The organism is Dissulfuribacter thermophilus, from assembly GCF_001687335.1.
GTDB classification, from domain to species: domain Bacteria; phylum Desulfobacterota; class Dissulfuribacteria; order Dissulfuribacterales; family Dissulfuribacteraceae; genus Dissulfuribacter; species Dissulfuribacter thermophilus.
The window spans coordinates 57672-173014 of the sequence record NZ_MAGO01000003.1; the positions used below are offsets into that span (position 1 = coordinate 57672).

111 protein-coding genes, 1 other RNA gene and 1 pseudogene (1 of these 113 only partly in view) are annotated in these 115343 nt (G+C 42.4%); 52 read left to right on the top strand and 61 right to left on the bottom strand.

Annotated elements, in window-relative coordinates; all coding sequences use genetic code 11:
* The 17 genes from ssrS to DBT_RS03345 form a co-directional block, all read right to left on the bottom strand.
* Nucleotides 1-105: non-coding RNA, 6S RNA (ssrS, locus tag DBT_RS12845), on the bottom strand (it extends 78 nt beyond the left edge of the window).
* 64 nt (nt 106-169) lie between these two features.
* A complete protein-coding gene (locus DBT_RS03270) occupies nt 170-448 on the bottom strand; it encodes a cell division protein ZapA (RefSeq protein WP_067616421.1) in 279 nt (92 codons plus the stop codon).
* Nucleotides 449-469: 21 nt separating this feature from the next.
* Complete coding sequence (locus tag DBT_RS03275; protein ID WP_161939896.1) at nt 470-901, bottom strand: cell division protein ZapB; 432 nt, start codon at nt 899-901, stop codon at nt 470-472.
* 72 nt (nt 902-973) lie between these two features.
* Entirely contained in the window at nt 974-1942 is a 969-nt protein-coding gene (locus DBT_RS03280) for a bifunctional UDP-N-acetylglucosamine diphosphorylase/glucosamine-1-phosphate N-acetyltransferase GlmU (protein WP_067616425.1), read from the bottom strand.
* Nucleotides 1943-2007: 65 nt separating this feature from the next.
* On the bottom strand, nt 2008-2421 hold the full coding sequence (locus tag DBT_RS03285) for a F0F1 ATP synthase subunit epsilon (protein ID WP_067616427.1): 414 nt from the start codon (nt 2419-2421) through the stop codon (nt 2008-2010).
* Between the two features lie 24 nt (nt 2422-2445).
* Complete coding sequence (atpD, locus tag DBT_RS03290; protein ID WP_067616429.1) at nt 2446-3855, bottom strand: F0F1 ATP synthase subunit beta; 1410 nt, start codon at nt 3853-3855, stop codon at nt 2446-2448.
* A gap of 30 nt (nt 3856-3885) precedes the next feature.
* Nucleotides 3886-4767, bottom strand: coding sequence for an ATP synthase F1 subunit gamma (gene atpG / locus DBT_RS03295; protein WP_067616431.1), 882 nt, complete (start codon nt 4765-4767; stop codon nt 3886-3888).
* A 23-nt stretch (nt 4768-4790) separates the two neighbouring features.
* Nucleotides 4791-6317 (bottom strand): F0F1 ATP synthase subunit alpha, encoded by a 1527-nt coding sequence (gene atpA, locus DBT_RS03300; RefSeq protein WP_067616433.1) that lies wholly within the window; start codon nt 6315-6317, stop codon nt 4791-4793.
* Nucleotides 6317-6868: an ATP synthase F1 subunit delta gene (gene atpH, locus DBT_RS03305; protein ID WP_067616435.1), complete on the bottom strand. Its 552-nt coding sequence runs from the start codon at nt 6866-6868 to the stop codon at nt 6317-6319. Before atpH ends, atpA begins: the two co-directional genes overlap by 1 nt.
* Entirely contained in the window at nt 6865-7572 is a 708-nt protein-coding gene (gene atpF / locus DBT_RS03310) for a F0F1 ATP synthase subunit B (RefSeq protein ID WP_083186586.1), read from the bottom strand. Before atpF ends, atpH begins: the two co-directional genes overlap by 4 nt.
* A complete protein-coding gene (locus tag DBT_RS03315) occupies nt 7572-7997 on the bottom strand; it encodes an ATP synthase F0 subunit B (protein WP_067616437.1) in 426 nt (141 codons plus the stop codon). The genes atpF and DBT_RS03315 overlap by 1 nt, the downstream gene beginning before the upstream one ends.
* A gap of 132 nt (nt 7998-8129) precedes the next feature.
* Nucleotides 8130-8786, bottom strand: coding sequence for a radical SAM protein (locus DBT_RS03320; RefSeq protein WP_244155303.1), 657 nt, complete (start codon nt 8784-8786; stop codon nt 8130-8132).
* A gap of 54 nt (nt 8787-8840) precedes the next feature.
* A complete protein-coding gene (gene queD / locus DBT_RS03325) occupies nt 8841-9212 on the bottom strand; it encodes a 6-carboxytetrahydropterin synthase QueD (protein WP_067616441.1) in 372 nt (123 codons plus the stop codon).
* Between the two features lie 279 nt (nt 9213-9491).
* On the bottom strand, nt 9492-10208 hold the full coding sequence (locus tag DBT_RS03330) for a YggS family pyridoxal phosphate-dependent enzyme (protein WP_067616443.1): 717 nt from the start codon (nt 10206-10208) through the stop codon (nt 9492-9494).
* Entirely contained in the window at nt 10205-10831 is a 627-nt protein-coding gene (locus tag DBT_RS03335; protein WP_067616445.1) for a Maf family protein, read from the bottom strand. The genes DBT_RS03330 and DBT_RS03335 overlap by 4 nt, the downstream gene beginning before the upstream one ends.
* Nucleotides 10783-11559 (bottom strand): TatD family hydrolase, encoded by a 777-nt coding sequence (locus tag DBT_RS03340; RefSeq protein ID WP_067616447.1) that lies wholly within the window; start codon nt 11557-11559, stop codon nt 10783-10785. The genes DBT_RS03335 and DBT_RS03340 overlap by 49 nt, the downstream gene beginning before the upstream one ends.
* A gap of 14 nt (nt 11560-11573) precedes the next feature.
* Nucleotides 11574-12998: a sensor histidine kinase gene (locus tag DBT_RS03345; protein WP_083186587.1), complete on the bottom strand. Its 1425-nt coding sequence runs from the start codon at nt 12996-12998 to the stop codon at nt 11574-11576.
* Between the two features lie 130 nt (nt 12999-13128).
* On the opposite strand from DBT_RS03345, the gene DBT_RS03350 reads away from it, so the two are divergent.
* A complete protein-coding gene (locus DBT_RS03350; RefSeq protein WP_067616451.1) occupies nt 13129-13335 on the top strand; it encodes a hypothetical protein in 207 nt (68 codons plus the stop codon).
* A 101-nt stretch (nt 13336-13436) separates the two neighbouring features.
* Here the strand turns inward: DBT_RS03350 and rpe are convergent, their stop codons facing one another.
* Entirely contained in the window at nt 13437-14108 is a 672-nt protein-coding gene (rpe, locus tag DBT_RS03355) for a ribulose-phosphate 3-epimerase (RefSeq protein ID WP_067616453.1), read from the bottom strand.
* A 123-nt stretch (nt 14109-14231) separates the two neighbouring features.
* On the opposite strand from rpe, the gene DBT_RS03360 reads away from it, so the two are divergent.
* The gene (locus DBT_RS03360; RefSeq protein ID WP_067616455.1) at nt 14232-15416 is read left to right on the top strand and encodes a pyridoxal phosphate-dependent aminotransferase; all 1185 of its coding nucleotides are present in this window, start codon (nt 14232-14234) and stop codon (nt 15414-15416) included.
* A gap of 10 nt (nt 15417-15426) precedes the next feature.
* Here the strand turns inward: DBT_RS03360 and rsmB are convergent, their stop codons facing one another.
* Genes rsmB through def form a run of 3 tightly spaced genes read right to left on the bottom strand, consistent with a single transcriptional unit; the run spans nt 15427 to nt 18274 of the window.
* Nucleotides 15427-16797, bottom strand: coding sequence for a 16S rRNA (cytosine(967)-C(5))-methyltransferase RsmB (gene rsmB, locus DBT_RS03365; RefSeq protein WP_067616457.1), 1371 nt, complete (start codon nt 16795-16797; stop codon nt 15427-15429).
* A gap of 12 nt (nt 16798-16809) precedes the next feature.
* Nucleotides 16810-17775, bottom strand: coding sequence for a methionyl-tRNA formyltransferase (gene fmt, locus DBT_RS03370; protein WP_083186588.1), 966 nt, complete (start codon nt 17773-17775; stop codon nt 16810-16812).
* Nucleotides 17768-18274 carry a peptide deformylase gene (gene def, locus DBT_RS03375; RefSeq protein ID WP_067616459.1) on the bottom strand — a complete coding sequence of 169 codons (507 nt, stop codon included), beginning with the start codon at nt 18272-18274 and terminating at the stop codon, nt 17768-17770. The genes fmt and def overlap by 8 nt, the downstream gene beginning before the upstream one ends.
* Before the next feature lie 255 nt (nt 18275-18529).
* Here def and DBT_RS03380 point away from each other — a divergent pair, with 255 nt between their 5' ends.
* Nucleotides 18530-19192, top strand: a complete 663-nt coding sequence (locus tag DBT_RS03380; protein ID WP_067616461.1) for a DUF434 domain-containing protein — start codon at nt 18530-18532, stop codon at nt 19190-19192.
* Here DBT_RS03380 and DBT_RS03385 read toward each other — a convergent pair whose 3' ends face one another.
* Entirely contained in the window at nt 19193-19705 is a 513-nt protein-coding gene (locus DBT_RS03385) for an FKBP-type peptidyl-prolyl cis-trans isomerase (protein ID WP_067616463.1), read from the bottom strand.
* 339 nt (nt 19706-20044) lie between these two features.
* Between DBT_RS03385 and DBT_RS03390 the strand changes: the two genes are divergently transcribed.
* The 3 genes from DBT_RS03390 to DBT_RS03400 all read left to right on the top strand — a co-directional run bounded on the left by DBT_RS03390 (nt 20045) and on the right by DBT_RS03400 (nt 22734).
* Complete coding sequence (locus tag DBT_RS03390) at nt 20045-20677, top strand: site-2 protease family protein (RefSeq protein ID WP_067616465.1); 633 nt, start codon at nt 20045-20047, stop codon at nt 20675-20677.
* A gap of 3 nt (nt 20678-20680) precedes the next feature.
* Nucleotides 20681-21670, top strand: a complete 990-nt coding sequence (gene trpS, locus DBT_RS03395; RefSeq protein ID WP_067616467.1) for a tryptophan--tRNA ligase — start codon at nt 20681-20683, stop codon at nt 21668-21670.
* 173 nt (nt 21671-21843) lie between these two features.
* Complete coding sequence (locus DBT_RS03400) at nt 21844-22734, top strand: segregation and condensation protein A (RefSeq protein WP_067616469.1); 891 nt, start codon at nt 21844-21846, stop codon at nt 22732-22734.
* Here DBT_RS03400 and DBT_RS03405 read toward each other — a convergent pair.
* From DBT_RS03405 to rpsF, 9 genes are read right to left on the bottom strand one after another with little or no spacing between them, the layout of a single operon-like run.
* A complete protein-coding gene (locus DBT_RS03405; protein WP_067616471.1) occupies nt 22682-24877 on the bottom strand; it encodes an LPS-assembly protein LptD in 2196 nt (731 codons plus the stop codon). The genes DBT_RS03400 and DBT_RS03405 overlap by 53 nt on opposite strands.
* Entirely contained in the window at nt 24870-25589 is a 720-nt protein-coding gene (locus DBT_RS03410) for a PHP-associated domain-containing protein (RefSeq protein ID WP_067616473.1), read from the bottom strand. The genes DBT_RS03405 and DBT_RS03410 overlap by 8 nt, the downstream gene beginning before the upstream one ends.
* A 23-nt stretch (nt 25590-25612) precedes the next feature.
* Complete coding sequence (locus DBT_RS03415; RefSeq protein ID WP_161939897.1) at nt 25613-26089, bottom strand: CDP-archaeol synthase; 477 nt, start codon at nt 26087-26089, stop codon at nt 25613-25615.
* Entirely contained in the window at nt 26067-26771 is a 705-nt protein-coding gene (gene rsmG, locus DBT_RS03420; RefSeq protein ID WP_067616475.1) for a 16S rRNA (guanine(527)-N(7))-methyltransferase RsmG, read from the bottom strand. The genes DBT_RS03415 and rsmG overlap by 23 nt, the downstream gene beginning before the upstream one ends.
* Nucleotides 26761-28155 (bottom strand): replicative DNA helicase, encoded by a 1395-nt coding sequence (gene dnaB, locus DBT_RS03425; protein ID WP_279614759.1) that lies wholly within the window; start codon nt 28153-28155, stop codon nt 26761-26763. The genes rsmG and dnaB overlap by 11 nt, the downstream gene beginning before the upstream one ends.
* Nucleotides 28155-28601 carry a 50S ribosomal protein L9 gene (rplI, locus tag DBT_RS03430; RefSeq protein ID WP_067616478.1) on the bottom strand — a complete coding sequence of 149 codons (447 nt, stop codon included), beginning with the start codon at nt 28599-28601 and terminating at the stop codon, nt 28155-28157. The genes dnaB and rplI overlap by 1 nt, the downstream gene beginning before the upstream one ends.
* Before the next feature lie 3 nt (nt 28602-28604).
* Nucleotides 28605-29654, bottom strand: coding sequence for a DUF2232 domain-containing protein (locus DBT_RS03435; protein ID WP_083186592.1), 1050 nt, complete (start codon nt 29652-29654; stop codon nt 28605-28607).
* Nucleotides 29558-29857, bottom strand: a complete 300-nt coding sequence (rpsR, locus tag DBT_RS03440; RefSeq protein WP_425248296.1) for a 30S ribosomal protein S18 — start codon at nt 29855-29857, stop codon at nt 29558-29560. Before rpsR ends, DBT_RS03435 begins: the two co-directional genes overlap by 97 nt.
* Complete coding sequence (gene rpsF / locus DBT_RS03445) at nt 29833-30165, bottom strand: 30S ribosomal protein S6 (RefSeq protein ID WP_067616484.1); 333 nt, start codon at nt 30163-30165, stop codon at nt 29833-29835. The genes rpsR and rpsF overlap by 25 nt, the downstream gene beginning before the upstream one ends.
* A 120-nt stretch (nt 30166-30285) precedes the next feature.
* On the opposite strand from rpsF, the gene DBT_RS03450 reads away from it, so the two are divergent.
* The 14 genes from DBT_RS03450 (at nt 30286) to thpR (ending at nt 46985) form a co-directional block, all read left to right on the top strand.
* Nucleotides 30286-32061: a GspE/PulE family protein gene (locus DBT_RS03450; RefSeq protein ID WP_161939898.1), complete on the top strand. Its 1776-nt coding sequence runs from the start codon at nt 30286-30288 to the stop codon at nt 32059-32061.
* A gap of 106 nt (nt 32062-32167) precedes the next feature.
* A complete protein-coding gene (gene mdh / locus DBT_RS03455) occupies nt 32168-33100 on the top strand; it encodes a malate dehydrogenase (RefSeq protein ID WP_067616487.1) in 933 nt (310 codons plus the stop codon).
* A gap of 64 nt (nt 33101-33164) precedes the next feature.
* On the top strand, nt 33165-34361 hold the full coding sequence (locus tag DBT_RS03460) for an MltA domain-containing protein (protein ID WP_083186595.1): 1197 nt from the start codon (nt 33165-33167) through the stop codon (nt 34359-34361).
* A 297-nt stretch (nt 34362-34658) separates the two neighbouring features.
* Complete coding sequence (locus DBT_RS03465) at nt 34659-35222, top strand: DUF4390 domain-containing protein (protein WP_067616490.1); 564 nt, start codon at nt 34659-34661, stop codon at nt 35220-35222.
* Nucleotides 35200-37524 carry a sensor histidine kinase gene (locus DBT_RS03470; protein WP_067616492.1) on the top strand — a complete coding sequence of 775 codons (2325 nt, stop codon included), beginning with the start codon at nt 35200-35202 and terminating at the stop codon, nt 37522-37524. Before DBT_RS03465 ends, DBT_RS03470 begins: the two co-directional genes overlap by 23 nt.
* A complete protein-coding gene (locus DBT_RS03475) occupies nt 37496-38863 on the top strand; it encodes a sigma-54-dependent transcriptional regulator (RefSeq protein ID WP_067616494.1) in 1368 nt (455 codons plus the stop codon). Before DBT_RS03470 ends, DBT_RS03475 begins: the two co-directional genes overlap by 29 nt.
* Nucleotides 38864-39297: 434 nt before the next feature.
* Nucleotides 39298-39885: a glycerol-3-phosphate 1-O-acyltransferase PlsY gene (gene plsY, locus DBT_RS03480; RefSeq protein ID WP_067616495.1), complete on the top strand. Its 588-nt coding sequence runs from the start codon at nt 39298-39300 to the stop codon at nt 39883-39885.
* A 291-nt stretch (nt 39886-40176) separates the two neighbouring features.
* Nucleotides 40177-41145 carry an FAD-dependent thymidylate synthase gene (locus DBT_RS03485; RefSeq protein WP_067616497.1) on the top strand — a complete coding sequence of 323 codons (969 nt, stop codon included), beginning with the start codon at nt 40177-40179 and terminating at the stop codon, nt 41143-41145.
* Nucleotides 41146-41214: 69 nt separating this feature from the next.
* Nucleotides 41215-42834 (top strand): L-aspartate oxidase, encoded by a 1620-nt coding sequence (nadB, locus tag DBT_RS03490; RefSeq protein WP_067616499.1) that lies wholly within the window; start codon nt 41215-41217, stop codon nt 42832-42834.
* A 62-nt stretch (nt 42835-42896) separates the two neighbouring features.
* The gene (locus DBT_RS03495; RefSeq protein WP_141674199.1) at nt 42897-43508 is read left to right on the top strand and encodes a TVP38/TMEM64 family protein; all 612 of its coding nucleotides are present in this window, start codon (nt 42897-42899) and stop codon (nt 43506-43508) included.
* Entirely contained in the window at nt 43505-44677 is a 1173-nt protein-coding gene (gene larC / locus DBT_RS03500; protein ID WP_067616504.1) for a nickel pincer cofactor biosynthesis protein LarC, read from the top strand. Before DBT_RS03495 ends, larC begins: the two co-directional genes overlap by 4 nt.
* Nucleotides 44670-45134 carry a phosphatidylglycerophosphatase A family protein gene (locus DBT_RS03505; protein WP_067616506.1) on the top strand — a complete coding sequence of 155 codons (465 nt, stop codon included), beginning with the start codon at nt 44670-44672 and terminating at the stop codon, nt 45132-45134. The genes larC and DBT_RS03505 overlap by 8 nt, the downstream gene beginning before the upstream one ends.
* 4 nt (nt 45135-45138) lie before the next feature.
* A complete protein-coding gene (locus tag DBT_RS03510) occupies nt 45139-46386 on the top strand; it encodes a CinA family nicotinamide mononucleotide deamidase-related protein (RefSeq protein ID WP_067616508.1) in 1248 nt (415 codons plus the stop codon).
* A gap of 17 nt (nt 46387-46403) precedes the next feature.
* Nucleotides 46404-46985 (top strand): RNA 2',3'-cyclic phosphodiesterase, encoded by a 582-nt coding sequence (gene thpR, locus DBT_RS03515; protein WP_067616510.1) that lies wholly within the window; start codon nt 46404-46406, stop codon nt 46983-46985.
* A gap of 49 nt (nt 46986-47034) precedes the next feature.
* Here thpR and DBT_RS03520 read toward each other — a convergent pair whose 3' ends face one another.
* From DBT_RS03520 to DBT_RS03585, 14 genes are all read right to left on the bottom strand, one after another.
* Nucleotides 47035-48954, bottom strand: coding sequence for a methyl-accepting chemotaxis protein (locus DBT_RS03520; RefSeq protein ID WP_067616512.1), 1920 nt, complete (start codon nt 48952-48954; stop codon nt 47035-47037).
* A 365-nt stretch (nt 48955-49319) separates the two neighbouring features.
* A complete protein-coding gene (locus tag DBT_RS03525) occupies nt 49320-49508 on the bottom strand; it encodes a ferredoxin (RefSeq protein WP_067616513.1) in 189 nt (62 codons plus the stop codon).
* Nucleotides 49509-49528: 20 nt separating this feature from the next.
* On the bottom strand, nt 49529-50023 hold the full coding sequence (gene nifU / locus DBT_RS03530) for a Fe-S cluster assembly scaffold protein NifU (protein ID WP_067616515.1): 495 nt from the start codon (nt 50021-50023) through the stop codon (nt 49529-49531).
* A 29-nt stretch (nt 50024-50052) separates the two neighbouring features.
* Nucleotides 50053-50457: an RrF2 family transcriptional regulator gene (locus DBT_RS03535; protein WP_067616517.1), complete on the bottom strand. Its 405-nt coding sequence runs from the start codon at nt 50455-50457 to the stop codon at nt 50053-50055.
* Nucleotides 50458-50460: 3 nt separating this feature from the next.
* Complete coding sequence (locus tag DBT_RS03540) at nt 50461-51630, bottom strand: cysteine desulfurase family protein (protein WP_067616519.1); 1170 nt, start codon at nt 51628-51630, stop codon at nt 50461-50463.
* Nucleotide 51631: 1 nt separating this feature from the next.
* Entirely contained in the window at nt 51632-51889 is a 258-nt protein-coding gene (locus DBT_RS03545) for a sulfurtransferase TusA family protein (protein ID WP_067616521.1), read from the bottom strand.
* Between the two features lie 217 nt (nt 51890-52106).
* A complete protein-coding gene (gene hisA / locus DBT_RS03550; protein ID WP_067616523.1) occupies nt 52107-52880 on the bottom strand; it encodes a phosphoribosylformimino-5-aminoimidazole carboxamide ribotide isomerase in 774 nt (257 codons plus the stop codon).
* Nucleotides 52881-56036, bottom strand: a complete 3156-nt coding sequence (locus tag DBT_RS03555) for an efflux RND transporter permease subunit (RefSeq protein WP_067616525.1) — start codon at nt 56034-56036, stop codon at nt 52881-52883. It abuts the gene before it with no gap.
* 115 nt (nt 56037-56151) lie between these two features.
* Nucleotides 56152-57405 carry an efflux RND transporter periplasmic adaptor subunit gene (locus DBT_RS03560; protein ID WP_161939899.1) on the bottom strand — a complete coding sequence of 418 codons (1254 nt, stop codon included), beginning with the start codon at nt 57403-57405 and terminating at the stop codon, nt 56152-56154.
* A gap of 80 nt (nt 57406-57485) precedes the next feature.
* Nucleotides 57486-58772 carry a TolC family protein gene (locus DBT_RS03565; RefSeq protein WP_067616529.1) on the bottom strand — a complete coding sequence of 429 codons (1287 nt, stop codon included), beginning with the start codon at nt 58770-58772 and terminating at the stop codon, nt 57486-57488.
* Between the two features lie 113 nt (nt 58773-58885).
* Nucleotides 58886-59215, bottom strand: a complete 330-nt coding sequence (locus DBT_RS03570; RefSeq protein ID WP_067616531.1) for a hypothetical protein — start codon at nt 59213-59215, stop codon at nt 58886-58888.
* Nucleotides 59216-59405: 190 nt separating this feature from the next.
* Nucleotides 59406-61136 carry a bifunctional sulfate adenylyltransferase/adenylylsulfate kinase gene (locus tag DBT_RS03575; RefSeq protein WP_067616533.1) on the bottom strand — a complete coding sequence of 577 codons (1731 nt, stop codon included), beginning with the start codon at nt 61134-61136 and terminating at the stop codon, nt 59406-59408.
* A 4-nt stretch (nt 61137-61140) separates the two neighbouring features.
* Nucleotides 61141-62133 (bottom strand): glycoside hydrolase family 3 N-terminal domain-containing protein, encoded by a 993-nt coding sequence (locus tag DBT_RS03580; protein ID WP_067616535.1) that lies wholly within the window; start codon nt 62131-62133, stop codon nt 61141-61143.
* Between the two features lie 236 nt (nt 62134-62369).
* Nucleotides 62370-64628 (bottom strand): copper-transporting P-type ATPase, encoded by a 2259-nt coding sequence (locus tag DBT_RS03585; RefSeq protein WP_067616537.1) that lies wholly within the window; start codon nt 64626-64628, stop codon nt 62370-62372.
* Between the two features lie 224 nt (nt 64629-64852).
* On the opposite strand from DBT_RS03585, the gene DBT_RS03590 reads away from it, so the two are divergent.
* The 7 genes from DBT_RS03590 to yfcD are packed head-to-tail and all read left to right on the top strand — an operon-like array spanning nt 64853 to nt 72270.
* Nucleotides 64853-66577, top strand: coding sequence for a copper resistance system multicopper oxidase (locus DBT_RS03590; RefSeq protein ID WP_067616538.1), 1725 nt, complete (start codon nt 64853-64855; stop codon nt 66575-66577).
* A 16-nt stretch (nt 66578-66593) separates the two neighbouring features.
* Entirely contained in the window at nt 66594-67343 is a 750-nt protein-coding gene (locus tag DBT_RS03595) for a copper resistance protein B (protein WP_067616540.1), read from the top strand.
* Between the two features lie 48 nt (nt 67344-67391).
* Nucleotides 67392-69233 (top strand): undecaprenyl-diphosphatase UppP, encoded by a 1842-nt coding sequence (uppP, locus tag DBT_RS03600; RefSeq protein ID WP_067616542.1) that lies wholly within the window; start codon nt 67392-67394, stop codon nt 69231-69233.
* Between the two features lie 51 nt (nt 69234-69284).
* Nucleotides 69285-69563: a hypothetical protein gene (locus DBT_RS03605; RefSeq protein WP_067616544.1), complete on the top strand. Its 279-nt coding sequence runs from the start codon at nt 69285-69287 to the stop codon at nt 69561-69563.
* Complete coding sequence (locus tag DBT_RS03610; RefSeq protein ID WP_067616546.1) at nt 69560-70006, top strand: Smr/MutS family protein; 447 nt, start codon at nt 69560-69562, stop codon at nt 70004-70006. The genes DBT_RS03605 and DBT_RS03610 overlap by 4 nt, the downstream gene beginning before the upstream one ends.
* Nucleotides 69955-71748, top strand: coding sequence for a YgiQ family radical SAM protein (locus DBT_RS03615; protein ID WP_067616548.1), 1794 nt, complete (start codon nt 69955-69957; stop codon nt 71746-71748). Before DBT_RS03610 ends, DBT_RS03615 begins: the two co-directional genes overlap by 52 nt.
* A 15-nt stretch (nt 71749-71763) precedes the next feature.
* Entirely contained in the window at nt 71764-72270 is a 507-nt protein-coding gene (gene yfcD, locus DBT_RS03620; RefSeq protein WP_067616550.1) for an NUDIX hydrolase YfcD, read from the top strand.
* A 35-nt stretch (nt 72271-72305) separates the two neighbouring features.
* On the opposite strand, the gene DBT_RS03625 is transcribed toward yfcD, so the two are convergent.
* The 5 genes from DBT_RS03625 to DBT_RS03645 are packed head-to-tail and all read right to left on the bottom strand — an operon-like array spanning nt 72306 to nt 77689.
* Complete coding sequence (locus DBT_RS03625) at nt 72306-73199, bottom strand: MinD/ParA family ATP-binding protein (protein WP_244155304.1); 894 nt, start codon at nt 73197-73199, stop codon at nt 72306-72308.
* Between the two features lie 7 nt (nt 73200-73206).
* Nucleotides 73207-75531 (bottom strand): PAS domain-containing hybrid sensor histidine kinase/response regulator, encoded by a 2325-nt coding sequence (locus DBT_RS03630; RefSeq protein ID WP_067616552.1) that lies wholly within the window; start codon nt 75529-75531, stop codon nt 73207-73209.
* Nucleotides 75532-75585: 54 nt separating this feature from the next.
* Complete coding sequence (locus DBT_RS03635; protein ID WP_067616554.1) at nt 75586-76359, bottom strand: TatD family hydrolase; 774 nt, start codon at nt 76357-76359, stop codon at nt 75586-75588.
* Complete coding sequence (locus tag DBT_RS03640) at nt 76356-77222, bottom strand: sterol desaturase family protein (protein WP_067616556.1); 867 nt, start codon at nt 77220-77222, stop codon at nt 76356-76358. Before DBT_RS03640 ends, DBT_RS03635 begins: the two co-directional genes overlap by 4 nt.
* Nucleotides 77219-77689 carry an ArsR/SmtB family transcription factor gene (locus DBT_RS03645; RefSeq protein WP_067616558.1) on the bottom strand — a complete coding sequence of 157 codons (471 nt, stop codon included), beginning with the start codon at nt 77687-77689 and terminating at the stop codon, nt 77219-77221. The genes DBT_RS03640 and DBT_RS03645 overlap by 4 nt, the downstream gene beginning before the upstream one ends.
* A 198-nt stretch (nt 77690-77887) precedes the next feature.
* Between DBT_RS03645 and xerC the strand changes: the two genes are divergently transcribed.
* The 25 genes and pseudogenes from xerC to DBT_RS03775 all read left to right on the top strand — a co-directional run bounded on the left by xerC (nt 77888) and on the right by DBT_RS03775 (nt 102111).
* Nucleotides 77888-78832, top strand: coding sequence for a tyrosine recombinase XerC (gene xerC / locus DBT_RS03650; RefSeq protein WP_067616560.1), 945 nt, complete (start codon nt 77888-77890; stop codon nt 78830-78832).
* 14 nt (nt 78833-78846) lie between these two features.
* Nucleotides 78847-79377 (top strand): ATP-dependent protease subunit HslV, encoded by a 531-nt coding sequence (gene hslV / locus DBT_RS03655; RefSeq protein ID WP_067616713.1) that lies wholly within the window; start codon nt 78847-78849, stop codon nt 79375-79377.
* Nucleotides 79378-79387: 10 nt separating this feature from the next.
* Nucleotides 79388-80764 (top strand): ATP-dependent protease ATPase subunit HslU, encoded by a 1377-nt coding sequence (gene hslU / locus DBT_RS03660; protein ID WP_279614761.1) that lies wholly within the window; start codon nt 79388-79390, stop codon nt 80762-80764.
* A 21-nt stretch (nt 80765-80785) separates the two neighbouring features.
* Nucleotides 80786-81673, top strand: a complete 888-nt coding sequence (gene argB / locus DBT_RS03665) for an acetylglutamate kinase (RefSeq protein ID WP_083186608.1) — start codon at nt 80786-80788, stop codon at nt 81671-81673.
* Nucleotides 81670-82848 (top strand): aspartate aminotransferase family protein, encoded by a 1179-nt coding sequence (locus DBT_RS03670; RefSeq protein ID WP_067616566.1) that lies wholly within the window; start codon nt 81670-81672, stop codon nt 82846-82848. Before argB ends, DBT_RS03670 begins: the two co-directional genes overlap by 4 nt.
* A gap of 44 nt (nt 82849-82892) precedes the next feature.
* The gene (gene argF / locus DBT_RS03675; RefSeq protein ID WP_067616568.1) at nt 82893-83831 is read left to right on the top strand and encodes an ornithine carbamoyltransferase; all 939 of its coding nucleotides are present in this window, start codon (nt 82893-82895) and stop codon (nt 83829-83831) included.
* A gap of 4 nt (nt 83832-83835) precedes the next feature.
* Nucleotides 83836-85062: an argininosuccinate synthase gene (locus DBT_RS03680; protein WP_067616571.1), complete on the top strand. Its 1227-nt coding sequence runs from the start codon at nt 83836-83838 to the stop codon at nt 85060-85062.
* Between the two features lie 37 nt (nt 85063-85099).
* Nucleotides 85100-85471, top strand: a complete 372-nt coding sequence (locus tag DBT_RS03685; protein ID WP_067616573.1) for a PilZ domain-containing protein — start codon at nt 85100-85102, stop codon at nt 85469-85471.
* Between the two features lie 4 nt (nt 85472-85475).
* A complete protein-coding gene (locus DBT_RS03690) occupies nt 85476-85751 on the top strand; it encodes a hypothetical protein (RefSeq protein WP_067616575.1) in 276 nt (91 codons plus the stop codon).
* A complete protein-coding gene (locus DBT_RS03695) occupies nt 85714-87279 on the top strand; it encodes an ASKHA domain-containing protein (RefSeq protein WP_067616577.1) in 1566 nt (521 codons plus the stop codon). The genes DBT_RS03690 and DBT_RS03695 overlap by 38 nt, the downstream gene beginning before the upstream one ends.
* Nucleotides 87280-87516: 237 nt before the next feature.
* A complete protein-coding gene (locus tag DBT_RS03700) occupies nt 87517-88059 on the top strand; it encodes a winged helix-turn-helix domain-containing protein (protein WP_067616579.1) in 543 nt (180 codons plus the stop codon).
* 3 nt (nt 88060-88062) lie between these two features.
* The gene (locus DBT_RS03705; protein WP_067616581.1) at nt 88063-88575 is read left to right on the top strand and encodes a transcriptional activator RfaH; all 513 of its coding nucleotides are present in this window, start codon (nt 88063-88065) and stop codon (nt 88573-88575) included.
* 234 nt (nt 88576-88809) lie between these two features.
* Entirely contained in the window at nt 88810-89037 is a 228-nt protein-coding gene (locus tag DBT_RS03710; RefSeq protein WP_067616583.1) for a hypothetical protein, read from the top strand.
* A 180-nt stretch (nt 89038-89217) separates the two neighbouring features.
* The gene (locus DBT_RS12675; RefSeq protein WP_067616585.1) at nt 89218-90810 is read left to right on the top strand and encodes a Gfo/Idh/MocA family oxidoreductase; all 1593 of its coding nucleotides are present in this window, start codon (nt 89218-89220) and stop codon (nt 90808-90810) included.
* 1122 nt (nt 90811-91932) lie between these two features.
* The gene (locus DBT_RS03725) at nt 91933-93465 is read left to right on the top strand and encodes a lipopolysaccharide biosynthesis protein (protein ID WP_067616589.1); all 1533 of its coding nucleotides are present in this window, start codon (nt 91933-91935) and stop codon (nt 93463-93465) included.
* A 302-nt stretch (nt 93466-93767) separates the two neighbouring features.
* Nucleotides 93768-93917, top strand: a pseudogene (locus tag DBT_RS12850) (DapH/DapD/GlmU-related protein); the annotation flags it as partial.
* Nucleotides 93918-93961: 44 nt separating this feature from the next.
* On the top strand, nt 93962-94498 hold the full coding sequence (locus DBT_RS03735; RefSeq protein ID WP_067616591.1) for a class I SAM-dependent methyltransferase: 537 nt from the start codon (nt 93962-93964) through the stop codon (nt 94496-94498).
* Nucleotides 94499-94510: 12 nt separating this feature from the next.
* Nucleotides 94511-95437, top strand: coding sequence for a CgeB family protein (locus DBT_RS03740; RefSeq protein ID WP_067616593.1), 927 nt, complete (start codon nt 94511-94513; stop codon nt 95435-95437).
* Complete coding sequence (locus DBT_RS03745; RefSeq protein WP_067616595.1) at nt 95415-96068, top strand: hypothetical protein; 654 nt, start codon at nt 95415-95417, stop codon at nt 96066-96068. Before DBT_RS03740 ends, DBT_RS03745 begins: the two co-directional genes overlap by 23 nt.
* A 41-nt stretch (nt 96069-96109) precedes the next feature.
* Nucleotides 96110-96862 (top strand): FkbM family methyltransferase, encoded by a 753-nt coding sequence (locus DBT_RS03750; RefSeq protein WP_067616597.1) that lies wholly within the window; start codon nt 96110-96112, stop codon nt 96860-96862.
* Entirely contained in the window at nt 96822-98054 is a 1233-nt protein-coding gene (istA, locus tag DBT_RS03755; RefSeq protein WP_067616599.1) for an IS21 family transposase, read from the top strand. The genes DBT_RS03750 and istA overlap by 41 nt, the downstream gene beginning before the upstream one ends.
* Nucleotides 98042-98803, top strand: a complete 762-nt coding sequence (istB, locus tag DBT_RS03760) for an IS21-like element helper ATPase IstB (RefSeq protein ID WP_067616601.1) — start codon at nt 98042-98044, stop codon at nt 98801-98803. Before istA ends, istB begins: the two co-directional genes overlap by 13 nt.
* Before the next feature lie 199 nt (nt 98804-99002).
* Nucleotides 99003-100025 carry a sulfotransferase domain-containing protein gene (locus tag DBT_RS03765; RefSeq protein ID WP_067616603.1) on the top strand — a complete coding sequence of 341 codons (1023 nt, stop codon included), beginning with the start codon at nt 99003-99005 and terminating at the stop codon, nt 100023-100025.
* Nucleotides 100022-101134: a glycosyltransferase family 10 domain-containing protein gene (locus DBT_RS03770; protein WP_067616605.1), complete on the top strand. Its 1113-nt coding sequence runs from the start codon at nt 100022-100024 to the stop codon at nt 101132-101134. The genes DBT_RS03765 and DBT_RS03770 overlap by 4 nt, the downstream gene beginning before the upstream one ends.
* On the top strand, nt 101119-102111 hold the full coding sequence (locus DBT_RS03775; protein ID WP_083186600.1) for a glycosyltransferase family 2 protein: 993 nt from the start codon (nt 101119-101121) through the stop codon (nt 102109-102111). The genes DBT_RS03770 and DBT_RS03775 overlap by 16 nt, the downstream gene beginning before the upstream one ends.
* A gap of 29 nt (nt 102112-102140) precedes the next feature.
* On the opposite strand, the gene DBT_RS03780 is transcribed toward DBT_RS03775, so the two are convergent.
* The 11 genes from DBT_RS03780 to DBT_RS03825 all read right to left on the bottom strand — a co-directional run bounded on the left by DBT_RS03780 (nt 102141) and on the right by DBT_RS03825 (nt 115321).
* Nucleotides 102141-103052, bottom strand: a complete 912-nt coding sequence (locus DBT_RS03780; protein ID WP_067616609.1) for a glycosyltransferase family 2 protein — start codon at nt 103050-103052, stop codon at nt 102141-102143.
* Between the two features lie 136 nt (nt 103053-103188).
* The gene (locus DBT_RS03785) at nt 103189-104370 is read right to left on the bottom strand and encodes a glycosyltransferase family 4 protein (protein WP_067616611.1); all 1182 of its coding nucleotides are present in this window, start codon (nt 104368-104370) and stop codon (nt 103189-103191) included.
* Nucleotides 104371-104374: 4 nt separating this feature from the next.
* Nucleotides 104375-105322 carry a glycosyltransferase family 2 protein gene (locus DBT_RS03790; protein WP_067616612.1) on the bottom strand — a complete coding sequence of 316 codons (948 nt, stop codon included), beginning with the start codon at nt 105320-105322 and terminating at the stop codon, nt 104375-104377.
* Between the two features lie 87 nt (nt 105323-105409).
* The gene (locus DBT_RS03795; RefSeq protein ID WP_067616613.1) at nt 105410-107605 is read right to left on the bottom strand and encodes an STT3 domain-containing protein; all 2196 of its coding nucleotides are present in this window, start codon (nt 107603-107605) and stop codon (nt 105410-105412) included.
* 280 nt (nt 107606-107885) lie between these two features.
* Entirely contained in the window at nt 107886-109184 is a 1299-nt protein-coding gene (gene hisD, locus DBT_RS03800) for a histidinol dehydrogenase (RefSeq protein ID WP_067616615.1), read from the bottom strand.
* Between the two features lie 112 nt (nt 109185-109296).
* Nucleotides 109297-110760 (bottom strand): DegQ family serine endoprotease, encoded by a 1464-nt coding sequence (locus DBT_RS03805; RefSeq protein ID WP_083186602.1) that lies wholly within the window; start codon nt 110758-110760, stop codon nt 109297-109299.
* Nucleotides 110761-110823: 63 nt separating this feature from the next.
* Nucleotides 110824-112761: an ATP-dependent zinc metalloprotease FtsH gene (gene ftsH / locus DBT_RS03810; protein WP_067616617.1), complete on the bottom strand. Its 1938-nt coding sequence runs from the start codon at nt 112759-112761 to the stop codon at nt 110824-110826.
* Between the two features lie 9 nt (nt 112762-112770).
* Entirely contained in the window at nt 112771-113733 is a 963-nt protein-coding gene (locus DBT_RS03815; RefSeq protein ID WP_067616619.1) for a peptidylprolyl isomerase, read from the bottom strand.
* A gap of 202 nt (nt 113734-113935) precedes the next feature.
* The gene (locus tag DBT_RS03820; protein WP_083186603.1) at nt 113936-114748 is read right to left on the bottom strand and encodes an LbetaH domain-containing protein; all 813 of its coding nucleotides are present in this window, start codon (nt 114746-114748) and stop codon (nt 113936-113938) included.
* Between the two features lie 21 nt (nt 114749-114769).
* Nucleotides 114770-115033, bottom strand: a complete 264-nt coding sequence (locus tag DBT_RS11900) for a hypothetical protein (RefSeq protein WP_141674200.1) — start codon at nt 115031-115033, stop codon at nt 114770-114772.
* A 36-nt stretch (nt 115034-115069) separates the two neighbouring features.
* Complete coding sequence (locus DBT_RS03825; protein ID WP_067616621.1) at nt 115070-115321, bottom strand: hypothetical protein; 252 nt, start codon at nt 115319-115321, stop codon at nt 115070-115072.
* Between the last annotated feature and the right edge of the window lie 22 nt (nt 115322-115343).

The following is a 115343-nucleotide window of genomic DNA, read 5'->3' on the forward strand; positions in this document are numbered from 1 at the left end:
AGACAGGGATGTTTTCCCCGTCATCGGCTCGCGAAGCGGAGACCCCCTTGTACGGGGTGTTGGCTCAACGAACTTCCTGTTTGATCACGGTCACAGCAGGGGAAGTCCATTTCAAAATCTGCCTCATTATAATACATTTACTGGAAAACGCAAAATCCTATTGTATATTTCAATTACAATATGTGGAAATGTTCTTTAAAAGGGTTTCTATTCGTTCCTCTAGCACTTGAAGCTCTTTTTGGGCAGAAAAATAGTCCTTTGCAATGGAAAGCACAGTAAGAACAATCTGTTTGTGGGCAGGAAGATTTGAATGAGAGGAAGATACATCCCTTGCAACCCTTTCAACATAAGACACAAGGTCCTTCAGATCGATATCTTCCTCTTCCCTTTGCGTTAAATAATAACTATGCCCAAAAAACTCTAGCCTTACCTTTGGACCATCTTGCACTTTAACGCCTTAAGATAACTCTTAACCAAAAACAATATTGGATTCCTCTGGAGAAGATTCTGGTTCCTCTGATGAAAATTCGGACGCATCCTGATTGCCTAAATCATCATCACTACCTGAATCATGCTCACCTTGGTCAACTTCTGCCAGTGGTTTATTGTCATCCTGGTCAATTGAATCTATACGATCCAATATTTCCTTTATCTTTTCCCTGGCCAGTTGCTTCTGCAATTCAAGATCGTCAATCCTTTCATTGGCCTGCCTCAGCTCCTCACTGAGCCTATCGATTTCCTGTTTAAGTTCCATGTTTTCACGTTGCACACTGTCTAAGCGGTCCATTAAGGCCCCGACCTTAGACTCAAGCAATACCATCAGATCCTGTTCCATATTACTAATCCCCCTTTCAAAAATATCTGGGTCTGTATCTGTGTGTTGGTCTATTATTTCAACCACTACAACCAGCTGGTCAAGCGAACACACTGGTCACAGGCCAGTACTATTACATCATCGGTCTAACAATATAAACTATAAAACTTTCTTGGAAAACGGGGGTACTAATTCGTGTTTTAAAATTTCACTATTCTCTATATAGGAAAATGCGCTTATTTGTGCCCCTTCCCGAATAATTGAATTACCCTTAATTACGGCAAATGGGCCAATTGTGACATCTTTTTCAATCGTTACATCCAATCCAATGTAAATTGAATCTGGCATAATCATGGTTACTCCATTTTCCATATGTCTTTTTCTCACTCTGTCAAGAAGGACGGATTCAGCAAAGGCCAAATCATTTCTAGAATTAACGCCGATAGCTTCACTTGGATCATCCAATGGCAACGCATTAACCTTCATCTCAAAATTACGTGCAAGGGTAACTATATCAGTGAGGTAAAATTCTTTCTGTTTATTTTTATTTTCGATCATACTCAAAAAATGAAATAATACATTAGAATCAATACAATAGGTGCCAGTATTTATTTCATTAATTGCTCTTTGTTCTTGTGTAGCATCTTTTTCCTCCACAATACCCATGACTTCACCGTTACCAGAACGAACAATTCTACCGTAACCAGTTGGATCCTCAACATAAGCAGATAATACAGTAACCTGATTTCCCTCGCCAATATGATGTGAATAAAGGGATTGGATAGTAGTAGGCCTAAATAACGGCATATCACCGCACATAATAAGGCATGGGCCAGAATATTCCCTAAGATTCGGCATGGCACAACTAACAGCATGAGCCGTACCAAGCTGCTCCTCCTGATAGACTATTTGGGGTGACCACTTTGAGATATGAGGTTCAATCTCTTTTGCTCCGTGCCCAAGTACAACAATAATCCTCTTTATGCCAGCTTGAGACAACACTTCTAACGGATAATAAATCAATGGACGATCAAGCAATCTGTGAAGTACCTTGGGTTTGGAAGACCGCATCCTAGTACCTTTTCCTGCAGCTAGGACAATTGCAAAAAAACAGGAATAGTCGACCACTTAGCCCCTCCTAAAATAAAAAAGGGCAAGCTTGAGCTTGCCCTTTACTTCTTCTTTTTTTTTAACTAGCTGTGTTGGGCTACCTTCAATCTCACGAGGGCCCTATGTAATGCGGCCATGGCTCTGGCCTCATCTATTGCAGCTTGCCCTGCAGCTGCCTCCTGCAGCCTCTTTTCTGCTCTTTCCTTGGCCTTTAGTGCCCTATCTACATCAATTTCATCCGACCTCTCGGCAGCTTCTGCGAGGACTGTCATTTTATTGTTGGATACCTCACAAAAGCCTCCGCTCACTGCCATACGAATAGTTTGTCCATCATTGGTAATACGCATCTCACCTATCTTCAGAGATGCTAAGAGCGGAGCATGATTCGCCATTACACCGAACTCGCCGTCTTCACCAGGCGCTGTGGCGAGATCTACCTCTTCGCTAATTACAACCCTTGAAGGTGTTACTACCTCTAGAAGGAGTTTATTTGGCATATCTCTTACCCATTATGTGTATTTTTAGCTCTGTTTGGCCTTTTCAATGGCCTCTTCAATGGTACCTACCATGTAGAAGGCCTGCTCTGGAAGGTCATCGTGCTTACCTTCCAGGATTTCCTTAAAGCCTCTCACTGTATCTTCCACTTTTACATATTTACCAGGTATACCAGTAAATGTCTCGGCAACGTGGAATGGCTGAGAAAGGAAACGCTGTATCTTTCTAGCCCTTTGGACTGTGAGCTTATCTTCGTCAGACAGCTCGTCCATACCGAGAATGGCTATAATGTCCTGAAGGTCCTTATATTTCTGAAGCGTCTGCTGGACCTGACGTGCAACCTGATAGTGTTCCTCACCAAGAACATTTGGATCAAGAATTCGAGATGTTGAATCCAAAGGATCCACTGCAGGATATATACCGAGCTCTGCGATCTGACGCGAAAGAACGACTGTACCGTCAAGGTGTGCAAAGGTAGTTGCTGGAGCCGGGTCAGTAAGGTCGTCAGCAGGCACGTAAACACATTCAACTGCTGTAATTGATCCCTTGGTTGTGGATGTAATACGTTCCTGAAGAGCACCCAAGTCAGTAGCTAGAGTAGGCTGATAACCGACTGCTGATGGGATACGACCAAGTAGAGCGGAGACCTCTGAACCGGCCTGGGTAAATCTGAAAATGTTATCAATAAAGAACAGCACGTCCTGTCCTTCTTCATCCCTAAAGTACTCGGCAGCAGTTAGCCCCGTGAGACCAATCCTGGCACGTGCTCCAGGTGGCTCGGTCATCTGCCCGTATATGAGAGCGGCCTTTGGAAGAACGCCTGATTCCTTCATTTCTAGATAGAGGTCGTTACCTTCTCTGGTACGTTCTCCAGCACCGCAGAAGACTGAAATACCGCCGTGTTGCATAGCAATATTGTGGACCATTTCCATCATGATGACCGTTTTACCACATCCTGCACCTCCGAACAGTCCCATCTTACCGCCCCTTGGGAACGGAACCAGGAGGTCGATAACTTTAATACCTGTTTCGAGAACCTGTACCGTGGTATCCTGTTCTACGAATGCCGGAGCCTTCCTATGAATTGGGTAATATACATCGGCCTTGATATCACCTTTACCATCGACTGGCTTTCCAACGACATTTAGAATTCTACCTAGGGTAGCAGGCCCAACAGGGATCTTGATAGGAGCACCAGTGTCCTTTACTGGCATACCCCTAACCAATCCGTCTGTGGTATCCATAGCGATGCAGCGCACCATGTTATCACCAAGGTGCTGAGCAACCTCAATGACAAGATTGTCCTCAGTATCATCAATAGCAGGATTGGTCACCAAAAGGCCATTCAAAATGGCTGGGAGCTTTCCTGGCTCAAACTCGACGTCCACTACTGGCCCTACGACCTGGGCTATTCTTCCTATGTTTTGTTCAGACATATTTTAAACCTCCCTAATTGTAGGCGTTAATTAGCCCTTAAGAGCCTCTGCACCGCCCACTATATCCATCAATTCTTTCGTAATTGCAGCCTGGCGGGCTTTATTAAAACTTAATGTGAGTGTATGCAGCATATCCTCACAAGCCCTTGTAGCATTATCCATCGCAGTCATACGTGCGGCCTGTTCACTTGCAGCTGTTTCAAGCATTGCTGCCATAATCTGGACATTCACATACATTGGCATCAAGTTATTGAGTATCCGTTCAGGTTCAGGTTCATAAATGTATGTAGGTTTAGGCCCATTGTCCTCAGCCTCCTCTCCCCCAAGGCCTTCCTTGGATATTGGCAGAAGCCGTTTAAACGTAGGCTTTTGAGTGACTACGTTTATAAATCTGCCATACAACAACTGGACCTGATCTACCTGTTCTTCGAGGAACATATCGATCGCTACCTTACCTATCCTCTTAGCATCCTGCATCTGAATATATGCCATGCAGTCAATAGCATGAGCGACCACTTCAAATGCAGATTTTCTTAAATAATGAAATCCCTTCTTGCCAATGCATGCAAATTTTACTTCCTTTCCCTCTTCGGCCTGTGCTTTTGCAAATTTCTCAGCTGCGTTTATTATATTTGCATTGAATGCCCCGCAGAGCCCCCTGTCAGCAGTCACAACGATGGCTAAGACCTTCTTTACTGGCCTTATGGCCATAAGAGGAAAGGAATTGGGATTAACAGAGCCACCTAGGTCGCCAATGACTGCTGCAAATTTCTCCGCGTATGGCCGAAAATTCTCCATATTCTCTTGGGCGCCGCGGAGCTTGGCAGCAGCCACCATGTTCATTGCCTTGGTGATCTGCTGGGTTTTTTTAATTCCGTTTATCTTTAGTTTAATATCCTTTAGTGAAGGCATTGTAGCTGATCTCCGCTAACTACTTACTTTATGTTCCTGTTTGCCTTAAATTGCTGGACGAAGTTAGAAATAGTTGCATTCATTTTTTTGTCCAGCGCATCATCAATTGCCTGCTTATCTCTCAACTCCTGGAATATGTCTGGCTGATTCTTCTCAATATAATCGTACAATTCTCGCTCAAATTCCTGTAGTACTTCAACTGGCAGCTCGTCTAATAGCCCCCTGGTACCAGCATAGATAATAACGACCTGCTTCTCCATTGGTAATGGCTGATACTGAGGTTGTTTGAGTATCTCAACGAGCCTTTCACCACGTCTGAGCTGCTGCTGTGTAGCCTTATCCAGATCACTACCGAACTGAGCAAATGCAGCCAATTCCCTGTACTGAGCCAGATCCAAACGAAGAGTACCGGCAACCTGTTTCATTGCCTTAACCTGAGCCGCACCACCGACCCTGGAAACGGACAGACCGACATTAATTGCAGGGCGGATACCAGCGAAGAATAGGCCCGGTTCAAGATAAACCTGACCGTCTGTAATGGAGATAACGTTTGTTGGAATGTATGCAGACACGTCCCCCTGCTGGGTCTCAATAATGGGAAGTGCTGTCAAGCTGCCAGCTCCGAGTTCATCACTTAATTTTGCAGCCCTCTCTAGAAGTCTTGAGTGGTTATAGAAGATATCGCCAGGATATGCCTCACGTCCTGGTGGACGTCTGAGAAGAAGAGACATTTCCCTGTATGCCACGGCCTGCTTGGAAAGATCATCATATATGATTAGGGCATGTTTTCCATTATCCCTAAAATATTCACCCATGGCGCATCCTGCAAATGCACTGAGATACTGCAGAGATGCCGGCTCACTAGCACTTGCAGCAACAACAGTTGTGTAATCCATTGCACCATGGCGCCTCAAAGCTTCAACTACCAAGGCGACAGTTGCTTGCTTCTGCCCAATTGCTACGTAAATACAGTAAACGCCTGTATTCTTTTGAGCAATAATGGCATCAACGCCGATTGCAGTCTTTCCAATCTGGCGGTCACCGATAATCAATTCACGCTGACCTTTTCCAATTGGGGTCATTGAGTCAATAGCCTTGAGACCTGTATAACAGGGCTCATGCACGGGCTTTCTCTCAATAACACCCGGAGCCTTCATCTCAATCCTTCGGTACTCGGTTGCTTTAATAGGCCCCTTGCCGTCAATAGGATTCCCAAGAGCATCGACAACACGTCCTAGGAGGGCTTCACCCACAGGCACCTGGGCAATTTTGCCTGTACGTTTCACGAGATCGCCCTCTTTAATCTGTGTACAATCACCCATGACTGCCACACCTACGTTGTCTTGTTCGAGGTTCAGGGCGACACCCATTATTCCGCCTGGGAACTCAAGAAGCTCCATGGCCATGCAGTTTCTAACTCCATAGACACGGGCGATGTTGTCACCGACTGACAACACCGTGCCAGTTTCGGCAAGGTCTATTTGTTTCTCATAATCCTGGATCTGTTTTTTAATTATGTCACTTATTTCTGCTGCTTTTATCTGTGCCATTATCCGAGTTCACCCCTCCCTATGGATTCTTTGAAGCCTTGGAGTTGGCTTCTTATACTTCCATCCCATACCATGTCGCCGATGTGGGCCACCACGCCGCCGATTATGGATGGGTCTTCTTGCAATTCAAGCACCACATCTTTGCCTGTCACCTGTGCAAGGATCTCTTTTAGTTTTTCCTTCAGGTCTTCAGGCATTGGTACAGCAGTGGTTACAACTGCTCTCACTACACCCATCTCTTCATCCATTAGCTCTTGATAGAACTTTTGGATAACTTTGATGGCCTGTATTCGCCTCTTCTCTACGAGGAGTTCCATAAATTTGGTGAGCTCCTCACCAGCCCCAATAGCCTTAAGAATTTCACCAACTATCTGACCTTTGAGATCGGGAGGATAAACCGGACTCTCCAAGGCCTCCTCAATCTCGGGCTCGGAGCTCAGGAAGGAGGCAATGGAGCTCAACTGCTCTGCAAACTCCTCGAGTTTTCCCACTTCCTTCCCTATAGTAAACAACGCCTTGGCATATCTTCTGGCAACAATTGAACTAATCAATTCTTGGTCACCACCTTTTCTAAGTATTCACTGATGAGCCTATGATGATCTTGCTCATTCAGGTTTTTACGAATTATATCTTCCGCCATCTTGACGGCTATCTCTGCCACTTCACGCTGCAGCTCGTGCCTTGCCTTCTGCAACTCCTGCTGGACATAGAGTTCTGCTTGGGCCTTAATGCGCTCAGCTGACTGTCGAGCCTGCTCAATAATCTTTTGCTTCTCTGCCTCTCCCTGCTGTATAAAACTACTCAATATGCGCTCTGCCTCTTTGTCCATTGTGGACAATTTTTTCTCATATTCTGCATATTTCCTTTCAGCCTCTTTTTTCTTCTCCTCAAGCTCTGCAAAGGCCTTTTCTATGTCCTCGGTGCGGGATTTTAACGCGTTAGCAATAGGAGCTTTCAAAAATTTCACTAGAATAACAACAAGAAGGGCAAAATTCAGAGTGTGCCATATAAAATTCATTATCTGCTGGTGGGTCAACCCATGATGCTCACCATGCGCTCCACCTTCAGCATGATGCGCACCTTCGTGCATTGCCGCCCCAGAACCCTCTCCAGATGCGGCAACATGATGATTTACTACTGCCTCCTGCTGGACCGCGTGACCCTCCTCAGATGCATATATTTTGGTTACCGAACATGGCCACAACACCAAAACCGCAAACAGTACAACCAACCCAAAAAGGCTCTTCCCACGCATTATATTGCCCTCCCAAGGAGCTTCTGGGCTATTTCTACAGCAAAGGCCTCGGCTTGAGCCTTGAGCTCTGACCTAGCCGACTCAATCTGGGCGGTGAGCTCTCCCAGAAGCTCTTGCTTCTTCTGAGTTGCCTCTTTCGTACTTTCCTCAATCAAGGCCTTTTCCTCCTCTCTAGCCTGTGCCTTGAGCTCTTCCCTTTTTTGCACTCCCTCAGAACGTGCATTTGCCAATTTTGCATTAAAATTCTCCAAGAGCTGATGAGCACTCTTCTCAAGCCTCTCGGCCTCTTCCCTTATGGCCGCCATCTTGGATTCACGTTCTTGCAACATTTGACGGATTGGCTTATAGAGCAACGAATTCAAAACTGCCATCAAGACAAGCGTGCCTATTACCTGCACCAGGAACGAGGCATCTAGTGTTATCATTTCGAGCCTCCCAACCTTTTTTCGAAATTTATTTATGTTTCAGGCGGTTAGAAAAAATGAACAATCATTCATTTCTTCAGAGAAAGTTTTTACTCTATTTGAACCGGCCTGTCAATGCCTTTTCAGAAAAAATTATCGTCCTCGCGCCTCTTTCCACAAGATTTTGTGCATTTGGAGGCCCAAACGGACTGGCGTTCTGTCTTCCACTATCCAATCAGCCAGTTCTGTTGGAGCAAGCACACCCCATACCGGACTAAATATTGGATTAGTAAATCTTGAAAGTCCTTGCCTTAGGACTTCCTCTCTGGCCCACTCATAATCATTTCGGTTGCTTATAACAAACTTCACAGAGTCCATCCTACCAAGAAAGCGCAAATTTTCAGGTATCCACGACCCTACTTCCCCGCTTCCAGGACATTTACGATCAACGCACTTATATACCCCTATGGGCACGTCTTTTAGACCAATACTTCCGTTGGTTTCCAGAAGAACAACTGCTCCCTTTTTCAGCAACTGAGTCATCAATGGATATACTCCATTTTGGAGCAGTGGCTCTCCACCAGTGATTTGTACAAATGGCACTCTAGATCCTCTCCACTCTTCCACCAAATCTTCGATTAGTTTTCTTTCACCTGGTGCCTTTGCGTATTCCGTGTCACAGTATGAACACCTTAGATTACACCTTGATAGGCGAATAAAAAAACATGGCACTCCGGTAAACAGCCCTTCGCCTTGTAGGCTGACAAATGTCTCGGTTACTTCAAGGATATTGTTCATATCATTCAACACACACCGGTCCCATTACATCAAAACAAATTGGGAGCAATTCAAATATCCGTCATTTCATTCACTGTAGGTAACCCCTGTCTTCGGGGTCTCACATACCGTCACTTTGGCAACTTCAACCCCTTCAATATGTTGAAGTCTTTCCTTAAGTGAATGGAATATAAAATATGCTATGTTCTCACTGGATGGATTTCTTTCCTGGAATGCTGGATGATCATTTATGTTTGTGTGATCTAGTTCCTGCAGGACTGAATCAAGGGCCTTTTTTAGATCACGAAAATCTATTCCTACATGGATTTCATTGAGTTTTTCTACCCTAACAAATGCACGGACTATCCAATTATGCCCATGAAGATGCTCGCAATTCCCAGGGTAATCCCTTAAATAGTGAGCTGCGGCAAATTCGCGTTCAACAAATATTTCATACATTTTGGCCTCCAAATAGTGTACAGTGCAGGTTATATCTTCATATTAGTACAAATCATGGAAATTAGCCAGCCGAAGGCGCACGACCGCATGGGCACATCAAAGTTCAAGGTTTTAAGTTCAATGTTCTTATTTTATGGCTTCAGCGAAATCAGGGAGCTGCTTCCCAGAACCTAGAACGTAGATCGTTGAACGTAGAACTGGACTCTGGGACATGACATTTAGGTAAAAAATTTTCCTTCAACTCAAAACTCAGAACTCAACACTCAAAACCCTTTTACATTAAGTTGGTCTTGGGCCAAACAGCGCCTGGCCTACTCTAATGAATGTTGCACCCTCTTCAATGGCAACTTTAAAATCATGGCTCATCCCCATGCTTAGTTCACATAATTCAAAGTTGTCACCAAAATCATCCAACAATCTGTCCCTGAGCTCTCTAAGTTCTCTGTACCACTTTCTAGAATCATCAGGGTCCTCTGAATACAGAGGGATTGTCATGAGACCTTTTATTTTTACATGCTTAGGCTGGATTTCATCTCTAAGAATCTTAAAAAAGGGACGGACTTCATGAGGATGAAGCCCCGACTTTCCTGGATCCATTGAGATATTTACTTGAACGAGGCATTGGATATCCTTATTAAGTCCGTCTGCCACGCGCTCTAGCCTCTTGACTAGCTCAATGCTATCAACAGTCTCTATCCAATCAAAGTACTCTACGGCAGACTTTGCCTTGTTTTTTTGTAGATGACCTATTAAATGCCATTCGAGGTCATAGCCACGTTCACGAAAAAATTTTACTTTCCTTACCCCTTCCTGGACATAATTTTCCCCAAATACCCTGAGTCCTAAAACCACTGCCTGCTCAATAACTTCTTCAGGAAACCGTTTAGACACTGCAACGAGCGTGACATCATTGGGATCTCTTCGAGCCCTCGACAAGGCATCTTCTATTTCAATTTTAATCTTTTGTATGCTATTCTCCAATGCTCTGTTCTTCATTTCCGTGGACCTACAATCTCTAATTTTAAAAGGGTTCCTACCAACTCAGTAAGTGGCAATCCCACCACATTGGTATAGGAACCTTCAATCCTCTCCACCATAAAGGAACCCAATCCTTGAACGGCATAGCTTCCAGCCTTGTCCATTGGTTCCCCAGTTAGGACATAAGACTCTAATATATCCCTTGACAAATTTGAAAGCCAGACATTTGAACCCACGACAAAGCCCTCTTCATATCCGCCTGATGTATAAGGCCCTACGATCCAACAACCTGTGTAGACAGTGTGCATCCTTCCAGTTAAACGAGTCAACATAGATAGAGCCTGCTCTCGATCTTTTGGTTTGCCAAGCACGTCTCCATCCACAACCACGATAGTATCAGCACCAAGAACCCAGGAGTCCTTGTAATTCTTTGCAATATTTCTGGCCTTTAACTTTGCGACATGAAGGGCATATTCTTGCGGCAGCTGCCCTTCTTGAAAAGGAGGTTCCTTTTCCTCGCTGGGAATTACGTCAAATTTCAGTCCAAGCCCACTTAAGAGATCCCTTCTTCGAGGTGATTTTGATGCGAGAATCAATCTTTCAAGGGTTTGAAGAGGGCCCTTGCATTCTCGCTGGACCATCTACACACCTCCTCAAAATCTATTCCCTTTAAACGAGCAACCTCTTTTGCGATATATTTGACATATGAGGGTTCATTAGTTTTCCCCCTCTTTGGCACTGGGGCCAAAAAAGGACTGTCAGTTTCAATAAAAAACCTGTCTAAAGGACATTTCTTAACTGCATCTCTTAGGGCTTGAGCCCTAGGAAAGGTGATTATGCCTGAAAAAGAAATGTAAAATCCCAGGTCTAAAAATGCCTTTAAGAGCTCATAATCCCCAGAAAAGCAATGAATCACTCCTGTTGCCCCTTTTGCATCCTCGCTTTTTAGTATCCTCAGGGTGTCTGGTCCAGCCTCCCTTGTATGAATGACCACTGGCAAGGCGAATTCCTTTGAAAGAGAGAGCTGAAACCTAAAGGCCTCTTCCTGATCAAGCTTGGAGGAATAGGCTTTAGCAAAATCCAGACCTGTTTCTCCAATGCCAATGAATCCCCCTTGTCTCAGATAACTCTTAAACCTGTCCATTAAATCATTATCTAAGGATTTGGCATCATGGGGATGGAGCCCAATAGTTGCATAGACTATTCCAGGGAATTCTTTTGATATCCTCTGAGCAGACAGAGAGGATGTCTCATCAATCCCCACTGAAATTATTTTTTCAACCCCTGCCTTTTTCGCCCGCTCAATTACCTGACCCAGGTCCTTACTTAATTCAGGGAAATCAAGATGTGCATGGGTATCTATGAGCATAATTCGCGTATCCCTTATTTTGTGTTAGAGAAAACGATTCGTATCGTTTTTCCACCAATATTGTTACTACTGATTTTGAAGTCTCCTCCGTGAAGCTCCACAATCTGCTTGGACAGACTAAGCCCCACTCCCAATCCCCTTAGGGATTTTGGTTCTGAGTGTGCCTCATTAATAGGCAAATCAGTCGTTGAAATTTTCTGTCCGGTGTCTGCCACCTCTATCTCCAAATCTCCATCTAAAATCCTTGCTATGACAATTAGGATTCCGCCGTTTTTCATAGAGTTTAAGGCGTTGTGCACTATATGGTAAAAAGCCTGTTGGAAATGCGGCACATCAAGATTCACATGATAATCATCAGGTATATTCATTGTAAAGTGACCATCAATCCCTCTGTGTTCCAAGTCAACAGCAATCACACGAAATATTGTCTCTAATAATGGCTTAACTCTTACCTTCTCAAAGTCGAGTTTGGGACCCTGATCAAATCTAAAAAGCCCATTGAGTGTCCCTTCTATTTTTTCCGTACCCTCTACAATTTTCTGAGCGATATACCTTAGGGCTTCATCTTCTGATCTTTTGGCCAATACTCTTGCCAAGCCCCCAACGGCACTCAAAGGATTTTTTATTTCATGAAGGATTCGATCTGCAATCCGTCCCATTTCTGCTGTTTTTTCCGCTTGAACCAGCTTATTTTTACTATCATTCAACTCTCTCGTAAGTGTCTCCAGTTCACATATCTTCCCCTTCAAGAGGGTACACATCCTTGCCTTAGTAATGGCCATGGATGCGATGGTAGTAAATAGTACCAATATTTCCAAATCATTCGGTTCAATTGGGCGACGAAGTATGTGGTTGTCACAGACTATAACTCCATATGAATGGGGGCCAGTGGCCACCGGTGCAACTGCAAGAGGAGCTTCTCCTAACGGCCAAAATACGCCTTGTGGCACATAGTCAACGACAAATGGCAGACGTTCCAAGAGAGAGGTCACTAAAAAGTGCTCTCTCTCATCCATAGACACTTCAATACTTCTGACCAACCGATTCAATGGATGGTGTGAATTTTCAAAATGGTGGGCCACTTTTTCGAGCATCTCAAAAAGTGTTATAGGCTCTCTACGCATACTTTCCCAAATAGCCGCCGCCTCTTCAGCATCACTAGGTCCAAGGGCCAAGGCACCTCGTAGAGCCCTTTTTCCACTATCAAACTCAAACCAAAAGGCCCTATTGAATCCAAGGCCTTCTCCAGCAGTCACTCCAACAAGTACTGCCCTTAATATCTCGACTACATCGTCGCTTTCTAAAAATTCACTATTCAACTTCTGAGCGAGTTCTAAGAAGAAAGACAATCGACTTCTTTGAAACGATAGTTCGGAACGCAGTACTTGAAGATTTCTCAAACAAGAAGAATTATCTTCACTATAATCCAGGAAATTCATAATGACCTTAAACTACCTTTATGTCTTGACACTTAAACTGGCAAAGGTCATAGTACCATGTAATTTAAAACAGTGAAGCCCAAACATTTTTAAGTCTTTGGGCTAACAACTTAAAAGGAGGGTGATCATTATGCGTTCCAAGATTACGTCAATCGCAGTAGCAATCATGATGACCATTGGTATTGCAGGTGTAAGTCATGCTGCAAAGTGCAAAGGCATAGTTGAAAGCATTGATGCCGGGAAGATGATTGTACAGTTAAAGGGCAAGTGCAAGGCAAAAGCAGGTGACGAAGTAAAGATCAAGACCAAGAGGAAAGCTGCAGTAGAAGGTTGCTAAGATTCGAAACACTGAGGACTGAGTTCCGAGAAAAATTTAGTAAATCTATGCCTTACTGTTAATGGCTTAGAAAAATCCCCGGAAACTCAGTCCTCACTTTTTTATGCTTGAGCAATTTTTCGTAGTGTCTTGATTTCAGTTGCGTAATCATCAGCCCCAAATATGGCTGAACCAGCCACGAATATAGTGGCACCTGCCTGTGCTACCTTGCCAATAGTTTCCCTATTTATCCCTCCATCCACCTGAATCGGGATGGACAGTCCTTTTGCATCAAGAAGCGCTTTTAACTCCCTGATTTTTTCCAAGGAAAAATCAATAAATGCCTGTCCACCAAATCCTGGATTGACACTCATAATAAGACAATAATCAGCCACCTCTATAACATCTCGTACTGCGTTCACGGGGGTTCCCGGATTCAATACTAGCCCTGCCTTAGCTCCCAATTGTTTGATAGCGCAAAGTGTCCTGTGGATATGTGGGCAGGTCTCATAATGGACTGAAATCCAGTCTGCTCCTGCATCTCTAAAATCCTTGAGGTACAAATCAGGCCGTTCTATCATAAGATGACAATCCACTGGAAGCCCTGTTGATGCCCTTACAGCCTTAACAACAAGGGGACCAATGGTAATATTTGGCACAAAATGACCATCCATTATGTCTACATGAATCACGTCTGCCCCGGCATTTTCAACTGCCTTTATCTCTTCGCTAAGACGGCCAAAGTCTGCAGAAAGTATTGAAGGCGCAATTAGTGTTGAACCATTTTCAGTCATTTTTCTCTTCTCCATTAAGCTCAAAACTTCCAAACTCTCTCTCATTATAGATTGCAGGTTGGTTTCTTAAAAATTTTACGCTAATATCCATTAAAATCACCTCAGGGTCAAGGAGGCAAAAAGATGATAGCAGAAAAAATGCTCTCATTCATGGAGAGGGCTTCATGGATAAGAAAGATGTTTGAGGAAGGAGCACGTTTAAAGAGCATCCATGGAGCGGAAAACGTGTGTGACTTTAGCCTTGGCAATCCCGATCTTTCCCCGCCAAGGGAATTTGATGAAGCATTACTTGAAGAAGCACAAAGAACTGGCCCTGGTGTCCACGGATACATGCAAAATGCTGGCTTCCAAGAAGTAAGAGAACGTGTAGCAGACCAGGTGGAAAAGGATCATGGTCTAAGACCCAATCCAGCCCACATAATCATGACCTGTGGGGCAGCAGGAGGCCTTAATTGCATTTTCAAAGCCATATTGAATCCGGGAGATGAAGTCATCGTTCCCTCACCCTTTTTTGTAGAATATGGATTTTATGTTGATAACCATGGAGGCAGCCTTGTGCCTGTTGCCTCAAATGACGACTTTTCATTGGATATTGATGGGATTTCAAAGGCTATAAATGATAAGACAAAGGCTATTTTAATAAATTCTCCCAACAACCCAACAGGGGTTTTATATGATGAAAATTCTCTCCTTAGATTAGGAGAGCTTTTACAGGAAAAGAGAAAAGAGACTGGGAAAACCATCTTTCTTATATCTGATGAACCATATAGAAGGCTTGTATTTGACGATGAAAAGGTGCCTGGACTATTTGGAATCTACGATGCCACCATCGTCACCACTTCTTTTTCAAAAGACCTCTCCATACCTGGAGAACGGATTGGTTATTGCGCCATCAATCCAAAGTTTGAAGAGGCTGAACTACTTTCAGGGGCAATGACCCTTGCTAACAGAATACTTGGTTTTGTAAACGCCCCTGCCCTTATGCAACGTGTGGTCTCAAAGGTACTGGGCCAAAGCGTCGATGTATCTGTATACCAGAGGCGAAGGGATCTTTTTAAGGAAATACTCATGGAAGCAGGTTTAGAGTTTGTATTACCAAAGGGCACATTTTATTTCTTCCCCAAGACTCCTATAAAAGACGATAAAAAATTCGCATCCATATTACAAGAAGAACTCATCCTCACAGTACCTGGTTCTGGATTTGGATGCCCAGGGCATATTAGGATCGCTTTTTGTGTTGATGAAAGCGTGATAGAAAGATCAAGGGAAGGATTCAAAAAGGCAGTGGAAAAGGCAAAGAATCTTTAAGACTTTCGGTCTATTTGACACGCCTCAACACTGCTCCAAAAAATCCATCGGTCTTGGGAGGTGTCGAATAAAAAAAATGTTTTTTTATTAAGACGCCAGACGCAGAACCTGGAATGAATGGGCTTGGATCCATTAACTCCCATGATGGATTATTTTTCAAAAAATCCTCAATGAGCAGTGTTGTTTCCTCTGGCTCAAGGGTGCAGGTAGCATAAATCAGTTTACCCTTCACCTTAACTAGTCTCTTGAGTCCTTGGAGTAGTGTCATTTGAAGCTGGCGAAGTTGGGTGATATCTGAAACCACCCTGTTCCATTTGATATCTGGATGTCTTCTTATAACTCCAAGACCAGAACAAGGGGCATCTAATAGTATTTTATCAAAGTAGACCTTATTCCCTTTGGAAAATGCCCTTAGGCAATCTCCCTCTTCCATTACTTTAACCTGCGAAATCATACCCAGTCTTTTAAGATTTTCAGAAAGTGCGGCTTTTCTGGAAACAGTCTTTTCACAGGCAAAGATCGTGGCCCTCCCCCTGGATAGCTCTACAAGATGTGTGCTCTTGCCTCCTACTCCGGCACAGGCGTCAAGCACTACCTCTCCTGGCTTTGGGTCCACAAGAAAGCCTATTAGCTGGGCTCCTTCATCTTGTACTTGAAAATATCCCTCTTTAAAACCTGGCAATCCCCTTATATCACCAAAATGCCCATCTAATATAACGGCCTGCGGGGAATACTTCCCAGGAATTGCCTTAATCCCATGGTCTTCAAGTAGACGTATAAGTTCCTCTCTATTACACCTCAACAGGTTTACCCTTAGGGTCACTGGCGGACGCTTGTTGTTTGCCTTTAGGATCGAAATAGTCTGATTTAATCCAAATCTTTCATTCCATCTTTTTACGATCCATTCAGGATGAGAATACCTGATTTCTGGTGGGAGTTCTAAAATATAGGATTCTGTAATATTTTTCTTTTCCTTAACAATCCTCCTAAGTACCGCATTGACGAAACCTGATCCCCGTGAACTCCGACCTTTTAAAAGTCTTTTGGTAGCCTCTACAGTCTCGTTCAACGCCGCATGATCAGGGACTTTTTTTAAAAAAAGTATTTGGTAGGCCCCTACCATAAGGGCGGTCTTCAAAGTTAGATCGATTTTTCCTTTATTCTTTAAATATCGGGAAATTAACCATTCAAGGAGGGTAAGATTACGTACAACCCCTGTAGCGATTTCTCTTACAAGGGCTCTGTCCTTGGAGTTTAATTCTCCATATTCTGAATAGGCCTCTTCAATGACAGATTCTAATGGAGGACGCCTTTTGCGATGGCACCGCAACCACCTAAAAAGCGTTTTTATGGCAAGGAATCTTGGACCAAATTTAGACAATTTCTAAGACCCTTACTCTCCAAGCCTGGTACCAACCTCAACCTTTCGGCCCCTTAAAAAGTCTGAAACAGCCATGCGCCTTTTCCCAGGAGGGTGTATTTCTGAAACTCCGACTGCCCCATCTCCAGTCCTGACAATCAATTTTCCTGATGATGTGGAAATGATCTGACCTGGTATGGCATCTTGGAGATCGCTCAGTGAAAAATCAACGATCTCAGGACTAAATAGTCTTACGCGTTCACCCAAAAGGACAGTCCAGGCTCCAGGGCGTGGATCAAAAGCACGGATCTTTCTAGTTATCAAAGACGAAGATTCATTCCAATCTATCTTGAGTAACTCTTTTTTTATAGGCGGAGCATAACTAACACCATCTGTTGGTTGAGGTTTGGGAGAGAGCTTTCCATTTGCCACCTCTTTTAAGGCGTGAACCAACAACCTCGCTCCAAGTTGAGAAAGACGGTTGTAAAGTTCGCCAAAGGTCTCATCAGTCCCAATCGATACCTCTTCCATGAGTAGAATTGGACCAGTATCCATGCCCTCGTCCATCTGCATGATAGTAATGCCGGTGGTCTCATCGCCGTTAAGTATGGACCATTGGATCGGAGCTGCTCCTCTATATTTGGGGAGGAGTGAGCCATGTACATTTACAGGCATTATAGTAGGACACTCTAAAAGAGACTTTTTTAAAATCTGTCCATAGGCTACAACCACAAGAAAGTCTGGTTTCAAAGCACAAATCTCTTCAATAAATTCGGGAGAACTTGCCTTCTCTGGCTGCAATATGGAAAGCCCCAAATCCAGGGCCGAAACCTTTACTGGGGAGGGTCTGCATGATCTGCCACGCCCTCTAGGCCTGTCTGGTTGAGTAACTACAGAAAGTATTTCAAAGCCCTCATGGTAAAGGGCCTTTAAGGATGGTACAGCAAACTCCGGGGTACCCATAAAGACTATTTTTATATCTGTGACTTTTTTATTCATCTTTTGGCCTAATCTTTGCCCACCTTTTCTTAAAAAGGGCCTTTTTAACTGGACTTAGTCTATCTACAAAACATATTCCTTTTAAGTGATCAATTTCGTGTTGGATACACTTTGACAATAGCCCCCCTCTTGCTTCGATCTCTATCTCCTTTCCGTCTCTGTCATAGGCCTTGACCAATACCACCTCAGAACGCCTGACCTTGGCACCATAGCCTGGGATACTCAGACACCCTTCTTCGCCAACCATTTCTCCTTCCTGCTCTATAATCCTGGGATTAATGAGCACAATGGGGTTCTTCCCCCTTTCGTCGTCTGTTGCACAATCCATCACTACCAGTTCAATGGGCCTACCCACCTGGTTTGCTGCTAGCCCTACTCCTTCCGCCTTGTACATTGTCTTGATCATATCATCAATAAACGCTTGTAGGGCACCATCTATATTTTTTACTGGCTCTGCCACCTGCCTTAATATCTCATGAGGATACACTAATATCTTCATTTGAAAACCAATCCCATGTTCTCTGTTTCTTTTTTATTAATCCTGCAAAAAGTTGTAGTCCTAAAAATTGCCAGTCCCTAAGGACCACGCATGCACAAAAAGGTTAACCCTTGGAGTATACCTTAAAAATAAATTATTGTTATTAACTTTAAAACATGTAACCTGTTAATATACTATCAAAAATCTTTTTTCTCCTTAGCCTTATAGATTTTTTGTAAATCATAACATAATCATTAAAAAATAAAATGCACACCTATGAAACATCTTAGGCTTGAAAGGCTTAAACCAGCAGCCATCGAACTTAGATTCCTCCTTAGCCATGGCTATCCAAGAAAATCCTGTGTCGAGTTTGTAGGTAACCATCACCAGCTCACAAGGGAGGAACGAAATGTCTTGTTTAGAGGGGTCTTTTCAAAAAAGGACGTTGAAGCCATTAAAAAATCCAAAATTCCACTAAAACACCTTGAGAACAAGATGCTCTTTATTGATGGATATAATGTAACCATTACCATTGAAAATGCCCTAAAAGGCAATCCAATAATTAAGGGAAATGATGGAGTTATAAGGGACATTTCATGTACATTTAGAGGATTTAGGCAGTCTGAACTCACGCAACAGGCATGGGATTTAATCTGTGCTCTGATCAACAGGTACTCCCCTAAAAAGACAATTGTCCTCCTCGATAAACCTTATTCAAGAAGTGGAGACTTTGCCTGTTCATTGAGAAAATGGTTTAAAAAGTGGAAATTAGATGGAGCTGTCCTCTTGAGTAGCCGCGTAGATTTAAAGCTTAAATATGCCCATGGAATCAGGGCCACCTCGGATTCCACAATTTTGATCCGTGGTGGCCCCTCAATTGATATTTCAGGTCATATTGCAATCAGGAAACTGAGACGCGTTCCCCTTATAGTGCCATAATTAGCAGCAGCCACCTCCACAGGTACCGCATGAATCAGTTGAGCAGGATCCACCGCCTCCCATTGCAGCCTGCATCTCTTCTGGTGTTGCCTCTCTGACTTCATTCACTTTGATATCAAAATGAAGGGTCTGACCTGCAAGTGGATGATTAAAATCTGCTACTACCGTGTCTTCCTGTACTTCATATATTGTAAAGGTAACTGGTCCTTGTGGGCCCATGGTCTGGAAAGCGGCGCCTGGTCTTAGATCAGCATCCTGTGGGAAATAGCTCCTGGGAATACCTTGAAGGAGTTCTTCCCTCCTCTGTCCATATCCTTCTTCAGGAGTTACTGTGATAGTTGCAGTATCTCCCTCCTCCAGACCTTTTAATCCCTTTTCCAGTCCTGGAATAACCTGATTTCTCCCAAAGACAAACCCAAAAGGATGACCTCCCTCTGAGGTCTCAACCAGTTCTCCATTGGAAAGCTTGAGAGTGTAGTCAATTGTTACAAATTTGTCTTCTGAAACCTTCATAAAAAAAACTCCGAAAAATCTTATTTCCCAAGGTAGGCCATAAAATAGGAAGGCTTACTATTGGGATTACACACAAAGTAAACAATTGGTACGGGGTGTCAAGAATAAAAGCAGTGAAAGTCAGGGGCACATCAAAGTTTTGAGTTTTGAGTGTTGAGTTAAATGAAGAAGAGCTTTTTAAGAGTTTTGAGTGTTGAGTTAAAAGTGAAAGTGAAACGGTGAAAGTGAAATAAAAATTGAAGAAGCCCCTGGCGACTAATCTGGATTTATGTTATATTCGTACTTTCTAGAACATACAACATAAAATATAGAACCTAGAATATAACTCCCCGAAATAAAATGGATATTTCACATGCAATACTAAGACTAATCGTATTAGTTCCCCCCATCCTTTTTGCAGTCACCATCCACGAAGTGGCACATGGATGGGTTGCCTGGAGACTAGGCGACCAAACTGCAAAGGCGATGGGAAGGCTCTCCTTAAACCCCTTTAAACACCTTGATCCTTTTGGTACCCTAGTTTTTTTCTTGACGCAGACAATAGGGTGGGCCAAGCCAGTTCCAGTAAATCCTATTAACATGCGCAATCCTCAAAAAGACATGATCTGGGTATCCCTTGCAGGCCCGGCATCAAACATTTTAGTTGCTGCCTTGAGTGCCTTCTTAATCAAGCATGGCCTAAGACCACTTAGCGTCCTGCTTCCTGATTTTATACTTACACCCCTGGCACTCATGATAGTACTCAGCGTCCAATTAAATATTGGACTTGCTGTATTTAACCTCATCCCAATCCCACCGCTTGATGGTAGCAAGATACTCATGGGGATATTACCAAGGGAACTTGCCATAAAATACGCCTCCTTTGAGCGTTGGGGATTCATACTTCTACTTATCCTTGTCTTTACAGGGGTGACAGGACGAATTATAGTCCCGCTGGTTTTTTACCTGTATAATCTTTTTATGGGGATCTGACATATGACAAGGGAAAAACGAATTTTGAGTGGAATGCGTCCATCTGGCAAGCTACATTTAGGGCACCTTCATGGAGTCTTGAGCAACTGGAAAAGACTCCAGGATGAGTATCAGTGTTTCTTTTTTGTGGCTGATTGGCATGCCCTTACCACGAACTACGAATCCCCAGGCGGTATCCCTGATTTTACAGAAGATATGGTCTTAGACTGGCTTTCAGTAGGAATTGACCCTGATAAGGCCACTATTTTCGTACAATCTGATATAAAAGAACATGCTGAGCTCCATCTTCTCTTTTCCATGATTACACCAGTATCCTGGCTGGAAAGAAACCCCACCTATAAGGAACAGCAACAGGAATTAAAACAAAAGGATCTGGCCACTTACGGATTTTTGGGTTACCCAGTACTCCAGGCAGCAGATATATTAATATACAAGGCCCACAAGGTGCCAGTGGGTGTGGATCAACTTCCACACCTAGAACTCACTCGAGAAATTGCAAGACGATTCAACTATCTCTATAAAGAAACATTCCCTGTCCCAGAGCCACTACTAGCAGAGGTCCCCAAGCTTCCTGGAATTGATGGCAGAAAGATGAGTAAAAGCTATGGCAATGCCATATTTATATCTGAGGAACCAGATTCTGTTAGAAAAAAAGTTGGCTCAATGGTAACTGACGTAGAGCGACCCAGGAAACAAGATCCAGGCGACCCAGAAAAGCGCTGTGTCGCCTTTAATCTCCACAAATTGTATCTGCCAGAAGAACGCGTCAGAGAAATTGTTGAAGACTGTAAAGGTGCACGCATCGGCTGTGTTCAGTGTAAACGTGAACTCGCAGATGCTGTGAATGCATTTCTTGAACCCATAAGAGAACGCAGAAAGGCGCTCCAAGACGAACAGGGAAAGGTACAGGATATTTTGCGCGAGGGGGCAAAAAAGGCAAGGGCCTTTGCAATCTCTACTATGGAAGAGGTAAGAAGTGCCCTCTGGAAGTAACAACTTCCTAAGACAGCAATATCCTGCCTAATCTCTGCATGGCGAATGCGACAAAAAACATATTTTGCCCTACCCATTAATAGTTTAAATAGTCCATGCCTAGCAGAGGCAAGTCGCTATTTGGGTGAACCGTTTGGATTGCCGATTTTAAAGGATTTAGGGTCCCATATATTGTGAAGACCTCTTTTGTAGACGCCCGCACGGATCCACAAATGCGAGGCGAAGAGCCTGAAAGCACAATCCAGGCCCCTAGATCCAAGGCCAATAGGAAAGAGAGCGAACCTTTTGAGTCCTTACCCTTGGAACCAGCTTGGACCATATCATTAGAGGCCTTTGAAGGCCCTCTTGACCTCCTACTCCACCTAATCAACAAAAATCAGATAGACATATCAAATATCCCTATAGCCTTGATTACCAGGCAATACCTAGACTATCTGGAACTCATGCGCACCCTCGATATAGCCATTGCTGGAGAATATCTCCAGATGGCAGCAACGCTCCTTTATATAAAATCAAAGATGCTTCTCCCAGCCCCACCCTCTGATTCCGAGGCTGAAGCAGCACACAGCGACCCAAGAGAGATCATCACAAAACCATTAAAAGAATTAATGGAAATAAGGAAGAAGGCTGAACTTCTCTTGGCTAGGCCCTTGCTTGGACGAGATGTATTCACAAGAGAAAAACAATCTAGTGCCAAATCACTTGATTCTAACAGTCAAGAGGTTTCCATTAGAAATGTCTCTGTATTCGACCTCCTCAAGGCTTATACAGATCTTATGGAGAACCTCAAAAGGAGAGCCCCAGTAGTACTGGAAAAAAGGACTTATCGAATTGAAGAAGAAATTAAAAGGATCAAGGAACTTGTTCTGAATGTGGCCCAGGTTAGTTTTTATGATCTTTTAGTAAAGGAAGAAAAGGGTTATGCCATCGTAGTCTTTATTGCTGTACTGGAACTTGCTAAAAGGGGAGTTATCAAGTTGTTCCAAAGAGACGATGGGGAATTTTTAATAATTAGCGTCCATAACTCCAGCCTCCGAGCCCCAGAAGTTCAATCCCAAACATAACTCTGGTCTCATCTCTATTCATCTGCAAAACAGTATCCAGCGCCCAACACTGGGACTCATATTTTATACCATATTCGGATTCAAGATCTTTATCTTGTTCAAAGCTTTTCCTTAGACTATACCTGCCGTAAAGACGGTCCATTAGACGACCTTCGAAGGCAACATTAAATTCATTGATATTAGTGAGTTTACTATACCTATAAGCCAATTCATATGATGATAAACGCCAGACTTCACCATGGGCCCAGATGTTGTACGTAGTAAATCCCCTACCGTACATATTATAAGTGGCATCGTATCTAAAGAAGGTTTTGCCCAGATAAAGTTCAAGTTCTCCATAAAGGTCTGAGAAGTGGTGTCCTTCCTCTTTAACGTGTGGCAAAAGGCTCTTTCCCTCCATCTCGTAGCTCTGTCTGAGCTTGAACCTCAAAAGGTCATGATATGCAAATGCTCCCTTGCCATCTTCGATTTTAGTAGTCAAAAACGAGAGGAGTTCAAAAGTAATCCTATTTTGTCCCTCTAGCCTGTCCAATTCATCGATATTTGGCAGTTCTCCTTGGTCCTCATGTGGACGATATGAATAGATAATCCTTGGCCTGACCACGTGCTTTAAATTTCTTTTCCCTCCGTAAAATCGCTCAAGGGTTGTAGCGGCATCAAGCTCAAATTTTCCAGTGAGCTCATTCCTAGTGGTATAGCTTCCTCCCTCGACCCTATAGATCCTATCTTGAGCACTAATGAATGATGTAAGATCAATCATATTGAATAGGCTCCAAGGAATTTGAAGTGATGGAGATAGGTATATCCTTTGTTCCTTTACTCCCCTTTCCCGCCAATAATTTACGTAGGATACGTCATAGTCCATGTAAAGAGGTACTGGGGAATGCAAAAGCCTTTTTTGAAGGCCTTTAAGGTGGATCCTGGGCAGAGTCTGGATGGTCTTATCTTGCTCCCCAGGTATTTGATTGTCATTGTAGCGCATCTGAGCCCCTATGAAGGCATCAGTAGTTTCTTTCTGAATTTGAACATAGGAAGGTCTTATCAATGCTGTATCATCTTCAAGAAATCTATTAAAAAACCTTTCAAAGGTCTGTTCTGTCTTATCATAGCCCATGGGGCCATAACCAAATTCTTGTAGATAATCAAGGTCGCTGATGAGATCTATGTCTGCCATACCTAGAAAACCATATGGTAATTCTTGATCGACCTTTGCCCTGAACCACCACCTTTTTTCATTTTCCCTGGAAAAGCCATCATTATTAAAGTCGTTATCACTCTTCGTGTCTATAAGAAAGTTGTATCTTAGGATACCCTTTGAAGCAGGGCTTGCCATGTATCGAAACTCAATCCCCTCCATCCAGCCCCTGGCTACCAGGGGATTTTGATAAAATGTAATATCAGCACTATCACTCAGTACTATATAGTAAGGGATGTTTATGCCAAAACCATTTCTTGTTGATGTAGAAATGCTTGGTATCAATACGCCGCTTTTTTTGTATTTATTTAATGGGACTTTGAGCCATGGGCTGTACAGAATAGGTATTGATCTCACATTAAATTTTGACCCCCACGCAACCGCCATTCCGTTTTCATCTAACAAAAGTCTTTTACAGCTAAAACTCCAGGCTTGTTTAGGAGGCGAACAGGTACTGATAACCGCGTCTGTTGCCTCAAATTCTTGAAAACCTTTTTTCTTTAAGGTCTTTGCCTCAATATGTAATTGGTTTCTCTTTAGGTACAGCCTTGCCTCTTCGATTTGTCCTGTACCATTTTTTACATTAAACTTTCCTGAATCACCGATAATCCGGTCTTCGCCTATCCTAATGAATACTTCACCATAGGCCCAAACGTCTCCTGTTTCCCAGTTAAAAGTGATACGGTCACCGCTAATCGAAATATCTTCGCCTTTTACAAAAACATTGCCAACACCGACCACAACCTTTGATGAATGGTAAAAGATGAGTTGTTGGGCACTAACATCCCATTTTCCTTTGTCTTTGGGCCCATTATTTTCCAATGTTGACAATGTAGAAGACTTTGCATCTACATTTTCAGCAAGACGTGCATCCAGATAGTCTGGTATTAGACAAATACTCGCAAGGACTATTACCATCACCATAGGCACAAAATGTTTATTATTCATTTGCAAGTAACTTCTTAGCATTGGCATTTTTCCTGAGCTTCAAGATTACGTTATTTCTCCAAAACATCCTCAATCCTATCTTTGCCATGGTAGGGATTGAAAGGGGTTTTGACACCACATCTACTTTTCCTTTTTTTATCGCTTCGATTACTGAGACAGGATCTTCCTCACAGTAGATATTTGAATACGTGTGTCCGAATTGCAGTCTTTGATGTGCATCAGATGTTCCTACTAGGGGTAGCCCGGCTTTTTTTGCCAATCTTGCAGCGGGTCTGTTAAAATCCACTGTCTTTGAATAAAAATGTGATACTTCAACAGCATCAAATATGTGAATATACTTTAGGAAATACCCCCTCAATGCGCAGGTCCCTGGGAAAAAAGGGTGTGGGGCCACAATAAGTGTATTGGTATCCTTTAGCTCTTCCAAAGACTCTAATGAATCGCGCCTTATCTTTTGGGGATCAACATTGTAAACGAGTACATGCCTGCCTTTAATTGTAAGCTCTATTCCAGGGATAAGGGTTATCCCTCGTTCACGAGCATAGTCCTTTAGATATTCAGAATAGGTTAAGGTGTTATGATTAGTAATAGACAGGACCTTAAACCCCTCTTGGGCCGCCATATCAATAAGCTCAAAGGACGAATAATAGATAAGGTCTTCAGGATCCTCACGCGTATGAATATGTATGTCTGCCTTGAGCGCTAGATTCATCTAATGGGGTGCTCTCCTTATCTTTAGCACATACAATAACGGAGAAAGTAAAACTTCCAATAAAAAAATAGAGTTACTATTGCAACAATGTCGTAATAGGTCAATGAAAGCCTATCCTTCAAGACTATTAGAGGGACAAGTGCCTCTGGAATCTGGTCGAGGCCTGTGGCCTTGGCTCCACTCTTCAACCCACATCTCCTCTTTATAAAAGAAGATAAAAGGTCTGAAAACATAGAAATTACCGATAGTAGGGCTCCAGTAACAAGAGAAAAACCAATTAAGCGAGAAAAGAGGGCAGTACAAACTATACTGGAAATAACTCCTCTTATTGTCTTATGAGACCCCAAAATTGGTCTACCATCAATCCATTTGACTCCAAGGTCCAAGGGTAAAGAAAATCTGTCTTTTAAAATTAAACGAGCAAGGATAGGGGCACTATTTGCAATGCTAAGAAGGAGTAATACGAGAAGATCCTTTCTAATCAGTGGCCACCATTCCAAAAATAAGCACTCTCCTGTCCCCAATTATAGGTAGCTTTGTCTCTCGATACCATATCTTCCATCCATCTTGGACAAGTAAAGGCCTAGCACTTTCTATTTCTTGAAGTCCCTTGGGCCCTTTCATTAGTATAAAACGCCCTCTTTTTTTTAAAATAGGCCTTGTTAATTTTGCCATTGTGGAAAGGTCAAGGGCAGCCCTGGAAAGGGCTATATCGAAATATGATGAAAATTTGTCAATAGATGGGGCATTTTTGCAACTTTTGGCCATTTTTGTGAGAGTGGAGGCAGATTCTGGAGTTAATCTCATGTTAATTGCCTCGATGTCTTTAAGACCAAGGCGTGCTATACAGTAACGAAGAAATGAAATACGTTTTCTCCTGGAATCTACCAGTACCACACATGTCTTAGGTCTTAAAATCTTGAGGAGGATCCCAGGGATACCCGCTCCAGTTCCAATGTCTATTATTTTTAGCTCCTGATCCTCAATATATGGAAGGAGTGTCAGGGTATCTCCCAGGTGTTTTATGGCCATTGCCTCAAGGTCTCTTAAGCCAGTGAGGTCGGTCTTCTTGTTCCAGTCTATGAGTTCCTGAAAATACGCTTCGATAGTCTCTAAAGTTTGCTTATCAGGACAGCCCTCCCCTGTCCCTAAAAAGACCCTCTCTATAAATTTAGAACTCATCTGGTCTAGTTGAGAGATTTTCAAAGGAGGAGTACTTTGAAACGAAGGCGAGCTTAACCGTACCAGTTGGCCCATTTCTCTGCTTAGCCACTATGATTTCAGCTATACCCTTATTGGGATTGTCTTCGGACTTGTTATAGACCTCGTCCCTGTAAATAAAGGCAATCAGGTCTGCATCCTGCTCAATTGCACCAGACTCCCTTAGATCCGACATCTGCGGCCTTTTATTGGGCCTAGCCTCCACATTTCTATTGAGCTGGCTGAGGGCAACTACTGGAACTTGAAGTTCCTTTGCCATTGCCTTTAGAGACCTACTTATTTCGCTAATCTCCTGTTCTCTTCTCTCAGCACCAGCCCTCGAACGCATTAACTGTAGGTAGTCCACCAGCACCAGTCCAAGACCATGTTCCATCTTTAGACGTCTGGCCTTGGCCCTCATATCGGTTACGGTGATGGCAGGGGTCTCATCAATAAAAATTGGGGCATCTGAAAGGGTGTCGGCAGCAGCGGTTATCCTTGGCCAATCCTTATCAGGCAAGAACCCAGTCCTCAATTTATGGGCATCCACCTTGGCCTCTGAAGACAACATACGGAGTACCAACTGTTCACTGGCCATTTCCAGAGAAAATATAGCTACGGGTATACCATGATGTAGTGCTGCGTGTTGGGCAATATTTAGGGCCAAGGCAGTCTTTCCCATACTAGGACGCCCAGCAATTATTATCAGATCCGATGGTTGAAGTCCTGCTGTCATCTTATCGAGTTCGATAAAACCAGTTGGTACGCCAGTAATGAGTTCTTTACGATTGTAGAGGCGCTCAACCTTTTCCACAGTAGAACATAGTACCGAGGAAAGAGGGGCAAAATTTTGGCGGATTTTCGTCTGAGTTACCTCAAATATACTGGTCTCCGCAGCCTCAAGGATCTCATCTACGTCCCCTGCCTCCTCAAAACAATGATTGAGTATCTCTGAGGTCTTTTCAATTAGACGCCTAAGTACCGCCTTGTCCCTTATTATCTTTGCATAGTGGACAATATTTGGTCCCAGTGGAAGGGTATCCGTAAGTTCAGCTAAATATGCTGCCCCACCTACTTTATCTAGGAGTCGTTTGGACTTGAGATGGTTGTGGACTGTTACAATATCATGGGGTTCATTTCTCTCAAAGAGATCTAATATGGCGGAATAAATTATTCCATGAGCTTCCTTATAAAAATAATCTGGCTCAAGGATGTCCACCACCTTAAGGAGGGCCCCATCCTCCATAAGGAGTCCCCCTAGGAGGTTTCGTTCAGCCTCAATGTTCTGCGGAGGGACCCTGAGAGTGCTGGGGAGGAGGCCTTCTTTTTTTGAAAATCCCTTAACTCCCAAATCCAAAGTTGCCACTACTGTACTGGTACTACGTTTACCTTTATTGTTGCCACAACTTCTGGGCTAATCTTGACTTTAACGTCATGGGTACCAAGGCTCTTAATGGGCTCGTCAAGAATAATCTTTTTCCTGTCCACCTCATAGCCCTTTTCTTCAATAGCCTTTGCAATATCTAAATTGGTCACAGACCCATATAGCTTGTCTTCTTCACCAACTCTTACTGGAATCTCGATTGTCAACTCCTCAAGCTTAATCCTAAGAGCCTCGAACTCTTCCTTTTGCTTGGCTGCGATCTCTAGGATCTTATTGCGCTGGCGTTCCAAGGCCTTAACATTTTTTTTGTCTGCTAAAATCGCCTTTCCCTTAGGTATGAGATAGTTCCTGGCATACCCAGGTTTTACCTTAACAATGTCGCCAGCATTGCCCAAAGACTCAATACTCTCTTTTAGAATAACTTCCATATCTCATGAACCTCCTTGATTATTCTCAATGGGTATCTTTCTAAGATTTGTCCAGACATCCGTAACTCCAAGGACAGTGAGTCCAAGTAGACCATACCAAAAGCAAGATATCAATATAAAGATGCCTACCTGAATTGCCTTGTGGACCCTACGGGCCTGCAAATAAAATTTGACCATCCCAGCTCCCTGAATACAATAGAGCCCTAAGACCACGAATAGAATATTCTGGCAGACGATATTGATCATTCCTTTTAGGAATAAGGCACCAGCTCCAGCAAATATTCCCACCCATATAAACCAATCTGGGAGCCTGAACAGTTCGAATGTCGGGGTAAATACTGGGGATTGCCTCAAAAAACGTTTTGTAAACCAGTTAGCTATTATGATATTTGAATACGTTATGATAAGGATGGAAAATGCTATAACAGACGGGACAAACTTGATTAAAGTATCTGTTATTTCTTTTATCTCCTGTTCACTGAGCTTATAGGGCAAAAGCCCCTTCTCAATACCCTGTTGAAAAGGCACAAGTACCTCATCCCACGTGTTCACACTGTTTACAAGCATCCCCAAAAAAAGCATGTAAAACAGGGAGACCACTATTATGTTCAGTATGAGTACCCTTGGTATATCGAGCTCTTTTTGTATTGAGATAGTCAAAAGATAACTCATGAGCGCAATTTCAAACCCCAAAAGTGCACTATCTGTACCCTCAAAGACAGTGCCCAGGGATAAAGCCAAAAGATTCATCGACCAAAATAGCGCCATTATTTGCCACTTGGGCAATCGATTCGACAAAACGGAGATTAAGCCCGGCCCAATAAAAGCAACAGACATCCCTGGACCAGGAAACACTGCTACCAGCAGTATGCATATAAGACCCAACCCCCATGCCCAGAAACTGGCATGGGGGAGTGTCAGCCTATTTGTCAAGGGATTTACCTCAAATCTTCGATTCAATCTCCAAGAGCGTGGCCAGATGTAAAGGGCAATAGGGCCATTATTCTTGCCTGTTTTATGGCAGTTGTCAGCCTTCTCTGGTGCTTTGCACATGTGCCGGTGATCCTCCTGGGGAGGATCTTCCCTCTCTCTGTAATGAACTGCTTAAGTGTAGCATCATCTTTATAATCTATTTTGAGTTCCTTATCTGCACAAAAGCGGCAAATCTTCCTTCTTACGTAGATCCTTCTGGTCTTGTTTTGGGGTGCTGCGTCAGCCATCTTCTCTCCTCCTAATTCTCTCTGTCGCTCTGGGATTCTTCAGGGGTCCAGCCCTTCTCCTTTTTGACGGTGATAAACTTCATCACGCGTTCATCAATCCTCAAATTCCTGGTGAGCTCCTGAATAGTATCCCCTGGTGCCTCATATTCCATTAATACATAATAACCCTTAGTCTGTTTTTGCACCTTGTAGGCGAGTTTTCTAAGGGGCCAGGGATCTACCTTGAAAACCTTACCACCGTGGTCGGTGATAATCTTTTGAAGTTTTTCCGACAGGTCTTGCCTTTCCTCGTCACTCTTTTCAGGATGAACGAGGTAAAAAGTCTCATAATAGCGGTTTTCCATTTCAACCTCCTTATGGGCTTTAAAATTTTCATCCATGGCCCGCCATTTAACGCGGGCAAGGAGGAACAAGCCTTTTTATACTATTCACTTTTTAAAGTCAAGCGTGTAAGGTCTACGAAAATGCCAATCTTACACCCTTATAAGGATCCAGCTTATATATTCAACCTCCTCTGTGAGGCAGGACTAATAGAAGAGCATGAAGCTAAAAGGCTTCTAAGCTTGACACATATCCCTCTTTCCAAGGGCCTGGATCTCGTTCAATGGCTAAAAGGGTTGAAAATACCCATAAAAGGATCAGAAAAGGAAGTACTTGAAGAATCTCACATACTGGAACTCATCTCAAAAGATAGAGGGTGGCGTTTCGTAAGGCTTGATCCCATAAAGCTGGATATGGAGGTGGTAACCAAGAGCCTTCCCGCCCACTTTTGCAAAAGACGGCTCATTGTCCCAATAGCCAGGTCCCAAGGGGTAATCGAAGTGGCTGCGTACGATCCCCTTCAAAAGGACCTTCTCTTTGACATATCAAAGGCATGCCAAGAAAAGGCCACTTTTGTCGTGGCTCCCATGGAAGACATAAAGAGGGTCATAGATGAATTTTTTGAATTTAGGACCTCTATAAAAAGGGCTGAGGATCTATTAGGCACCCCAAAAGTGATTGATTTTGCCAATCTCGAGCAATTCGTAAAAATTGCCGGCACACATGATGTTTCCAAAGAAAAACACATCAATGCCGCTGTAGATCATCTTTTAAAATATGCCCTTGAGGAAAGGGCAAGTGATATCCACATGGAACCCAAAAGGGACTATGCAAGGATAAGACTGAGGATTGATGGGGTGCTCCACACTGTTCACAAGATCCCCAAGGTGGTCCATGAGGCAATAGCCACAAGAATTAAGGCATTGAGCCGTCTCGATGTAGCGGAAAAAAGGCGTCCGCAGGATGGCAGGATGAAGATCTCTTGGCAAGACTCAGAGGCAGAGATAAGGATCTCAACAGTACCTGTAGCCTTTGGAGAAAAGCTCGTACTAAGAATTCAGACCCCAGAAATTCTCTTCAGTGACCTTGAAGACCTTGGGATGGGTGAAAGGGACCTTAGGGAATACAAAAAATTTCTCATCAAAAAACACGGGATCATCTTGGTCACAGGCCCTACCGGTAGCGGAAAATCTACCACTCTTTATTCGACGTTGAGGTATTTGAACGACCCTGGGCTAAACATTGTCACAATTGAAGACCCAATCGAAATGATCTGTGAGGACTTTAATCAAATTGCGGTTCAGCCCGCAATTGGCATTACTTTTTCCTCGATCCTCAGAAATATCCTGAGACAAGATCCAGACATTGTCATGATTGGTGAAATCCGAGACAACGAAACCGCACGTTATGCCATTCAAGCTGCCCTCACAGGCCACTTAGTGCTTTCGACCCTTCATACCAATGATTCCATTGGCGCCATAACCAGGCTCCAGGATCTTGGCATCGAGCCCTATCTAATTGCCTCAACCCTTATAGGTGTAGTAGCACAAAGGCTCGTCAGAAAGATATGTCCATTTTGTAGGACAAAAGTACGGGTTGAAGGCCGCAGCTTGTCAATACTAGGCCTTACCCCCAAAGAAGACAACATATTCCTTTGGAAAGGCAAGGGCTGCTCTAAGTGCAGACATACAGGTTACCTGGGACGAATCGGCATTTATGAGGTATTTGATGTCAGCCCTAAGATATCAGAACTTATTCATAAAGGAGCAGGAGAATCCAGTATTCGCCAAGAGGCAGAACGAGGTGGAATGACACCACTTTCTTTTGATGCGGCCCAAAAGGTATTATCTGGGATAACTACTATTGATGAAGCCCTGTCTTCACACGTCAAGCTTGGTAAGGTAGATTACAAGTTCTAAAACCTAAATCATGCACGGCAAAAGGGGGCAAATCCTCCTTGCATCTTAGGCAAACTCGCCAATTGCAGGATTTAGGTAAAAAATAAGCAGGAGGGATAAATTAGACATGCATGGCAAACTTACAATAGTGGGTGCAGGGGCTGTAGGCACCAGTGCTGCACACTGGGCATTGGCCAAAAGCGTTGCAAAAGAAGTAGTTCTCATCGATGTTGTAGACGGACTTCCTCAAGGGAAGGCCCTGGACTGTGCTCAATCGTCTCCCATTGAAGGATATTCAGGGCATATCAAAGGCACCAATGACTACGAGGATACAAAAAATTCAGACTGTGTCATCATCACTGCAGGGCTAGCGAGAAAACCAGGAATGACAAGGGAGGATCTCCTAGAGAAAAACGTCCAAATCGTAAAAACAGTTACTCAAAACATAGTTGAGCACAGCCCCGAGGCCATACTAATCGTTGTCACCAATCCTATTGATGCCATGGTCTACACCGCCTTTAAGGTCTCTGGTTTTCCAAAACAGCGTGTGGTTGGAATGGCGGGTGTACTTGATTCTGCAAGATACCGTTATTTTATTGCCCAAGAACTAGGGGTTTCACCAAATGATGTAAGCGCACTTGTCATGGGCATTCATGGGGACAATATGCTTCCTTTAACCAGGCTTGCAAGCGTTGGAGGAGTCCCAGTCGAGGCACTCATCCCCAAAGATAAGTTAAACGAAATTGTCAAGCGGACACAAAACGGAGGAGGAGAGATCGTTGGCCTTCTCAAATCAGGCAGTGCCTTCACCACTCCTGGACTTGCAGCTATTGAGATGGCTGAAGCCATACTCAAGGATCAAAAAAGGGTTCTTCCCTGCGCTGCCTACCTCGAAGGAGAATTTGGTATAGATGGAGTCTTCCTTGGAGTACCAGTAGTGCTTGGACGAAACGGAGTGGAAAGAATACTTGAGTTTCCATTAACTCCTGAGGAAAAAGACGCTCTAAACCTTTCGGTTGAGGCAGTAAAGAGACAAGTGGAAAGCATTCATGGAATTTAGCTGTGCCAGATTGCAGCAACTGTATATTCTATAAGAGCTCCTCTGGCACTCTAGAAAGGCCTTGATGAGCCTACCCACTAACAAATTGAGACCGTTACTCGATAAAAAGGCCATTTTTATTGTGGCCCTGGCCCTTATAGGAATATTTCTAGTCTTCGGCATCTATTGGTTTAGGTCTCCCAAAGGGGAGCTTAAACCAATAGATCCAGTTAATTTCAAAGGAACTGTAATTGATCCTAACGACGCAAAATTATTAAAAAAAGCTTTAGAACGAAACATAAATTATCTTACCAAAATTAAAGAGACCAATGCCTCTGTCCTAAAAAGAGAGGGCTATGCCTGGAATACCCAAGATCTCATAGAGGCGGTTGATTCCTTGATAGACCACATAAGTTCAGCTGAAAAACACCACGATCTTTATGATCTAATCAAGGGAAGATTCAAGGTAATAGCAGTAAAAAGGCCTGTACTTGTGACTGGTTATTACCTTCCAGAATTCAGGGCATCTAGGGCCCCAAATGAGCAATATAATACCCCTATCTTGGGGGTACCCAAGGACCTTATAACAATCAGATTGAGGGATTTTTTCCCACACAGTCAAAACCTCAACCACTTGGTATTGAGAGGAAGAGTCGAGGGCAACCTCGTGGTTCCTTATTACCCTAGAAAAGAAATCGAATTAAAGGATGATCTTCCTGTAATTGCCTATCTCGAAGACCCTATAAAGCTTTTGATCCTACATATTCAGGGCTCTGGCATATTAAAATTTAATGACGGTTCTAGCAGCTATGTACACTATGCAGCTGACAATGGTCACCCATACAAGAGTATCGGAAAAATTTTGATAAACAGGGGCATACTAAAAAAAGAAGAGGCAGATTGGAATGGGATTGAAAAATGGTATTGGTCAAACCCCAAGAAAGCTGAACGGATCATCCATGAAAATCCCCGATACATCTTTTTTAGGGAAGAACAGGGCATAAAAGATGCTATTGGAGCGACTCATGTCCCCCTCACCGCCTATCACTCTATAGCGGTTGATCCGACAAAACTCCCTCTAGGTGGGCTATTTATACTCGATGTCAATCTCCCAGACCTAGGCAGACTCTTAACCATCGTTGTGGCCCAAGACAAAGGTGCTGCGATCAAGGGTACGCATCACATTGACCTCTTTTTGGGAAAAGGTGATGAGGCGGGGAGGATCGCAGGTAAACTCAAAAGCAATGGAAAACTTTATTGCCTTATTCCAGTTAATCCATAAAAAAAAACCCCCGCTGGTAAATTGAAGGATGGAGGTGGGTATGTTGGTCGTCTTTTTGGAGATGGTTTTAAGATACCAGCGGGGGAAACTTATTCTCCATAGCAACTGTCACAATTATATTGATCTTTCACAGATTGTCAAGATATGTTTTTATTATATTGTAATTTCCACAAGCGCTTACTGGAATATTTTTTAAAAGTACCTTGGCATTACACTGTAAGCGGTTACAAACCCTGGTGAATCGCCAATGACAGGATTTAGTTTTAAATCTAAAATAAAAATCTGAGACTATATCCAATGCACAGGATTAAAAAATATTTAATTTTTTTTATTTTTTTCTTTTGGACTCAGAACCTATGGGGAGAAGACTTAGCCCCAATTATTAAGGACTTTTCCATATCTGACAGAGATGGCACCCTCGTGGCATCCATCATGCTAAAAAATGGCATTACCAGTGAGGTAGAAAAGGCCCTAAATTCTGGAATCCCTATAAGATTTTCCTACATATTCGAACTTATAAGACCAGGCTTCCTCAGAAATCACAAGATAAAGGCAGTAAAAGAAGTACGGTCCATGACATATGATCACCTAAAACGTGAATATAGGGTACTTATAGGACCTGGGACTAGAAAAATGATAAGTGTGAAGGATATGGACCAGGCCAAGGAATTTGCTTTTAATGTGAAGGACGTAGAGATAGTGGACTTTAATACTATACCCCAAGGATGTGTATACATATTGAGAGTTAAGTGCGTAATTGACAAGGAACAAGAGGCAGAATTGCCCTTTAAACGTCTTATAGGTCTTTTCTGGAACAAGTCAATAGAAACTAAATGGTATGAAATCAGGTTTAGATATTAGTGAAATAAAAAGAAGGAAGAGGGAACGCTTCATCATAGCCATCTCTCTACTTCTTGTAATATGCCTGGGATTTATTGAATACCGGCTTATTGCAGGGAGATCATCGCTCCCACCTTCAGGTAATCTGCTTATCTTTGCCATCATTAATCTAAATATTCTCCTTATCCTTCTAATCATATATCTTACGATCAGAAATATCGTTAAGCTTGTATTTGAAGATAAGGCTCGTCTTTTTGGCGCAAAGCTCAGGACCAAGCTCGTTACTGCTTTCATCTTTCTTTCTCTCATCCCCACAGCTGTCCTCTTTATCGTCTCGATGCAATTTGTGAATACAAGCCTCAGGCTTTGGTTTGATGAGAGGATAGAGCGATCTTTAGAAGACGCCATTTTTATTGGCAGGACCTATTACGATGAAAAAGAGAACTGGTTAAGGGATGTTGCGGTAGTCCTATCAGAAAGTCTTAGTTTTAAATGCCTTAATGAAGCTTCAATACTCGATAAAAAGTGCATAAGAGAATGGCTTGAGGCCCCACAAAATATTTGGGCGGGCAGGAGCATTGAGGTAGCAAGGTCTTTACATATCATTGAAATCCTGGATCCAAAGGGCAATGTAATCTTTTCCAGGAGATCTCTTAGTCTCGTGGATCAGCTTCCAGAGTTGCCTCAAGAACAACTCAAAAAGATCCTCACCTCCAAGCAAATGGACATCTTCAGCACTGAGCTCGAGACAGGAGAACTCCTTGAGGCCATTGTCCCTTTAGGCATGGGAAAGGGCGATGAGGCCCAGGGCGCGCTGGTAGTAGGATATCTCATGCCTCAAAAGGTCTCGCACCTCCTTTCGGCTATAAAAAAGGGATACGAAGAATATCAAGCCCTTAAATTGTATAAAGATCCACTCAGAACTACTATATTAATCACACTTTTTTTGATTACGCTTCTTATCATTTTCGTGGCAGTATGGTTTGGATTTCGTCTTGCCAGGCATATTACAGAGCCTGTTCAGGCACTTGCAGAGGCAACTTATAGAATTGCCCAAGGAGATTTGGATTTCTCTCTAGAAGCACGGGGAAAGGATGAATTAAACTCTCTTGTAAGGGCATTCAATACCATGACCCAGGAACTCAAGGAGGCTAAAAGAAGGGCAGAAAAGGCCTCATTAGAGTTAAAACGCAGTTATAGAGAGCTTGAACAACGCCAGCGCTATATTGAAATAATTCTCCAAAATGTTGCAACAGGTGTAATTTCTATTGATAGGACCGGAATTGTCAGGACAATGAATAGATCAGCCGAGTTAATCCTTGGCATAAGTGCAGATGAAATCGTTGGTAAACCCTACTCGGAACTCCTTACCCCTATTCAGGCCCAAGAATTTGACCAGATCAGACGAGACCTCATCTCTTCGTCTAAAGGATTGGTTCAGCGACCAATGAGAATCAAGGTAGGAGACAAAGACATCTCCCTCATTGTTACCTTTACAGTCTTAAGGGATCAAAATGGTCGCTCCCACGGAGTGGTGGTGGTCTTTGATGACCTCACTGAGCTTGAAAAGATACAACGTATGGCTGCCTGGAGAGAGGTGGCTAGGCGCATAGCTCATGAGGTAAAAAATCCGCTTACCCCTATACAACTCAATGCACAGAGACTACAAAGAAAATACTCAGACCGATTCGATAGTGAAGAAAAGGCAGTATTCCAACGGTGTTTAAATACGATCGTCAATCAGGTAGAAGAATTAAAACGTCTGGTAAACGAATTTTCCAGTTTTGCAAGGATGCCCAGACTCAGACCCAGAGCAACTGATCTGAAGGCACTGGCAGAAGAAGTGGCTTTTATGTACAAGGAGTCACACCCCAGATGCGAATTTCAAGTCCTTGTGAAGGATGATGACCTCCCCTTAATAGAGGCTGACCCTGACCAGCTTAAAAGGGCATTGATAAATCTGGTTGAAAATGCAGTTTATGCAATGCCAGATGGCGGGACAGTTTCCATTACACTCAGTACGTCCTCTACTAACTCCCAAGCCCCTGACCATCAATCCGCATCTGAGCAGGATGAAGTGGTGATAGAAGTATCTGACACTGGACTAGGCATACCCAAGGAGGACAGATCCCGACTATTTGAACCATATTTCTCCAAAAGAAAAGGGGGAACAGGCCTAGGCCTTGCAATTGTAAACTCCATTGTCACTGATCATGGTGGCAAAATCACAGTTGAAGAAAACGTCCCTTCAGGGACAAGATTTATTATAAGACTCCCTAGAAAGGCGCCTTCAAATGGAAAAAACAGTACTAGTAGTAGATGATGAAGAGAGCATTCTCGAGTCTGTAACAGACATTTTAGAGGATGAGGGCTTTCAAGTAAGGGTGGCAAAAGATGGGAAAAACGCCCTTGCTAGTATAAGAGAGGAGATACCCAATATAGTCCTATTGGATATATGGATGCCGGGGATTGACGGAATTGAGACCTTGAGGATCATAAAAGAAGAGTGGCCCTTTATCCCTGTAGTTATCATGAGTGGACATGGGACCATTGAAACTGCGGTAAAGGCAACAAAACTCGGTGCGTACGACTTTATTGAAAAGCCCTTAAGCTACGAAGAGCTTGTAATGACTCTTCGTAATGCCCTGAGATTCCACGAACTTCAGGAAGAAAACGTACTTCTCCGCCAGATGATGGGCCATCCAAAAGAACTCACTGGCACCAGCCCTGCCATGACAGCCTTAAAAGAACAGATTAAGGTGGTGGCCCCTACAGATGCCTGGGTGCTGATACATGGTGAAAATGGTACAGGCAAGGAACTTGTGGCCCAGACCATACACAGGCTCAGCAAAAGGCGCTCAAAACCCATGATCGAAGTGAATTGTGCTGCAATCCCAGATGAACTCATCGAAAGTGAACTGTTCGGTCATGAAAAGGGTGCCTTTACTGGTGCTACTACTATGAAGAGAGGAAAATTTGACCTGGCAAATGGAGGCACTCTCTTTCTAGATGAGATCGGAGACATGAGCCTCAAGACCCAGGCAAAGATACTTAGAATCCTACAGGAACAAAGATTCGAGAGAGTGGGTGGTTCAAAGACAATTAAAGTAGACGTTCGAATACTTGCAGCCACCAATAAAGACCTTGAGAAGGAGATCGAAAAGGGAAATTTCAGAGAGGATCTCTACTACAGACTAAATGTCATTCCAATAGAAGTGCCTCCTTTAAGGAAGAGGAAGGAAGATATTCCATTATTAGTCCAGGAATTTCTTGCGGAGTTTTCCACTAAGCTTGGCATTCCCAAAAAGGAAATTGATGAAGAGGCGACCCAACTCCTACAAGAATATGACTGGCCTGGTAATGTTAGAGAACTCAGGAATTTCATAGAACGTCTTGTAATTCTGACAAAAAATCAAAACATTACAAAAAGTGATCTTCCACCGCAATTTCATAAAAGGCCAAAAGAAATAGAAAAACCACTTCCAGAATTTTTTACTTGTCAGGACTTTAAAGAGGCAAAGGCCATGTTTGAACGGGAATATCTCATTAGAAAACTCCAGGAAAACCATGGCAATATAACAAAAACCGCTGAGGCTATAGGGATTGAGCGGCGCCATCTCCACAGAAAGATGAAGGCATTGGGGATTGAATACAAGGACTAAAGTTACATTCTGCCAGCGATTGCATGGCTGCTACATGGCTACATTAAAGTGTTGAGTTTTGAGTTAAAGGAAGAAAAAACTGGTAAAGGCCAGCCTACAGGGCGCTCCAATGCGTAGAGGCTATTTTCTTATGACCTTGACCCCAAATTATGCACGGCACAAGAGGGCAAAAATGTTTTTTCTATTATATCAAGTTATTGCCTTCCCGTAAGGCGTTGCTCAACAATCACCTTTTGGGTGAAACAAAATCAGGTATTTTTTTTGCCCCTTTGTGCCGCCCTTCGGGATTGGCGATTTTGCCCAAGCTGCTTTGTTGTCGGGCACTTGAAGTACCTAAGCAAACTAGCCAATTACATAATTTGGGTTGACCAACGACTTTGACGGAGTCCTGCTGGCTGCTACATGTTTTAGGTTGGATACAAAGGAGAAAAAATATGAAGACCAGTTTGGTATTTATTGTCATAACATACATTGTTGGATCGATTCCCTTTGGGCTTTTATTTTCCAAAATTAAGGGGATAGATATCAGAAAACACGGAAGTGGGAACATCGGCGCAACAAATGTAGCAAGGGTAATAGGAAAGGGCTGGGGCCTCTTTACCCTGTTACTTGATTTTTTAAAGGGCTACCTACCTATCAAGCTTTATTTACTGTATTATGCACAGGGTCCATCAGACCCTTTACCTGGAGTGCTTGGTCTTTTTGCCGTCTGTGGCCACTGCTTTTCTATTTTTTTAAAGGGACGTGGTGGCAAAGGCGTTGCCACAGCAGCAGGGGTATTTCTGGCCTTTTCTCCAAAGGCATTTCTGGCTCCAGTATTAATATTTATAATATCCGTAAAACTAAGCGGATTTGTGTCAGTTGGTTCTCTTTTGGCATCGGCATCTGCGCCCATTTCTATGCACCTAAACGGAGCTTCCCCTTTTATTGAGCCGTTTTTATGGCTCATAGTCTTAGTTATATGGTTTCAACATAGGTCAAATATAAAGAGGCTTCTTTCAGGAAAAGAAATGAAAATTTGATGTATTTGCTCACAGGGCACCGCATCTACTGCGTTGTCGGGCGCTCGACGTACAGGAAGTACGCCTTCGCGCCCTCTGCCTTGTATCTACGGCGCCCTGCGAGCAAATACCAATCAGTACGCTACATTTTTTTTACGAAATTTACTCCGTGACCGGATACAATTTAAGTTGTATGAAATTGGAAGCAGGGAGCGACTCTTCTACCTGCCGCCTTCTACCTAATAAACATTGCACCTTGAACCTTGAACTTAGATTATGGTAAGTTTATAAAATGGGATTTTGGGGGGAAAAATGAAGATTATTGAGCCATCTTTTAAGATTCTTGACAACTATTTTGTACAAGGGAAGGTACTTGAGCAGATCGAACGCTCAGGGAGAATCTGTTATAAGAGCGAGGATAAAATCACAAAAAATTCTGCTGCTCCATTCATTAAACGCATCATCCAAAGAGGGCATGAATCTGTACTTGAAATGGCCTATTTCGTGTTCGAAGTGGAAGTGGATTCAGAAACCATCATGTATAAGTTTTTAGAAAAAAATCCGAGATTTAACCAGATAGATAAACATGGAAAAAAGAAATATCTAATGTCAGGCAATCCCAGGTCTTTTAGGGACCTCGCCAGGATTGCTCCTGAGCAAAAGGTGGTTAAATCTCTACTCCATGAACTTACTCAAAAATATCCAGTGCTTTATGAGGACCTTAGGCCAAAACATGGTTGGCTACTCCCCGACGGCGTTAGAGTTAGAATGCTCTCGCCAAAAGAAATTGATGCACTCCCCCTAGACCTCTTTGTTAAACACAGAACTGTCCTGGTCCATCTCGTAATTAACAGGGCAGTATCTCACGAGTTAGTGCGTCACAGACCTGCCTCTTATCTGCAAGAATCTCAACGATATTGTCGTTATGGTGAAGAAAAGTTCGGATCCGAAGTACAATTTATCAGGCCGTGTTTCTTTAAGGAAGGAACACCGGAGTTCGAAACATGGAAAAAGACCATGGAGGATGCAGAGCGAGCATATCTCAGCTTACTAGCTACAAGTTCTCCTCAGGCGGCCCGTACAGTCCTTCCGAATTCCTGTAAAACAGAGATTATGGTCAATGCCACCCTTTCAGAGTGGGCACATATCCTGAGACTTAGGACTTCAAAGGCAGCTGATCCCTCAATGCGTGAGATCATGCTCATGCTTTTACCTGAGATGGCAAGACGTTTTCCAAAGGTCTTTGGTCCGATAAAAGAGGCTTTGGAATCAGAGGATTAATGATAAGGACTTATAAGAAATCTTTTAACTGTATAATCGTAGGTGCTTTAGTGTGAGAGGTTACAATTCATGAGGATTGAGACAGACTTCCTAATAATTGGTTCAGGGATTGCGGGACTCAGCCTTGCCTTAAAGCTCTCATCTTTAGGGAAGGTTATTATAGTCACCAAAAAGTCAAAAGAAGACACAGCGACCACTCTTGCTCAAGGAGGTATAGCCTGCGTTGCCTCACCTGATGATTCACATGAATTGCACATACGAGACACCTTAAAGGCAGGAGACGGCCTCTGTCACGAAGATGTAGTGGAACTCATAGTCAAAGGGGCCTTAGAAAGGATACGAGAGCTAGAGGAGTTAGGGGTACCATTCCAAAGAGAGTCAGATGGGAATTTAAGCCTCCACCGAGAGGGAGGGCATTCAAAAAGACGAATTTTACACTGTAAAGATTATACTGGTAGAGAAATCCAGAAGGTCTTGGGCCAGAGGGTCCTTGAGAAAAAAAATATTCAGATCCTAGAAGATAATATCGCCGTAGATCTTATCACAGAGGGTAAGATACTTGGACGCACTCGAGAACGAACTGAAAGAGATAGATGCCTGGGCTGTTACATACTAGATTCACAGACTGGGGCTATACATACGGTGCTCTCACGCTTTACAATCCTTGCTACAGGTGGTGCTGGGAAAGTATATCTCTATACAAGCAATCCTGATGTTGCGACTGGGGATGGCATTGCAATAGCCTGGAGGGCAGGTGCAAGGGTTGCAAACTTGGAATTCGTACAATTCCATCCAACGTGCCTATATCATCCAAAGGCTAAGAATTTCCTTATTTCAGAGGCCCTAAGGGGAGAAGGGGCAAGACTCATAAATTCTAGTGGAAGGCGGTTTATGGAAGACTATGCCCCTAATAGCCTGGAACTATCTTCAAGAGATATCGTTGCCAGGGCAATTGACTCTGAATTAAAGAAGACGGGAGACGACTGCGTTTATCTTGACATCTCCCATAAACCAAGCTCCTTTATCAAGGAACGGTTTCCTACCATTTATTCCACTTGTCTTAGATACGGAATAGACATCACTAAAGAGCCCATACCAGTGGTGCCGGCAGCACACTACATGTGCGGCGGTGTTGTTACAGATCATTACGGAAGGACAGATATCATAGGACTTTATGCAGTCGGTGAGACTGCATGCACAGGGCTCCATGGAGCCAATCGCCTTGCCTCAAATTCCCTTTTGGAGGGGGTCGTAATGGCCCATCAGGCATTTTCCATGATAGCCAAGGAAAAAGACGAGATATTCTCTTTAAGAGGGCCTTCACCTCCAGATTGGGACACAGGAGGAGCAGTTGATCTCAAAGAGGGAGTGCTCATTTCCTACAATTGGGACGTTATTAGAAGACTGATGTGGAATTACGTTGGTATAGTTAGAAATGAAAAGCGCCTAGGCCTCGCTAAAAAGAGACTAAATCCCATACTAGAAGAGATTGATCAACACTATTGGGACTACATACTTACGCGAGACTTCGTGGAACTCAGGAATCTCGCCCATGTAGCTGACTTGATTATTGACGCAGCAATTATGCGCAAGGAATCGAGAGGCGGGCATTATAATGAAGATTTTCCCGTGAAAGACGACTGGAATTGGAGAAGAGATACAGTACTTCAAAGAAAATCATACTGTTAGTATGTATTTTTTGGGTAATAGGCTGCCTTTTTTGGATTAACTATGCCTACTCCCAAACATTATTGAACGCTGCCCTCGCCAAGGCTCACGAGTTGTTTGAAAAAAGGCAGGCCCTAAGAGATTTTATTATGGGCTTTGGAGGGCTTGCCCCAGTGGTCTTCATATTACTCCAGGCAAGCCAAGTGATCTTAAGCCCTATTCCAGGAGAGGCTACAGGGTTTATTGGAGGATTCATATTTGGGTTACCTTCATTTTTTTATTCTACTATTGGTTTAAGCCTTGGCTCAATAGGGGCATTTTTCATTGCTAGATATTTCAGACGATTTGTACGCCCTTGGATTGAACAGAGCGAATATTACAGGCGCTTTGAGGCCCTTTTGGAACACCAAGGGCTCTTCATCACGTTCTTGTTATTTGTATTCCCTGGTTTTCCAAAGGACTTCTTGTGCTATTTCCTTGGACTGAGTTCTATGCCGTGGGAGGTCTTTCTCATTATCTGTACTGTTGGAAGGATGCCTGGTACCCTCATGTTGACACTGCAAGGGGCAGAACTATTTGAAGGGCGATTTGAAAGGCTCGCAATAGTATTTTTGCTTACCATAATATTCTTGATCCCAATGTATCTTAAGAGAGAAAGTATCTACAGGTGGGTAGAAAGAAGAATCAAATCATGACGCATAGGAAAGTGAAGATCCTTTATTGTGACGCCTTTTCAGGAGTTTCTGGAGACATGCTTCTTGGCGGCCTCTTGGACCTCGGGGTCCCCTTAAATGAACTCCAAAGCGCAATAGATTCTCTTGGGCTAGGAGTGGAACTCACGGCAGAAACAGTTAAAAGGTGCGGCTTACGCGGCATAAGCGTAACCGTGATTGAACGTGAAAAGAGTCCACCTATTAGAGACATGAATGCCTTCTGCCAAATTCTTGATATGGCTAACCTCTCAAGCGCAATAAAAAAGAAAACCTTTGGAGTCCTCCAACTACTTTTTCATGCAGAGGCCCGGGTCCATGGAATTCCAGTAGAAAAGGTCCGGCTTCATGAACTTGGCTCTATAGACACTTTGGTAGACATAGTTGGTACAGTTTATTGTCTTGATTTTTTAGATATTGACACCATATATTCATCATCTATTCCCATTTCCTCGGGCTGGGTCAAAACCCATCATGGACCTATGCCAGTGCCAGCACCTGCTGTATCCATCCTAATGGAAGGGGTGCCAGTGCATCCAACAAGTGTCAAACTTGAACTCGTAACTCCGACTGGTCTTGCTCTACTAAAATATTTTTCAAGGGAATTTGGTAGTTTCCCCCAGATGAATGTAGAAAAGACTGGATTTGGTGCTGGAAGTCGTGACATCCAGGATCATCCTAACCTCCTCAGACTTTGGTTAGGCCATTCAGACCAAACTGGGGCAAATGAAATCATAGAACTCGTAACTGTGATCGATGACATACCCCTAGAAATCATTCCACACACAATAGAAAAATTACTTTCAAAAGGTGCTCTAGATGCCTATATGTGTCCAACATACATGAAGAAGGGAAGACCTGGGGTTGAGCTAAAGGTATTGAGCCCAATAGGCCTTGAGCATGAACTCATGGCAGTTCTCTTTTATGAGACCACTACAACGGGTATTCGCGTAGAAAAAAGACACCGAGTTACACTGCCAAGAAGGCATACAGTATTAGAAACACCATGGGGACCAGTGGCGGCAAAGGAGGTTGAAATAAATAACGAGAAAAGGACATACCCAGAGTTTGAGGACGCTAAAAAGGTTTCTGCAAAGACAGGCGTTCCATTAATTGAAATATATAATTTTTTCAAAAGAGCAACAAATGAATAGGATTACTCGAGCTATCAAACTATATTCAGCCACAGTTGGCCCCTTAGGTTTTATTCCTTTTGCTCCCGGCACCTTTGGGAGTATACCTGGGATATTGATTGCCTGGGCTCTAGGCTTTTTTCCAGTATTTTATTCCTCCTTAATCTTATTTTTGTTCTTCCTCTTTTCTGTCTACGTTGCTGATAAGGCATCAAAGATACTTATGAAAAATGATCCCAGCCAAATAGTTATTGATGAAACCCTTGGGATGACTATATCTCTCTTTTCTATTAAGATGAATTTTCAAATAATGTTGTTGGCATTTATCCTATTTAGGTTTTTTGACATAGTAAAACCATTTCCCATAAGGCGTCTAGAGCACATGTTCAAGGGTGGACTAGGGATAGTAATCGATGACGCCTTCGCTGGGCTAATGGTAAATATCTTGATTCAACTCGTAATCTTTTTATTAGGGTGACAACATGCACGGAGAGATTATAGCCATAGGAGATGAAATCATCTCTGGCAAGGTCCTGAATACCAACAGTAATTTCTCTGCAAGAAGCCTCTTTCATGCAGGTTATGAAATCAAACGAATTACCAGCATAGGAGACGATCTAGAGGATATAAAAGAAGTTCTAACGGCGTCAATTAAAAGGTCTAAATTTGTCATTGTCACTGGAGGACTTGGGCCTACACCTGATGATATTACCAATGAGGCAGTAGCGAGGGCCTTTGGGCTAAAACTGATCGAAAACAAATTGATTAGAGATATGCTGGAATCCTCGTGCACTAGTACTTATCCCCTTACAGAATATCAAAAGAGGAAACTGACTCACCTACCAGAAGGAGCCGAGATCCTAAATCCAAACTCCAGGGCTTCAGGATACATGCTAAGATTTAATGATACCTTGTTATTTTTTTTGCCAGGGATGCCAAATGAACTTGAAGAACACTTAAGAGACCAGGTCTTACCTCGTCTTAGGGCCCTCATCCCTTCAAGCTTTGTATTTCTTCAAAAGACCTTCAAGGTCTTCGGACTCAAAGAACCTGAAGTAAATGCACGCTTGGACAGATTGAAACTAGACAAAAAACGGGTCTTAGTAGGCTATTATCCCAATTTCCCTGAAGTCTTTGTGACCATTACTCTAAAGGGGTCACATGACCAAGAGGCAAAGGAATGTTTTGAGAATGTAATATTCACAGTACGCGAAATCCTAAAAGATTATGTAATAGCTGAAGATGAAGAGACTCTAGAACAGAGAATTGGTACCCTTTTATTGAAGCGTGGAAAAGTATTGGCCCTTGCTGAATCCTGCACAGGTGGGCTCATTGCAAGCCGGATTACTACGGTGCCTGGAAGCTCCAACTGGTTTGACCGTGGGGTTGTGACCTATTCAAATCAGGCCAAGATGGAACTTCTTGGAGTTAAAAACGAGACATTGAGTCGCTTTGGAGCAGTAAGTCCAGAGACCTGCAGGGAAATGGTAGAGGGGCTTAAGCAAAAAACCAATGCCCATTATTTCATCTCCGTAACGGGCATTGCCGGCCCTAGCGGTGGGAGTCCACAAAAGCCTGTTGGTACTGTATATATCGGACTAGGCTCAAGAAAAAATGTGAATATCAGGAGATTTCAATTCAAGGGCACCAGGACAGTGATACAGGAACTCACTGCAGAAACAGCTCTTGACCTTTTGAGAAGGGAACTGGAAAAAAGTGTTGAGTTTTGAGTTGAAGGAGGGAAAACTTGATCAGACTCTTTGTTGCCATAGATATTCCCGACTCAATAAAAGAAATCGTGGAATCACATTACAGAGAGATTCAGTGCAAATTCAAAGAAAAGAGGATAAGGTCTGTCAAATGGGTGGATCCAAGACTTTGGCACATCACGTTGAAGTTTCTGGGTGAGATCCCTGAGCAGAAATTACCCATGTGCCAAAAGATTATTGAACAGTGCGGACAGTTGCATAACACCCTAAAATTGAGGCTTCGGCATATAGGGTGTTTTCCCGGTCTTCAAAGGCCAAGGGTGGTTTGGGCTGGGATAGAAGACAATGCAAAATGCCTCGAAAGCATGCATCTTTTTCTGGATAAATCATTTGAGTCAATAGGCATTCCAAGAGAGCAAAAGAAATTTCATGCCCACCTCACTTTTTGCCGAATTAAAAATAGTTCCCCCTGTGTGGCCGGAACCCTGGTAGATATCCTAAAAACAGGCCTTGAAACTCCATGGTTCGAAGTAGGATATATATCCCTATACAAAAGTAAACTAACTCCAAATGGGCCTATATACACGCCAATTACAAGGGCCAAACTAGGTAGGCAATAGTCAAAAGTTGCCCTTTAGCAGTCAGCTTTATTTTTTTTATGCAAACTGGCTATACTAAATTTAGCCACCTCTCAAAGATTGGCGCTATGCTTTCAAATTGCGGCTCCAATTTTAAGGCAAAGACGTCAAATACCTCTTTTTTAGGTCGTCCCTGCCTTATAGCCTCAATTATTTCGTGTACAGACTCATGCAGCTTTTCATGGACTGGTATGAGTTCATTTATCACTCCCTGTTCGCCATGCGAATCTGGTTGGTAAGTCTGCAAAAATTTACCTAGCGCACATTGGGTTGGGTCAGTCTGTACTCTAGGCTCCTCATATTTAAGCACTGCCTTTAGAACGCTGTTTCGCCATTTTATGTGCTGGTTAAATATGGCCTTTATCTTGCTTTTCAAATTGGATTCATCCATTGCTTGAATGACAGTCGATTCATCTACCCTTACCTGTTTTAAAATCTCTTCATTTTCTTCGACAATTTTCTCCACTGCTCTCTTAGCCATATTAAGGGCGTTTCCGAGTTCCAGAAATTCATCTGCAGCTCGAAGGAGTACATCTGCCTTTTCCTTCACCTGCATTGCCCCTTGAGCCCCCTGATCAACGCTTTGATTAATCTCTCCAACTGTTGCAGTCTGTTCCTCAGTGGCACTGGCTATTGTATTTGCAAGGTCATTGACCTCTGCAATTATATTGGTTATGAGTTCAACGGCTCTTACTGCCTCATTTGTGTCATTTTGAATGGTCTCCACCATAGTAGTGATCTCCTGGGTAGATTCAGCTGTCTGTTTTGCAAGCTCTTTCACCTCATTGGCCACAACTGCAAAGCCCTTTCCTGCCTCACCTGCTCGTGCTGCCTCAATGGTTGCATTCAATGCAAGGAGATTTGTCTGCTCAGCAATGCTATTAATCACTTGGATTATATTGCCGATCTTTTGAGAACTTTGGCCAAGCCTTTGTATTATTATGGACGATTCCTGAGCACGATCCTGTGCCTCATTGGCCTTTTCAGCAGTGATGGCAACGCTACGGGCTATTTCATTTGTTGCAATGGTCATCTCTGAAACGGATTTTGAAACAGTTTCTAGACTAGCAGCTGTTTGTGATGCAACAGCAGCAACATCCTGTGCCATAGAATTCAGAGTATTGGATTGATTTAAGACCTCTTCCCCTGCCTGCGCCACATTTCCACTAGCCTCACGAAGGGTTTCATTTGAAGTTACAGTGGTAATCATTTGGCTTCCAAGGGTTGCAACAAGACAGTTATATGCCCTATTCAAGGTCTTAATCTCTTCTGGACCTGTAACCTGAAGATGTGAATCAAACCAACCGTCAGCAGCTCGGGAAAGGACATTGACAGTATTTGAAAGGGGATTGAGTACAAAACGTCTTACAGAAATCCCTGTGAGTACAAATATAACAAAACCTATTAGGAGCATTGCCCCCTGAAGTTGCATTAGGCGGGTAATTTTTCTTTTGCTCAACTCCTCAAATTTTTTTGTGACTACATTGGCCTGCTTCAAAAGTACTAGATTGTTTTTAGATACATAGTTCATGGCCGCTTTTACCAGATCTTTTGAGGATGAAGTATCCGTTATGATATACAAAGCTTTTTTAAAGGGTATCCACATCTGTTGGAGTTTATTGAGTTCTTCTTGAACTCCCTTGTCAGTGGTCCCAGAAAGGCCTAATTCGGCATCTCCGACAGCGAGCCCATTAAGACTTTTTTCAAATAAAACAATGGTAGCATCCAGACTTGACTTCCATTTATCATTCTGAGTGCTATTAAAAAATAACGCTTCTTTTGTCATTTTTTGTGTGAGCATTCTTTGCCTGCCTGCTATGTTTATCGCAACAGCATCTCCTCTCTGCCCATAAACCGTCTTTAGTGTCCACAATACGGTGACGATCTCTGTCAAAAAAAGGACGGCAATAAGACCCCCTAGAATCCACGAAATCTTGTTGAATCGTCCCATTAAATTTCCTCCCTTAATCCAGAAACCCGTTTTCCACGGGATACTTCATAGATTTAGTATCGGCATAGATTTTTTAGCTCTTTAACCTTTTTCCAGAACTAGTTTCTATGGTTGTCTTATAGATTGTTAGACAAAAAGAAATGAGCTATCCAAAATTGAGGGACACTGAATTCTAAAAAGTTCAATTTTAGAAATTGACAAGTAAGGACTATTAATTAGTCACACATTGCCTTTTGAAATTCATTTGGGGGAATCACTATATTGCAATGAGGGAGGAAGTGGATCATGGAAACATTCAAAAAACTAAGGGCACAAGGTTCTTCTCTCTTGTGCCCTTCGCCTCGTCACAATTTGTGCCAGAGATATTATTCTTCCCAACTTATGCAATCTACCGGACAACTCGCAATAGCCTCCTCACAGTCGCACGTATTGCATCCCTCCTGATTCTTTACCAAAGATTTTTCCTCGTCATCCAATTCAAATACTTCAGGGCAGAGCTCCACACAGGTACCACACCCTATACATATGTCTCTATCTACCACCAAATTTGCCATGATTCCATCCTCCTTTATGTTTAGTCCTCCATCTTCTCACCACAGTTCATACAGAACTTCGCGGTGATGGGGTTTGAAACACCACAGTGGGTGCACTCAGCTGTTCTTTTTACATTTTTCTTAGCTAGTTCACTCTCATGTTCCTTGCCCAGTACCTTTATCTCATAGTCCTTTATTGCCTCTTTCAAGGCCTTGGCTCCTAAGTTAGAGCAGTGCATCTTTTGCTTTGGAAGCCCATCAAGAGCCTCTGCAACTGCCTTATTTGTGATAGTCTTGGCCTCCTCAAGGGTTTTACCCTTGACCATCTCGCTGACCATACTTGAAACCGCAATGGCAGCCACACAACCAAAGGTTTTATATTTTACATCCTCAATTCTTCCGTCCTTGACCTTTATATAAAAGGTCATCATATCTCCACAGGCAGGATTTCCCACCTCTCCGACACCATCAGCTTGAGGAATTTCACCGGTATTTCTCGGATTAGAAAAATGCTCCATTACCTTCTGACTATACATGATAGTTATCCTCCTTTTTTTGTCTACAATTAACTACCTTTCTCTATCAATTTATTGAGACTTATCTTTTTTAACTCTTCAGAGATTATTTTATTTATTTTTATCCACACATCTTTTGTCTCACAGTGCGGGAAACGGTCACAGTTTGGGTCGTCCTCAGTACACGGTGTAAGGGCATCCCCTTCTGTAACCTTTAAAATGTCAAATACACTTATATCTTCAGGGGGCCGAGCAAGCATGTGTCCGCCTTTAACGCCCCTTACACTCTTTATGAGTCCGGCCTCTCTGAGCGGCATTACTATCTGCTCGAGATACTTAAGAGGCAGATCTTGACGCTTTGCAATTTCATTCAATTGAAGGGGACCCTTTTCATAATTTTTTGCGAGCTCTACCATGAGCCGTGTACCATATCTGGTCCTAGTAGTAAGTTTCATTAGTTATGCAGCCTCCTTCCACACTGGACTCATTTCCCTCAATCTCCTGGCCACCTGAGGCAAGACGTTTAGCACATGATCTACGTCCTCTGGGCTATTGGATTCATCCAAAGTAAACACCACTGAGCCCTGGGCCACCACATCTGAAAGTCCTATTGCGACAAGCACTGGCGATGTCTTTAAGGCCTTCGATGCACAGGCAGAGCCCGTGTTAGCGTATACATTGTTTGCACTGAGCATAAATATCAGGGCCTCTCCTTCTATACCTTCGATACAAAAGCTCGCATGGTTTGGTAAGCGTTTTTCAGGATGCCCTGTAAAGTGGACCTTGGGTATAGAAGAGGTGACACCCTGAATCAGCCTGTCTCTAAGCGATGTGAGCTTTTTGGCCCTTTCTTCCAGATTCTTCACCCTCAACTCAGCTGCCTTTCCCAGTCCAATTATGCCAGGGACGTTTTCTGTGCCTGCCCTTCTGCCCCTTTCTTGAATACCGCCGTGTATGAGGGGCATGAGCCTTGTATTTTTCTTGAAGTATAGAGCACCCGTTCCCTTTGGGGCTCCAAGACTTATTCCAGAAAGGCTCAAAAGGTCTATTCCCAGCTCTTTTACGTCCACTGGTATGTTTCCCACAGTAGCAACTGCATCTGTATGGAAAAATGATCCGTTTTCATGAGCGATCTCACAAAGTTCTTTTATAGGTTCAATTGTACCTATCTCATTGTTAGCGTGCATTATAGAGACTAGTACAGTATCCGGACTAATAGCCTTTTTTAGCCTTTCAGGATCAACCAGTCCGTATCTATCCACAGGGAGAAAAGTTACTTCATAGCCGAGCCGCTCAAAAAATCGTGCAGAATTTAGCACTGAGTGGTGTTCTATGGCAGATACTATTATCCTTTTCCCCTTTTTTGGATTTGCAAAGGCTATTCCCTTTATTGCCAGATTATTGGCCTCTGCCCCTGAAGAGGTAAATACTATCTCATCAGGCTCTGCATTTATAAGGTCAGCTACCTTTTCTCTGGCATCCTCGATGGCATCCTTGACCCTGCTGCCAAGGTCATATACCACGGAAGGATTCCAAAATACCTCATCCAAATAGGGCATCATTGCCTCTTTGACCTCTGGAGAAAGAGAGGTAGCCGATGCATGATCCATATATACAATGCGTTCCATTTTACTCCACCTCCTTTACCTTTCTTATGTAGAGCTTGTAACAATCATCATCTTCCTCAATACCTATAAATTCCTGACCACTTTTCTGGCACCACTGGGGAATGTCTTCCAGGGCACCATCATAATCAGTCAATATCTCAAGGACCTGGCCTGTCTTAAGACTCTTTAGTTTCTCTCCAGGTTCTATAAGATGCAGTGGACACATTCTGCATACAAGATCCAGGGTGTCGTCCGCCTTTATGCCCTGAACAAATTTCATATTTTTTCCTCCTAAATCCCTATTTTTTCAGTAGGATATTTTATGACATAAAATCCTATTGTCAAGGTAGGATTTAAAAAATTATGGCAATAATGGAACCAACCTAAAGGAGGTTGTAAACAACTTATTTTTAAAAGATGTCTTTTATTGCGTAGGAGTGAATTATACGATTGCTACTGATTGATACAACACTTCATGACTTTATTGATTAAAGAAATCAGATCTTGGAAGGACCAAACTGCCTTACAAGGTCATGGTACTTGAGGAATTTACCTCCAAAAATATCTAGAGCACTTCCAACAGTAAAATCAATACGTCCCCTTCCTATCTCTTCGATCTCCTGAATATCTTTAATAGAACGAATGCCTCCAGCATAGGTTGTGGGGATTGGTGAGTATTTTCCTAAGATTTCCACAAGTTCCCTTTCTATGCCAGCACATTTGCCCTCAACGTCTACTCCATGCACTAGGAACTCGAGACAAAATCCTCCAAGATATTCAAGGGTCTTGGCATCCACCTTAAGTTCTGTAAAACGTTGCCACCTATCCGTTACCACATAGTAATTACCATCTTCACGCTTTCTACAGCTTAAATCCAGTACGAGTCTCTCTTTTCCAATGCCGGAAATTAACTTCTTTAAATTCTCTTCATGGAATTTCCCATTGGAGAAACAAAAGGAGGTTACGATCACAGCCTCTGCTCCGGCATCAAGCCAGTAACTTGCATTTCCATCTGTTATTCCACCACCTATTTGCATACCACCGGGCCATGCACTAAGAGCCTCTAAAGCACTGGCCTCATTTCCAGGGCCAAGCATAATCACATGCCCACCTCTTAGCCCATCTCTTTTGAATAGCTCCGCGTAGTAGGAAGGTGGCTTTTCAGAAACAAAATTCTCTCTTGGGCCTATGCCTTCACTATCCCTTAGAGTTGATCCAATGATCTGTTTTACCTTTCCCTCATGAAGGTCAATACAGGGTCTAAAGCGCATCTACATTTCCCCTTTCCTCTTAAGTGCCTCACGTCCCTCTAGTAATAGACCATAAATGAGTGGGAGAACAAGCAATGAAAGGAGCGTGGTACTCACCATGCCGCCCACCATTGGTGCTGCAATGCGCTGCATAGTCTGTGAACCAGCCCCTCCTCCCATCATTATGGGTATCAATCCAAGGGTTATTGCTGTGGCCGTCATAACAATAGGCCTTACGCGCTCAGAAGTCCCCTTTAGCACAGCGGCCTTTATCTCGTCTCTGGAGAGAACTCCCCCTGATTTTGTCATCCTCATCTTTTCCACTTCATGATCGATAAAGGTCAGTACCAGAACACCAATCTCTGTTGCAACCCCTGCAAGGGCAATGAATCCAACGGCAACAGCAACAGAAAAATTGTATCCAAGGACGTATATGAGCCATATCCCTCCAATGAGGGCAAAAGGAATAGAGGTCATCACTATAAGGGGCGCTGATATGTTCCTGAAGTTAAAGTAGAGAAGTAGAAAAATAAGTACGAGGGTTGCAGGGACTACGAACTTCAGCTTTTTCATTGCACGCTCCATATATTCAAACTGTCCTGACCAAGAGATAGCATAGTTAGGAGGAAGCTTAATGCGGCTTTGAATCAGTCCCTTGGCCTTTTCTACGAATCCACCTATGTCCGATGTGCTGATGTCAACGTAGACCCAGGCATTTGGCCTTGCATTTTCAGTCTTAATGACCGGAGCACCCCTTGTAAGGCTAATCTTTGCCACTTCCCCAAGAGGGATCTGGGCCCCAGTCGGAGTGGGCACGAGCACCCTTTTGATGGTATCAATAGAGGTCCTAAAGTCCCTCGGATACCTTAAGTTGACTGGATAGCGTTCCAGCCCCTCAACGGTCTCTGTTATCTTCATTCCTCCAATTGCACTGGTAATCACACTTTGAATGGTCTTCACAGAAAGCCCGTACTGGGCTGCCTTGTCTCTCAGTATCTCAATATCGAGAAAATACCCACCCTGGGCCCTATCGCCATAAGCAGAGATTGTCTCTGGCAACTCTTTCATAAGTGACTCGATCTTTTTTGACAGATCCTCAAGGACCCCTAGGTCAGGCCCACTTATCTTTATACCAATGGGCGTCTTTATACCTGTGGAGAGCATGTCTATCCTGGTCTTGATTGGCATGGTCCACGTATTTGAAAGGCCAGGGATCTGGAGTTCCTTATCCATCTTTTTCATGACATCCTGGGTGGTCATGGAAGGATCTGGCCACTTTTCCCTTGGTTTCAACCTAACAACTGTCTCTATCATAGACAGTGGTGCTGGGTCAGTTGCGGTTTCAGCGCGTCCAACCTTGCCAAATACACTCTCTACCTCTGGAAATTCTTTTAAAATCCTATCAGTCTGTTGAAGAAGCTCTTTTGCCTTTGTGATGGAAATCCCTGGGAAGGTTGTTGGCATATAGAGGATGTCACCTTCATCAAGGGGTGGCATAAATTCTGAACCTATGTGTCTTAAAGGATACATGGTGGCCCCAAGAAGGGTTAGAACTGCAAGTAAGATCATCCATCTGACCTTCATACATCCCTTGAGCACTGGCCGGTGAATGAAGTGAAGGAATCGATTCAGTGGATTTTTTGCCTCTTCAACAATTCTCCCCCTTATAAAAAAACCCATCAGTGCTGGGACGAGAGTGATTGCAAGGAGTGCGGCCCCTGCCATGGCATATGTCTTGGTAAATGCCAGGGGCTTAAAGAGCCTTCCCTCTTGGGCCTCAAGACTGAATATTGGCATAAATGAAAATGTTATTATAAGTAGCGAAAAGAAGAGCGCTGGCCCTACCTCTTTGGCGGCCTCCCCTATTACCTCCCAACGTCGTTTGGCGCTGACACCTGTCCCTTTTAGCATGCCATGGGCCTCAAGGCGTTTGTGGGCATTTTCTATCATGACTATTGCCCCATCCACCATTGCACCTATCGCTATGGCGATACCCCCAAGGCTCATGATATTTGCATTTATTCCCTGGACCTTCATTATGATAAAGGCAAATAAGATCCCAAGGGGAAGAGTGAGTATAGCCACAAGGCTTGAACGAATGTGAAACAAAAAGACTACACATACAATACTGACGACAATACACTCTTCAATAAGCTTTTCCTTAAGGCTGGCTATGGCCCTCTCTATAAGAGAGCTTCTATCATAGACAGTCACGATCTCCACCCCTTCAGGTAGCCCAGGGGCGAGTTCCTTGAGTTTTTCTTTTACCTTCTCTATGGTCAAAAGGGCGTTTTCTCCAGTCCTCATGACGACTATACCACCAACTACCTCACCATCACCATTGAGATCCGCAAGGCCTCGCCTCAATTCCGGGCCAAGCCTTACATTTGCCACATCTTTCAAGAGAAGGGGAGTGCCGGAATCGGTAATCCTTAGAGGAATATTCTCAATGTCCTCTATGCCACGGATATAACCCTTAGCCCTCACCATATACTCTGTCTCTGATAGCTCGATTAACCTTCCACCTGTATCCTGATTTGCAGCCTTGATGGCATCTCGTACAACAGTTATGGGGATCTTGTAAAATGCAAGGGCATTGGGATCCACTACAATCTGATACTGCTTTACAAAGCCTCCAATCGAGGCAACCTCTGAGACACCAGGCACTGTCTGAAGCTGATATTTTAAGAACCAGTCCTGCAGAGATCTCAGCTCTGAAAGATCATGTTTTCCACTCCTGTCTACAAGGGCATATTCGTAGACCCATCCGACCCCTGTGGCATCTGGTCCAAGGGTTGGATTTACTCCATCTGGGAGCCTATTTTTTACAAAATTTAAGGCCTCAAGCACCCTTGACCTTGCCCAATAAAGATCCGTACCATCTTCAAAGATGATATAGACAAAGGAGAGCCCGAAAAATGAATAGCCGCGCACCACCTCTGCCTTTGGGACAGATAGCATGGCAGTGGAAAGCGGATAAGTGACCTGGTCTTCTACAACCTGTGGGGCCTGCCCAGGATATTCTGTGAAAACAATAACCTGCGTATCAGACAGATCTGGTATTGCGTCAAGGGGAATAGTCTTGAGTGCCCAAATCCCTAGAAAGAATAAAAATGCCCCTCCAAGCAATACAAGGAACCTATCTCGGATGGATGCTGCTATAATTGCCTTAATCATTTAGCTTTTTGCCCTCTCTCGCCTATTTGAACTCCTTCGATTGAAGCCTAAATCCTGCAATTGACGAGTTTGCCCTTTTTGCCCCCTTTTGCCGTGCAGGATTTAGGTGAACGATTTAATCCTTCATATTCGAGGCATGATTTTTCATGTGATGGTGCATTTTCATATTCCCAGCCTTTTTATTGGCAGTGGGCTCCATCATTTTTAAGGCGGCCTCCTTTAGGCTGGACTCAGAATCTATGAGAAATTGTCCAGACACCACCACCTCTTCTCCATGGGAGAGACCTTTAAGAACTTCAACAAGGTCATTTGCCTCAAGCCCCAGGCTAACAGCTCTTGGCTCAAACTTACCTGGCTCTCTCATTACAAAAACGTGTTCGTGTTTTCCTGTCCTCAACACCGCCTCTTTGGGTATTACGAGGACCTCCCCATGTGCAGCAGAATGGACTGTTACCGTGGCATACATACCAGGTCTTATAGTAAGATCCGGGTTTTTTAGTATTATCCTTGCATTGACAGTCCGGGTCTTCTTATCCACAACTGGATAAATATAATCAATTTTACCCTCAAATTTCCCTTTATTTATACCTTTTATCTCAATTAGCGCCCTATTTCCCACTTTTATCCATGGAAGTTCTTCTTCAAAAAATGACGCTAGCACCCACACTGTCCTCAAGTCCGCTATCTCATAGAGGATGGTCTTGGGCGTAATGAAGGACTTGGGCCTTACCCTGATCTTGGTCACGATGCCATCTGCTGGGGCTTCAATTGGGACGACCTTTTTAGTAATCTTTGTCTTCTTTAAGTCTTCAATGAACCAATCAGGAAGGCCAAATAGCTCAAGCCTCTTTTTAGAGGCCATCAAAAGTGCCTTTGCATCCTTTATGACCTCTTTACTTCCCTCTGAGACAGCGCTCAAATTCCTCAGAGCCATTATGAATTCTGCCTCTGCGGTTACTATTTCCGGTGAATAGACGTATAAGAGGACTTCTCCCTTTTTTACCCAGTCTCCAGTCCTTTTAACCTTTATATCCTCGACCCATCCATTAAACTTCGCATGGACCATAAAAAGACCATCTTCATCAGTAGAGACTATGCCATAGGTAGTGATCTCCTTTGAAAGCTCCTTCATGCTCACCTTTTGTGTACGGACTCCCATTTTCTGCATGGTTACAGGGTCGATGACCACGGTACCTGGTGTGGTGCTGGTCCCCCCTTGGAGATCTTCAGGATACACAGGGATGTAATCCATACCCATCTCATCTTTTGCTGGCACAGGAGAGGTTATAGCAGGATTCATTGGATTCCTGTAAAAAAGAGGCTTTCTTTCCCCTACTGTGGGGGAAGTGGATGTAGCTTTTTGTTCCACAAAAAAGTAGCCTCTTCCTAAATACCCCGCCAATAAGCCAAGAGAAAAAACTACAATAAATAGAACTGTCCTAAAGGCCATCATTTTTCCCCTTCAAGATCCTTCCCCACAATGGCCTCAAGCCTGGAGAGGACTTTTTTTGCATTTGATATTATCCCTATATGGTCTCCTTCAAACCTATAGAGCATAAGCTCTGCCTTAAGTAGCCCAAGGATGTCTGCTCTGCCGGCAGCATAAGAATCCTTTAGCGCAAGAAGTGTTGCTCTGGCCTTTGGAATGATAGTCTTTCTATAAAGAGTATCTTGCTGTAAAAGACCATTATACAGAGAAAGTTCACTTCCAATCTTTCCATCTATATTGTCCTTTTCAGCCTTTATGGCGCTCTCTAAGGCCTCGACTGCCCTTAAGGCAGATATAATCTCCTGGTTTTGCTTCTGTTTAAAAAAAAGAGGGATATTCATGGTGACCAACAAGGAGCCAAAGTCTGCCCTGTCATCTCCATTGGGGTTTTCACCGAATCTCTTCCCATACGCTCCAGTAATTGCAAAATCTGGATACAGATCCCTTTTTTTTAGGTCATAGGTACGTCTTTTTATTGCTAGTAAAGTCTCCTTTTCTTTGAGCGTGGGATTTATGTTCATGGCTTCACCAACGAGGAGACCCTGGTCTTCAAGGGGTAGTAGGCCCGTTTCAATGTCTTCTTTTAAATCTATGCATTCGTGAGATACACTCATCAGAGATATAAGTTTTTTTTCAACCTCATGGTACCTTGCCTCCAGGTCTATTTTTTCCTTTAAAACTCTGGTGAGCTCCAGCTGTGAAAGGAGTACGTCTGATTGAAGGCCCTTACCAGTTTCATATCGAGATTGAGTGAGTTCAATTATCTTCCTTAGGGTTTTCTCCTCTTTAAGTAGTATATCGAAGGTATTTTTTATCCTGAATAGTTCCCACCAAAGGCCCTTTACCTCTGCTTTAACCTTTAGAGTCTCTGCCCTTTCCCTCCATTGGGCCCTTAAGGCCTCAAGCTTCTGAATAGACCTCTTTATTGAGAGCTTGCCAGGAAAGGGTATCTTTTGGGTGAGCTTTATCTGGGTTTGAGTCATTGCCTCCTGGTCAAAAGAAAAGGTATCCATTGGTAGATTTAAGATACCTATTCCAAGTTGAGGGTCTGGGAGGGCACCAGCTGGACCAATGCGTGCCCTTACACTCTCAGCCTCTCGTCTTAAAGCAGAAAGGGTCGGATTCCTCTCTATTGCAATCTCTGCTGCATCCTCTGGACCAAGAAGCAGGCACTGGTTTGATGCCCCGACTGAAAAAGCCGGGAGAATTGAAAAAAGGAGAATTAAAAAAAGTAAATTAATACGCATAAATTGCCCTTCCAAGATAACCTGTTTTTTTCAAATACGACAATATCTCCTAAACTGCCTCCTCAGGTTCCATATCTGTTGTGTCTGTTACCACCTCTGAGTCCTTAGGAGGTTCATCCCAGATTATGCACTTCAAATGCCTGAGGAAAGTAATTTTTAAGAATTATTGCATAGTTAGCATGCATCTTTTCCCGTTGTGCCTTCACCCAAAAGGTGAAATTCAATCTGTGATAAATCCTCAGGCATTTGAAGCCGCAAGGGGCTCGCAATTTTACTGAATCTGCTTTGTTGTCGGGCACTTGAAGTACCAAAGTACGTCTGCGTGCCCTCCGCCTCGCATCTTCGGCAAACTTGCGAGCTGCATAATCCGGGTTCATATGGACCATCATTTTTTTCGTACCAAAAAGGGCCAAGGCATAAAGGCTCTTTCTGTCGCGTTCCATGAATATATCTAGATGTGCTTGTATTCCTTAATCCCTATTTTTCTAGTAGGAAATTTTATAACACCAAATCCTATTGTCAAGGTAAGATTTTTTTAAAAACGGTAATGAGCTTTTTTCAACTTCATGGTACCTTGGCTACAGGTCTATTTTTCTCTTTAAAACTCTGGTGAGTTCCAATGGTGAAAGGAAATTAATACGCATATATTGCCCGTCCAAGATAACCTGTTTTTTTCAAATACGACAATATCTCCTGAGCCGCCTCTTCAGGTTCCATATCTGTTGTGTCTATTACTACTTCTGGGTCCTTAGGAGGTTCGTAGGGATCATCAATACCAGTTACTCCCTTCTTTTTACCAGAAAGGGCCAGGGCATAAAGGCCTTTTCTATCGCGTTCCATGCATACGTCTAGAGGAGTGGCTACATATACTTCTATGTAGCCTCCATACCTAGATATGAGCTCCCTATTATATCGCCTTGAACGCTCATAGGGTGCAATGGGTGCACAGATTGCAATACCACCATTCTTTGTAATCTCACTGGCCACAAAACCGATGCGTATCACATTGATGTGCCTGTGTTCCTTTGAAAAACCAAGTTCACTAGACAAATGGCGTCTCACTATGTCTCCATCAAGCAATGTAACTGGCCTATCACCCATTTCCAAAAACTTTGTGTAGAGAATTCGTGCGAGAGTGGATTTCCCTGCCCCGGAAAGACCTGTGAAGAATATGGTAAAACCCTGTTTGGACCTTGGCGGATAAGCACGTCTCAGTTCCTCCACCACCTCTTTGGGCGAAAACCATTCCGGTATTTCCAGGCCGAATTCAAGCCTTCTTCTGAGCTCTTTGGCAGATAGCCTGCGTGGAGTACAATCCTTGGGGCACTGGTCCTCCCTTAGATATTGCCCCAACTCCTCCACATAAACCATGCGCTCAAAGGGCACTGCCTCGATGCCTACTTCCTTTTCGTGTTGTCTTACGAACTCTAGCGCCGAATATCGTGGATAATACGGGGGGCGCTTTGTGGCAGTAAAGGGGTCTGCATGATTCGGAGTAACCATGAAATGAGTGCACCCATAATTTTTGTTGATAATGGCCTGTAGGAGTGCTTCCCTAGGTCCTGCCATTCTCATAGCCATAGGAAGAAGGTTTAAAATAGCTGTTTCCGGCGGATAGGTCTTTAATATGGCCTGATAACACCTAATCCTTGAATAGTACTCGATGTCTCCAGGGCTTGTTGGCCCAACTATAGGATGTAAGAGAATATTGGCCCCTATTTCGTCTGCAGCCTTAAGGGTAACAGCCTTGTGGGCGTTGTGAAGGGGACGCCTAGTTTGAAAAGCCAGTATACGGTGCCATCCAACCTTCTTAAACCACTCCCTCATCTCCTTTGGGGTCCGCCGCAGCATCCTATAGTCATAATGGATGGGGAGGGAAATCCCCTTCACCTTACCTCCTATATAATACTCCCCCTTTTCCTCAAAAAGCTTGACTACCCCTGGGTGTTCATCCTCATCTGTCTGAAAGATTTCTCTGGCCTCACGCCTTTTGTCTGGCTTCCACAGGTCCTCCACCTCCATAACCCCCAGCATGAAGCCTTCCTGATCCCTTAGGGCCACCTCTTCCCCAGGGCTTATTCTATTGGCAAGCTCTTCACTAATTCCCAATGTCACTGGGATGGGCCAGATTAATCCCTGAGAGAGTCTAAGATCATTTAAGACCTCCTCATAATCGTCCCTTGTCATGAAACCCTCAAGAGGCGAGTAGGCACCGATCATGAGTAGTTCTAGGTCAAATTCCTCTGAGGCAGTCAAAAAAACGCTTTTTAGGTCCACGGACCTGGCCTTCAAGTCCTTTGCCTCATCTTCGCTCACCAAAAGGTCCTTTAATGCGCCCCCATAGGGCTCAGTCAGTCGTGGCATCCAGTTACTCCAAAAATTTTTGTTTTGAGGTCAATATCCTACAAGAACTTTCAATGAGTCTTTGCATGATGTAGTCATCATCTTCTATAATTTTGATCAACTCATCAATGGCACGAGCTGTTTCCCCAATGTCGTGGCAGTACAACAAAATGTCGTACCCAGCCCTAAGGGCCAATGCACCGGAGGTCCCAAGCCCAAAGTGTTTTCTTACTGCTCCCATAAAGAGATCGTCTGTAAAGAGTATACCCTGGAATGACAGCTGTTTTCTCAACATGTCGACTACTGTCTTAGAAAATGTGACGATATTATTCGGGTCGTACTGGGGAAAGAGGACATGTGATGTCATGACCCCGAATACCTGTTCTTCTATAGCGGCCTTAAAGGGCAATAATGCATCTTTTTGTCGCGTTTCATTGAGCTCTGAATAGGCAATGTCCTCGTGGGGATCAAAGTTAATCCCACCAATTCCAGGAAAGTGTTTGGCCACTGTCAATATCCCTGCATCCTGAAGGGTTTTAAGATATATTCTGCCAAGGGTGGCAACCTCTGCCGGGTCCTTGGAGAAAGTCCTTTCGTTCATTACAACCGGCGCTCCATCCTCCTTTAAATCTAGACAGGGAGAAAAATTAACATTTATCCCCACATCCTTTAACATAAAGGCACATAAAGAGGCAACATCTTTGACAGCGTTTTGGGGATCGGCTTTTTGGGCAATTTCACTAAAAGACGGTAGAGAGGGCCAGTGTGGCGACCCGAGTCTAGATACCCTTCCCCCTTCTTGGTCCACACATACATATGGGGGAGGCATTTTCAACTCCTTTAATGCAATCTTTAGCTCCCCAATAAGGTCTCTAAGGCCAGTAGGCCCCTCTTTTGCGTTCCGTTTAAAGACAATGAAATTTCCAGGTCTGTATTCTTTTAAAAAGGACCTAAATTCCGGTATTAGTCCTTCTTCGGGGATACCAACACAGAGGTTATGGCAGAGTATGTCCAGCATCGTATCATTTTAGTAAGGGGCTATTTGTTCTTCAAGTTCTAATAAAACCAGGAATGATTAGAGACAACACACCTTTTTAACTCGTTTGGATCCAAAAAGATTTCCTCAAGCCCTTCACTCAACGCCTGGTGTTTGCTATTTATTTTTTAAACTATAATTATTTAGTATAGACCTGTTTTCGCCGTACAGAATTTTGGTCTCAGGCACTGATAGGGGCTGAGGGTGCGTGCAAGGATTTATAAAATACGCAGCCTCTTTAACCTCAAGGCGTTTGTCACCACGGACACAGAGCTAAAGCTCATGGCCGCGGCTGCAATCATTGGCGAAAGAAGAATACCAAAGTGGGGATAGAGCACTCCAGCTGCAACAGGCACGCCAAGGGCATTGTAAACAAATGCAAAAAAGAGATTTTCCTTTATGTTCCGCATTGTGGCGCGGCTAAGTTTCCTTGCCCGTACTATCCCCATAAGATCCCCCTTCACAAGGGTTACTCCAGCACTCTCCATTGCCACATCGGTTCCTGTGCCCATGGCGATCCCAACATCTGCCTGGGCAAGGGCGGGGGCATCATTAATGCCATCTCCTGCCATGGCAACGATTTTCCCCTCCATCTGAAATCGCTTGACCACTTGTGCCTTCTGCTCTGGCAAAACCTCTGCCACCACCTCATCTAGATCGAGCTTTGCAGCCACGGCCTCGGCTGTATGCCTATTGTCGCCTGTAAGCATAACAATTTTTAGGCCTTCTTTATGGAGTTCTACAATAGCCTTTGGAGTAGTGGACTTTATTGGGTCTGCTACTGAAATGAGTCCACCAAGCCGCCCATCCACTGCAACAAACATCACAGTCTTCCCCTCCTTCCTCATGATGTCCGCCTTATCCTCCACTGACTTCCAATCTATTGAGTGATCCTCAAGAAGTTTAGTGTTTCCCAAAAGCACCTTCTTTCCACGGACTATTCCTGACACCCCTTTCCCTGTGTGGGACTGAAAGTCCTGGACTTCCTCAAGGCCTGCCTCCCGCTCCTTTGCACCTTGAACAATGGCTGCCGCCAGTGGGTGCTCACTCCCCTTTTCAAGGGTAGCGGCAAGACTCAATAATTCTTTTTCACCTAAGCCATCATCCTCAATCTCCACGTCTATGAGCCTTGGCCTCCCCTCTGTTAGGGTGCCGGTCTTGTCTACTACAAGTGTGTCTACCTTTCTCAGGTTCTCAATCGACTCAGCATTTTTAAATAAGACTCCCATCTTTGCCCCCTTTCCAGTGGCCACCATTATGGACATAGGCGTTGCAAGACCAAGGGCACAGGGACAGGCAATTATAAGGACTGATACTGCTGCTATGAGGGCATGGGCTAGCCGCGGTTCTGGCCCTACGAGGAACCAGACTATAAAACCCACAATTGCTATGAGTATTACAATGGGTACAAAATAGCCTGCTACCACATCTGCAAGCTTCTGAATTGGTGCACGACTTCTCTGAGCTTGGGCCACCATATCTACTATTTGGGAAAGGAGAGTTTCTGCCCCTACTTTCTCAGCTTTTATGAGTAGAGAGCCTGTACCATTCACCGTGGCACCGATGACCCTGTCTCCTGCGATCTTTTTTACTGGTATTGGCTCACCTGAAATCATCGATTCATCTACTGAGCTTGTCCCATCAATTACCACTCCGTCTACTGGAATCTTTTCCCCTGGCCGTACCCTTAAGAGGTCCCCCTTCTGAACGTGTTCAAGAGGCACGTCTTGTTCTGTTCCATCTGGATTTACCCGTCTTGCTGTCTTTGGGGCAAGGCCGAGGAGCGCTTTTATTGCGGCCCCTGTCTGGCTCCTGGCCTTAAGTTCCATAACTTGGCCAAGGAGGATAAGGGTCACTATAACGGCCGCTGCCTCGAAATATACCCCCACGAGGCCATCTGGAGACTTCATGGTCTCAGGAAAGATTGCAGGAAGGAACACTGCGATGAGGCTATAAACATAGGCCACCGACACACCGAGTCCTATCAGGGTGAACATATTGAGGCTCCTATTGATAACGGACTCCACAGCCCTCGTAAAAAAGGGCCATCCTGCCCATATCACGACTGGGGTGGAGAGTATCAATTCAATCCACTGAAGCAGTCTCGGAGATACAGCCTCCTCAAGGTAGCCTCCACCTGGAATGGCCTCTCTCATAGCAATGATCACCAGGGGAACCGTGAAGATCGCACCTACGATGAAACGCTTCCTCATGAATTCGTATTCTGGATTGGTCTCTTCCTCCTCCGCACTCACAGTCATAGGTTCAAGAGCCATTCCGCACTTGGGACATGTACCAGGCTCATCCCTCACTATCTCAGGATGCATAGGGCATGTGTATTTCGTAGTGGAAGCTGGAATGGAAGGCACAACCGGCTCCAATGCCATTCCACATTTTGGGCAGGTGCCAGGATGATCTTTTACAATCTCTGGATGCATGGGACAGGTATATTTTTGTCCTTCACCATGTTGTTCCATGGAGTTGGCCTCACCTTTGTTGGGGTAATGATAGTGGCCATCATGGGGTCTGTGGGCCTTATGATGGCTATGTCTAGGGCCGCAAGATGTGCCGTGTTTGTCTTGATCCATCCTAAAAAAATGCTAGCACAGTTTATTTTAGAACTCAAATTTTTTTCGCTTGACATATCATTTCATAAAGGCCTAGTCTTTAATCATTAAGACCTCTTGTGCGTGGAGGATCCATGAATAATGTTTTTTCCCGTCGTGGACTCTTAAAATCACTTCTTTTTACCATCGCAGTCGGGGGCTTGAATAAGTCCATCCCCATTTATGGGGCAACAAGGCAAGGCATTGAGATTGGAGATGCCAAGGAGACAGAGAAGGCATTCGAGTATGAACTCGTCATAAGACGAGCCCCCCTTTTGATAGGGACCAAGGAAGGGCACCCCATTACCATTAACGACACATTTCCAGCGCCACTCATAAGGTTAAAAGAGGGTAAGGATGCGGTCATAAAGGTCACAAACGAGCTGCCCTACCCTACATCCATTCATTGGCACGGCATCATAATCCCAAATGAAATGGATGGGGTGCCAGGGGTGGTCTTTCCCGGTATTGGCTCAGGAGAGACGTTCGAGTACAGGTTCCCAGTGATTCAGAGCGGAACCTACTGGTACCACTCGCACACTGGTCTTCAAGAACAACTAGGCCACTACGGTCCTCTTATCCTCGACCCCATTGAGCCAGAACCATTTGAATGCCATAGAGACTACGTAGTTGTCCTCTCAGATTGGACCTTTGAAGAACCAGAAGCTGTCTTGATGCATCTTAAAAAGTGGGAGGGATATTACAATTTTCAAAAGAGGACGATTTTCGATCTTTTTCGCGAGATATCAGACCACGGCCTCGTTCAGACACTCAAGACCCGTTCCATGTGGGGACTAATGAGGATGAACCCACGAGACATAACAGACATAACTGGCTCCACATATACATATCTCGTAAATGGCAAGACCCCAGAGGAATACGAGACTTTCATTTTCAAACCAGGGCAAAAGGTGAGGCTGAGATTCATAAATGCCTCGGCCAGCACCTATTTTGACGTGCGGATTCCGGGATTAAAATTGCAAGTAGTGCAGGCAGACGGCCAAAATGTCCAGCCAGTCGAGGTGGATGAATTCAGGATAGCTGTAGCAGAAACCTACGACATTATCGTGGAGCCACGGGAAAATAGACCATACGCTATCTTCGCAGAGAGCATGGACAGAAGTGGCTATGCAATGGCCTGCCTAGCAACAGGACGCGGCATAAGACCTGCTATTCCAAAGACAAGACCTCCTTCAGAGCGGTCAATGGACTCCATGGACATGGCTTCCATGCACAAAGGGCATCATTCCATGAAGACACAGGAAAAGACAGGTGCCTGCATTGACTGTGAGATAAAGGCGCAGGAATATGATTTTGGCCCTGATGCAGCCATGGTAGTGAAGAGACCACGGTGCCAGATTGACGAACCCGGTGTAGGCCTTGGGCAGAACGGGCGTAGGGTCTTGACCTATGCAGATCTCAAGAGTGTGGTACCGTACAATTACAAGAGGCCTGATCAGACTCTGGAGGTCCATCTTACCGGAAATATGGAAAGATTTATTTGGAAAATGTGGACCTACGACGGAAGGGGTTTTACGTCGCAATTCCGCCAGCTAATAGACATGGCCTTTGGAAAGCGGGTGCGCTTAGTATTTGTCAACCACTCCATGATGGACCATCCTATACACCTACATGGCATGTGGATGTACCTGGAAAACGGCAACAGAGAATGCAATCCCAGAAAACACACAGTCAACATAAAGCCTACTGAAAAGTTGTGCGTGGATGTAGATGCCGATGCCATTGGTAACTGGGCATTTCACTGTCACATCCTATATCACATGCATACAGGGATGTTTAGAGTAGTTAGGGTCTGCTAAAAAGGAGAAGCCTCCGATGATAAAGAAGGTATTATTTTTTACCATCTTTCTGGCCTCACTAGCCCACGCCAGTGAGAATAAAAACTGTGAAACCTATCCTGTGAGCCCAATGCCAGCACTTCACTATGGAAAGGTATTAATTGACAGACTTGAGTACACGTTTGACGGGAAAAAGAAGAAAAACCTGGATTATGAGGTCACAGCCTGGTACGGAGGTGATTACCAAAGACTTTGGCTAGAGGCAGAAGGCCAGCACGACACCGGGAGCGGACAGGGTGGAGAATTGGAGCGTATCGATTTACTCTATGGCAAATTAATTTCCCCTTTTTGGGATCTGAGGTTAGGAGCAGGCTTTAGGGGATCATATGGAGCGGACACACAAAATCGTACTTTTGGAGTGATTGGCCTAAAGGGACTTGCCCCATATTTTTTTGAAATAGACTCGAATTTAAAGATATCAAACAAAGGAGAAATTATCTGGGATCTTGAGGCTGAATACGATATTCTCTTTTCGCAAAGGTTAATTTTACAGCCAAGGCTGGACACGTCCTTCGCTTTTAATCCCATCGAAGAACTTGGGATCGGTTCAGGCATAAACAATATAAATATCGGATTAAGGTTAAGATACGAATTTAAAAGAGAATTTGCTCCATATATCGGAGCAAACTGGAGCACTAAGATCGGTAGTTCGAGGGATCTGGCAAAGAGCGAAGGCGAGCCACCTGATGTCACACAGGTCTATATAGGGGTAAAATTTTGGTTTTGACCTCTCCTAACTTTACTTTTTCTTCCTTGAGGCTTATGATGACTTGCTATGGGGGAAATTGGACCATTTCAGGCAGTAGTCCTTGGAGTGCTCCAGGGGGCAACAGAGTTTTTACCCGTCTCTAGTTCAGGGCATTTGGTACTTACTGAATACTTTATGGATGTCAATGGAGGTGGACTCACTTTTGACGTCTTTCTCCACCTAGGGACCCTCCTTGCTGTGCTGGTCTACTTTTGGAGAGATTGGTGGAAGATCCTCAAATCCCTCAGAACTCCTTCATTAAAAAATCCAGATTTTAAACTATTACTCTTACTTATTATAGGTACCATTCCAGGAGGTATAATCGGGGTATTACTTGAAGGATGGGTAGAACAACAACTCAGAAGCCCCTGGGTAGTTGTTTCAACTCTCATACTGGTGGCTTTTGTACTCTATTTTGCAGACAAGACAATGAATATCAAAAAGGCCATTAGTGGCCTCAACATAAAAGATGCTATTATAATAGGGATCTCACAGGGGCTTGCAGTGGTGCCAGGGGTATCTCGTAGCGGAATAACCATGAGCGCAGGTCTCTTTTTAGGATTAAGCCGCGAGGAGGCGGCAAGGTTTTCTTTTCTACTCTCTTGCCCCATCATACTTGGAGCCGGCCTATTTGAAGGGATAAAGTTCTTGGGTACTCAAGGGGCATCACTTTCCCAGGAAATCATACTTGGATTTTTGGCCTCTTTTATCTCAGGACTCCTGGTAATATCATTCCTTTTAAACTTTCTAAAACGCCATACATTTCTTCCATTCGTCATATACAGGATCTTACTTGCAAGCTTAGTTATCTTCTTCCTTCTAGGACCAGGTGCTAAAGACTCCTTTGGATATTTCGAAGGGGCCAAATCGCAAAATAGACTCTCAAAGCTCATTACCATACTGGGTAAAGGGGTAGTCAATATCACGAGTAAGCCCCTGAAAGAAGACTACGCTCTTTTGCCGTACGGAGACGAAGGGCTCATTTCAGGGATTATAATTGATACAGATGGCCATGTAGTCACAGATGGGGTAGGCATAGTAGATAAAAGGTCCCTTGAGATCACACTATGGAATGGCCAAAGGTGGCCAGCAAGGTTTCTTGCTGAAGATCCTGTATCACGCCTTGCTGTGCTAGCAATAGAGGCACCCAAAGAGGTTCTTTCAAACTTAAAACCCCTTCCCCTATCTGTAGATTCAAAAGTCAATATCGGAGAAGCTGCATTTATTATTGGAAATCCCCTTGGGCTTGGGACTTCCTTTACTAAAGCAAATATCTTTTCTCAACCAAGGAGCATTGAGACCAAAGATGGTTATATAGTAGATAGGGTAATCGTCTTTGATAGGACTGTACCTAAGGGGCTCAATGGAGCTGCCTTGATTCAAGCATCTGGAATGGGAATAGGGATTGTATCAGGGGCCTTTTTCCATGAAAGACCAGGTATGGAACGAGAAGGACTCGGTTTTGCAATACCTGTTTCCTATGTGCTCAGGATAGCAAGATCTATCATCACAAAGGGGCACGTAGATCATGTTTGGCTAGGCGCCACTTGCAAGACAGTGACACCAGAGCTCGCCTCTATTCTTCGCCTTCCTGTTAAAAAGGGAGTCATTGTCTTTAAAGTCCATAAGGGTTCACCTGCATGGAAGGCTGGACTCAGAGGAGGCCGCGATTTCGTCAGAATTGGCAACCAAGGTTTATGGGTAGGAGGAGATATAATCATCAAAGTAAACGGAAAAGATATACCGGACTTACCTACCCTTGTAGACATACTTGAACAAATAGGCCCAGGGAAAAAGGCAATTTTTACTGTCATTAGGGGAAAGAGGGAAAAAAAGATAAGTCTCTACCTGGGTAAGCGAAAATTTTAAAAAACCTTTTAAAAACTCTCATGCGGAAACACACTTTCTAAAGGACAAAAAGTGCTTCCCCTTATCTCATGTAGAAGTTATTGGAAGAGTCATTATAGATATCTCAAGAGACGCCTAGAAGATCTAGGCGGCCATATTTTGAGCCCGTTAATACTGAAACACCCATCCAAGGAACCATGGAAGACTATGGGGGGCTTCCTGACTATTGCGGGAAAGAATCCAAAACGCATTCCTTTGTTAAAGACTAAATTTACTCAATATGGCCATAGCAGAGAACAGCTCATTGAGGTGAAAGAAGCCCTAAAAAGGATATTAGGACAAGAAATATGAAAAAAAGGCCTCCAAAGTTGAGTAAAGATGTAGACCTTGAAGCTCTTTTTCTAGAACAAGCTAATGAAAACGAGCAGCTCGACGACTTTGGTGAAATGCTTGAAGCATACCTTGAAAATATGACTGACGAAGACCTAGCAGACTCCTACCCTAAAACAAAATGGACCTTTAAACATCCACCAGATGAAGAGCTCGACCTACATGGTCTGACGAGGGAAGAAGCCCTGAAGAGAGTGGATTTTTTTATTGAAAATTCGAGGCGATGGGGTCTAAAAATAGTTCGTATCATTACTGGAAAGGGCCTCCATTCAACTTCAGGCCCTGTGCTCAAAGCTGCAGTTGAAGAGAGGATTGTAGAACTCAAAAAATCTGGGATGGTATCAGGATTTAAATGGGAAAAGAAAAAGAAAAGAAAAAGTGGGGCAATAGTCGTAATACTTTAAGTCAGAAGTGTTTTTTACCTGTAACCAGGCAGGAATGCCTTGAAAGGGGTTGGTACGAGGTTGACGTGGTACTCGTTACTGGAGATGCCTATGTTGATCACCCCTCATTCGGAGTGGCAATGATCGGACGTCTCCTTGAAAAAAATGGTCTCAAAGTCGCTGTCCTTTCACAACCAAGACATCAAGACCCTGAGGACTTCAGACGCTTTGGAAGACCTAGGCTCTTTTTTGGAATAACTTCAGGGAATCTAGACTCTATCTGTTCCAACTATACGGGAAACGCAAGGGTTAGGCAAAAGGACGTCTATAGCCCCTTCGGAAACCCTTACTTTGGTAGACAAAGGCAAAGGCAAAACAGAAGACGTCCTGATAGGGCCTGTATACGCTATACCCAGCTTGCAAAAGAGGCATACAAAGATGCCATTGTGGTATTGGGAGGGATTGAGGCATCATTAAGGAGATTTACCCATTATGACTATCAACAGGAGGCTCTGAGGTCTTCAATACTCACAGACTCCAAGGCAGACATCCTTGTCTATGGCATGGGCGAACGGGCAATACTTGAGATCGCCAAAAGGCTCCTCCTAGGAAAAGACCTTTTTGGAATTAAAGGAACCTGCATACCATTAAGCGATAAAAAGGCGACTAAACTCGTCAAAGCAAAGACCGCCGTAGTGCTTCCCCCCTTTGAAAAGATTGTAAAGGAACCTGCCCTCTTCTTAGAGGCAGAGCTAATTGTTGATAGACATTCAAGGAGTTTTTCAACTGTTCCAGTTTTACAGAGGCAGAAGGCGAACTGGGTACTACAAGAACCCCCTCAAGCCCCCCTGTCTGCCAAGGAACTTGATGAATTGTATTCACTGCCGTTTATGCGTCTGGCTCATCCCAGATACCCTGATGTACCTGCATCCCGCATGATAAGAAATTCCGTGACGATTATAAGGGGATGTCCTGGTAATTGCTCCTTTTGCGCCATAAATAGGCACCAGGGCACGCAAGTCTACTGGCGCTCAATCGACTCCATCATAAAAGAGCTCGAGACCATAAAAGATACGCCCGCTTTTGATGGAGTCATAACAGACCTCGGAGGCCCTACTGCAAATCTCTTTGGTGCAACCTGCGCCTTGAATCCTAATGAATCCAATGGAATTGGAAAGGGAATTTGCAAAAGGCACGACTGTCTTTACCCAACCCCTTGTAAAAATTTGAGAATTGACGAGGACGCATTCCTCGAACTCTTGAAAGAGGTGAAGAAGATTAAGGGAATAAAAAGGATTTTTATCTCGTCAGGCCTTAGGATGGAATTACTTTTAAGGACCCCCAGGCTTTGTCGTGAAATCTTTGAAAATCACATGCCTGGCAGAATCAAGATAGCTCCTGAACACACCGAAGACGAGGTCCTTGAGTTAATGCATAAACCTACAGGCAAACTTTTAGAGGAATTTCTATTATTTACCAGATCGTTGGGGCTGAAAGGGAAAAAGCGACCGCGATTTTCCGCATATTTTATTTCTGCACACCCTGGATGTGGGGCAGAACACATGAAAAGGGCCTGTGAAAAAATAAAGAGATTTGCCCTGGATAGGATAGAGGTGCAGGACTTTACTGCCACCCCTGGTACTATCTCCACTGCAATGTACGTATCAGGCCTCCATAGGGACCGACTTTGCCCGATATTTGTGCCCAAAAAGAGGGGGGAAAGAAAGGAACAGAGAAATATCATAATGGGATGCGCCAAATAAATTCAGGAGGGAAAAATGGAAGAAGAAGTTCTAATAGTTGATGAACACAATAACGCCATAGGTTCTGCTCCACGGAGCGTCATGAGGGCAAAAAACCTCCCGCACAGGGCCACATATTGCCTGGTCTTTAATAGTGATGGAAGGCTTTTCATCCAAAAACGGACTGCAACCAAAGACATTTATCCTTCTCATTGGGATATATGCGCAGGGGGAGTTGTGCTCAAGGACGAATCATATGAAGAGGCTGCCCAAAGAGAGCTCGCTGAAGAGCTAGGAGTAAGTGGAGTTGAACTGGAATTTCTCTTTGATTTTTTCTTTAAAGATGAAAACAATTCTGTATGGGGTAGAGCCTTTAAGTGTATTCACAATGGTCCATTTGTGCTTCAGGAAGAAGAGGTTGAAAAAGGTATGTTTATTTCAATAGAAGATCTCTTTGAAATGACCAAGCGTGAACCATTCACCCCAGATGGGATATTACTGTTAGAGCGCCTTCGAAAAGAAGGTCATCTTAAACTCAAATGAGGCATTGCAATTAGGGATTGAGCAGGCAAAACACTTTAGGCAATTTGCGTATCTATCATTTCAAGAAGAGAGTCAGCTATTTTACTCAATGCAACTGCGGCCTTAGACCCTGGTGAGTATTCAATTATGGGCATATAGGACCTTATGGCTTCAAAGACCATTTCGTCCCACGGAATAACTCCCAATTCTGGTAGGGTTATTCCAAGAAACTTGGATACAACGTGCTTTAATTTTAATCTGTCTAGAGTAGATTCCCCCCGGACTTGATTTAAAATAAGGGCAGGTCTAAATCCATTCAAGGTGTTTTCCGCCTTTTTCCTGGCATCAGGCCTGATTTTTTCAGCAAAGGCAAAAATTTCATCTATTCTTTGAAAATCTTTTTGAGAGAGAGCTCGTGAGACCTCATCCGTGGACAGGAAGCTTGAAAGGACCTTTCTTATGGTAGAAAGCTTTAAAAATCTATAAAAATCCAAGATAGAAGTGGGGTCAAGAGTAGAGACACAGAGTTGAATATCTGTCGAAATAAAAAAATCTAGCGTATTGAGGCTGGTTCCAGCCCCTACATCCAATATGACAACATCTCCTTTGAGCATCTTGATATGTTTCAGGAGTCGCTTTTTGGTGGCATAGGACATATTGGCGGTCTTTAAGGTCTCACCAGTACCGACTATTAAATTTAGGCCGTAGAAGGTATCAAGCCTAGTTGAAACCTCATGGAGATGCTTTTGGCTACCAGTCAGAAAGTCTGTAAGGGTAGCACTAGGTTTGAAGACACCGTAGAGGATATGGGCATCAGCTCCACCTACATCGAGATCTATAAGGTAGACCTCCTTCCCTCTCTGGGAAAGAATTGCCGCTATATTCGAGGCCACAAGAGTCTTTCCAGTACCACCTTTTCCAGAGCCTACGGATATTGTTACTGGCATCATACTGTAATCACTTGGAATATTTTTGCAAAACCTTTCTTAATTCGTTCATGGAGTAGGGCTTTTGCAAAAAATCTGCCATATCAAACCCCTTTAGCTCTTCTTCAACATGCTGTCTCGAAAAACCGCTCGATAAAATAATCGGAAGATCTCTGTTGATCTTTTTTATCTCGCGTAAAGTCTCTTTCAATGTTAATCCTGGCATAGTAAAATCACAAATTACACAACTGAAACCAGTTGGATCCTTTCTCAAGATCTCAATACACTCATGCCCGCTGTAACAGGCCTTTGCCTGGACTCCAAGGGCATTTAATATCTCAATTCCAATCTTCACTATCTGCGGTTCATCGTCCACTAAAAGGACAGGTTTTCTAGGAAGTGTGCCACTAACCTCCTGTTCGGAGTATGCTTTTATTTCTGGGCTACCAGTCGAAGCAGGAAGACATACACATACTTTAGTGCCTTTTCCCTTATGACTTTCAATATTAATCCCCCCCCTGTGCCTTCTTACTATGCCCATGACCGTGGCCATTCCAAGCCCTCTGCCATAAAATTTTGTGGTAAAAAATGGATCAAAGACCCTTTGCCTGGTTTCCTCGTCCATTCCACAGCCATTGTCCTCAACTTCAATTTTTATATATTTCCCCTCTGTTAAATTTTCTCCATAATCGCATTTTTTTTGGCAAAACGAATTAAACTCAACCAATTCAGTGCGAACTATGATTTTTTTACTTCGGACAATCTCCTTTAAAGAATTATTGTACTTCTGCTCAATGGCTTCTGAGGCATTCAGTACAAGATTCATAATTATCTGTTCCACTAGACCTGGATCAATGAATATGGGCGGAAGATCAGGTTGTAATTGATATTCCAAATCAATATCTTTTGAGATACTCAACTTTAAAAACTGTTTTATCTCCTCAATGAGTGCATTTACATCTAAAATCTTTGTCTCAAATTTGCCCTTTCCAGCATAGGCCAAAAGCTGCTTACAAAGTCCTGCCGCCTTTTTAGACGAAGAAATAATGGCATCTATGTAATTGTCTTGTATACCATCTTTGGATCTCAGCAATGCAAGTTCTGCATTACCAATTATGCCCATAAGGATATTATTGAAATCATGTGCAATGCCCCCTGCTATCAGGCCAAGACTCTCTAGGCGTTGTACATCTCTGAGCCTTCTTTCCATTTGAAGCCGTTCTTCTTCCATTATCTTCAAATTTGTTATATCGAGAACAGTTGCCACCACCTGGCCACGATCAGTTTGTTTTTGTAACCTTGCTCCCCTCAATAATATATTGATAGGCTTGCCATCCTTTCGTCTCCAGATGGTCTCTATGTCCACCTCTTTCCCATGGTCGAGTAATGGATAGGCCTTGCCAACCCGTTCATATTCTCCGTCATCAAAATAGAGAAACCTAGTGTTACTTCCTAAAACCTCAAATGCAGAGTAGCCAGTAATGGCTTCAAACTTGGCACTAACCCACTTGAACATCCTGTTCTCATTAACGATTATTACGCCTGCTGGCATAGAATTTATGAGTTTGTCGAGAAAATCCGTTTTCTGCATCAGGACTTCTTCAGTCTCTAGCTCTTGGGTTTTATCTTGATAAACTGCTACTATTTCTCCAGTTGGCAGCCTGTAGACATAGTTTTCCCTCCATCCCTGTATACGCTCATCCCTGTAATACTTTACTGGGTAGTGAATAGCTATACCTGTCTTGTGGACTTCTCTCAATACGTCTAGAAACCCAAATTCTTCTATCCCTGGGAAAACTTCTGTAATACGTCTTCCAATGACCTCCGCCCTCGATATATTCTCTATTCTTTCAGCTGCTCGGTTAAAGTCTAAAAAAACAAAATCCTCTCCATCATCAATTGCTTCATAGACTGCCACCCCATCGCCCATAAATTCAAAGAGGGTTCTGTATCTGGCTTCGCTGAGGCTAAGACGTTTTTCCAGATCTTTTTGCCGTGAAATATCTCTGACGATTGCAATAATGACACTGATTCCATCTAATTTGGTGTAGGAAAGAGACACTTCTGACCAAAAAAGGCCCCCATCTGCCCTCCTGGATAGCCATTCAAAACGTTGAGGTCCTTCTTCTCTTGCCTTTCTAATATGAAGCATGGCTTCTTTTTGCGAGTAAGGAGACTCTCCGAGGCTAAATCTATTTATTGAACCTTTGATGATCTCCTCCTTGGAACACCCAAAGAGGATTTCTGCGCCCTTGTTCACAGTCAGTATGTCGCCGGTCTTGGCATCGTGGACAAATATACCCTCAACTGAAGCATCAAAAACAGCCTTACAAATGGAGTCATTCTTCAAGTTCATGGCAATTGTTGGTTCCCCATTATTTCAGCACCTATTTAAAGACATCGTCCCAGATTATTGGGTTCGATTCCGAAATATTCCGGAATAAAGCCTCTTTGTATTTTCCCCCACAAATTCCTCAACTTTCTCCTTTGGCTCACCCTTTATTTCCGCTATTGCCTCAATGACCATGATGGCATTTTGGGGTTCATTGCGCACTGTTGGATCAGGGCCAAGTACTGGACTATCTGTCTCAATCAATATTGAGGAAAGAGAAAGGGCCTTGACCAATTTTTGTTTTTGTCTTGACCTAATGACCGAAGGTGGTATTGAGAAGAAAAAACCTGCTTCTTCTCCCAATCTGGCAATACTTGCCTTTCCATCAAAGGCATGAAGCTGTACCTTCTGGGCACCTTTTTCAATTAGAATCTCTATAGTCTTTCGGCCTGCTGATCGACTGTGGCAATTTAAAGGAAGACCAGTTTCCTTGGAAAGTTCTATGAATCCCTTAAAGATTTCCTCTTGAATCTCCCTTAGTCCTGGATCTTGAACCTTCCACCGATCCAGTCCCACCTCACCGATACAGACCAAATTTTGAGCATTTTCTCTAATAAAAGAAAACATCTCCTCTGCCTGTTCAAAATCCGTGTGAGTGGGAAACAGTCCTGCCCCAGCATAAACCATTGGAAATTTCTTTGAGAGACGAAGTGCCTCTTTGGCATCTTCAATGTCTTCGCTTACGCTTACAACCGCTTTGACGCCCTTTCTTTCTGCAATTTCAAGACATTGTCCAAGATCATCTTTAAACTCTTCAGAGGTTAAGTGTGCGTGGGTATCAATTAGTTTCATGATTTCTTCAATAACCTCGGATCAGCTCCTGATCTGTTTATTGGATATGGCCCCTGATCCCCTGTAAATGGAAGGGCAAGGACCCCAAGTATTCCAAGCGTTGATTCATAACGTATGTGCGATAGTCCTATGGTAATCTGTTCATGCCCCATGATAGGTTGCGCCCTATATGTTCCAAAGATCCTATCCCACCACGGGAAATTAAAACCAAAATTACTATTGGTCTCCCTAATAATTACAGAATGGTGTACTCGATGCATATCCGGAGTTACCACAAAAAGCCTAAGATATTTATCTATTTTTTCAGCAATATTTACATTCCCATGATTGAACAAGGAGCTGGCATTTAACGCTACTTCAAAGGCGAGTACTGCCAGGGGAGGAGGCCCAATAGCAGAAATAGTGGCCATCTTAATCGCCAGTGAAAGGATCATCTCTAATGGGTGAAACCTAAGCCCAGTAGTAACATCAATATCCATGTCTGCGTGGTGGACCATATGTAGCCTCCACAATATGGGCACGGCATGAAACATTAAGTGCTGGAGATATATACTGAGATCCATGGCCAAAAAGCCCATAATGAAGGCAACAGGTCTCGAGATCTCAAAATGATTTAAAAGTCCCCAGTGAGCAGCCTCTGCCCCAGCAGCTATAGACACAAGAGTGACTGGAAAGACAAGCTTTAGAGTTATCGAATCTATAATTATTATCAGTAGATTTTTCTTCCATCTCCTGATCTTATTTTCTATTAACTGCCTTTTGGGCCTCAAGATCTCCCAAATTGCCATTATTGAGATGACAAAAAAGAAAAATATTAGCCTGATTCCAGCTTCGCTATAAATCAATTTATAAATTCCATTCATGGAACCTTAAAATTTTTATCATTATACTTAATCTCATCAGAAGGGAATAATTTATTTCGCTTCAATTCCTCCACTATAGAAAATAGGCTTATACATTCTCTATCTTTTAATGTTTCCTTTAATGCCAGACTTAAAAGTTTTTCAGTTAGCTCGTCCTCAGGGGAAAGTCCGTAGATAATAAGCCTACCATCCCTCTTTTTGGCAATGAAACCAGCCTCTTCTAAGAGACTCAGATGCCTTGATATAGTTGGCTGAGCGAGTTTTAAGGCCTCTGTTATAATACATACGCAAAGCGGACTTTTGGAAAGTATTGTCAAAATTTTTAATCTGGTTGGGTCCTGGATAGCCTTTAATTTTTTACTAAGCTTGACATGTGGGCTCGATTTCATGTTTAAGTTATAAACATTGAATATACACTTGCCAACCATTACTACGTCATCAACGCTTGCCCCACCTAAATCTAGCATTTTATAAAACCATCCCTGTACGTCGAATGCCCGATAACACAGTAGATGCGGTGGCCTGTGAGCAAATACACACTCACGGAATGGATGCCGTATTGGTCTGCCAAGCGGAACATGGCTGAAAAACATTGAATTTTAACTTAGTTGTGGTAAAAAAATAGTTTCTCTTGCAGCTGTTAGGAAAAATATCAAAGTGAAAAAATGAACTCAGCAAAAACTGCTCTAGAAGCATTTAAAAATTATCTTGAGTCAGAAAAAAATTATTCAAGACACACTGTATTAGCTTATATTAGAGATGTACGCTCTTTTTTAGAATCAGCCCTAGAGGAAGACAAAGATTTTGACTCTATAGACCCGGGGAAAGTCCGTACCTGGCTTTTTAAACAGGCCCAAAAAGGGATAAAAACCGTGACCATTTCCCGAAAGCTCTCTTCTTTAAAGAGCTTTTATACATTTTTGATACGAGAGGGCATTACATCGAATAACCCTGCCCACCCCTTTAAACTACCTAAACACAGAGTCACTCTTCCAGAATACCTCAATGTGGATGACGTGTTTTGCCTGATAGAGGCAGTCCAAGGCGACGACGTTTTAAGCCTCAGGGATAGGGCAATCATAGAACTCCTTTACAGTTCAGGTCTTAGAGTCAGCGAACTCACCGGGCTCAACCTTGATGACTGTTCCCTTGATTTACAGGTACTAAGAATCAGGGGTAAGGGCAAAAAAGAGCGTATCGTACCCTTTGGCCAAAAGGCAAAAGAGGCTATTCAGACATATTTAGAAAAAAGACATGAGCTTTTAAATAAAGCTACAAACGACTCAGAAGACAATGAGGCCTTATTCTTAAATAGATTTGGGAAAAGGCTTACTCAGCGGAGTATTCAAAGACTTATAAAAAGACTGAGGATAAAGTCTGGGGTTTCTTCCAATTGCACCCCGCATACGCTCAGGCATTCAATGGCCTCCCATCTTTTGGAGGCAGGCGCAGACCTTAGGGCGATCCAGGAGATGTTGGGCCATGAGAGTCTTCAGACAACTCAAAGATATACACATCTGGAGATCTCAACCCTGGCTAAAATATATGACAAGGCCCATCCTCGGGCAAATTCCCTTAATGACGTCAACGATAAGATCAAGAGGGACTAGAAGTGGGAGTATATATGCACGGTACAACAGTTATTGCAGTACGTCGTAAAAATTCTTTGGTTCTTGCCTCAGATGGGCAAGTGACCCTAGGTAATACGGTTGTAAAACACGAAGCCAAAAAGGTGAGAAGGCTCTATGGTGGAAAGGTTCTGGCTGGATTTGCGGGCTCAACTGCAGATGCCATGACGCTCTTTGAAAAACTTGAAAAACGCCTTGAAGAGTTTAATGGTAATCTCATTCGCGCATCTGTAGAGCTTGCAAAGGACTGGCGCACAGACAAGGTCTTGAGACGTCTTGAAGCCATGCTAGTGGCAGGAGATAAGGAAAAGACTCTACTTCTGTCTGGAGCAGGAGACGTAATTGAACCTGACGAAGGGGTCCTTGCCATAGGTTCTGGGGGGCCGTACGCCCACGCAGCAGCTAAAGCCCTTTATGAAAACACTGAACTAACTGCAAGAGAGATCGCTGAAAGATCTCTTAGGATAGCTGCGTCAATCTGCATATACACGAACTCTTCTCTCTTTGTCGAAACCCTTGAATGGTAGGACTGAAGCAATGAACGCAACCGAAGGAGGCGGACTAATGGATGAGGCACCTCTTACTCCAAGACAGATCGTAATGGAGCTCGACAAGTATATCATCGGCCAAAAACAGGCCAAAAGGTCAGTTGCTATCGCACTTAGAAACAGGTGGCGCCGTCAGCAGATTCCAGAGGCCTTACGTGATGAAATCGCTCCCAAGAATATCATCATGATAGGTCCAACGGGAGTGGGTAAAACTGAGATTGCTCGTAGACTGGCTCGCCTGGCTAAATCACCCTTTTTAAAGGTAGAGGCCACCAAATTTACAGAGGTGGGATATGTAGGTAGAGACGTTGAGTCAATGATAAGGGATCTCACCCACCTTGCAGTGGACATGGTAAAACAGGAAGAAAAAGAAAAGGTTGAACAAGAGGCAAAAGTGAGGGCAGAGGAACGGCTCCTCGATCTGCTACTACCTTCTGGGGGCAGCATGGTTTCTCCACAAGGCCCTGGCACTGAGGCAACATATGATTCCACTCGTGAGCGCTTAAGGACTATGCTACGTGAAGGTAAACTAGAAGACCGTTATGTTGAGCTTGATCTGCCCCAACGGGCTCAAGGGCCAATGGTGGAGATTCTAGCTGCCTCAGGCATGGAAGAACTTCAGTCCAATATTCAGGAAATGTTTTCTAACATCTTCCCTTCAAAGAAAAAGAGGAAGAAAATAAAGGTCTCTGAGGCCAGGAGGATACTTGAGCAGGAGGCAGCAAGTCAACTCATTGATATGGACAAAGTCGTAGAACAGGCGATTCAGAGAGTTGAACAGTCGGGGATCATATTCCTCGATGAGATTGATAAGGTGGCTGCGAGGGGAAGCGGCTCTGGACCTGACGTATCGAGAGAGGGAGTCCAGCGAGATCTGCTTCCCATTGTAGAAGGTACGAGCGTACACACAAAATACGGGATAGTAAGGACAGATCACATACTCTTTATTGCAAGTGGGGCCTTCCATGTTGCAAAACCATCAGATCTCCTACCAGAGCTCCAGGGAAGATTCCCCATACGTGTCGAACTTGATCCACTTACCCAGGATGACTTCTTCAAAATATTAAAAGAGCCTGAAAATGCCCTGGTCACTCAGTATAAGGCACTTATGGAAACTGAAGGAATCACACTTGATTTTGATGATGAGGCGATTATGGAAATAGCACGGATAGCCTATGAAGTTAACCAGAGGACTGAAAATATTGGGGCAAGGAGGCTCCACACTGTTATGGAAAAACTTCTGGAAGAGGTCTCTTTTGAGGCCCCAGACATAGGACCCAAGTCGATTCCAATAACAGCACAGTATGTGAGGGAACGGCTTGAAGGAATAATTAAAGACGAAGATTTGAGTAGGTTTATTTTGTAATCTATGCAGGCAGATAAAAAAATGAGCATACGAGCGGAAGTATTGATAGAGGCCCTCCCCTATATCAGGAAATTTTATGGCAAAACTGTGGTCATTAAATACGGTGGCCACGCCATGGTGGATGATAGGCTAAAGGAAAATTTTGTCCTCGATATCATCCTCATGAAATATATCGGCATAAGACCTGTAGTAGTCCATGGAGGAGGCCCTCAAATCACCAAGACACTGGAGAGAATGGGCATTAAGCCCACCTTTGTCGAAGGCCAGAGGGTCACAGATGATGAGACCATGAGTGTAGTGGAGATGGTGCTAGTTGGCACTGTCAACAAAGAAATAGTAGGACTCATAAACTCCCATGGCGGCAGGGCAGTGGGTCTTTCTGGAAGGGATGGTGACCTCATAAAGACATCTCGCATGAAAATATACAAGTACACAGGAGATGAACGCCCACCTGAAATCATTGACATCGGGAGGGTTGGCAAGGTTGAAGAGGTCAATGTTGAGGTCATTTATGCCCTTGAGAATTCAGGATTTGTCCCGGTGATCGCCCCAGTTGGAGTTGGTCCCGACGGTACCGCCCACAATATTAACGCAGACCTTGTGGCAGGGGCAATCGCAGGGGCCCTCAAGGCTGAAAAGCTCATACTGCTTACAGATGTTCCAGGCGTAATGGTAAAGAGTGAAGACGGACAAGACAAATTAATACACTCCATGACAGTAAAAGAGGTGGATAAACTCATTGAAGAAGGCATCGCCCAAGGCGGCATGATACCTAAATTAAAGGCCTGCAAGAAGGCCTTAAATGCCGGAGTGAAAAAGGCCCATATTATTGACGGAAGGGTTGAACACGCAATAATTCTTGAACTCTTAACTGATGAAGGGATAGGGACAGAGGTAGTAGGCGAATGAGTTCATTTTTTGAAAATATCGCAGATACCTACAATCGTTTTCCAGTCACAATTGTAAAGGGGACTGGAACTAAATTATACGATGAAGAGGGTCGGGAATTTCTAGATTTTACTGCAGGCATTGCAGTCTGCAATCTAGGTCACTCTAACCCTGAACTCATAGAAGTTGCTAAAAAGGGGCTGGAATGCCTTTGGCATACGTCCAATCTATTCTGGACAAGGCCCCAGGCAGCTCTAGCCAAGGCCATTTGCGAACACTCCTTTGGCGAAAAGGTCTTTTTCTGCAACTCAGGGGCTGAGGCAGTAGAGTCTGCCTTCAAACTCATGCGCCGATTTGGTCATGAGACAAAGGGACCAGGGGCAGTAGAGGTAATAGCCCTCCATGGTTCCTTTCATGGAAGGACTTTAGGGGCCCTGTCTCTTACAGGGCAACCTCAGTACCAGAAGGGATTTCGTCCTCTGGTCCCAACTGTGACCTTTGTGCCAAGAAATGATATCAAGGCATTGAGGCTAGCCATTGGGAAGAGGACCTGTGGTATCATACTAGAGCCAATCCAGGGAGAAGGCGGGGTACACGTCTTAAGCGACGAATTCCTCCTTGAGGCCAGAAGATTATGTGATGAAAATGGCCTGCTCCTCTGTTTTGACGAGGTTCAGGTAGGAATTGGGAGAACAGGGACTCTTTTTGCTTATGAACAGACTCCAGTCGTCCCAGACCTAATGTGTCTGGCAAAGGCACTTGGAAACGGTCTTCCAATTGGGGCACTTGTTGCGAAAAAGGCAATAATGAGCTACCTCCCTCCTGGGACACATGCCTCTACCTTTGGTGGTAATCCAGTAATCTCTCAAGTTGCCCAAAAGGTAATTGAGATCATAGGAGACAATGCCTTCTTGGAAGGCGTAAAGATTAAAGGTGAGCTCCTTAAAAAAGGACTCATGGAAATAAAAGCGGATTTCCCAGGCCTAATAAAGGAGGTGCGCGGCAAGGGCCTAATACAGGCAGTAGAATTCAACTCTCCGCTTGAAGGGATTGGTTCTAGATTTATTGACGAAGGAGTGCTATGCCTGACACCGGCAGACAGGCTCCTTAGAGTTCTTCCTCCCCTTATAATTGAGGAGGATGAAATAAAAGAATTTTTAAACAAATTTCGAAACATATTGGAAAAATACTGTTAGCGAGCATAGTAAAATTGTCGGGAATTTATTTTTGGGGAAGTATCATGAGTAATAAGAAATTAAGACACTTTCTTAGGGTACTTGATCTCAACAAAGATGAAATTTTACGTATTTTAGAAGGTGGTTTTAGATTAAAACGTCAGAAAAAGGCTGGAATTCAACCTTTTCCTGCAACGGGAAAGAGCCTTGGACTCCTTTTTGAAAAACCATCTACCAGGACAAGGGTCTCTTTTGAGGCAGCAATGTTCAATCTTGGCGGGCAGGTAACATTTATGTCTTCGCGAGACCTGCAACTGACCAGAGGTGAACCCATCAAGGACACAGCACGGGTCCTATCGAGATACCTTGACTGTGTTGTCATTAGGACCTTTGGTCAGGCAGTTGTGGAGGAGTTTGCAAAGTGGTCCACAATCCCTGTAATAAATGGCCTCACAGATGAACATCATCCATGCCAGGTGCTTTCGGACATTATGACAGTTATAGAATGCAAAGGACACAATGTTGAGGACTTAAAAATTGCGTGGGTGGGTGATGGGAATAACGTATGCCATTCCTGGATAGAGCTTTCGGCCAGACTAGGTTTTGAGTTGAAAATTGCATGTCCAAAGGGATTTGAGCCAGACGAAACCATCTTGGCTCAGGCCAAAGACGAAGGTGCAAGAGTCACGATTTCAGATGATCCGTTTAGCGCTGTATCTGATGCAGACGTAATAAATACTGATGTTTGGGCGAGCATGGGGCAAGAGGATGAACTTGAAAAAAGAAAACAAATCTTTATGCCCTATCAGGTAAATAACGAACTTATTTCAAAGGCCCCGAACGATGCAATAGTGCTTCACTGCTTACCCGCCCATAGGGGAGAAGAAATTACAGATGATGTAATTGAGTCTCCTCAGGCTCCTGTTTGGGATCAAGCAGAAAACAAAATGCATCTCCATGCAAGCATCCTTTTCTGGGCCCTTGAACTAAAAGATGGAGTGTAGAGCTATGAAGGATACTCCCAAAAAAATAGTCCTTGCGTATTCTGGTGGTCTTGACACCTCAGTAATACTAAAGTGGCTTAAAGAGACATATCATTGTGAGATTGTGGCGTATTCTGCAAATATTGGTCAGGATGAGGATTGGGACAAAGTCCGCGAAAAGGCCTGGGCAACAGGTGCCGATGAAGTGGTGATAAGGGATCTTAGGGATGAGTTTGTACGCGACTTTGTCTTTCCCATGATGAGGGCCAATGCCATCTATGAAGGCCAATATCTTCTGGGGACCTCTATTGCAAGGCCACTTATCGCAAAAGAACAGGTTAACGTTGCCCATGAGACAGGTGCCGATGCAGTAAGCCATGGAGCAACTGGCAAGGGGAATGACCAGGTGAGATTCGAGCTCACCTATATGGCCCTTGATCCTGAGCTCAAGATAATCGCTCCGTGGCGTATTTGGGATCTAAACAGTAGATCAAGGCTCATTGCCTTTGCAAAGGAACATGGGATCCCCGTACCAGTCACCAAAGAAAAACCATACAGCATGGACGCAAATATGCTACACATTAGCTATGAGGGTGGGATCCTAGAAGACCCATGGGCAGAGCCTCCAAAGGATATGTTTCTGTGGACAAAGGCCCCTGAAGATGCACCTGATGAACCTCAATATGTTGAGATCACCTTTGAAAAAGGAGATCCCGTAGCAATTGATGGCGAACCCCTTACACCTAGAAAACTCCTTCAAAGGCTAAATGAGCTCGGTGCCCTTCATGGGATTGGACGTATAGATATTGTAGAAAACAGATTTGTAGGCATGAAATCCAGGGGAGTGTATGAAACCCCTGGTGGTACCATACTAAGGATTGCCCACCAAAATCTTGAGACCATTACACTGGACAGAGAGGTAGTCCACCTGAGAGATAGCCTGATCCCTAAATACGCAGAGCTCATCTACTATGGATTCTGGTTTTCTCCTGAACGGGAGGCACTTCAAGCCCTTATTGACGAGTCCCAAAAAGACTGTTCAGGAGTAGTGAGGTTAAAACTCTACAAGGGCACATGCCAGGTAGTGGGAAGACGTTCTCACAAATCCCTCTACAGTCCAGAGCTTGCGACCTTTGAGGCAGATGAGGTCTATAACCAAAGGGATGCAGAAGGATTTATCAGGCTTCAGGGTCTAAGACTTAGAATGCGCGCCATGCTTCAAAATAAATTAGGTGCAGAGGACCAGGAGTGAATGTTGTAGGTTTTGACAATCACCAGACCAGAATGGAATGGGAATAGATAAACGTAAAAACCTTAGAGTAGTTTTTAAGACAAATTGTTCTGTTGAACCCATTAATGGAGATCTTAGTCCCTTTGAGGCAGACTCAACCAAGGATATAAGCCTAAAGGGCATGTACATTGAAACCGAAAATCGGCTTCCGATTGGAAGCTCTTGTATATTAATACTCAAACTTGCTGGTACAAGCTCTGAGCTTATCCTCAGCATAAGGGCAAAGGTAGCGCGCGCGGACAGTAATGGGCTTGCATTTACATTTGAAGAAATTGATATGGACAGCTTTTTTCACCTAAGAAACGTCTTATATTATAATTCAGGCGATCCAGATAGGATCGATAAAGAAATTATAGACACACAGGATTAGGCAAATGAAATTTTACTACTATTACGAAAAAAAAGGTGGACCTTTTACAGCTTTTCTAGCCTTCTTGGGAGCAATTCTTTTTGTACTAGGCTTCTTTTTTCTGGCCCTTCCTATCTTTTTTGCAGCCATTGCCGTATTTAGTGGAGTGGCACTGTACCTAGGCTGGCGTATGAAAAGGGCCATCAAAAAGATGGAAGAAGAATTGGAAAAAGATTTCAAACTAATGGAGGATATGTCTGAGAGTGAAATCATCGACATCACAAAAAAGCCGCTTGAGTGAACCTGTAGCACGTCTAGTCCGAGTTAGTCTAGCCAGGCCCTCTCTAAACGATAATAGAAGCCCAGAGACGAGGTTACGTGAGGCATTAGAGGGGTCTGTGTTCTTGCCTTTATCTGTTATTAAGGACCTTTCTCGCCTTACATTTTCTGAAAAATATGATTTGGATTGCATTTTATTGACCACTTGCGGAGGCCAGAAGGTCGCTCGAGTTGATAAGGCTACCAAACTTCGAAATCCCTTAGGGGTTGCAATAGACCTGGGAAGCACCACTATTGTACTTTATCTTCTAGATTTAGTGGATGGAAAAGAGTTGGCAAGACGCACCTACGAGAATCCCCAGAGGGCACATGGCGAGGACATTCTAGCTCGCATACTGTATGCATCAAAAAACGACGGTTTAGAACGATTAAAAGACGAGGTCCTAGATGTCTTCAATAAAGGGATTGTAGAGCTGACAAGTGAAATTGGCTCTAGCCCAGAAGATGTGTATTTCTGTTCAATTGCAGGCAATACTACTATGATTCACTTTCTGCTAGGGCTAGATCCCTCTCACATATGTAAAGAACCCTATATCCCGTGTGCAAACACCCTAGATATTTTAAAATCAAAAGAAATTGGTTTAAAAATACATCCAGAAGGTGAAGTATACTGCTTTCCAAATGTCGGCAGCTACTTTGGTGGAGATCTTCTGGCGGGGATTATTGCCTCTGGTATGCATACCCGTGAGGAGATATCCATGCTCATCGACGTGGGAACAAATGCCGAAGTGGTCTTGGGAAATTCTTCATGGATGGTTGCTTGTGCAGGTGCTGCAGGCCCTGCCCTTGAGGGCGGAATACTTACCTGCGGCATGCGTGCCGAACCTGGGGCCATAGAAAGAGTGACTATTTCTCCAGAAGATCTCACCGTAACCTATAAAACAATTAAAGGAGAAAGGCCAAAGGGGCTCTGTGGCTCTGGCATAATCGATCTTTTAGCCGAACTCTTTGTTGCAGGCCTCGTAGATCCAACAGGGAAGCTAGAACCGCAAAAATGCCCGGAACGTATGAGAGACATCGATGGGGAAACCGCGTTTGTAGTGGCCTTTGAGAACGAAAGTTACTCAAAAGCCCCCATCTTTATCACTCAAAGCGATATTAAAAATCTCATACGCTCAAAAGGGGCCATGTACACCATTTTGAATGTTGTCCTTCAGAGCGTTGGAATAGGCTTTGAAGATGTGGACAAATTCTATGTAGCAGGGGCCTTTGGTAACTACATCGATCCTGAAAAGGCTGTCACAATAGGAATGCTTCCAGATGTGCCATTGAATAAGTTCGTTGGCCTTGGGAATGCTGCAGGCCTTGGAGCCAAGGAACTACTACTCAATCAAGGTGCGATTAAAGAGGCAAACGAGATAACAAAAAAAATCACTTATCTTGAAATGAATGTTAGAGGGGATTTCATGAGCCAGCTTACTGGTGCCCTCTTCCTGCCCCATACTGACAGAAGCAAATTCCCTAATGTTTGGAAAAAAATAAAAGCTTAAAAAAGCTTAAAGCCTTCATGGCAAAGGGATGTAACATCCCTTTGCCGCTCTATTGGGCTTTGCCAACTTTAACATAACTCTTTCGCCTGTGAGAGTAGCTACAGGCGTCTGTGACGACGTTCTAAGACTTCTTATCCCAGATTTTGGATAGCCTACATTGGTAAAAAACTCTTCTTGAGACTTGACAGATATATGCTTTTACTCTATTTGTTCTAAAAAATAGAACAAAATAGACCAATGAAATCCATACTCAGTTCTCTTATCACCTCAAAAACCAAGATCCATATCCTCATGAGGCTATTTTTGAACCCCAATGAGGAGATCCATTTAAGGGGACTTTCCGAGGAATTTGGACTGTCGCCAAGCCTTGTCAGAGAAGAACTCCGCCAACTTTCTTCTGCTGGTCTACTTTTAAACCGGAAGAGCGGCAGACAGATCAATTTCAGGGCAAATGCCAACCATCCTCTGTTTCCAGAACTCCATTCAATGGTCAAGAAGGCCTTTGGAATGGACAGGATCTTAGATAGCATTGTTTCCAGACTCGGAGAATTAAAACTCGCTTTTGTTCTAGATGACTACGCTCAGGGAAAAGATACAGGAATAGTAGATCTCGTGCTCGTAGGTAATATAGATCAAGATAATCTGACGGACTTGGTCAGAAAAACAGAACGCTATATTTCGAGAAAGATACGAACCCTTGTGCTTACAGAGGATGAATTTCAAAATATGAAATCAATATTTGAAAAGAGACCAAAACTTACATTATGGAAGGCAGATTAAAAAATGGAGATGGTTAAAAAATGGTACGCAGTTCGTACTAAGCCCAGGCGTGAATTTTACGCAAAAGACAACCTTGTACGTCAAGGTTTTGAGACCTATCTACCAGTGGTAAAAAAGCTCATAAGCCACGCCAGAAAAAAACAAATTGAGCCAAGACCCTTTTTTGCTGGTTACCTATTTTTGCACCTCTCACCTGAAGAATGTAACTGGACTACCATAAACAGTACATATGGTGTTCTAAGTGCTGTACGTTTTGGAGATGTTTATCCACCTGTCCCAGATGGACTCATAGCAGAACTAAAGGCAAGAGAAGATAGTTCAGGCAATATTGTGTTGGATCCACTTAAAACTGTACCATTTAAGCCTGGTGACAAGGTACTTGTGCGAAAGGGCGAAGGATTGATAGAAGCGATTTTCACTGAAATGAATTCTGAAGATCGTGCAATTGTATTGATCGAGCTGTTAAAAAGGCAGATTAAGGTAGAGGTCCCAATTGAATATTTAGAGACCTATTAGGCTCTTATTTCAACATGATAAATAATTGTTTATCCCATCTTTCACCCAAATGGCGGTAGTGTGCCCAAAGAATTCATCTTTGTAAAAAGACCGGCTCAGGTCAAAGCTATAAAAAAAATTTCCAGAACCACATTTAACTTTGGTGACACTCCCATAATTTAACTTGAATTATTGTTCTTTGTGAGTTAAGCCAAATATGGAGGGCCTAGTAATTTAATTGTTTGGAGGTGTGGTATGGTTTATGGTCTACTTCGTAAGGCCCTGGGTATCACCTTAACTCTATCTTTTTTAATAGCTTCACAAACTGTGTGCCAGGCCAAATTTTCATGTGATGTAGAGTCTATTCAGGGGAATAAGCTCATCCTTACAAATTGTAAGAAAAAAGGTTTGAAAAGACTCAAGGCCGGGGACACTGTGAACATTACAAAAAAGAGGAAAAAGGCAAAAATAGAAGGCTGCTAAAATAATCGGTTCAGGCCCTCCGTTAATTGCTTCCTTCACCCTCACAAGCTAAATGTGAAAATCACGCTTTAGTTATCTCACCAATAGAAGAAGAATTTAATTTATTGAAGGGAACTCCAACAATAGACATCTATAATTTATTCAAACTCAGAAATCACTCACGGTAAAGAGAGGATGCTTATGCGAAATCAGGTTAAAGTTGCCTTGATCGGAGCTGGTTATTGGGGGAAAAACCTTGTTCGTAACTTTCATGCATTAGATGTTTTGAGCGCAGTCGTAGATCCTAATCCCGCGGTCCAGCAATGGTTAAACAGAAAATATCCAGAAATAAAAGTATATAATGCCATTAGTCAAGTTCTTGGTAATCCACAAATTGATGCAATGGCTATCGCTACTCCGGCTGAAACACATGGGACTCTTGTACGAGAGGGAATCTTAGCTGGGAAAGATGTATATGTTGAAAAACCCCTATGTCTTTCAGAAAAAGAAGGAGAAGAACTCATTAATCTTGCCGAAACTCATGAAAGAATTTTAATGGTAGGGCATCTTCTGTGGTATCACTCTGCCCTATTAAAATTACAAAATTTGATTGGAGAAGGTCAACTTGGGCGCATTCTTTATGTTTATTCTAACCGGCTTAACATGGGGAAACTGAGGAGAGAAGAAAACGTCTTATGGTCATTTGCTCCCCATGACGTTTCAGTGATACTCGGCCTTCTAAACGAATTTCCCGACGAAATCCAGGCCCATTGTGGCAATTATCTGCATCAAAATATTGCAGATGTTACTGTCTCTCTACTCTCTTTTCCAAGTGGAATTAAGGCTCATATCTTTGTCTCATGGCTGCATCCTTTTAAGGAACAAAAACTTGTGATTGTGGGCGAACAGAAAATGGCAGTCTTTGACGATACCCAACCATGGGAAAAGAAACTTATTTTATATCCCCATAAGGTAGAATGGAAAGGACAAATACCAGCGGCCATTAAGGCTGAAGGGGAGTATATAAAAATACCAGAATACGAACCGTTGAGGGCTGAGTGTGAGCACTTTATTGATTGTATAACTTCAAGAAGTGTACCCAGAACGGATGGAAAAGAGGGACTCCGGGTGTTAAAGGTGCTAAATGCCTGTCAAAAGGCAATAGAGACTGGGTATCCAGTCAAGCTCAGATTAAACAAAGACGGAAATAATTCAATTTTTATTCATCCCACTGCAATAGTAGATGAAGGTGCCATTATTGGCAATGGCACCAAAATCTGGCATTTTAGCCATGTTCTCGGAGAGAGCGAGATCGGTCCCAACTGCAATATTGGTCAAAACGTAGTCATCGGTCCTCGTGTTAGGATCGGCAAAGGATGCAAAATCCAAAACAATGTTTCAGTCTATGAGGGAGTAACTCTTGAAGACTATGTATTTTGTGGTCCATCAGTTGTTTTTACAAACGTTTATAATCCAAGAGCAGAAATTCCCAGAAAAACTGAGTTTAGATCAACTCTGGTAAAAAAGGGGGCCAGTCTTGGAGCAAATTCTACTATTTTGTGTGGAATCACAATAGGTGAATATGCCTTTATCGGTGCAGGATCGGTTGTCACAAAGGATGTCCCACCTCATGCCCTAGTAGTCGGCAATCCAGCCCGACAAATTGGATGGGTGTGCAAATGTGGGAACAGGTTAGACAAGAAAGGGGAATGTAAATCTTGTGGAATAAAGTATTCTAAGGATTCCCTTGAGAACAAATTAAAAAATAATAAAAAAAGTTATTTTAAAACATAAGTAGTTTTTAATCATGCCGACTGTCCAAGTTTTTAATTCTTTCAGCCAATAAAAACTACTTTAATAAGGAGAGCACAAAAATATAAGCCTCGATAGTTTTCTATCGATTAAAAGCTATTTAAGCTCTTTTCAAGTTTTTGACAACTTCTATTTTTTGTTATTCAATAAGGTAAAGAATATCATTTTCAATGATTCACCAATAAATATTAAAATGTTAGCAATTTAGTAAATTATACTTTAATAAGAATGGAATACATTAATGAAAGCTGTCTTGTTTACAGCTATCGATTGGGCAATCCAACATATCTAGCTGATTTTTTTTATTTTTAAAAGAAAATATCATACACGAGATAAAAAGGCAAACTTCTATGTTCAATCCAAATAGGATTGACTACTTAATTATAGATCATTTTGATCCAAACAAAAGTTTTATACTTCGATATTGCGATTTGACTGATTTGACTAAATTCATTCTTATCCATCCAAGATGTAAAATCAGGTGAATCTTTTAATCTTTTCAATCCAAAATCGTGTTCAAGAGTCGTTTGATGCAGCAAAACATATGAAGCTATTATGATGTTAGGTAATAGCCAAAACAATTTTTTCCTTCTCCTAATAGGAAGTCTTTTGGAGATTACATTAAGTCCACTAAGCTTAAAATAGATCGTCTGTTCTCATGCTCCATACGCAGTTGCAAAACTTTTTACATGCTAGATTACCATAATTTACTGTGAAACCTATAATTTTTGCTGCAGAGAAACTATTCTTTAATCATGCATCTCTCATTAAAGATGAGATATTTGTTACAAGAAAAATCATAAGAATTGTTGCCAGGATTACTCTAGGTGTTCAATAGCAGGATTTAGAAAAAAATTTAAACGGGAGGTCATAAAAAGGATTATTCACTCGTCATTTATTATAATGTTATGTACTATTAACGCCTTGGCGACGCTTAGAAATTCAAAACTAACTCTTGGATATCAGGTAAATTTTCTAAAAAATAAAATATCATATCAACTCTCAAACTCCTTCAAACTTTCTCCTAGTTCCTCAATCGACTATAAACATTTTTTGTTCATATTTTTAAAAAATTTGATAATCCTTTTGCTGTATTAAGAATAAATGTCACTACTTAAATCATCAAATATTTCTTTTTCACCGGATCGCAAACGTGCTTTTATTCTCCAAGTCCTTGGTGGATACGCAAATAACGCAATAGGGATTATTCAGGGACTATTGCTCGTCCCTCTCTATATCCACTACATAGGTATTCAGACATACGGATGGTGGCTGGCTTCAGGCGGTATATTTAACATGCTGAGACTCATGAATTTTGGTATCAATAGCATGTTAATACAGCGAATTGCCAGCGCTTACGGGAAACAAGATCTATTTCGAGCAGGAGCATACTTTTTCAACGGGGCGCTCGTAAATGTAGGTATTTGTCTTCTGTATGGATTCACTGGATGGGTAATTTCCTTCTGGCTTCCAGAAATTCTCAATGTTACCGGTCGGGAATCTGAAATATTACGTGGTTGTTTTCTGATAGCTGTGACAGCAATGGCAGTCGGCTTTTTTAATGAATGCATTCGAAGCCTTAATCAAGCGTTACTTCGTCCACTGATTCCCGTTCTAAGTATCATCGTAGGACGTATCTTAGGGACTGGCGTTACAATATGGATGTTGCTTGATAATTTTCAATTGTGGGCGATCCCTTCTGGAATGTTAGTTACAGAGGGGATAATCTTTCTCATTAATATAGTCGATGTCATCACTTTTTTTTTACGACTTAACTTTCCAATAAAAATAAAAAAAGATATTATAATTGAATACGTTCAAACTGGCCCGGCATTAATATTGGCTCGAGTTGGCCTTACTATTTCACAAGAGTCAGAACCATTATTAATTAATACCCTGATTGGCCCTGAGATGAATACAGCATATATGGTTACACGAAGGGCTGCTGATTTTATTTTCCAGCTATTTAGTGTTATAAATGGATCCATTTATAGCCCCTTTTCACATATAGCCGGTGCAGAACAAACTCAAAAACTCTACACAATACTAAAACAAATCCTCATAATAAGTTTTTCAATAGGATTAATAGGATTTTCTATCTACGCAGGGATAAATCATGAATTTGTCTCTTTATGGATAAATCAGTCCATAGTCCTCAACCAAGACATAATTCTAGCGATTGGCATAGGTTATTTTTTGCGCAGTATACGAGCTACCTTATGGCAACTCCTGAATGGACTAGGTGACTTTGTGTTCACTTCATTGATCATCTTTTTAGAGAGTTCTGTACGAATGGTTGTAGCCATCACAGCACTGACTTTTTTTGGTGTAATTGGGCTTCCCATGGCTTTATCTATTTCCTCTTTCAATTCATTAATTCTACTTAGCTTGAGGTTAAAAAAACGCTTTACATTACAATTAGATATAAATACCAATTTTAGGTTTTTACTTTCCGTTATAACTTTATTCGGGATCAGTTTGTTAGCTACCGAATATAAAAATTTCCCGGTCTCATGGGGACACTTTCTAATTCATTCATTATTATTGACAATGACCCTTTTATTTTCGTTTATCTCCATTAATTGGGGAATACTCCGCTCATTAGACATTAAAGGAAAGTTACCATCTTTATCATGAATCCTTTTTCCCTTATATCCTGGTTAGTTAGTAAAATTTGGATGTATTATTACAAAATTAGACTTGGAAAAATCGGGAAAGGGACGTTTATTTGTCCACATGTCAAAATTACATATCCAAAAAATGTTTTTATAGGAAATGAAGTACGAATTGCGCCAGATGTTCGAATCGGAGCTTCTAGTAAAGGATATGTTATCATTGGAGACCGATGTGCCATAGCAGTAGGAACAAGAATTGTGACGGCAACCCATGACCCCAATATACTTCCAGTATCCAGTGTCGGCATCAATAAACCTGTCACAATAGGCAAAGACGTATGGATAGGGACTGGTGCTATAATTCTACCAGGTGTAACTATTAACGATGGAGCTATTATAGCTGCAGGAGCTGTTGTCACTAAAGACGTTCCACAAGACTGTCTCGTAGGAGGTGTTCCTGCCAAAATAATTAGAGTGCTTGAACCTCGAAACCAAAGATTAGCTAGAGGATACAGAAAATGAAATTACATATCGGATGTGGGAAGAAATATTTACCTGGCTATAAACATCTAGATATTATCGATTACGATCATGTAGATTATGTTTGTGATGCTAAGCGTCTAAAAATGATAGATGATGAAACAGTTTCTGAAATCTATGCTTGTCACATTCTTGAACACTTCAAACGTAACGAAGTTCTAGAAGTTCTTAAAGAATGGCATAGAGTATTGGTTCCTAATGGACTCATACGTATTTCAGTACCTGATTTTGAGGCCATTGTCGCAGAATATTTAGTCAATGGAGATTTAAATCGACTACAAGGATTATTGTTTGGCGGACAAACTTATGATTACAATTTTCATCATGTGGCTTTTGATTTTACTTCTCTTAAATCGCTATTAAATGAAGCGGGCTTCTATGAGATAAAAAAGTATGACTGGAAAAATTTTTTACCTGAAGGATATGATGATTACAGTCGAGCATATTTACCTCACATGGATTTTGAGAATGGTCGCTTAATGAGCTTAAATCTCCAAGCCAAGAAAAGGAAATGAGGGATAAAATAAGTGATTTTTATAGGACCCGATTTAAGTAATCCACACTCACATTTTAGAACTAATATTATAGATTCCATTGGCAACGGTCATGACCTTATTATTGATCTTTATAATGTAAAGAATAGTGAAGAAATTTATTCTAGAATCCTAGAACATACACAAAAATATAATGAAGAAATCGTTATATATAATGCATACGAAGATGAGAATTTCTTCATTTATTTCAAACAACGATTTCCTAAATTAAAATTAATTACCATATTTTCTGATGATGAATGGAGACATTCAAATTATGATCGTTATTTAGCATTATATTCAGATATTTTTACTATTGCCGTTAAAAAAAATATTAGCGCATACCACTCCTATGGACTTTCAAATGTATATTATATGCAATGGGCCTGTAATCCTAAAAAATATTATCCGATTCCAGGCCTAGAGAAAAAATACAGTGTCACTTTTATAGGCGCTGCTTACGGCAAACGTGTAGAGTATATACGCTATCTCCTAAAAAATAATATTGATATAAAAATATTTGGACCAAAATGGAATCATTACATAGGTTTTTCTAAACATTGGGGAGGTATATTGTCTCATGATAAGATGCTCGAAATTATTAGTCAAAGCAAAATTAATTTGAATTTTCTTTGGACAAGCCGTGATCCCAACCGATCAACTATAAAGGGAAGGACTCTGGAACTTGCTGCATGCAAGGGATTTCAACTTTCTAACTATACAGAAGAGTTTAAAAACTATGGTTTCATTGAAGGGAATCATATTGCAATTTTTAATAATAAAAAAGACTTGTTAGAAAAAATAAATTTTTATCTTACTCACGACGATGAACGAGAAACAATTGCTCAGAGAGCATATAATCATGTACTGAAGAATCATACATGGCAGCATCGCTTTGATGGATTATTTAATTTTTTTTAAAAAGGATCAAGTTTCTAGACATGGCGTTGACCGAAAATTTAAAATATACGTCATTGCTCCTCAACATGTAATCCATAATATCAATATCAATGATAATAGACTTGATATTCAACTTATTACTCCTGATTACAATTGGATCGATTCTTTAGATGAAATAGATGGAGTAATTTATCTAACTAGAGATTCTACATTGAATAATGAAACGCTTTATATGATGGCGTGGGGATTGATTATGGATAATTCTGATATCATCGTGTCAAATTTCTATATAAACTCAGGTAGTGATCGTTATTGGATCCGCTTTAAGGACCTAATAATAGAAAAAAATAGACGACTACTGCGTCTATTGCCAAGCGAGTGTTTTTTATTTGCTGGCAAATATGTTAAACAACATGGTTTGCAATTTTGTGACAATTTAGATCGACTTAAAATATCTTATATTGAATATCCATCTTTTTGGATTAATCTTCCATATTATTACGCTCGTAGATTGCGTTTTCATTTTGCCAATCATGGAGCAGCAGTAGAAAATTTTATAAAGCAATTAAAAAATAAAAGAATTTTAAAAGCTATATCCATGGGAATTGATAAAATATGGCAGTCATATCAATTAAAACGAACTGCTTCTTGATCTAATTAAAATATTTTTTATTTGCTTTTCGTGGAAATTTTATGAAATTCTTTAACTGCAAACTAAAAAAACTGTACGCTAAATACTTAAAACGTGATTACAAGAAAAAAGCATATTATGAGTATATTAAAGCCGTAGGAGAAAAACTTCGTACTAACTATCCATTGCAAAGGAATTCCCTTGTGGTCGATGTAGGTGGATATCCTGGAGATTTTACAGAGGCAATAATAAAAAAATTTGATTGCTGGGTTGAAGTATTTGAACCTATAGAACAATATGCAGAAAATATCAGAAGACGTTTTCATGATAATAAAAAAGTAAAAGTAATTCAGGCTGGACTTGGAGGGACGGAAAAAAAGACATCTATAAGTACTATGGGATCGGCATCCAGTTTATTTCTTTTAAAACCACATAATTCCGTAGAACATATTAAGATACTTTCCATTATAGATTATCTTAAATCAATAAATCGACCAGAAATAGATTTAATGAAAATTAATATTGAAGGCGGTGAATATGAATTATTCAATGCACTTTTAAATTATCCAGATTTGATTTGCAAAATTAGATTTTTACAAATTCAATTTCATGATTTTATTTCTGACGCACAAAAAATGAAAAGTAATATTTGTCAATGGCCCTTTAAAAGTGTACCAGAAATGGCCTCGAAAAGTGTACCACCTTTGGTAGTCGAGTTGGTACCTATCCTTCAAATGATAGGAGGAAGGTACCATGATATCAAAGGAGGTATACATGGACATAAAGGCAATGTATCGTCGGGGCATGAGCATTAGGGCCATTTCGAGGCAATTGGGCATTCACAGGAACACAGTAAAGCGTCATTTGGAATCAGAAACTTTTCCAGAGTATCGGCAACGAAAGCGTAAAGGTTCCATATTGGACCAATATAAGCAGGTGATCGATGATTATCTGGCAGAAGGCGATTACCAGGCCACGTGGATATACGAGCGTCTAAAGGCGATGGGCTATAAGGGTTCGTATAAGACGGTTCAGAAGTATGTGAGGAGAGTTCGTGAGAGGCGAACACGTCTTGCATATATACGTTTCGAGACAGAGCCAGGGTATCAGGCACAGGTGGACTGGGGAGAATTTCAGTTTGGGGGTAAGAGATTTTATGCCTTTGTAATGGTACTCGGTTATAGCCGAGGGATGTATGTGGAATTTGTAAGAGATAGGAGTCTTGAGGTCTTTTTTGACTGTCATATCAGGGCATTTAAGTATTTTGGAGGAGTACCAGAAGAGATCCTTTATGACAACATGAAGCAGGTGGTGATAGAGCGTAAAGGTGGTCATGTAAAGTACAATCTGGAGTTTATGCATTTTGCCAATCACTATGGTTTTACCCCCAAACTTTGCCCACCGTATAGTCCCTGGGTAAAAGGCAAAGTTGAAAGGCCCATGAGCTATATAAGAGGCCGTTTTTGTAAAGGTTATGAATATAGAAGCCTTGGAAGGCTCAATAAAGATATAAGGGTGTGGTTGTATCATACGGCCAACAAAAGACGCCATGGCACCCACAATGAAATCATTCAGGAACGTATTGAACATGAGAGGAAATACTTGGGCAAATTACCACCCAAGGACTTTGACACATCCATCAAGGTATTTCGCAAGGTGTATAAAGATTGTCAGATTTCTTATAATGGCAACAGGTACGTGGTGCCTCATAGTGTCGTGGGCAAGAAAGTGATGTTAAAGATAAAAAATGGTCTTATCCACATCTATCATGATGACCTATTACTTGCTTCATACCCAGAGTCTCATGCAAAGCACGAGGTCATAGGGGATAGACGCTTTTATCACGATCTTATGCACGATACGTCCCAGAAGAGCAGAAAGTACAAAGAGGAGAAGAAAAGAACGACCCTTGGTCTTACAACCAGTTCCCTCTATCCCCAAGTAGAATACAGGCCCCTTTCAGAGTATGAACGCCTTATTCCTGGAGGTGCCCCATGGAACAACTAGTATATGAACGCCTTCAGGAGAATCTTAAAAGGCTCAAACTCAATCGCATACAAGAGGTCCTAGAGACAGTAGAAGCTAATAGCAAGAAGAACAAGAGTTCCTATCTTTCTTTTCTGGACCATCTTTTGGAAGAGGAAGTTGCCGCACGTGAGAAACGCCGCATTCAGACAGCTATGAAGACAGCAGGATTGCCAGCAGCAAAGACCATAGAAGAATATGATTTTTCCTTTCACCCCAATCTGGACAAACAAGAGGTAATGGAGCTTTTTGATCTCTCCTTCATTACCAGGCATGAGAATGTGATATTTCTTGGGCCACCAGGAGTGGGTAAGACCCATCTTGCCATAGCGCTTGCCATAAAGGCGTGTCACCATGGCTTTAAGGTGTATTTTACAACCATGGATACCCTTATTAAGAAACTGAAAGAAGGCGCTACAAAACAAAAAGCCTATCTCAACTCCAGCTTAGTAATCGTAGATGAAATAGGCTATTTGCCAGTAACCCAGGAAGAGGCCTACTTATTCTTCCAGTTCGTCTCACACCGTTACGAACGTAGCTCAACCATAATAACATCCAACAAGAGCTTTGGGGATTGGCAGGAACTCTTTGGTGACCCTGTGATAGCAACAGCAATTCTGGACCGGCTTCTCCACCACTCCAAGGTAATAAACATAAAAGGCCACAGCTACCGGCTAAGAGGGCATTCATTCATAAAAAACTTAAAAGGTGAACACAAAGAAAAGGCTTGAACGTGAATAATTTCTATGTCAATAATAATAAAGGTGGTACACTTTTCAGTTTCCAAAAATGGTACACTTTTAGGCGTCCATTAACAGTAATATTCAAAGACGGCTTTCAAAGACTCACAAATTAATGTAGAATTTTCCATTTATTTGGGAAAGTTGGGAGAAAATAGACTGACCAAATCACTCTTTTGAGAATGATCGCATGGTTGATTTGATTCATATAGGTGATTATAAAACGGGTACTAGTTGGTGGCAGACTAAAATCTTACCGATTCATCAAGAGATATATTATCTAGATGATCCCTCTAAGCATCCAGATGTGGTTCACCTCATGCATCTCCTTATAGATTCAAGAGATCTAGATTTTGATGAAGTTTATTTGCGAGAAAAATTTAGCCAAATCTTAAGTAAAATTAACCTCACCAACCAAAAAGTAGTAATTTGTCGAGAAGCTTTGTCTGGATCATTTCCCACTGGAGATAATGCTGCAAGAATAGCTTATAGACTGAAGGCTGTCTTTGGTAGTACCAAAATATTGATTGTAATTCGAGAGCAGTTTTCTATGTTAAAATCCATATATAGTCAATACATTAAAATGGGGGGAACTCTATCATTCAATGATTTTGTTTACGATCCAATTGTCTCTCCTGGCCTAATTGAAAGATTAAAATACCACAAAATTATACAAAAATATATTGAACTATTCGACAACCATAATGTAATGATTGGATTATTCGAAGATTTTAGATTAGACAATATAGGCTTTGCAAATAAAGTATTTGATTTTATTGGATGTAATAAAATTAATCAAGAATGTGCAGAGTTAGTTAAAGTCAATCGTTCATTAACGAAAATTGGCCTTGAAATTCAACGTATTATTAATCATTTTTTACGAAATCATTATAATCCAAGAAAATCTTTTTTTCCACTGTCAAAAATAATTACTTATCTCCTGCCTTCAAAACTTAAACAGCGAATTTTAAAATCGGTCCAAAATAGATTAATCTATTCAAAAGAAGTTTCTAATCAAATATTATTACAATATGCAATTGATTTTGCGATAACAGTATATATTTCAAAACTGTGTGAATATTTTCAATTTGGTCCAAAACTAACTGTGCCTACTGATATAAAAAGAAGGCTAAGTGATGAATTCGCGGGATCAAATAGAATTTTATTAACAAAATATGGCCTTCCAGTTGACAAATTCGGATGGGTACTATGAAACAAATAGCCTTTACTGTACCTAAGCCCTTTCAAAATAACCGGCTTTTTGATATTGATGCAGCTCGAGATAGGTCTTTAGAACGATTTGTCCTCCTAAAAAAAATTTTAGAATCACATGGACTTAGGTGCACTACTTTTGATGCATGCTCAATAACAGCCATAGATATCTTAGTAATTTTAGATATTCATCTTCACTTACGGCAGATATTTAAAGCAATTAAATACAATCCTTCCATAAAGCTTATCTATATAGCTACAGAGCCACCTTTAATTTACTGTCTTCATGATAACAACATTCTTGGAGCAATGCCATTTGACCGAGTTTTATATTGGAATGATGATTATGTAAAACAATACGCAATTGGCGTTAAATGCAATATTGGACAACCAATAATTTCTCAAAATACTATTCCTAACATCCCCTTTAATAAAAAAAAATTTTTAGTTGCAATTTATTCGAACAAACTCATTAAACATAAAATGGGATTATACGAGGAACGACTAACAGCATTCGATTTTTTTTATCACAAACCCGAAGAATTCGACCTCTACGGTAGAGGCTGGGAGAATTCAAAACGTCCCTCAGTATTGGCATCATACAAAGGTAAATGTATATGCAAAAAAGACGTTTTAAAAAATTATAAATTTGCTCTGTGTTATGAAAATTCTCGTTATCCCTATTACATAACAGAAAAAATATTTGATTGCTTCGCAGCTGGAACCGTTCCTATATATTTGGGAGCGCCTAATATTCAAAACTTTATTCCAAAATCATGTTTCATTGATCTGCGTGATTTTAAAGACTATGATGAACTCTATCATTATCTAATATCAATGAAGGAATCAGTTTATAATTCATATCTTCAAGCTGTAAAAGATTTTATCCAATCTCCTATCTACCATCAATTTACATCACAGGGTTTTGCTGAACTGGTTTCAAATCAGATTTTTACATTACTAAATGAACCCAAACACAGTCGTTCTCTTTCTTATTATTTACATGCTTTTTCAAAAATTGTACTGAGCAATCCGGTATTATTTTTGAAGAATTTTCGTAGCTGTAGACAGTTCCTCATTGATTTAATTATCTCATGGAAAAGTATATGAAACAATGTTCCAGTCCTATTAGTGTAGTAATGTCTGTCTTTAATGGACAACGTTATCTCAGAGAAGCAATTGACAGCATACTAGACCAGAGTTTCGCTGACTTTGAATTCATAATTATTGATGATGGATCAACAGATAACACTTCTAAAATAATTTTAAGCTACACTGATCCTCGTATTCGTTTTATTAAACAGAAAAATATGGGATTAGCAGCTGCTCTCAATAGAGGTATCAAACTATCGAATGGCAAGTATATTGCCCGCATGGACGCAGATGATATAAGTTTACCTTGTCGCCTTGAGAAACAATATCAATTCATGGAAGAAAATCAACACATTTTAGCACTCGGATCTGCAGTAGAACTCATAGATATGAACGGCACTCATATCTGTTATGCATCCAAAAGCACATCATATTCAGAATTAAAACGACAGCTACCTTCTACTCCATTTGTGCACCCTACGGTTATGTTTCGCAGGCAGGTATTCTTTCAGGCTGGAGGATACCCAGAATCATTCAAGTGGGGCGGAGAAGATACTGTTTTATTCAACAAAATGGCCCAAATGGGTCAAATATCCAATTTATCAGAACCACTGCTAAAATATAGAATAAGTCCTTATGCCTCCACACGCTATACTGTAAAATATCGTAATATGCTTGAGAAACTAACTATCAAGGCTGCAAATGGACTACCGATATCAAAAGATGAGTTTGAACAACTGAAGGATGCGAACAAAAAATTATCACTAAAGACTAAATGGTATATTTATCATTTAGAACTTTCCATGAAGTATTTATGGTACAGCCGAAAGCCCAAATTGGCTCGTTCACACCTATTAAAGGCATTGCATTTTAATAAATGTAGTTTAAGTGCTTTGACGCTACTATGCCTTAGTTTTTTGCCACCTAACTATGCACAATCAATATGTAAAACTATGTATAATTTTTTTCAAAAAATTTATTCTTTTAATCGCTAGCAAATTATATGAATAATATATATTAAATCTTAAAGCTTAATCAGCTTCTTATAATAATTACCAATTTTAATAAGAATTTTTTCAGGCATCAAACTGAGAATGAGACAAAATAATGTATAGAAGCTAGTTTTATATTTTAATGAATTATATAAATCTCGTCGAGCATCTTTTATTTGTACCATATATAAGTAATATTGGCCCCAGTACCGATAAGCCTCTGCCATAATTATTTTTTCTTTTCCAGCATATAGATCAGGAGCTCGCTTAAATGCCTTTTCAATTATATTAAAATAATCTGATCGCATTTGTTTAAGTGATTGCCTAGTTGAATAACTCCTATCACGTTTGTAGACTATCACCAAAGGTTCGGGGATTTCAACTAATTTTGACACCTCTTTTAATCTTATCCAAAGATCTTGATCTTCTCTAGTTCTCAAAGATTCGTCAAAACCACCAACCTTATCCAAAAAAGATTTTCTACAAACTGTTGATGACGTACACTGTAAGGGATTTGGCCAAAATATAGTATGCCATTTATTACGACTAGGAGAATAATAATTCCGTATTACTTCGTTTCCTCTATTGTCTCTCAATATAGCCCAAGTAAATATTAGACCTATTTTTTCATCCTTTTTAAATTGATCAATTACCTTTTTTAAATAGCCGGGTCGCCATTCGTCATCTGCATCCAAAAATGCAATAAACTCCCCCTTGGCCATAGTAATCCCTAAATTACGTGCAGCAGCAGGGCCCGCATTTTTCTGAAAAAAATATCGAACAGAAGAGGAAGGGCTTGACCTCACAATCTTCTCTGTGTCGTCAGTTGAACCATCGTCAACTATTATTATTTCTAGAGGCACTTCCACTTGTTTCAAAGCAGAATAAATAGCCCTATTTATTATAGAGCCGTTATTATATGTTGGAATAATAACGCTCACCATTATGAAATACCTTATTGAATAGCCTTATTCATTTTAAAATCACTGGTAGCCAACTATTTTTTTACACAAGGTTCTTTTCTGCATGGAGGCTAAAAACAAAAATATATAAGTTTATCCCAAAATGTCTTTTTCAAAATTAATCGCAATTTATTATGGTCTTAGCATATATATTTTTGTACTGCCGAGCTGTATTTTCCCATGTCAGTCCCCATTTAATCATCATATTTCTTCCTCGTGCCCCAAAAATCATAAGTTTTTTGGGATCATTCAATATAGCCTTTAAAGTATCTACAAGTCCTTTCACGTCTCCCGGTTTAAATAGCCATCCATTCACTCCATCTAAAACCAATTCATTGGTACCTTCAATGTCTGTAGCAATAACTGGTAGTCCTGCTGCCATTGCCTCTAGCACCACACTTGGTCTGCCTTCTGAGTAGCTGGGTAAAACCAAGCAATGTGATTGAGCCATACATCTTGGAATACGATCCGGTTCCACTGATCCTAGAAATGTAACTCTATCATTCACTTTATTATCCAAACAAACCATCTCCAATTTTTCGCGCTCTGGCCCATCACCTACTATTGTGATTTCCCAGTTATCAATATTTTTTAATCTACAAAAGGCTTTGATAAGTAAATCCACCCCTTTAACAGGAATTAACGATCCAACATATAAAAATTTTATCGATTGTCCTAAGGTTTCAAAAGTGGGATTAACGGAAAAAAAATCCTCACTCACGCCATTTGGGATGAAACATATTTTCTCTGAATATTGTGGGAAATGGACCTTTAATCTATTGGAAATTGTTTGACTGACCCCAACGATAACAGATGAATCCAAGAGCGTTTTTTTCTGAATGTATCTATACAATTCGTTTCCTTTGGCGAGATTAAAATCTGAACCATGTATTGTGGTAATAATCGGCCGTCGTTTAAATAAGGAAGTCAGGGAAGCTAAAAATCCTGAAATAGACCAATGAGCATGGATTATGTCATGTGAATTAGATAACTTGAGAATGTTAAACCACATAGAAACTAAAAAGGTAGGCAGAAGAAAATACATCACGCGATTTTTTCTTAACGCCTGAGGGACACCTCCTGGTCTTTGTGCCAATAGTTGCAATTTTTTTGGAGCATAACGGCATCGGACTACTTTTATATCTTCAGGCCAAGCTGATTTTAAAATACCATCTGGGGTAAGAACCGTACAGGAAACATCTCTTGTTTTTTCTAGTTCCCGTACCAATCGCAGAATAAAAGGTCCTGCAGTATCTTTTGAATGGGAGGGAAACGATGTGGTTATATGGAGAACTTTCACTTTCTCATTTCAACTCTTTATTGTAATCCATGTCGAACCACATGGCAAAAAAGAGTGACTGAAGGCCTGAGATGAAAAGAAAGGCTGCAAACAAGGCACTCGTTTCATTCACTGGCCCCACCATTAACCTATGACCTATTAGATACAAGCCAAACAAAAAACCAGAAGGTGTGAGAGTCAAGCCCATAAGATAGAAGAAAACCAATGGATGAAAATCCTGCACAACATATTTAAAAAAAAGTCTTCTGAAAAAGCCTCTCAACAACAAAACAGGGATGGTAAATAATACTTTTCTTAGTTTAATACCTGATTTTTCACCAATATTGTAAACAGGGCGAACAGGTACATCACGCACCCTCATATTAAGTTCATTTAATCGAATTAATATGTCATTTGGCATCCCATAACGCTTATAAATTTTATCTAAGTCCAGAAGCTCTAGGGCTTCAAGGGATATTGCAGTATATCCTGTTTGAGAGTCAGCAATGTGCCAATAACCTGATGCGATTTTAGTCAAAAGAGAAAGAAAAGAATTGCCCAAGTATCTGTATTTTGGCATTACTTTCCAGGCTTCACCATGAAACAGCCTATTCCCCTTAGTATAATCTGCCTCGCCTCTAGCAACTGGCCTCACAATATTGGGAAGATCCGCCGGATCCATCTGTGCATCTCCAGCCATTACTGCGGTAACATCTATCTTTTTTCCTCTGGCCCATTTATATCCTGTTACAATGGCTCCACCAACTCCTTGATTTTCTTGATGTTCAATTAATGTGATCTTTGGATTCGTGCTTTGGTATCTTTTTACTATTTCCTTAGTATTATCTCTGCTACAATCATCTACCACAATAATGTGGTCAACAAATTCGGGCATTGTCTCAATTACTTTACCTATAAGTGCAGATTCATTATATGCAGGAATAACAACCGCTATGCTCTTACCTTCAAACACGGATCTACCTCATGAATTGCTAATCTAATTTTTTATTTTTTTGGTATTCAACATCTTTTTTCTAGCAAACAAGAATCCTATTGTCTTTTAAAGTGTATCTCCTTGAACTTCCCATATTTGATGGGAAGGTGTCATAAGGCGAACTGGTTTAAAATATTTGGGATCATATGTATGCCTTAAAAACAATGTATTAAATACAGAATTGGCAATATTAAAGTCCATAAGCGCTCCAAAACCAGCTGGCATGAATACCTCGAAATCAGCTCCACTCTTGTGTGAATAAACCATTTTTTTTGGCTTTTTGCCTCCAACTATTATTAATTGTTTTAATAGTATGTTACGTTCATTGTATTTTAAAATACCTTGATCAATATCAATCATAATAGCAGGGCCTACGATCTTATTATCTCTAAGTTTCAAATTGTAAAATGCTCTATATACAGGATGAATTCCCTCTCGATTCATTACATCCCATGATCCTAACCAAAACCACCAGTAACTCGTTACAGTGAGTCTCCAATCTAAATAAAGGTAAACAGGCCGTCTCTTTTTAGGGAAGAAGAAAGTAAGCCACTTTTCAGGTGAAAGGCCTGCATTGTTCAATAGTTCCCTGGCCTCATCTGGACCAGAAGCCAATATCTCTTTCATTAATCTTTGTCCCCTGGCTATATCTCCTCCAAGTGCGGAATAGAACTTATGGACTCCATTAAATCCGTTTGCCGCATAAAAACACATAAAATTTGCAGCAAGTCTTTGACTATTAGTGGCCAATGGTATGCCGTTATAAGATGATCTCTCTCCACCATGAATAGTTCCGTCTCCAACGGTTCCACGTCTTGCCCAGTACACAATGGGATAGCCATGATCCCACCATGCCCAGAGAATAGCATCTTTGGGGGTATGTTCACCTGCGTATACAAAACCATCAATAAGGTGAGGCGGCTCCTTTGGCCAAAAGGTTTTATTCATATCTTTTAAAAATAATGGCCAGGCTAACAATATCACTATAGCAGGTGCCAATAAGGCCATAATTACATTTTTTTCTTTTAACCGCCATAATTCGCAAATAAGAAATCCCAGGCCGAGTGCTGTTACTGGCGCAAGAAAAATAAGAAATCTTTTTGCAGTAAAGAAAGACAGTGCCGCCAGAATAATAGGTACTGATAAAAAAAGACTATCTTTAGGGCGCTTGTAAAATAACCACAAAAGACCTGCTACAGATAGGAAAAAAGCTGGTTTATTGCCTGTTGTTTTTAGGACAACTTCGTTAAAACTCGGAATGGCCTGTTCAGAGATAGTAGCTCCAATCTCTGGCCAAATACCTGCTACCTTCTTAGTCGTAATATAATGATAAACCCCTAAAACTTGTTTTATGATCCTTATAGGGAGGTCAAAGCCCTGCCAAAATAAAATTCCCAAAAGGCCTACCCCTATTACACTTAAAAAAATCATAAGTTCTCGTTTTGTCTTAGATCTATAGAAAAAGATCAAGGCTACAGAAAAAGGGACAAATGAAATCACTGTAGTGACTGCAGGAGTGGAATCCCACCAAAGGAGAAAAAGGGCATAAACTGTTAAACCAAGGATAAAATATATGTATCTTTTATTTGAATGAGTCTTTGCAAATAGAAGGAAACAATATGTTACCCCAGTGGCCCAAGTGACGTTCATACAGTCAGTATCAAACCAACCCACACTACTCCTATAAAGATAGTAATGAGAAAGTAGACCAAATAAGGTGGCAGTTAAGGCCATAATCGGGCCACCGTAAAACCGTCCAAGCCCGTATAATGGAATTGCTAATAAGAGCCCTAGAAACGCAGGAAGTACAGCCCCTATCCAATTGAGTGACCAACCAGTTAGGATAGAAGTGTAGGCACCAATAGTTGAAAGTAATGGAGGGGGCATGCGGCGTTTAACACCTGTGGGTACGTCTCTATTATAGTCAACCTTTGTATAAGTACCGTCTACTATATCCTTTGAGAGACTTAGATAGTAATATCCATCGAAGGTAGTAAGTAGGGGTTCACCTTTATACATGGCAATATTTGGATTTGCTTCCCAATCCCTCAAGTCCTCAAGCCTAACCACAAGGCCTACAATAATTATAAGGATTATGGCTAAAGCTTCCTTCCATGTGGCATAGGAAAAAATTCTTTGAAAAAAACCGTTAAAGGACGAGGTGTCTACAGCCCCTGATTGGGCTTTTGATTCTGAGATCTCAATTTTTGATTCATTGGCATGCTTACCACTTTTTAGTCTTTTATTCCTCTTTTTTGCCATGGATTTACCTCTAGATTCTTCCTCCATCCCAATAATGTTTACAGATGACCTTCACAAAAAACAAAAAAATTTTACACGTTAGTTTAGGTATGTCTAGTCCGAAAAAGGAGCCCACAATCTTTTCCGATCTGGGGATATTCAAGGAGGGGAGTTAGAGGCATCCTATTTTGCCCCTACCCCCTGATAATGCAGATTTATAAAATTGGCCAATATTATTGAGGTGATATTCGCGATTTCGTTAAAAACAGAAGAACAGAATTTAAGACAATCTTTAAACTAGTTACTCAATCCTTTTCAAAACAGACCGTGCATGGGCTTCAAGGCCTTCTGCCCTTGCAAGTCTTGCCACATGGGGTCCATCCTTTAAGAGTGCTGAACGGGAATAAGAGATCACGCTAGAGCGTTTTAAAAAGGTATCTACACTAAGTGCTGATGAAAAACGAGCGGTCCCCATTGTAGGTAATACATGGTTTGGACCTGCTATGTAATCTCCAACGCTTTCCGGGGTATTTGCCCCAAGGAATATGGCCCCCGCATTCTTTATTTGCGTAAGGAGTTCCCATGGTTCTTCTACATAAAGTTCAAGGTGTTCTGGGGCGATTTCATTAGATACCCAAGCTGCTTCAATCAGGTCGTGGACCAATATTAAGACACCGTTAGATTTCAAAGATTCTCTACAAATCTCTTTCCTGGGAAGGTCCCTAAGTTGTTCTTCAAGACAACTTTTCACACTAGCCAAAAGGGACTCGTCAGTAGTCACCAAACAGCACATCGCCATAGGATCATGTTCTGCCTGAGAAAGAAGATCTGCTGCTATTAATTCGGGATTTGCACTCGAATCTGCGATGATTAGGACCTCACTGGGCCCAGCAATCATATCTATCCCAACAAGGCCCGATACAAGCTTCTTTGCAAGGGTAACAAATATATTTCCAGGACCAACGATGACATCTACCGGATCAATAGAGTCGCTTCCATATGCGAGGGCAGCAATGGCCCAGGCACTTCCAACCTTATATATTTCATCCACCCCTGCGATTTTGGCAGCAACCATGAGGTACGGACTGATACCACCCTTCTCATCAGGCGGGGTAACCATAGCTAACCTTTCCACTCCTGCGATTTTGGCAGGAATGGCATTCATAAGTACTGTTGAAACGAGAGGAGTTGTACCCCCTTTTCCTCCAGGACAATAAAGGCCAGCAGAGCCCACAGCTCTCACCATCTGGCCCATTATGGTTCCATCTTCTCTTGTAATGAACCAAGATTTTGGAAGCTGTTTTTCGTGAAATGCCCTGATATTTTTTGCTGCCAATTTTAGGGTTTCAACAAATTCAGCCTCGCAGTTGGTTATTGCGGCTTCAATAGCTTCTTCTTCTACTTTTAGCTGTTCAAGAGTAAAACTAGGGCAGTCAAATTCCCTAGTATATGCTAAAAGGGCCTCATCGCCCCGTTTTTTTACATCCTCTAGGATCTCTTCAACCTTTTTTTCAAGAGAACGATCTGTAACCTGAAAACGCCGGACAAGATCTTTAATAAGTTCAATATCTCTACCCTGAGTAAGCTTAATTTCCCTCATATGTCTTCACCTGTAAGAAGCTATCAAAACGTTTTCATACAAAATACTAGCCTCTCATGGCTGGCGCAAGGAGCCAGCACATGAGAGGCCCTGTTGTCATTTTTTTAGTCCATTACTCAAGCCGAATCACAACGTATCTTGTAAATTGCCCATCGGTAAGCCTCAAAAGCACCCTGTGCTTTGACTTACGGAGGGCGTTCATACATTGGGCAACTGTCTTGACTCTGATCCTATTGACCTCCTCAATTAAATATCCAGCCCTTATTCCAGCACTTTCAGCCGGACTTCCAGGTTCTACCTCGGACACGAGAACTCCCTGGCCTTCTTTGTATCCGAATTGCTCTGCTAGCTCTGGAGTGAGATCCTGGAGACTAAGCCCTAATTTCTTTAGGATTCCTTTTCTGACTCCCGCAACAGTAGTCTCCCCTGGTTTTTCGCCAATCTTAACCACAAGGAGTTTCTTTTCGCCATCTCTCAGCACAAGGAGCCTTACTCTAGTGCCTGGTGGGGTGAGGGCAATCTTATTCCTAAGTTCTCCAGCGTCTTTCACCTTCTGGCCATTTAACTGAAGTATAATGTCTCCTTGTTTGAGCCCCCCTCGTTTTGCCGGGGAATCCTCTGAAACCTCTGCAACAAGCACGCCCTCTGGCTTTTCCAAGCCAAAGCTCTTGGCTAGGTCTTCGTCAACCTCCTGGATTACAACCCCTAGCCAACCGCGAACCACCTTGCCCTTCTCTATGAGCTGTTTCATCACAGCCTTTGCCATATTTATAGGAATGGCAAAACCAATACCCATATATCCGCCACTTCTAGAAAATATGGCTGTGTTCATTCCAATGGCCTCACCGCGAATATTTATAAGTGGCCCACCGGAATTTCCAGGATTAATGGCTGCATCGGTCTGAATAAAGTCTTCATAGTCATTTATTCCTATCCGATTCCTGCCCTTGGCGCTGACCACTCCCACTGTGACAGTCTCGCTTAGGCCAAAGGGATTTCCAACAGCAATGACCCACTCACCTACTTTTACTTTGTCTGAATCCCCAAGAGGAAGGACTGGAAGATCGTCATCTGCATCAATCTTAATGACTGCGACATCTGACTGTGGATCAGTACCCACAACCTTTGCCTTAAATTCCCTTCCATCAAATAGCTTTACCTCAATGAGGTCTGCATCACCTACCACGTGATTATTGGTAAGTATGTAACCCCTCTTATCTACGATAAATCCTGAGCCCTGCCCCCTTTGCTTAAACTTCCTTTTAGGTTGAGGCCTGTGGTACCTGGGGCCAAAGAATCTTTCAAAAAATGGATCATTAAAGAAATCAAAGGGCTCCATGAAATTGAATGGACCTTGAGTTCCCCTACTTTCAATAGTTTTCTCCACCTTTATGAAGACTACTGCTGGCCTGGCCTTTTGAACTACCTTTGCAAAGGCCTTTGCCGTCCTATCAAGTAAAATAATGTCTGGATCAAGAGTCTTTGCAGAAACAGGGGAATAAAAGGCGGATAAAATGAAAATACTCAACAAACAATACAACAATGCCAAACCCTTATGGGTGTCCCTGTACGCCATTAGCTAGTTCTCCTCCTTTATTTTTTTATAACTAAGTAGTTACGGCTTCTTCTCTAGTAGCCATCAGTTCTCATTTAAAACAAGCCTTTTAAATTCTTCTTCACTCATAACTTCCTGCACTAAAAGTTTTTCAGCCACACGCATAAGTGCATCCTTATGATTCTCGACGATCTCCCGTGCCCGTTGCTGTTCACTTTCAAGGAGTAGACTCACCTCCTTATCCACCTTAGACATAAGCTCTGGACTCATCTGCCTAATCTGTTCTCCAAAGCCAGGCATTTTTAAATAAGGAGATGTCTCCCTGGTTAACGCAAGAGGGCCTACTTCTTTACTCATACCAAACCTACACACCATACTCCGTGCAATCTCCGTAGCCACTTCAAGGTCGTTTTGAGCACCAGAACTCACTTCACCCAACACCACTTCTTCTGCAATCCTTCCACCTAGACTCACACATATCTTGTCTTCTAACTCACTTTTAGTGAGAAGAAAATGTTCTTCCTCTGGTAACTGCAATGTATATCCAAGGGCTGCCTTGCCCCTTGGTATAATAGAGATCTTCGTAACAGGCGGGGCATTTGGACAATAGAATGCAACAAGGGCATGGCCCGCCTCGTGATAGGCCACACGCCGCCTTTCCTTTTCACCAAGGCGCCTCGATTTTCTCTCTGGACCAGCCATGACCTTTTCCACAGCATCTTCAAGGTGAGCCTGCTCAATCACTGTGGCCTCCTGCCTTGCTGCGAGAAGAGCTGCCTCGTTCATCAAATTCGCTAGGTCAGCCCCAGAAAATCCTGGTGTCCTAAGAGCAATTTTGCGAAGATCAACGTCTGGAGCCAAGGGTTTTCCTCTGGCATGGACATTTAAGATTGCCTCACGTCCCTCAACATCCGGGGCATCCAAAACTACCTGTCTGTCGAATCTCCCTGGTCTCATGAGGGCTGGGTCAAGTACCTCAGGCCTATTTGTAGCTGCCAGAAGAATTACACCAATATTTGGCTCAAAACCGTCCATCTCAACCAAGAGCTGATTTAGGGTCTGCTCCCGCTCTTCATGACCACCTACGGAAAATCCTCCAGATCTGAATTTTCCTATGGCATCGATCTCATCTATGAAAATGATACAGGGGGCATTTTGTTTAGCCTGATTAAAAAGATCTCTAACCCTTGCCGCTCCGACTCCTACAAACATCTCTACAAATTCAGATCCAGAGATACTGTAAAATAGCACCCCTGCCTCTCCTGCAAGGGCCCTTGCAAGCAGGGTCTTTCCCGTACCAGGTGGTCCCAAAAGCAGAACGCCTTTTGGAATCTGGGCCCCTAATTTTCTGAATTTTTCTGGCTTTTTTAGAAATTCCACTACTTCTTTAAGCTCTTCTTTTGCCTCGTCACAGCCCGCAACATCATCAAAACGGATACCGGTATCCTTTTCCATTGCAATCTTTGCCTTGGACTTTCCAATGGAAAGGAGCCCGGCCCCCGGTCTTCCCATAGACCTTATAAGGAAAAACCAAAGTGCCACCCAAAAGAGAATAGGCACAATGGTACTCCAGAATACTTGGCTTATCAGACTCTCCTGGACTCCGGTATAATCAACATTGTGCTTATCAAGAAATTCCACGAGTTTTGGATCCTCAACGCGTACTGTCCTAAAAAGAATTATCTGCTTCTGTCTTCCATATTCATCGCGGAGCCGTTTTACAATTACATCAAGAGATGCCTTGCCATTATCAATGCCTTCCTCAATGCGCCTGATACTGTCTCTAAGGCGTTCAAGTCCACCGATTGGCCCAGTATAGGCAAGTCCCTTAATCTCATTTTTATTGATCGAGGCGAAAAGGACCCTTTGCTCCTTAACAAGATACTTAAACTGGGCATAAGGGATCTCCTTGGTCTGCAAATGGACCATGAGTTGAGGCAAGCCAAGAATAAGGGCAAGGCCAATCAACCAATAAAGGGTGGAGAAGATTAACTTTCGTTTTTCTTTTGGAATCTTTACCATCTGAACCCTTTAATGTCCTCTTGGCATTCCGTGACCCCCACCATGGAAACCATGGGGACCTCCCATACCAGAAGACCTTGGAGGTTCTATCTTGATCTCATCAAGGACCTCTTTATTTATCTTTACACTATATTTCTTTTCTACATCAGCAAGGAGTTTTTCCAACATTTCACGCTTCTTTTCCTGAAGAGCCCTTTGCCTTACAAAACTCTTCACATCCTCTAAGGGCTTTACCTGAGCGGCCTTTTTGTCTTCTACCTGGATCAAGTGCCATCCAAATATGGTCTTTACAGGATCACTTATCACCCCTGGCTCTAAAGAAAAGGCGACCTTCTCAAATTCTGGTACCATTCGACCCTTTCCAAAGTATCCAAGCTCGCCTCCCCTGTCCTTAGTGCCAGGATCATCGGAAAACTCCTTTGCAAGCTTTGCAAAATCTTCACCTTTTTCTGCACGAGCCTTTATATCTAGAGCCTTTTTCTTGGCCTTTTTCCATGCATCTTCATTGGCTCCTGCAGGCACCTTTACGAGGATATGCCTTGCCTTTACCTGTTCCCTTTGGGTGAATTGGTCTTTATGCTTTTCATAATATGCCTTAACCTCTTCGTCGCTAATGGTTACCTTATCTTCTATAAATCTTTTAGAAAATTCCTGGGCCAATAGGGCATTTTTAAGATCTTCAAGTCTTTTCTTAACTTGTGGATCTTGATCCAACTTCATTTCTCTAGCCTTTAAGGCCATAAGGGTAATCTGGACCCACCGTTCCAAAAAACTTTCTCTAAATTGCTTATTAGAGGCTATAGCCATCTGAAATTGAGGGGGAAGGGTCTTGACCTGTTTTTCAAAGTCATCCACAGTGAGTTTATATGGCCCAACCTGGGCTATAACCTTGTCTGAAACAGACTTTGCTAAGGATGTATTCGCGGCGATGAAGATAGAAAAAATCATGGCAAAAATCATTTTGGTGTTCATTAAAATTCTCCTTTCTAAACTAATAATTAATCGTTGTTAATGGTTATTAGTAGTTATTCATTGTTATTAATACTCATACCCACAAAACCCAAGAAAGCTAACTCAACTAGTAATATCCAATGCACCGATAAAAACTGAACAGTGGTAAAAACATCACGAATACTAAATTTCACCGAATAACTACTTAATAACCACCCAACAACTACAAACAACCCATTATCACTGTCTTCTCAGGATAAACTCCTGGAAGGACAGTGGCATTAGGGGCAACCATGGAATTCATGCCAAGAATTGTCCCGGGATTTGTCACAGAGTTGCAACCTGTCTGTACTGAATCTCCTAAAATGGCGCCTAGTTTTCTCCTATTTGTTTCGATCCTATCTTCACCGCACTTTAAGACTATATTTTTTCCATCCAACCTCAAATTAGCAAGCTTAGTACCAGCTCCAAGGTTGACACAATTTCCAAGGATACTATCCCCGATATAGGCGAAATGACCAGCCTTTGCGCCATCTAGGAATATAGAATGTTTTACCTCTGTAGTATGACCGACCACACACCCTCTTCCAAAATAACAATCTCCTCTTATGTACGCCCCTTGACGCACTTCAGTCCTTTCAGCCACAATCGTTGGACCTTTTACAAAGGCTCCTGATTCAATTACGACTCCACGCCTTATTTCAATATCTCTATCAGCAAAGGTAACACCTGCAGCAATAAAAGATGCCTCCTCAATCAACTCACCATCTACAAAGATCTCGATTTTTCCCTTTGCCCCAATATTCAGCTCATACCCATCTGTAAGCCAACCATTAGGTAAGATGACCACGGGAGCTTGAGTAGGAACAAACGGTTTAATAAAATCAGGGACATTAGGCTTTATATGTCCACGGACAGCATCTTTTAAATTATTTAAGGCATTCCATACAGGATCATTATTTACTAGGAGGTCCGATATAATAGGATCTGCTTCACCTTTGAAAGCAAAAAATACCCTTGGCTCAAATTCTCTCATAGTCACAACCCCTCACAAAACTCAAAATGAGGAGCGGCGCTTACACAGTGGCTTTGTTTTATCTAAATCCTGCAATTGGCGAGTTTGCCCAAGATGCAAGGCGGAAGGGGCGCAGACGTACTCAGGTACTTCAAGCCCCTGACAACGCAAAGACCCGGGTAAAATCGCCAATCCCAAAGGGCGGTAAAAGGGGGCAAAAAACACTGCCCTAAAATTCATCGAAAAAGTAAATTCTACAGATGAATTTGTTTTGTGCAACTTGCCATTATAATGTTCAAAATTCATTTTTGCCCCTTTTTGCCGTGCAGGATTTAGGTTTTATTATTCCTGATCCTCAATAGCATCCCTTAAAAGACGAATGGCAATTTCAATATCATACAGGTGTGCGGGAATGTTAAATTTTTTTGCTTCTAGTATTGCTGAATAAGGCACCCACCCATGCTCATCCCAAAGAGACGGATCATCATCGTCAAAAGGCCTAAATTCCACCTCTTCAGGGGTAAGTCTTACGTACATTTTTAATTTTTTATTCCCCAGAACAGGATAATAAAAAAGCCCCTTTTCGTCTTGCACTGTTTACTCCTTTAAAAAGGAA

Excerpts from the sequence above, each read along its gene's own strand:
- argF (WP_067616568.1), top strand. The coding sequence starts at position 82,893 with ATGAGTAATAAGAAATTAAGACACTTTCTTAGGGTACTTGATCTCAAC.
- DBT_RS03390 (WP_067616465.1), top strand. The coding sequence starts at position 20,045 with ATGGATATTTCACATGCAATACTAAGACTAATCGTATTAGTTCCCCCC.
- DBT_RS03770 (WP_067616605.1), top strand. The coding sequence starts at position 100,022 with ATGAAACAAATAGCCTTTACTGTACCTAAGCCCTTTCAAAATAACCGG.
- DBT_RS03510 (WP_067616508.1), top strand. The coding sequence starts at position 45,139 with ATGCACGGAGAGATTATAGCCATAGGAGATGAAATCATCTCTGGCAAG.
- ftsH (WP_067616617.1), bottom strand. The coding sequence starts at position 112,761 with ATGGTAAAGATTCCAAAAGAAAAACGAAAGTTAATCTTCTCCACCCTT.
- atpG (WP_067616431.1), bottom strand. The coding sequence starts at position 4,767 with ATGCCTTCACTAAAGGATATTAAACTAAAGATAAACGGAATTAAAAAA.
- DBT_RS03405 (WP_067616471.1), bottom strand. The coding sequence starts at position 24,877 with ATGAATAATAAACATTTTGTGCCTATGGTGATGGTAATAGTCCTTGCG.
- DBT_RS11900 (WP_141674200.1), bottom strand. The coding sequence starts at position 115,033 with ATGAATTTTGAACATTATAATGGCAAGTTGCACAAAACAAATTCATCT.
- DBT_RS03545 (WP_067616521.1), bottom strand. The coding sequence starts at position 51,889 with ATGAAATTTGTTCAGGGCATAAAGGCGGACGACACCCTGGATCTTGTA.
- DBT_RS03475 (WP_067616494.1), top strand. The coding sequence starts at position 37,496 with ATGGAAAAAACAGTACTAGTAGTAGATGATGAAGAGAGCATTCTCGAG.
- DBT_RS12675 (WP_067616585.1), top strand. The coding sequence starts at position 89,218 with ATGCGAAATCAGGTTAAAGTTGCCTTGATCGGAGCTGGTTATTGGGGG.
- DBT_RS03595 (WP_067616540.1), top strand. The coding sequence starts at position 66,594 with ATGATAAAGAAGGTATTATTTTTTACCATCTTTCTGGCCTCACTAGCC.
- DBT_RS03285 (WP_067616427.1), bottom strand. The coding sequence starts at position 2,421 with ATGCCAAATAAACTCCTTCTAGAGGTAGTAACACCTTCAAGGGTTGTA.
- DBT_RS03680 (WP_067616571.1), top strand. The coding sequence starts at position 83,836 with ATGAAGGATACTCCCAAAAAAATAGTCCTTGCGTATTCTGGTGGTCTT.
- DBT_RS03535 (WP_067616517.1), bottom strand. The coding sequence starts at position 50,457 with ATGAAACTTACTACTAGGACCAGATATGGTACACGGCTCATGGTAGAG.
- DBT_RS03640 (WP_067616556.1), bottom strand. The coding sequence starts at position 77,222 with ATGAATGGAATTTATAAATTGATTTATAGCGAAGCTGGAATCAGGCTA.
- DBT_RS03735 (WP_067616591.1), top strand. The coding sequence starts at position 93,962 with ATGAAATTACATATCGGATGTGGGAAGAAATATTTACCTGGCTATAAA.
- DBT_RS03615 (WP_067616548.1), top strand. The coding sequence starts at position 69,955 with ATGGGAAAAGAAAAAGAAAAGAAAAAGTGGGGCAATAGTCGTAATACT.
- rplI (WP_067616478.1), bottom strand. The coding sequence starts at position 28,601 with ATGGAAGTTATTCTAAAAGAGAGTATTGAGTCTTTGGGCAATGCTGGC.
- yfcD (WP_067616550.1), top strand. The coding sequence starts at position 71,764 with ATGGAAGAAGAAGTTCTAATAGTTGATGAACACAATAACGCCATAGGT.
- DBT_RS03795 (WP_067616613.1), bottom strand. The coding sequence starts at position 107,605 with ATGGCAAAAAAGAGGAATAAAAGACTAAAAAGTGGTAAGCATGCCAAT.
- uppP (WP_067616542.1), top strand. The coding sequence starts at position 67,392 with ATGGGGGAAATTGGACCATTTCAGGCAGTAGTCCTTGGAGTGCTCCAG.
- DBT_RS03385 (WP_067616463.1), bottom strand. The coding sequence starts at position 19,705 with ATGAAGGTTTCAGAAGACAAATTTGTAACAATTGACTACACTCTCAAG.
- hisD (WP_067616615.1), bottom strand. The coding sequence starts at position 109,184 with ATGAGGGAAATTAAGCTTACTCAGGGTAGAGATATTGAACTTATTAAA.
- DBT_RS03335 (WP_067616445.1), bottom strand. The coding sequence starts at position 10,831 with ATGGTCCAGCGAGAATGCAAGGGCCCTCTTCAAACCCTTGAAAGATTG.
- DBT_RS03690 (WP_067616575.1), top strand. The coding sequence starts at position 85,476 with ATGAAATTTTACTACTATTACGAAAAAAAAGGTGGACCTTTTACAGCT.
- DBT_RS03820 (WP_083186603.1), bottom strand. The coding sequence starts at position 114,748 with ATGAGAGAATTTGAGCCAAGGGTATTTTTTGCTTTCAAAGGTGAAGCA.
- DBT_RS03805 (WP_083186602.1), bottom strand. The coding sequence starts at position 110,760 with ATGGCGTACAGGGACACCCATAAGGGTTTGGCATTGTTGTATTGTTTG.
- DBT_RS03630 (WP_067616552.1), bottom strand. The coding sequence starts at position 75,531 with ATGAACTTGAAGAATGACTCCATTTGTAAGGCTGTTTTTGATGCTTCA.
- hslU (WP_279614761.1), top strand. The coding sequence starts at position 79,388 with ATGAACGCAACCGAAGGAGGCGGACTAATGGATGAGGCACCTCTTACT.
- hslV (WP_067616713.1), top strand. The coding sequence starts at position 78,847 with ATGCACGGTACAACAGTTATTGCAGTACGTCGTAAAAATTCTTTGGTT.
- DBT_RS03340 (WP_067616447.1), bottom strand. The coding sequence starts at position 11,559 with ATGCTCATAGATACCCATGCACATCTTGATTTCCCTGAATTAAGTAAG.
- hisA (WP_067616523.1), bottom strand. The coding sequence starts at position 52,880 with ATGCGCTTTAGACCCTGTATTGACCTTCATGAGGGAAAGGTAAAACAG.
- rpe (WP_067616453.1), bottom strand. The coding sequence starts at position 14,108 with ATGACTGAAAATGGTTCAACACTAATTGCGCCTTCAATACTTTCTGCA.
- istB (WP_067616601.1), top strand. The coding sequence starts at position 98,042 with ATGGAACAACTAGTATATGAACGCCTTCAGGAGAATCTTAAAAGGCTC.
- plsY (WP_067616495.1), top strand. The coding sequence starts at position 39,298 with ATGAAGACCAGTTTGGTATTTATTGTCATAACATACATTGTTGGATCG.
- DBT_RS03360 (WP_067616455.1), top strand. The coding sequence starts at position 14,232 with ATGATAGCAGAAAAAATGCTCTCATTCATGGAGAGGGCTTCATGGATA.
- DBT_RS03575 (WP_067616533.1), bottom strand. The coding sequence starts at position 61,136 with ATGCCACGACTGACTGAGCCCTATGGGGGCGCATTAAAGGACCTTTTG.
- mdh (WP_067616487.1), top strand. The coding sequence starts at position 32,168 with ATGCATGGCAAACTTACAATAGTGGGTGCAGGGGCTGTAGGCACCAGT.
- DBT_RS03345 (WP_083186587.1), bottom strand. The coding sequence starts at position 12,998 with ATGAATTTCCTGGATTATAGTGAAGATAATTCTTCTTGTTTGAGAAAT.
- rsmG (WP_067616475.1), bottom strand. The coding sequence starts at position 26,771 with ATGAGTTCTAAATTTATAGAGAGGGTCTTTTTAGGGACAGGGGAGGGC.
- DBT_RS03745 (WP_067616595.1), top strand. The coding sequence starts at position 95,415 with ATGGATTATTTAATTTTTTTTAAAAAGGATCAAGTTTCTAGACATGGC.
- DBT_RS03670 (WP_067616566.1), top strand. The coding sequence starts at position 81,670 with ATGAGTTCATTTTTTGAAAATATCGCAGATACCTACAATCGTTTTCCA.
- DBT_RS03635 (WP_067616554.1), bottom strand. The coding sequence starts at position 76,359 with ATGAAACTAATTGATACCCACGCACACTTAACCTCTGAAGAGTTTAAA.
- istA (WP_067616599.1), top strand. The coding sequence starts at position 96,822 with ATGGACATAAAGGCAATGTATCGTCGGGGCATGAGCATTAGGGCCATT.
- DBT_RS03725 (WP_067616589.1), top strand. The coding sequence starts at position 91,933 with ATGTCACTACTTAAATCATCAAATATTTCTTTTTCACCGGATCGCAAA.
- DBT_RS03470 (WP_067616492.1), top strand. The coding sequence starts at position 35,200 with ATGAAATCAGGTTTAGATATTAGTGAAATAAAAAGAAGGAAGAGGGAA.
- fmt (WP_083186588.1), bottom strand. The coding sequence starts at position 17,775 with ATGAATAAAAAAGTCACAGATATAAAAATAGTCTTTATGGGTACCCCG.
- atpA (WP_067616433.1), bottom strand. The coding sequence starts at position 6,317 with ATGGCACAGATAAAAGCAGCAGAAATAAGTGACATAATTAAAAAACAG.
- DBT_RS03540 (WP_067616519.1), bottom strand. The coding sequence starts at position 51,630 with ATGGAACGCATTGTATATATGGATCATGCATCGGCTACCTCTCTTTCT.
- trpS (WP_067616467.1), top strand. The coding sequence starts at position 20,681 with ATGACAAGGGAAAAACGAATTTTGAGTGGAATGCGTCCATCTGGCAAG.
- DBT_RS03315 (WP_067616437.1), bottom strand. The coding sequence starts at position 7,997 with ATGATAACACTAGATGCCTCGTTCCTGGTGCAGGTAATAGGCACGCTT.
- DBT_RS03570 (WP_067616531.1), bottom strand. The coding sequence starts at position 59,215 with ATGGAACGCGACAGAAAGAGCCTTTATGCCTTGGCCCTTTTTGGTACG.
- DBT_RS03765 (WP_067616603.1), top strand. The coding sequence starts at position 99,003 with ATGGTTGATTTGATTCATATAGGTGATTATAAAACGGGTACTAGTTGG.
- queD (WP_067616441.1), bottom strand. The coding sequence starts at position 9,212 with ATGTATGAAATATTTGTTGAACGCGAATTTGCCGCAGCTCACTATTTA.
- DBT_RS03625 (WP_244155304.1), bottom strand. The coding sequence starts at position 73,199 with ATGATGCCAGTAACAATATCCGTAGGCTCTGGAAAAGGTGGTACTGGA.
- DBT_RS03815 (WP_067616619.1), bottom strand. The coding sequence starts at position 113,733 with ATGAACACCAAAATGATTTTTGCCATGATTTTTTCTATCTTCATCGCC.
- DBT_RS03505 (WP_067616506.1), top strand. The coding sequence starts at position 44,670 with ATGAATAGGATTACTCGAGCTATCAAACTATATTCAGCCACAGTTGGC.
- DBT_RS03450 (WP_161939898.1), top strand. The coding sequence starts at position 30,286 with ATGCCAATCTTACACCCTTATAAGGATCCAGCTTATATATTCAACCTC.
- larC (WP_067616504.1), top strand. The coding sequence starts at position 43,505 with ATGACGCATAGGAAAGTGAAGATCCTTTATTGTGACGCCTTTTCAGGA.
- argB (WP_083186608.1), top strand. The coding sequence starts at position 80,786 with ATGAGCATACGAGCGGAAGTATTGATAGAGGCCCTCCCCTATATCAGG.
- atpF (WP_083186586.1), bottom strand. The coding sequence starts at position 7,572 with ATGCGTGGGAAGAGCCTTTTTGGGTTGGTTGTACTGTTTGCGGTTTTG.
- DBT_RS03610 (WP_067616546.1), top strand. The coding sequence starts at position 69,560 with ATGAAAAAAAGGCCTCCAAAGTTGAGTAAAGATGTAGACCTTGAAGCT.
- xerC (WP_067616560.1), top strand. The coding sequence starts at position 77,888 with ATGAACTCAGCAAAAACTGCTCTAGAAGCATTTAAAAATTATCTTGAG.
- DBT_RS03410 (WP_067616473.1), bottom strand. The coding sequence starts at position 25,589 with ATGAATCTAGCGCTCAAGGCAGACATACATATTCATACGCGTGAGGAT.
- DBT_RS03585 (WP_067616537.1), bottom strand. The coding sequence starts at position 64,628 with ATGGAACAACATGGTGAAGGACAAAAATATACCTGTCCCATGCATCCA.
- DBT_RS03705 (WP_067616581.1), top strand. The coding sequence starts at position 88,063 with ATGGAGATGGTTAAAAAATGGTACGCAGTTCGTACTAAGCCCAGGCGT.
- DBT_RS03380 (WP_067616461.1), top strand. The coding sequence starts at position 18,530 with ATGAAACATCTTAGGCTTGAAAGGCTTAAACCAGCAGCCATCGAACTT.
- DBT_RS03485 (WP_067616497.1), top strand. The coding sequence starts at position 40,177 with ATGAAGATTATTGAGCCATCTTTTAAGATTCTTGACAACTATTTTGTA.
- DBT_RS03465 (WP_067616490.1), top strand. The coding sequence starts at position 34,659 with ATGCACAGGATTAAAAAATATTTAATTTTTTTTATTTTTTTCTTTTGG.
- DBT_RS03565 (WP_067616529.1), bottom strand. The coding sequence starts at position 58,772 with ATGCGTATTAATTTACTTTTTTTAATTCTCCTTTTTTCAATTCTCCCG.
- DBT_RS03435 (WP_083186592.1), bottom strand. The coding sequence starts at position 29,654 with ATGTGCAAAGCACCAGAGAAGGCTGACAACTGCCATAAAACAGGCAAG.
- nadB (WP_067616499.1), top strand. The coding sequence starts at position 41,215 with ATGAGGATTGAGACAGACTTCCTAATAATTGGTTCAGGGATTGCGGGA.
- DBT_RS03700 (WP_067616579.1), top strand. The coding sequence starts at position 87,517 with ATGAAATCCATACTCAGTTCTCTTATCACCTCAAAAACCAAGATCCAT.
- DBT_RS03685 (WP_067616573.1), top strand. The coding sequence starts at position 85,100 with ATGGGAATAGATAAACGTAAAAACCTTAGAGTAGTTTTTAAGACAAAT.
- def (WP_067616459.1), bottom strand. The coding sequence starts at position 18,274 with ATGAAGATATTAGTGTATCCTCATGAGATATTAAGGCAGGTGGCAGAG.
- DBT_RS03350 (WP_067616451.1), top strand. The coding sequence starts at position 13,129 with ATGCGTTCCAAGATTACGTCAATCGCAGTAGCAATCATGATGACCATT.
- atpD (WP_067616429.1), bottom strand. The coding sequence starts at position 3,855 with ATGTCTGAACAAAACATAGGAAGAATAGCCCAGGTCGTAGGGCCAGTA.
- DBT_RS03520 (WP_067616512.1), bottom strand. The coding sequence starts at position 48,954 with ATGGGACGATTCAACAAGATTTCGTGGATTCTAGGGGGTCTTATTGCC.
- nifU (WP_067616515.1), bottom strand. The coding sequence starts at position 50,023 with ATGTATAGTCAGAAGGTAATGGAGCATTTTTCTAATCCGAGAAATACC.
- DBT_RS03555 (WP_067616525.1), bottom strand. The coding sequence starts at position 56,036 with ATGATTAAGGCAATTATAGCAGCATCCATCCGAGATAGGTTCCTTGTA.
- DBT_RS03780 (WP_067616609.1), bottom strand. The coding sequence starts at position 103,052 with ATGGTGAGCGTTATTATTCCAACATATAATAACGGCTCTATAATAAAT.
- DBT_RS03775 (WP_083186600.1), top strand. The coding sequence starts at position 101,119 with ATGGAAAAGTATATGAAACAATGTTCCAGTCCTATTAGTGTAGTAATG.
- DBT_RS03750 (WP_067616597.1), top strand. The coding sequence starts at position 96,110 with ATGAAATTCTTTAACTGCAAACTAAAAAAACTGTACGCTAAATACTTA.
- DBT_RS03330 (WP_067616443.1), bottom strand. The coding sequence starts at position 10,208 with ATGAAGAACAGAGCATTGGAGAATAGCATACAAAAGATTAAAATTGAA.
- DBT_RS03590 (WP_067616538.1), top strand. The coding sequence starts at position 64,853 with ATGAATAATGTTTTTTCCCGTCGTGGACTCTTAAAATCACTTCTTTTT.
- rpsF (WP_067616484.1), bottom strand. The coding sequence starts at position 30,165 with ATGGAAAACCGCTATTATGAGACTTTTTACCTCGTTCATCCTGAAAAG.
- DBT_RS03710 (WP_067616583.1), top strand. The coding sequence starts at position 88,810 with ATGGTTTATGGTCTACTTCGTAAGGCCCTGGGTATCACCTTAACTCTA.
- DBT_RS03460 (WP_083186595.1), top strand. The coding sequence starts at position 33,165 with ATGAGCCTACCCACTAACAAATTGAGACCGTTACTCGATAAAAAGGCC.
- DBT_RS03525 (WP_067616513.1), bottom strand. The coding sequence starts at position 49,508 with ATGGCAAATTTGGTGGTAGATAGAGACATATGTATAGGGTGTGGTACC.
- DBT_RS03580 (WP_067616535.1), bottom strand. The coding sequence starts at position 62,133 with ATGCTGGACATACTCTGCCATAACCTCTGTGTTGGTATCCCCGAAGAA.
- DBT_RS03645 (WP_067616558.1), bottom strand. The coding sequence starts at position 77,689 with ATGCTAGATTTAGGTGGGGCAAGCGTTGATGACGTAGTAATGGTTGGC.